The 115,343-nt window shown below is 63.9% G+C and carries 91 protein-coding genes and 1 tRNA gene (2 of these 92 running past the window's edge); 50 read left to right on the top strand and 42 right to left on the bottom strand.

From position 1 onward, the window contains the following. The 6 genes from O3298_RS17720 to O3298_RS17695 form a co-directional block, all read right to left on the bottom strand. Positions 1-1,581, bottom strand: partial view of an ATP-binding cassette domain-containing protein gene (locus O3298_RS17720; protein WP_305060137.1) — the 5' portion only. The gene continues 567 nt to the left of window position 1, outside the view; only the first 1,581 of its 2,148 coding nucleotides appear in the window; its start codon is at positions 1,579-1,581; its stop codon lies off the left edge, out of view. A 27-nt stretch (positions 1,582-1,608) separates the two neighbouring features. Beyond that, positions 1,609-2,832 carry a TolC family protein gene (locus O3298_RS17715; protein WP_289911781.1) on the bottom strand — a complete coding sequence of 408 codons (1,224 nt, stop codon included), beginning with the start codon at positions 2,830-2,832 and terminating at the stop codon, positions 1,609-1,611. A gap of 216 nt (positions 2,833-3,048) precedes the next feature. Beyond that, positions 3,049-10,131: a hypothetical protein gene (locus tag O3298_RS17710; protein WP_305060136.1), complete on the bottom strand. Its 7,083-nt coding sequence runs from the start codon at positions 10,129-10,131 to the stop codon at positions 3,049-3,051. A 761-nt stretch (positions 10,132-10,892) separates the two neighbouring features. Next, positions 10,893-11,894, bottom strand: coding sequence for a hypothetical protein (locus O3298_RS17705; RefSeq protein ID WP_305060135.1), 1,002 nt, complete (start codon positions 11,892-11,894; stop codon positions 10,893-10,895). Next, positions 11,891-12,763 (bottom strand): ABC transporter ATP-binding protein, encoded by an 873-nt coding sequence (locus O3298_RS17700; protein WP_305060134.1) that lies wholly within the window; start codon positions 12,761-12,763, stop codon positions 11,891-11,893. Before O3298_RS17700 ends, O3298_RS17705 begins: the two co-directional genes overlap by 4 nt. Further along, positions 12,760-13,140 (bottom strand): GntR family transcriptional regulator, encoded by a 381-nt coding sequence (locus O3298_RS17695; protein ID WP_289915998.1) that lies wholly within the window; start codon positions 13,138-13,140, stop codon positions 12,760-12,762. The genes O3298_RS17700 and O3298_RS17695 overlap by 4 nt, the downstream gene beginning before the upstream one ends. 226 nt (positions 13,141-13,366) lie before the next feature. On the opposite strand from O3298_RS17695, the gene O3298_RS17690 reads away from it, so the two are divergent. Continuing rightward, positions 13,367-15,637 (top strand): hypothetical protein, encoded by a 2,271-nt coding sequence (locus tag O3298_RS17690; RefSeq protein ID WP_305060133.1) that lies wholly within the window; start codon positions 13,367-13,369, stop codon positions 15,635-15,637. Here the strand turns inward: O3298_RS17690 and O3298_RS17685 are convergent. The 4 genes from O3298_RS17685 to O3298_RS17670 form a co-directional block, all read right to left on the bottom strand. Beyond that, positions 15,634-16,383: a DUF72 domain-containing protein gene (locus tag O3298_RS17685; protein ID WP_305060132.1), complete on the bottom strand. Its 750-nt coding sequence runs from the start codon at positions 16,381-16,383 to the stop codon at positions 15,634-15,636. The two genes, O3298_RS17690 and O3298_RS17685, sit on opposite strands and share 4 nt — an antisense overlap. A gap of 69 nt (positions 16,384-16,452) precedes the next feature. After that, positions 16,453-17,208 (bottom strand): UDP-2,3-diacylglucosamine diphosphatase, encoded by a 756-nt coding sequence (locus tag O3298_RS17680; RefSeq protein ID WP_077402238.1) that lies wholly within the window; start codon positions 17,206-17,208, stop codon positions 16,453-16,455. 86 nt (positions 17,209-17,294) lie between these two features. Next, positions 17,295-17,786: a peptidylprolyl isomerase gene (locus O3298_RS17675; protein WP_289915993.1), complete on the bottom strand. Its 492-nt coding sequence runs from the start codon at positions 17,784-17,786 to the stop codon at positions 17,295-17,297. A gap of 73 nt (positions 17,787-17,859) precedes the next feature. Then, entirely contained in the window at positions 17,860-18,489 is a 630-nt protein-coding gene (locus tag O3298_RS17670) for a peptidylprolyl isomerase (protein ID WP_099664682.1), read from the bottom strand. Positions 18,490-18,768: 279 nt separating this feature from the next. On the opposite strand from O3298_RS17670, the gene cysS reads away from it, so the two are divergent. From cysS to O3298_RS17615, 11 genes are all read left to right on the top strand, one after another. Continuing rightward, entirely contained in the window at positions 18,769-20,166 is a 1,398-nt protein-coding gene (gene cysS / locus O3298_RS17665) for a cysteine--tRNA ligase (protein ID WP_077402243.1), read from the top strand. Next, positions 20,163-20,876, top strand: a complete 714-nt coding sequence (locus O3298_RS17660; RefSeq protein WP_369811602.1) for a DNA-3-methyladenine glycosylase — start codon at positions 20,163-20,165, stop codon at positions 20,874-20,876. Before cysS ends, O3298_RS17660 begins: the two co-directional genes overlap by 4 nt. Before the next feature lie 54 nt (positions 20,877-20,930). Further along, complete coding sequence (locus tag O3298_RS17655; protein WP_034756951.1) at positions 20,931-21,905, top strand: acetyl-CoA carboxylase carboxyltransferase subunit alpha; 975 nt, start codon at positions 20,931-20,933, stop codon at positions 21,903-21,905. Between the two features lie 100 nt (positions 21,906-22,005). Next, positions 22,006-23,424 carry a tRNA lysidine(34) synthetase TilS gene (gene tilS / locus O3298_RS17650; RefSeq protein WP_305060131.1) on the top strand — a complete coding sequence of 473 codons (1,419 nt, stop codon included), beginning with the start codon at positions 22,006-22,008 and terminating at the stop codon, positions 23,422-23,424. A 196-nt stretch (positions 23,425-23,620) separates the two neighbouring features. Beyond that, positions 23,621-24,868, top strand: a complete 1,248-nt coding sequence (locus O3298_RS17645) for an aspartate kinase (protein WP_034784049.1) — start codon at positions 23,621-23,623, stop codon at positions 24,866-24,868. A gap of 110 nt (positions 24,869-24,978) precedes the next feature. Further along, positions 24,979-25,071 (top strand) — tRNA-Ser (locus O3298_RS17640). 337 nt (positions 25,072-25,408) lie between these two features. Continuing rightward, positions 25,409-27,454 (top strand): multicopper oxidase family protein, encoded by a 2,046-nt coding sequence (locus O3298_RS17635; RefSeq protein ID WP_305060130.1) that lies wholly within the window; start codon positions 25,409-25,411, stop codon positions 27,452-27,454. 76 nt (positions 27,455-27,530) lie between these two features. Beyond that, positions 27,531-29,225 carry a tyrosinase family protein gene (locus tag O3298_RS17630; protein ID WP_305060129.1) on the top strand — a complete coding sequence of 565 codons (1,695 nt, stop codon included), beginning with the start codon at positions 27,531-27,533 and terminating at the stop codon, positions 29,223-29,225. Continuing rightward, complete coding sequence (locus O3298_RS17625) at positions 29,222-29,581, top strand: hypothetical protein (protein WP_289906656.1); 360 nt, start codon at positions 29,222-29,224, stop codon at positions 29,579-29,581. Before O3298_RS17630 ends, O3298_RS17625 begins: the two co-directional genes overlap by 4 nt. A gap of 47 nt (positions 29,582-29,628) precedes the next feature. Beyond that, positions 29,629-31,815, top strand: a complete 2,187-nt coding sequence (locus O3298_RS17620) for a LodA/GoxA family CTQ-dependent oxidase (RefSeq protein ID WP_305060128.1) — start codon at positions 29,629-29,631, stop codon at positions 31,813-31,815. Next, positions 31,815-32,957, top strand: a complete 1,143-nt coding sequence (locus tag O3298_RS17615; RefSeq protein WP_305060127.1) for an FAD-dependent oxidoreductase — start codon at positions 31,815-31,817, stop codon at positions 32,955-32,957. The genes O3298_RS17620 and O3298_RS17615 overlap by 1 nt, the downstream gene beginning before the upstream one ends. A gap of 5 nt (positions 32,958-32,962) precedes the next feature. Here O3298_RS17615 and O3298_RS17610 read toward each other — a convergent pair whose 3' ends face one another. The 4 genes from O3298_RS17610 to tssK are packed head-to-tail and all read right to left on the bottom strand — an operon-like array spanning position 32,963 to position 39,419. Further along, positions 32,963-33,418, bottom strand: coding sequence for a hypothetical protein (locus tag O3298_RS17610; protein WP_099664668.1), 456 nt, complete (start codon positions 33,416-33,418; stop codon positions 32,963-32,965). 41 nt (positions 33,419-33,459) lie between these two features. After that, complete coding sequence (gene tssI / locus O3298_RS17605) at positions 33,460-37,281, bottom strand: type VI secretion system Vgr family protein (RefSeq protein WP_305060396.1); 3,822 nt, start codon at positions 37,279-37,281, stop codon at positions 33,460-33,462. Beyond that, positions 37,281-38,063, bottom strand: a complete 783-nt coding sequence (gene icmH / locus O3298_RS17600) for a type IVB secretion system protein IcmH/DotU (protein ID WP_099664666.1) — start codon at positions 38,061-38,063, stop codon at positions 37,281-37,283. Before icmH ends, tssI begins: the two co-directional genes overlap by 1 nt. 9 nt (positions 38,064-38,072) lie before the next feature. Further along, entirely contained in the window at positions 38,073-39,419 is a 1,347-nt protein-coding gene (gene tssK, locus O3298_RS17595) for a type VI secretion system baseplate subunit TssK (protein ID WP_099664665.1), read from the bottom strand. Between the two features lie 289 nt (positions 39,420-39,708). Between tssK and O3298_RS17590 the strand changes: the two genes are divergently transcribed. The 8 genes from O3298_RS17590 (at position 39,709) to tssH (ending at position 49,072) form a co-directional block, all read left to right on the top strand. Further along, a complete protein-coding gene (locus O3298_RS17590; protein ID WP_305060126.1) occupies positions 39,709-40,281 on the top strand; it encodes a hypothetical protein in 573 nt (190 codons plus the stop codon). 73 nt (positions 40,282-40,354) lie between these two features. Then, positions 40,355-40,864 carry a type VI secretion system contractile sheath small subunit gene (gene tssB / locus O3298_RS17585; RefSeq protein ID WP_077402277.1) on the top strand — a complete coding sequence of 170 codons (510 nt, stop codon included), beginning with the start codon at positions 40,355-40,357 and terminating at the stop codon, positions 40,862-40,864. A gap of 1 nt (position 40,865) precedes the next feature. Further along, complete coding sequence (tssC, locus tag O3298_RS17580) at positions 40,866-42,350, top strand: type VI secretion system contractile sheath large subunit (protein WP_099664664.1); 1,485 nt, start codon at positions 40,866-40,868, stop codon at positions 42,348-42,350. A gap of 33 nt (positions 42,351-42,383) precedes the next feature. Further along, on the top strand, positions 42,384-42,875 hold the full coding sequence (locus O3298_RS17575; protein ID WP_035817450.1) for a type VI secretion system tube protein Hcp: 492 nt from the start codon (positions 42,384-42,386) through the stop codon (positions 42,873-42,875). A gap of 95 nt (positions 42,876-42,970) precedes the next feature. Then, complete coding sequence (gene tssE / locus O3298_RS17570) at positions 42,971-43,462, top strand: type VI secretion system baseplate subunit TssE (RefSeq protein WP_305060125.1); 492 nt, start codon at positions 42,971-42,973, stop codon at positions 43,460-43,462. 2 nt (positions 43,463-43,464) lie between these two features. Beyond that, a complete protein-coding gene (tssF, locus tag O3298_RS17565; RefSeq protein ID WP_305060124.1) occupies positions 43,465-45,309 on the top strand; it encodes a type VI secretion system baseplate subunit TssF in 1,845 nt (614 codons plus the stop codon). Then, complete coding sequence (gene tssG, locus O3298_RS17560; protein ID WP_305060123.1) at positions 45,273-46,358, top strand: type VI secretion system baseplate subunit TssG; 1,086 nt, start codon at positions 45,273-45,275, stop codon at positions 46,356-46,358. Before tssF ends, tssG begins: the two co-directional genes overlap by 37 nt. A 53-nt stretch (positions 46,359-46,411) precedes the next feature. Then, a complete protein-coding gene (gene tssH / locus O3298_RS17555; protein ID WP_305060122.1) occupies positions 46,412-49,072 on the top strand; it encodes a type VI secretion system ATPase TssH in 2,661 nt (886 codons plus the stop codon). A 13-nt stretch (positions 49,073-49,085) separates the two neighbouring features. Here the strand turns inward: tssH and tssA are convergent, their stop codons facing one another. From tssA to O3298_RS17520, 7 genes are read right to left on the bottom strand one after another with little or no spacing between them, the layout of a single operon-like run. Further along, the gene (gene tssA / locus O3298_RS17550; protein WP_305060121.1) at positions 49,086-50,120 is read right to left on the bottom strand and encodes a type VI secretion system protein TssA; all 1,035 of its coding nucleotides are present in this window, start codon (positions 50,118-50,120) and stop codon (positions 49,086-49,088) included. A gap of 48 nt (positions 50,121-50,168) precedes the next feature. Next, positions 50,169-50,981 (bottom strand): OmpA family protein, encoded by an 813-nt coding sequence (locus O3298_RS17545; protein ID WP_305060120.1) that lies wholly within the window; start codon positions 50,979-50,981, stop codon positions 50,169-50,171. 2 nt (positions 50,982-50,983) lie between these two features. Continuing rightward, the gene (gene tagF, locus O3298_RS17540; RefSeq protein ID WP_289899073.1) at positions 50,984-51,967 is read right to left on the bottom strand and encodes a type VI secretion system-associated protein TagF; all 984 of its coding nucleotides are present in this window, start codon (positions 51,965-51,967) and stop codon (positions 50,984-50,986) included. After that, entirely contained in the window at positions 51,964-55,713 is a 3,750-nt protein-coding gene (gene tssM / locus O3298_RS17535) for a type VI secretion system membrane subunit TssM (protein ID WP_305060395.1), read from the bottom strand. Before tssM ends, tagF begins: the two co-directional genes overlap by 4 nt. Before the next feature lie 53 nt (positions 55,714-55,766). Next, on the bottom strand, positions 55,767-57,203 hold the full coding sequence (locus tag O3298_RS17530) for a hypothetical protein (protein WP_305060119.1): 1,437 nt from the start codon (positions 57,201-57,203) through the stop codon (positions 55,767-55,769). A gap of 31 nt (positions 57,204-57,234) precedes the next feature. After that, positions 57,235-57,504: a PAAR domain-containing protein gene (locus O3298_RS17525; protein ID WP_077402302.1), complete on the bottom strand. Its 270-nt coding sequence runs from the start codon at positions 57,502-57,504 to the stop codon at positions 57,235-57,237. Between the two features lie 11 nt (positions 57,505-57,515). Further along, complete coding sequence (locus O3298_RS17520) at positions 57,516-58,358, bottom strand: M15 family metallopeptidase (protein WP_305060118.1); 843 nt, start codon at positions 58,356-58,358, stop codon at positions 57,516-57,518. 220 nt (positions 58,359-58,578) lie between these two features. Here O3298_RS17520 and O3298_RS17515 point away from each other — a divergent pair, with 220 nt between their 5' ends. The 5 genes from O3298_RS17515 to O3298_RS17495 are packed head-to-tail and all read left to right on the top strand — an operon-like array spanning position 58,579 to position 65,510. Continuing rightward, entirely contained in the window at positions 58,579-59,382 is an 804-nt protein-coding gene (locus O3298_RS17515; RefSeq protein WP_305060117.1) for a hypothetical protein, read from the top strand. Continuing rightward, on the top strand, positions 59,379-62,264 hold the full coding sequence (locus O3298_RS17510; RefSeq protein ID WP_305060116.1) for a type VI secretion system Vgr family protein: 2,886 nt from the start codon (positions 59,379-59,381) through the stop codon (positions 62,262-62,264). The genes O3298_RS17515 and O3298_RS17510 overlap by 4 nt, the downstream gene beginning before the upstream one ends. Before the next feature lie 2 nt (positions 62,265-62,266). Further along, positions 62,267-63,187, top strand: coding sequence for a DUF4123 domain-containing protein (locus O3298_RS17505; RefSeq protein WP_305060115.1), 921 nt, complete (start codon positions 62,267-62,269; stop codon positions 63,185-63,187). A 13-nt stretch (positions 63,188-63,200) separates the two neighbouring features. After that, positions 63,201-63,863, top strand: coding sequence for a hypothetical protein (locus O3298_RS17500; protein WP_251351970.1), 663 nt, complete (start codon positions 63,201-63,203; stop codon positions 63,861-63,863). Between the two features lie 3 nt (positions 63,864-63,866). Then, the gene (locus O3298_RS17495) at positions 63,867-65,510 is read left to right on the top strand and encodes a DUF2235 domain-containing protein (RefSeq protein ID WP_305060114.1); all 1,644 of its coding nucleotides are present in this window, start codon (positions 63,867-63,869) and stop codon (positions 65,508-65,510) included. Between the two features lie 18 nt (positions 65,511-65,528). On the opposite strand, the gene O3298_RS17490 is transcribed toward O3298_RS17495, so the two are convergent. From O3298_RS17490 to O3298_RS17440, 11 genes are all read right to left on the bottom strand, one after another. Beyond that, complete coding sequence (locus tag O3298_RS17490) at positions 65,529-66,632, bottom strand: hypothetical protein (protein WP_305060113.1); 1,104 nt, start codon at positions 66,630-66,632, stop codon at positions 65,529-65,531. Continuing rightward, complete coding sequence (locus O3298_RS17485) at positions 66,629-67,465, bottom strand: PoNe immunity protein domain-containing protein (RefSeq protein WP_305060112.1); 837 nt, start codon at positions 67,463-67,465, stop codon at positions 66,629-66,631. Before O3298_RS17485 ends, O3298_RS17490 begins: the two co-directional genes overlap by 4 nt. A gap of 2 nt (positions 67,466-67,467) precedes the next feature. Continuing rightward, positions 67,468-68,385, bottom strand: a complete 918-nt coding sequence (locus tag O3298_RS17480; protein ID WP_305060111.1) for a PoNe immunity protein domain-containing protein — start codon at positions 68,383-68,385, stop codon at positions 67,468-67,470. 1 nt (position 68,386) lies between these two features. Further along, positions 68,387-69,268, bottom strand: a complete 882-nt coding sequence (locus O3298_RS17475; RefSeq protein WP_305060110.1) for a PoNe immunity protein domain-containing protein — start codon at positions 69,266-69,268, stop codon at positions 68,387-68,389. Then, the gene (locus O3298_RS17470; protein WP_305060109.1) at positions 69,265-70,341 is read right to left on the bottom strand and encodes a type VI immunity family protein; all 1,077 of its coding nucleotides are present in this window, start codon (positions 70,339-70,341) and stop codon (positions 69,265-69,267) included. Before O3298_RS17470 ends, O3298_RS17475 begins: the two co-directional genes overlap by 4 nt. Before the next feature lie 233 nt (positions 70,342-70,574). Further along, a complete protein-coding gene (locus O3298_RS17465) occupies positions 70,575-71,600 on the bottom strand; it encodes a PoNe immunity protein domain-containing protein (RefSeq protein WP_305060108.1) in 1,026 nt (341 codons plus the stop codon). Between the two features lie 107 nt (positions 71,601-71,707). Beyond that, the gene (locus O3298_RS17460; protein ID WP_305060107.1) at positions 71,708-72,733 is read right to left on the bottom strand and encodes a PoNe immunity protein domain-containing protein; all 1,026 of its coding nucleotides are present in this window, start codon (positions 72,731-72,733) and stop codon (positions 71,708-71,710) included. Between the two features lie 136 nt (positions 72,734-72,869). Then, positions 72,870-73,028 carry a hypothetical protein gene (locus O3298_RS17455; protein ID WP_305060106.1) on the bottom strand — a complete coding sequence of 53 codons (159 nt, stop codon included), beginning with the start codon at positions 73,026-73,028 and terminating at the stop codon, positions 72,870-72,872. 63 nt (positions 73,029-73,091) lie between these two features. Then, positions 73,092-74,117 carry a PoNe immunity protein domain-containing protein gene (locus tag O3298_RS17450; protein ID WP_305060105.1) on the bottom strand — a complete coding sequence of 342 codons (1,026 nt, stop codon included), beginning with the start codon at positions 74,115-74,117 and terminating at the stop codon, positions 73,092-73,094. A 2-nt stretch (positions 74,118-74,119) separates the two neighbouring features. Next, complete coding sequence (locus O3298_RS17445) at positions 74,120-75,880, bottom strand: hypothetical protein (RefSeq protein WP_305060104.1); 1,761 nt, start codon at positions 75,878-75,880, stop codon at positions 74,120-74,122. Then, a complete protein-coding gene (locus tag O3298_RS17440; RefSeq protein ID WP_305060103.1) occupies positions 75,877-79,041 on the bottom strand; it encodes a type VI secretion system Vgr family protein in 3,165 nt (1,054 codons plus the stop codon). Before O3298_RS17440 ends, O3298_RS17445 begins: the two co-directional genes overlap by 4 nt. A 285-nt stretch (positions 79,042-79,326) precedes the next feature. Between O3298_RS17440 and O3298_RS17435 the strand changes: the two genes are divergently transcribed. From O3298_RS17435 to O3298_RS17405, 7 genes are all read left to right on the top strand, one after another. Then, the gene (locus O3298_RS17435) at positions 79,327-79,932 is read left to right on the top strand and encodes a hypothetical protein (protein WP_305060102.1); all 606 of its coding nucleotides are present in this window, start codon (positions 79,327-79,329) and stop codon (positions 79,930-79,932) included. 103 nt (positions 79,933-80,035) lie between these two features. Beyond that, positions 80,036-80,764, top strand: a complete 729-nt coding sequence (locus O3298_RS17430) for a DUF2325 domain-containing protein (protein ID WP_369811601.1) — start codon at positions 80,036-80,038, stop codon at positions 80,762-80,764. Positions 80,765-80,823: 59 nt separating this feature from the next. Then, positions 80,824-81,660: a TlpA disulfide reductase family protein gene (locus O3298_RS17425; RefSeq protein ID WP_305060101.1), complete on the top strand. Its 837-nt coding sequence runs from the start codon at positions 80,824-80,826 to the stop codon at positions 81,658-81,660. A gap of 123 nt (positions 81,661-81,783) precedes the next feature. Then, positions 81,784-82,059, top strand: coding sequence for a metal/formaldehyde-sensitive transcriptional repressor (locus O3298_RS17420; RefSeq protein WP_099664637.1), 276 nt, complete (start codon positions 81,784-81,786; stop codon positions 82,057-82,059). Positions 82,060-82,069: 10 nt separating this feature from the next. After that, on the top strand, positions 82,070-83,044 hold the full coding sequence (gene dmeF / locus O3298_RS17415) for a CDF family Co(II)/Ni(II) efflux transporter DmeF (protein ID WP_305060100.1): 975 nt from the start codon (positions 82,070-82,072) through the stop codon (positions 83,042-83,044). A 91-nt stretch (positions 83,045-83,135) separates the two neighbouring features. Next, a complete protein-coding gene (locus O3298_RS17410) occupies positions 83,136-83,477 on the top strand; it encodes a zinc ribbon domain-containing protein YjdM (protein WP_305060099.1) in 342 nt (113 codons plus the stop codon). Positions 83,478-83,544: 67 nt separating this feature from the next. After that, entirely contained in the window at positions 83,545-84,573 is a 1,029-nt protein-coding gene (locus tag O3298_RS17405; RefSeq protein ID WP_305060098.1) for an RNA methyltransferase, read from the top strand. Here the strand turns inward: O3298_RS17405 and O3298_RS17400 are convergent. Together O3298_RS17400 and O3298_RS17395 are read right to left on the bottom strand one after the other, a co-directional pair. Further along, on the bottom strand, positions 84,570-84,974 hold the full coding sequence (locus O3298_RS17400) for a hypothetical protein (RefSeq protein ID WP_289911715.1): 405 nt from the start codon (positions 84,972-84,974) through the stop codon (positions 84,570-84,572). The genes O3298_RS17405 and O3298_RS17400 overlap by 4 nt on opposite strands. A 62-nt stretch (positions 84,975-85,036) precedes the next feature. After that, positions 85,037-85,264, bottom strand: coding sequence for a protein L (locus O3298_RS17395; RefSeq protein WP_305060097.1), 228 nt, complete (start codon positions 85,262-85,264; stop codon positions 85,037-85,039). A gap of 125 nt (positions 85,265-85,389) precedes the next feature. Here O3298_RS17395 and O3298_RS17390 point away from each other — a divergent pair, with 125 nt between their 5' ends. Continuing rightward, positions 85,390-86,067: a phosphoribosylanthranilate isomerase gene (locus tag O3298_RS17390; RefSeq protein WP_289906694.1), complete on the top strand. Its 678-nt coding sequence runs from the start codon at positions 85,390-85,392 to the stop codon at positions 86,065-86,067. Here O3298_RS17390 and O3298_RS17385 read toward each other — a convergent pair. The 7 genes from O3298_RS17385 to O3298_RS17355 form a co-directional block, all read right to left on the bottom strand. Beyond that, positions 86,064-86,969: a LysR family transcriptional regulator gene (locus O3298_RS17385; protein ID WP_305060096.1), complete on the bottom strand. Its 906-nt coding sequence runs from the start codon at positions 86,967-86,969 to the stop codon at positions 86,064-86,066. The two genes, O3298_RS17390 and O3298_RS17385, sit on opposite strands and share 4 nt — an antisense overlap. 199 nt (positions 86,970-87,168) lie before the next feature. Further along, positions 87,169-87,684 (bottom strand): 4'-phosphopantetheinyl transferase superfamily protein, encoded by a 516-nt coding sequence (locus O3298_RS17380; RefSeq protein ID WP_305060095.1) that lies wholly within the window; start codon positions 87,682-87,684, stop codon positions 87,169-87,171. A gap of 21 nt (positions 87,685-87,705) precedes the next feature. Beyond that, entirely contained in the window at positions 87,706-91,761 is a 4,056-nt protein-coding gene (locus O3298_RS17375) for a Pls/PosA family non-ribosomal peptide synthetase (protein WP_305060094.1), read from the bottom strand. A 148-nt stretch (positions 91,762-91,909) separates the two neighbouring features. Then, positions 91,910-92,617 carry an anaerobic ribonucleoside-triphosphate reductase activating protein gene (locus O3298_RS17370; RefSeq protein WP_305060093.1) on the bottom strand — a complete coding sequence of 236 codons (708 nt, stop codon included), beginning with the start codon at positions 92,615-92,617 and terminating at the stop codon, positions 91,910-91,912. After that, positions 92,607-92,807, bottom strand: a complete 201-nt coding sequence (gene nrdD, locus O3298_RS17365) for an anaerobic ribonucleoside-triphosphate reductase (protein WP_092712624.1) — start codon at positions 92,805-92,807, stop codon at positions 92,607-92,609. The genes O3298_RS17370 and nrdD overlap by 11 nt, the downstream gene beginning before the upstream one ends. Beyond that, positions 92,804-94,552 carry a ribonucleoside triphosphate reductase gene (locus O3298_RS17360; protein WP_305060092.1) on the bottom strand — a complete coding sequence of 583 codons (1,749 nt, stop codon included), beginning with the start codon at positions 94,550-94,552 and terminating at the stop codon, positions 92,804-92,806. Before O3298_RS17360 ends, nrdD begins: the two co-directional genes overlap by 4 nt. 123 nt (positions 94,553-94,675) lie before the next feature. Further along, positions 94,676-95,086: a hypothetical protein gene (locus tag O3298_RS17355; protein ID WP_289906700.1), complete on the bottom strand. Its 411-nt coding sequence runs from the start codon at positions 95,084-95,086 to the stop codon at positions 94,676-94,678. A 164-nt stretch (positions 95,087-95,250) separates the two neighbouring features. On the opposite strand from O3298_RS17355, the gene O3298_RS17350 reads away from it, so the two are divergent. From O3298_RS17350 to O3298_RS17340, 3 genes are read left to right on the top strand one after another with little or no spacing between them, the layout of a single operon-like run. Next, complete coding sequence (locus tag O3298_RS17350; protein WP_289916171.1) at positions 95,251-96,285, top strand: peptidase U32 family protein; 1,035 nt, start codon at positions 95,251-95,253, stop codon at positions 96,283-96,285. A 9-nt stretch (positions 96,286-96,294) separates the two neighbouring features. Continuing rightward, positions 96,295-97,191: a U32 family peptidase gene (locus O3298_RS17345; protein WP_034783050.1), complete on the top strand. Its 897-nt coding sequence runs from the start codon at positions 96,295-96,297 to the stop codon at positions 97,189-97,191. A gap of 20 nt (positions 97,192-97,211) precedes the next feature. After that, entirely contained in the window at positions 97,212-97,751 is a 540-nt protein-coding gene (locus O3298_RS17340; protein ID WP_289899053.1) for an SCP2 domain-containing protein, read from the top strand. A gap of 33 nt (positions 97,752-97,784) precedes the next feature. On the opposite strand, the gene O3298_RS17335 is transcribed toward O3298_RS17340, so the two are convergent. Then, on the bottom strand, positions 97,785-98,048 hold the full coding sequence (locus O3298_RS17335; RefSeq protein ID WP_077402408.1) for a heavy-metal-associated domain-containing protein: 264 nt from the start codon (positions 98,046-98,048) through the stop codon (positions 97,785-97,787). Between the two features lie 248 nt (positions 98,049-98,296). On the opposite strand from O3298_RS17335, the gene O3298_RS17330 reads away from it, so the two are divergent. From O3298_RS17330 to O3298_RS17265, 14 genes are all read left to right on the top strand, one after another. Then, positions 98,297-99,166: an ABC transporter substrate-binding protein gene (locus tag O3298_RS17330; protein WP_305060091.1), complete on the top strand. Its 870-nt coding sequence runs from the start codon at positions 98,297-98,299 to the stop codon at positions 99,164-99,166. 261 nt (positions 99,167-99,427) lie between these two features. After that, positions 99,428-101,110 (top strand): aspartate-alanine antiporter, encoded by a 1,683-nt coding sequence (gene aspT, locus O3298_RS17325; protein WP_305060090.1) that lies wholly within the window; start codon positions 99,428-99,430, stop codon positions 101,108-101,110. Between the two features lie 56 nt (positions 101,111-101,166). Continuing rightward, entirely contained in the window at positions 101,167-102,855 is a 1,689-nt protein-coding gene (gene aspT, locus O3298_RS17320) for an aspartate-alanine antiporter (RefSeq protein WP_305060089.1), read from the top strand. Between the two features lie 76 nt (positions 102,856-102,931). After that, on the top strand, positions 102,932-104,542 hold the full coding sequence (locus O3298_RS17315; RefSeq protein ID WP_305060088.1) for a bifunctional aspartate transaminase/aspartate 4-decarboxylase: 1,611 nt from the start codon (positions 102,932-102,934) through the stop codon (positions 104,540-104,542). A 177-nt stretch (positions 104,543-104,719) separates the two neighbouring features. Next, positions 104,720-106,144, top strand: coding sequence for a TolC family protein (locus O3298_RS17310; RefSeq protein ID WP_289899050.1), 1,425 nt, complete (start codon positions 104,720-104,722; stop codon positions 106,142-106,144). A gap of 2 nt (positions 106,145-106,146) precedes the next feature. Next, positions 106,147-107,121, top strand: a complete 975-nt coding sequence (locus O3298_RS17305) for an HlyD family secretion protein (RefSeq protein WP_305060087.1) — start codon at positions 106,147-106,149, stop codon at positions 107,119-107,121. A gap of 6 nt (positions 107,122-107,127) precedes the next feature. Further along, complete coding sequence (locus O3298_RS17300; protein WP_305060086.1) at positions 107,128-108,309, top strand: ABC transporter permease; 1,182 nt, start codon at positions 107,128-107,130, stop codon at positions 108,307-108,309. Beyond that, entirely contained in the window at positions 108,306-109,457 is a 1,152-nt protein-coding gene (locus O3298_RS17295) for an ABC transporter permease (RefSeq protein ID WP_289911691.1), read from the top strand. Before O3298_RS17300 ends, O3298_RS17295 begins: the two co-directional genes overlap by 4 nt. A 170-nt stretch (positions 109,458-109,627) precedes the next feature. Next, positions 109,628-111,208, top strand: coding sequence for an AAA family ATPase (locus tag O3298_RS17290; protein ID WP_289906706.1), 1,581 nt, complete (start codon positions 109,628-109,630; stop codon positions 111,206-111,208). Next, positions 111,205-111,690 (top strand): hypothetical protein, encoded by a 486-nt coding sequence (locus O3298_RS17285; protein ID WP_289911688.1) that lies wholly within the window; start codon positions 111,205-111,207, stop codon positions 111,688-111,690. The genes O3298_RS17290 and O3298_RS17285 overlap by 4 nt, the downstream gene beginning before the upstream one ends. Positions 111,691-111,699: 9 nt before the next feature. Next, positions 111,700-112,671, top strand: coding sequence for a hypothetical protein (locus tag O3298_RS17280; RefSeq protein WP_289911685.1), 972 nt, complete (start codon positions 111,700-111,702; stop codon positions 112,669-112,671). Next, the gene (locus tag O3298_RS17275) at positions 112,668-114,446 is read left to right on the top strand and encodes a VWA domain-containing protein (protein ID WP_289911683.1); all 1,779 of its coding nucleotides are present in this window, start codon (positions 112,668-112,670) and stop codon (positions 114,444-114,446) included. Before O3298_RS17280 ends, O3298_RS17275 begins: the two co-directional genes overlap by 4 nt. Position 114,447: 1 nt before the next feature. Then, positions 114,448-115,041: a hypothetical protein gene (locus O3298_RS17270; protein WP_289911682.1), complete on the top strand. Its 594-nt coding sequence runs from the start codon at positions 114,448-114,450 to the stop codon at positions 115,039-115,041. Next, positions 115,038-115,343, top strand: partial view of a capsule biosynthesis protein CapK gene (locus tag O3298_RS17265; RefSeq protein WP_289911679.1) — the start only. 1,074 nt of this gene lie beyond the right edge of the window; only the first 306 of its 1,380 coding nucleotides appear in the window; it begins with the start codon at positions 115,038-115,040; its stop codon lies off the right edge, out of view. The genes O3298_RS17270 and O3298_RS17265 overlap by 4 nt, the downstream gene beginning before the upstream one ends.

The raw sequence follows: 115,343 nt of genomic DNA, 5'->3' as shown, positions 1-115,343 counted from the left end.
CATGTCGACGTCGCCCAGGTAGGCTTTCCCCTCGGCCGGCAGGTACAGACCCGAGGCCAGTTTCAGCAGGGTGCTCTTGCCCGAGCCGATGGCGCCCACCAGGCCGACGCGCTCGCCGGGGCGGATGGCGAGGTTTTCCACTTCCAGCGCCACCTTTTGCGCGCCGCCATATGTAAAGCGGATGCGTTCGAAGCGCAAGCCCGTGTCGAGGCTGCGCGGCGTCAGCGCGAACTGCGCGTTGTCCGCTTCGTTGGGCAGGCTGATGACCTGTTCCAGGCCGTCGATCGAAGCGCGCGCATGCGCCCATTGCACCATCACGGCGGGCAGCTGCACGATGGGCATCAGGGCGCGGTTGCTGATGATGGTGCAGGCCATCAGGGCGCCCATGGTCATCTGGTTTTCGGCCACGAACCAGGCGCCCATGGAGATCAGCGCTACATTGGTCAGTTGCTGGAAGGCGGCCGTGATGTTTTGCGACAGGGCCGCATAGTCGCGGATATTCTGCTCCGCGTGGCTGCTCTCGGCCACCAGTTCGGCCCAGCGCGCCTGCATCATCCATTCGGCGCTGCTGCCCTTGAGCGTTTCGACGCCGTCGACGGCTTCCACCAGCAAGCCGGCCTTGCGGTTGCTGGCGTTGAGGTTCTTGCGCGTATGGCTTTCGATGGCGCGCTGGAACATCAGCCCGCACGCGAGGGCCAGCGGCAGGGCCACCAGCGGCACCACCACCAGCCAGCCGCCGATGATGGTGATCATGGCGAGAAAAATCACGGCGAAGGGCACGTCCGTCAGCACGAACAGCGATGTCGACGTGAGCACGCCGCGCACCATCTCAAAGCCTTTCACCTGCGCCGCCAGGGTACCGACGGACGCGGGGCGCGCCTCCATGCGGATGCCCAGCATGCGCTGGAAAAACCACTCGGACAGTTCATGGTCGACGTCATTGCACGAGTGGTCGACGATGCGGCTGCGCACCTGCTTGAGGATGAATTCCAGGCCGATCGACAGGGCCACGCCCACCACCAGTACCCACAGGGTGCTGAAGCTCTGGTTCGGGATCACGCGGTCGTACACCTGCATGGAAAACAGCGAGGTGGCCATGGTGAGCAGGGTCACCAGCGCCGTGGCCAGCACGGCGTCGACAAACACGCTTTTCTTCAGCCACAGGGCGTTGCGCACCAGGGCCAGGGCGCCGGGGCGGGCGCCGCTTTTTTCGCTGCGGCGCGGCAGCCCCACGCAAGCCAGGCCGGCCAGCGAGGCCAGTTGCAAGGCGCGCCCGTCGATGCCTTCGCCGCGCCAGGCGCCGTCGGCGCCGCGCGACTGCAGCAAGCCCCAGCCCGTGCTGGCGCTGTAGACGGCGAACGGCAGCTCGCCCGGCGTCGGCTCGTGCAGCGCGCACGCCGCGCCTTCCAGCCCGGCCACCTGCCAGATGGTGGTCAACACAACGCCGGGGGCGCCGTTGTCGTCGACGTCATCGAGCTGGCGCTGCAGGTCGGCCAGGCGGGCGGCGGGTACGTGCTGTCCCGTCAGGCGGGCGGCCCGCTCGATGAGTGTCAGCAAGCCATGTTTGATGGAGGTATCCACGCTGTCTCCTGTTCGTGTTCTGTGGGGTCAATTGGCGCGCACCGACGCGGCTGGCGCCGTGCGCCCGGCCAGGGTGCCCGTTTGCGCGGCCAGGCGCAGGCTGGCGGCGATCGCCTGCGCGCGCGTGTCTTCCAGCGAAAACTGCGCCTGGGTCGCTTCGCGCACGGCGTTGAGCACGTCGTTCCAGCTCTTGCGGCCGATCACGTACTGGCGCGCATACGATTCGAATACCTGCGTCGAGGTGGTGCTGGCCTCGCCCGCGTTGCCCAGGCGCTGGCGGCTCGCCTCGGCCTCGTTCCAGTCCAGCGTGAAACGCTCGCGCACCTCGCGTTCGGCCACGTCGTGCGCGGCGCGCGCGCCTTCGCGGCGGGCCACGGCCGCATCCACGCCCGCCTTGGCCGACAGGCCGGCGCCCGGCTGCGCCTGCAGCACCAGCATGGCGCGCGTGCGGTTGTCGGCATTGATGCCGCCCGTCGGCTTTTCCATGCGCAGCACGACTTTCGGCATGTAGGCCGAGCGCTGCATGGTGATTTCGGAATCGGCTGCCTGCGCCTCGAAATCGAGGCGGTGCAGGGTGGGGGAATAGTCGATGGCCTGGCGCATGACCCGCTCCAGGCTGGCGTCGGGCAGCGGTTCGCCCACGCCGATGCCGGTGGTGCTGACGAGGCGCACGGGCTTGCCCGCCAGCTGCGACAGCTGCGCCAGCGCGTTTTCCAGCGCCTGGCGCGCATTCGACACGTCGTTGGCCGCCTGGTAGGCGCGCGACTCGGCCAGGCGCTGGTCCGTCTGCGAGCTGACCGACTGCACCACGCGGCGCTTGATCATGTCCAGCAGGCGCTGGTGCTCGGCCAGCCCCGCCTCGGCTGAACGCACGCGCGCCGTCTGGCGCAACGCCTCGGTATAGGCGGCGATCACGCGCAGGGACAGGGTCAGGCGTTCTTCCTCGATGGCGGCGCCGGCCGCGTCGACCCGGCTGCTGGCGGCATCGATGCCGGCGTCGATGCGCCCGCCGCTCCACAGCGGTTGCTCGATGCGCACCACGCCGCCCGTTTCCTGCGAACCGGTGGGGACTTCCGCCGACAGGCTGGGAAAGCGCTGCCATTGCGCGCCATCGAGGTCGGCCCGCGCGGCTGCCTGCGCCGAGCGCCTGCCCTGCACGGCGGGATGGCTTTGCAGCGCCTGCTGCAAGACCTGGTCGAAGTTCCAGGCGGTGGCGCCCTGGGCGCCGGCGAAAGGGGTGACGCTGGCCATGGCGACGGCTGCCAGTACAGCCGCGATGCAGGGCAGGATGCCGGGCCAGGGGCGCCGGCGGCAGGGTAGTGCTGGCAAACTGCGTAATCTCATCCCGTGTTTTTCCGGCCTTGCGGCCTGCAGGGTTGCAACGAGGATCACCAGGACCGCAGGAGCGCGGCGCGACTGCGTACGCGCCCCTGCGGCCGTTGTGGCTACGTTTCCATGAGCATGGCCTCAGACATGGAAGTTCGCCGCCGTCAGCTGCGTGATGTTCACGCCGCTCAGCAGCACCAGCGCCGTGTCGATGGCGTTGGCGTTGCTCAGGTCACTCGAGTGATAGACCGTGACGGCGCCGCTGTTTTGCGCATCGGCGATGACGATGTAGCCCTGGCCCGACAGGACGCTGTTGTCGGCCGCAATGGCGCCGGCGGCATCGTGGATCGACACGGCCGTGCTGTCGAAGATGAACAGGTTGTCGTTGCCAAAGTCCGTGCTCAGGTTGACGCCCACCGCCACCGCTGCCGTCAGGTGGGCGATGGCCGACATGTCGATCACGTCGCCGCCGGCGGCTGGCAGGCCGGTGCTGAAGTCGCTCACCGTCAGCGGGTTGTGCAGGGCGTTCTGGCTCAGCACGAACAGCTGGCTCGCATCCGTCAGGTCGGCGTGGGCCTGGGCTGCCGCTGCCGCTGCGGCTGCGGCATTTGCCGACACCGTCAGCGAGTTTGCGTCCGTCAGGTCCGCCTGCGCCTGCGCCTGCAGGGCCGCTGCCGCTGCCGCATCCGCTGCCAGGTGCAGGGCGGCGGCATCCGTCAGGTTGGCCGTCTGCGCCGCGGCCAGGGCGGCTGCCGCAGCCGCATCGGCGGCTTGGGTGAGCGCCACGGCATCGGTCTGGTCGGCCAGCGCTTGCACGGCGGCGGCGTGGGCGGCATCCGCCGCCGATATCACTCCCAGGGCGTTGGCGTCCGTTTGCGCGGCCAGGGCGTTCGCTTGCACCAGGGCCGCATCGGCTGCCTGCGCGTTGGCGTTGGCCTGGGCCGCCGCCGCATCGTCCGCGTAGGCCGCGTTGGCATTGGCATGTGCCTGGGCCGCTGCTGCCGCTGCGTTGGCGGCGGCGGCATCGTCCGCTTGCGCCGCCTGGAAGGCCAGCAGCGAGGCGGCTGCCTGGGCCTGGGCCAGCGGCGCGGCCGCATCGGCGGCATGGGCGGCCAGCGCGGCTGCGGCCGCATTGTTCGCGTTGACGGTGGCCGCTGCCGCTGCCGCATCGTCGGCCTGTGCCTGTTGCGTGATGGCCAGCGAAATGGCGGCCTGGGCGGCGGCCGCCGCCGCGGCGTCATCGTCGTTCTGCGCCGCGGTGGCGGCGGCCAGAGCGGTGGCTGCCGTTGCCGCCGTGCTGACGGCGAGGGCATCGGCGGCGATGGCTGCCGTGTGCGCGGCGGTGGCGGCGGCGGCATTTGCCGCAGCCTGGTTGGCGGCCGTGTCGTCGGCTTGTGCTGCCTGGGCGGCGAGCAGTGCCGATGCTGCCGCCGCGGCGCTGGCGGCGGCGGCGACATCGGCGGCTGCTGCTGCCGTCGCTGCCGCTTGTGCGAGGGAGGCGGCGGCTGCGGCGTCCGCTGCGGCCTGGTCGTCGGCGACGGCGGCGTTGTGCGCTGCCTGGGCGTTGGCGGCGTTGGCCGCGGCCAGGGCGGCTGCCGCATCGTCGGCCTGGGCTGCCTGCGTGGCTGCCAGGGTAATGGCGGCCGCGACGGCCGCTGCCGCGGCGGCGGCATCGGCGTCGTGCGCGTTTTGCGCCGCCAGCTGGGCAGCGGCTGCCGCGGCGGCGGTGGCGGCGACGTTGGCGTCGGCGGCGAGGGCCGCGTTCAGCGCCAGCTGCGCATTCGCGGCGGCCGTGGCGGCCGCTGCCGCCGTGGCGTCGTCCGCCTGGGCATTGAGCGTGGCGGCCAGCGAGATGGCTGCCTGTGCCGCCGCCGTTGCTGCGGCTGCATCGGCGTTCTGCGCTGCGACGGCCGCCGCATGCGCGGCTGCCGCATTGTTGGCAGCCGTGACGGCCGCCGCATCGTCGGCCTGGGCTGACGCCAGCGCCGCATGGGCGGCTGCCGCATTCGCGTCGGCCTGGGCTGCCGAATCGGACGCATTTTGCGCGGAAATGAGCAGGTTCAGCTTGAGCGTCTTGTCATTGTCGGCGTCCAGAGCATTGGTATCGGCCGTTACCGCCGCGTTCAGGTTGGCGATGGCCGCGTTGAGCGCCGCATGGGCATTGAGGGCGGCCGTGTCGGCCAGTTGCGCCGCCAGCGTGGCGGCTGCCGACAGGGCTGCCGTGTGCGCGGCACTGGCGGCCGCATCGTCGGCGGCCAGCGCGGCGCTGGCCGCGGCCAGTGCATTGTTGGCCGCCGTGGCGAGGGCTGCCAGGCCGGCGTCGGCCTGCAGCGCGGCGTCGGCAATGATCTGCGCAGCCGCGGCGGCGGCTGCCGTGCTTGCCGCCGTGGCGTCGGCACCCACGGCGGCATTGGTGGCTGCGAGCGAGTTGCTGGCAGCCAGGATTGCCGCATTGAGCGCCGTCGTGGCCGCATTCAGGGCCGCTTGCGCATTGTTGGCCGCCGTGGCCGCTGCTGCGGCGACGTTGTCGTCGTTCAGGGCCTGGTTCAGGGCGGCCAGCGCGGCGGCTGCCGCCGCCGCCGTCGTGCCGACGGCCAGGTCGGCCGCCTGCGCGGCTTGCGTGGCGGCCAGCGAGATGGCCGCCGTGAGGGCGGCTGCCGCTGCTGCGGCATCGTCCGCCTGCGCATGCTGCGTGGCGGCGGCCGAGATGGCGGCGACGGCGGCGGCAGCGGCGGCAGCCGTATCGGCGGCGGTAGCGGCCGCAGCGGCTGCCGTGGCGTTGGTGGAGTTGAGGACGGCGGCTGCGGCGGCCGCATCGTCGGCCAGCGCCTGGTTCAGCGCGGCCAATGCATTGGCTGCGATGGTGGCGGCGCTGGCGGCCGCATTGTCGGCCAGCTGGGCCGCTTGCGCGGCCGCTTGCGAGGCATTGGCGACGGTAGCGGCCGTGGCGGCGGCCAGATCGTCGGCGACGGCGGCGGCCGTGGCTGCATTGGCCGTGACGGCAGCCGCTGCGGTAGCTGCCGCATTCGCGTCGGCGGCCAGGGCCGCATTCAAGGCGGCCAGGGCATTGGCTGCCGTCGCTGCCGTCGCGGCGGCGGCGGCATCGGCCGCTTGCGCTGCCTGTGCCGCTGCCAGCGAGGTGGCGGCCACGCCAGCGGCGGTCGCCGCGAGAGTGTCGTCCAGCTGCGCCGCCGTGGCGGCAGCCTGCGAGGTCAGGGCCAGCGTGGCGGCGGCGGTGGCGGCATTGTCGGCGGCAATCGCATTGTTCAGCGCGACCAGCGAGGCGGCAGCCGTGGCGGCCGTCGAGGCGGCAGCCGCATCGTCGGCTTGCGCCGCCAGCGCCGCCGTGTGCGACAGGCCGGCCGTGGTGGCGGCCACGGTGGCGGCCAGCGCGGCCACCAGGTCGAGTGGATGGGCGGCCGAATAGGCGGCAGCCGCAGCGGCGCTCGCGGCATCGTTGTTGGCGATGGTGGTCAGCGCGGCCGCGTCCGTCAGCGCCGCCTTGGTGGCGGCCACGGTGGCGGCCGTGACGTCGAGCGTATGCTGGGTGCCCAGCACGACGGCGTCGGTCAGGCCGGCGACGGTGGCGGCGGTGGCGGCGGCCGTGGCATTCACGGTCGCCACCAGGCCCAGGGCGACGGCGTCCGTCAGGTTGGCCGTTGTTTGCGCGGCGGTGGCGGCGGCCGCATCGACGGTGGCCGTCAGTCCCAGGGCCACGGCATCGGTCAGCGCGGCGGTGGCGGCAGCCGTGTTGGCGGCAGCCGTGGCGGCCGCCGAGACGGTGCCCAGGGCAACGGCGTCCGTCAGGTTGGCTGTCGTGGCGGCCAGGCTGGCGGCCGTGTTGGCGGCCGTCGAGACGAGGCCCAGCGCCACGGCATCGGTGAGGTTGGCCGTCGTTTGCGCCGTGGCGGCGAGCGCCGCATCGGCCGTGGCGACGAGGCCCAGGGCCGTGGCGTCCGTCAACGAGGCGGTGGCGGCGGCCGTATTGGCGGCCGTGGTGGCGGCGGCCGAGAGCGTGCCCAGTGCCACCGCATCGGTCAGGTTGGCAACATTCGTCGCCGTATTGGCGGCGGCGGCCGCCGCGGCGGCGGCCAGGCCCAGGGCGGCAGCGTCCGTCAAGTTGGCCGTTGTCAGCAGGGTGGCGGCCAAGGTGGCATCGGCGGTCGAGATCACGCCCAGCGCCGTGGCATCCGTCAGCGCCGCCAGGCTGGCGGCCGAGGCGGCAGCCAGGCCATCGGCGTTGGAAATGAGGCTCAGCGCGATGGCGTCCGTCTGGCCCGCCGTCGTGACGGCTGCGGCGGCGGCGGCATCGGCGGTCGACGACGCCACGGCCAGGGCCGCGGCATCGGTCTGGCCGGCCACGAGCTGTGCCGCGGTCAGGGCGTTTTGCGCCAGCGTATTGGCGGCCGTCAGTGTGCTGACGGCGGCCTGGGCGGCAAGTTCGGCGGCGGCATCGGCGGTGGAGACAAGGCCCAGCGCACCGGCATCGGTCAGCGCGGCGGTGGCCGCTGCTGCCGTGGCGGCAGCTTGCGCCGCCGCCGCGGCGCTGACGGCCGAGATGTCGATCCCGCCAAGCAGGGCAGCCGTTTCCGCCGCCGTAACGGCCGCGGCGGCGGTGTTGGCGAGCGCCACGGCGTCGGTCAGGTTGGCAGTGGTCAGCGCAGTCGCGGCCGCCAGCGCATCGGCGGCGGAGATGCCGGCGAGGAAGAGGGCATCCGTCAGGTTGGCAGTGATGTCGGCATTGTCGGAATCGAGCTGCAAGGCGTTGACGGTGGCCGTCAGGTCGACGACGCTGGTCTGCCCGGCCGTGACGTTGGCGGCCAGGGCGGCGAGGTTGGCCAGGTTGAAGGCATTCAGGGCGACGTTGACGTCCAGCAGGCTCGCTTGCGAATGGGCGGCCGCCGCATCCGCATCGGCCTGGTCGGCAGCTTGCTGCAGAGCAACTACATCGGTCTGATCGGCCACGGCCTGGGCATTCGCGGCATCGCTGGCCGCCGCCGCGTCGGCAGCGGCCAGGGCGGCAGCGTCCGTCTGGTCGGCGGTGGTTTGCGCTGCCAGCGCGGCGGCGGCGTCATTGTCGGAGACGATTTGCAGCGCGGCCGCATCGGTCAGCGCCGCTTGCGCGGCGGCGGCGGTCGAGGTGTTGGCGGCGGCATCGGCCGTGATCTGCAAGGCGGCTGCGTCGCTCAGGTTGGCTGTCACCACGGCGTTGGCGGCGGCAGTGGCGGCAGCGGCGGCAGCGATGTCGAGCGCGGCGGCATCCGTGTTGCCGGCCAGGGTGGCTGCTGTCGCCGCTGCGGCGGCGTCGGCGCTGGAAATCAGGGCCAGCGCTGCCGCGTCGGTCAGGTCGGCCTGCGCCTGCGCCGCATCCGACGCCAGGGTGGCGGCATCGGCGATCAGCCCCAGGGTGGGCGCGTCCGTCATGTTCGCTTGTGTCTGCGCATTTGCGGCGTTCGTGGCCGCCGCATCGGCGGCGGCCTGCAGGGCCACGGCATCGGTGGCGTTGGCGATCGAGGCATCCCAGGCGGCTGCGCCGGCGGCGGCGTCCGCTGCCATGGTCAGCGTCACGGCGTCGGTGAGTCCTGCTTGCGTGCTGGCCGCGGCGGCGGCACTCACTGCAGCCGTGGCGGCGATGCCCAGTGCCGCGGCGTCGCTGGCATTGGCGTTGGCGGCCGCATTCGCTGCCGCGGTAGCGGCCGCATTCGAGGCGGCGGTCAGGGCGACGGCATCGGTGGCGGCGGCCACGCTGGCGGCCGCGGCGGCGGTGGCCGCATCGGCATCGGAGATGACTGTCAGGGCGGCGGCGTCCGTCAGGCTGGCCTGTATGCCGGCCGTGACGGCGGCGTTGGCGGCGGCCGTTGCCGCCAGATCCAGCGCGGCGGCGTCCGTGGCATTGGCCAGCGCCGTGGCGGCGGCAGCGGCGGCGGCATCATTGGCCGAGATGACGCCCAGCGCCGCCGCATCGGTTAGCGCCGCCTGGGTGTTGGCGGCGGCGGAGACGACATCGGCCGCATCGGCGATGACTTGCAATGCGGGGGCGTTGGTCTGGTCCGCTTGCGTTTGTGCCGCATCGGCAGCGGCGTGCGCGGCGGCGGCGTTGGCGGCGGCCGTGACGGCAGCCGCATCGGCATTTTGTGCCGACGTGGTGGCGGCCAGCGAAATGGCGGCGGTCGCGGCAGCGGCAGCGGCCGCGTTGTCGTCGGTCGTGGCAGCCGTGGCAGCGGCTTGCGCACCGGGCACGGCGGCTGCCGTGCTGGCGGCCAGCACATCGTCGCTGGTGGCGTTATTGGCTGCGAGCAAGGCTGCCGCCGCTGCAGCTGCCGCGGCGGCAGCCTGCTGGTCGGCGAGCGTGGCCGCATTCGCCGCTGCCAGCGCAGCTGCTGCCGTGGCGGCGGCGGCTGCTGCGGCGGCATCATCGGCCAGGGCACTGTTGGCCGCCGCGACCGCTGCTGCTGCGGCCAGCACGGCCGCGTCGGTAATCGTCGTGGTCGTGGATTGATTTCCCGTGCTACCGCCGGTCGAGCCGCCCGTGCCGCCAGTTCCTCCCGTTCCGCCCGTGCCACCGGTTCCTCCCGTGCCCGTGCCGCCAGTGCCGGTCCCGCCCGTACCCGTGCCACCCGTGCCTGTGCCTCCGGTCCCCGTGCCACCGGTCCCAGTCCCACCGGTGCCGGAACCGCCAGCCGCGGCACCGCCTCCGCCGCCACCGCCTGCTGCGGCGGCTACCAGGCCAAGGCCGCCGAGCGCGCCCAGCACGCCAAGTCCGCCCAGGCCGCCTGCAGCACCGGCGCCTGCGCCCGCTCCAGCTGATGCTCCTGCGACATCCACGACGCTGCCGCTGGGGATGCCGGCGGCGCCTGCGCCGGCGCCTGCCGCGCCCGCCGCACCGCCGTTGTTGTCGCCTTGCGACGTGCCGGGATCGGCACTGCCGTTGCCGGCCTGGCCTGCAGCCGCGCCGCCACCACCGGCCGCCAAGGCGGCTGCAGCCACTGCCGCGGCCGTGCCCAGGGCAGCGGCATTGCCGCTATCGGCGCTTCCCGTGACTTCCACGACATTTTCAGGCGGCATGGTCGCGCTGGCATCGGCCCCTTTTATCAGTTCGTCTTCGTCATACTGCTTGCGGTCGCCGTTTTTCGGATTGAGCGCTTTTTTAGCGGGCGTCGCGATCTTGGCGCCAGCGCCTTCGGCATTGACGGGAACTTGTGCTGGATTTTGGGTGGTGGCCATTTGAAAATCTCCGGAAGAAGGTTATATGTTCGTTTAATTTTTTAAGATATTAAAAAATCAATAATGTGGTTCGTTTCCTTGCTTACTCCGGCGTGGCTTGGGCCGTGGTTGAAATTGGGTATTGCCGATGCAGATGGTGAAAGTAAAACATAACTGGGGAAAAAACGCTGGCGTAATGGAACGCCGGCCCTGAAATATTTAAAATGCCATTTTTGCATTTGTTTTGCATGGCGTTATTTTCTTGCATCCTGTTTTTGCGATAACTGGCTTGCCATCCGATGCACCTTGAAAGATAGCGGTATTTACATACAGGCCGCACCAGCTCTCACTCTGATGGTAGTTTCAATTTTGAAACTTTCAATTTCATTTTAATCATTTTTCATGACTCTATTCTGTCAAGCTTTGCGCAAGCGAATAATCACGGATTGTCACGGAATGGGACTTTTAGGATGAATCCGCTACCCAGTTGCAGTGTTTCTGCGATTTTCATCGAAAAAACCCTATCGCTATCGAATTGCTAGTTGTTGCTTTTTTGCATGGTGATTATCAAATTTGATTGGTAATAAAATACGATAGAAATAATTATTTGTAATTTTTATATCGGATTGATGCTATCGAATGAATAGTCTTTATTCGGGGAGGGAATTTTTTAATAATCACTATCAGAAAGGTAGTTATTATTTTCAGATGTTTTGCCAGCGCAGAAATAGAAAACGCCCCGACGGGCGGGGCGTTTTTGAGGGGGAAGAGATAGTGCGCTGTCAGCCTTCCTCGCGCCAGCTGCGCAGGCGGATGGCGGCGTAAATCAGCGCCGCGCCTGCGGCCGCACCGAGCCAGACGGCCGGCAAGGCCAGGCTGGACCAGGAATTGCTGAACACATCGATGCGTGTCATGTGCGATCCCCCCTCTGCCAGGGCGTGCATGCGCGGCAGCAGTTCCGGTTCGAACAGATACCAGCTGCCGGGGAGGGTACCCAGCAGGGCGCGTCCGATGACATTCATCTGTATCCAGCTGACATCGCTTTCCGTCTGCGTCAGCTTGCCGGCCCAGACTGTCAGGATGAGCAGCAGCAACGGCACGCCGACGGCCCACAGGAAGACTTTCGACTTGGCCCAGCTCGATACCATCAGCAGCCAGCCGACAGTCGGCAAGGCCCACAGGCAATACACGGGCAGCAAGCCAAACACGCGCAGCGGTCCCAGGTACAGGCCGGAAGAGCCCAGCAGTTCGGCAAACACGTGGATGCCGTTGGCCGCCAGCACGCCGCTGAGGATCAGGATCAGGGCCAGCGACGTCAGGCTGGCGGCGGCGGCCACGATCAGCGGCGCGACCAGCAGGGCGATGGCCGCTTTCGACAGCACCGTCTGCGCATCCGAGATGGGCAGCGATTTCCAGAACAGCACGCTGCGGTCGCGGCGGTCGTCATGCAGGGCGCTGAGGCAATAGAAAAACACGAGGAAGCCCAGCGCCAGGAACAGCGGCGCGGCCGTGTACGTATAGTTGTTGGCGACGGCGTCGATGATTTCCGTGCGGCGCGGGCCAAAGGTGCGCGTATTGAAGACGGTGCTCCAGGAAATTTCCTCGCCATTGACGATGAGCGCCGTGTGCATTTTGGTCTTTGCGACGGTCGCGGCCGCCATCAGGGCGCCCAGCACCGTCATGACGACGCCGATCAGGGCAGGCGTCCACACCAGCATGCCCTTGTGTTCCCACAACTCGCGCCGGAGCAGCCATTGCATCTTGTTTGCAGGGGAAATACTCATTGGTACGATCCTTTCATGGTCGCGACAAACAGGTCAGCCAGGCTGGGCGTGCGTACTTCGCCGAGGGCAGCCAGCTGGGTGCGGGCGACGCCATCGAACAGCATCACGGACTTGCCGAACACGCTGCGTTCGCTGATCGGCTGCAGGGCGCGCGCCGGATTGACGTGCTGCGGGCCCACCATCACCTCGATATAGCGCTCGCCCACCTCTTCCATGCTGGACGCCAGCACGATCTTGCCGTCGCGAATGAACATCAGGTCGCTGAGGATGTGTTCCACTTCCTCGATCTGGTGCGTGGTGATGACGATGGTCTTGTTTTCATCGAAGTAGTCTTCCAGCAAGTTCTGGTAGAACTGCTTGCGGTACAAGATATCCAGGCCCAGGGTCGGCTCGTCGAGCACCAGCAGCCGGGCGTCGATGGCCATCACCAGCGCCAGGTGCAGCTGCACCACCATGCCCTTCGACATGGCCTTGACCTTCATCTTCGGCGACAGCTTGGTGTGGGCCAGGTAGCGTTCGGCCTTGCTGCGGTCGAAACGTGGATGCACGCCGGCAACGAAATCGATGGCGTCGGCCACGCGCAGCCAGCCCGGCAGGATGGCCACGTCGGCGATGAAGCACACGTCGTCCATCAGCGCGTCGCGCTGCACGCGGGGATCGCGCCCCAGCACGGACAAGTCGCCATCGAAGCCCGTCAGGCCCAGGATGGCTTTCAGGGTGGTGGTCTTGCCGGAACCGTTAGGCCCGATCAAGCCGACGATGCGCCCCGGCGCGATATCGAAGCTGATGTTGTCGATGGCCACCTGCTTGCCATACTGCTTGCGCAGGCCGCGCGCGCTGATGACGCTGTCCTTGTTCAATGCATTCATGCGTTCTCTCCGTGTGCGCCGCCGTCGCGGCTCGCTTGCAGCAGTTGATCGAGATCAAGGCCCAGGCGGGTGATGTGTTCCAGCAAGGCTGGCCATTCTTCGCGCAGGAAGCGTTCGCGTTCGCTGGCCAGCAATTTGTCGCGGGCGCCTTCCAAGACATACATACCGAGTCCTCTGCGTTTTTCCACCAGGGCATCGTCGACCAGTTCCTGATAGGCGCGCGAGACCGTGATGGGATTCAATTGATAATCGGCCGCCACCTGGCGCACCGAAGGCAAGGCGTCGCCGGACTGCAGCACGCCATCGAGCATCATGCCCACCACCCTGGCCTTGAGCTGGCGGTAGATGGGGCTATTGTCGTTCCATTCCGTGCTCATGGGATGCGCTCCGACAAGGGCGGGGCGGCGCGGCGCGTAAAAAGTGCTGTAGGCATCGAAGCTCCGTGATGTATTGGGTTGGTGTTGTAGTGAACTATAACAGTGGAAATATAAATGTCAACATTTTCATGTTTCTCTATCCATGGAGAAACTATAATGTTGCGTGTTTGAGAATCTTACTTGATAACTTTTGGCGTGCATCGTCGCCACAACCATGAAAGCAGAAATGATAAATTGCTTTGGAGAAGTACAAAACCTGTTCAGGCGTGCCGGTTGCGGCGCCGCCCTGTTGGCGGTGCTGAGCGCCTGCGGCGGCGGTTCCGGCGGCGGCACGGCCACGCCGTCCACCACGCCTGCCGTTGAAACGACGCGTTACCTGCTCGGTGGCACGGTCAGCGGCTTGCTGCCTGGCGCTAGCGTCGTGCTGGCGAACGGCACTGATAAAGTGACCGTCACGGCCAACGGTCCCTTCAGTTTTGCCGGCAAGCTGGCGGCGGGCACGGCGTATCTAGGCAAGGTCGACAGCGCTTCCGCCGGCCTGGGCTGCAGCATCGCGCAAGGCGCGGCAACGATGGGCAGCGCCGACGTCAGCACCCTGGCCGTGCGTTGCCTGCCCATCGTGCTGGCGGGCGTGCAGGAGCGGATCCAGCGTGTCGATGGCATGGTGCAGGATGGCGCGGGCAATTATTACTTCGCCGATTCGTCCACGCAGGTGATCCACAAGCTCACCCCTGACGGCAGCCTCAGTATTTACGCCGGCGTGCCGGGCAAGGCTGGTGCCGTTGACGGGCCTGGGATCAGCGCGACTTTCTACATGGGCGGCGGGCGTGCACCGCTGGCGATCGACGACAAGTCGAATTTGTACGTGGGCGACAGCTGCAATGGACTGGTGCGCAAAATTACGCCAGAAAGGGTGGTCACTACTTTGGCCGGCAAGCGCCGCGCCAATTGCAGCGCGATACCGCCCGAGCCGAATGGCACGCCGGTGTATGCCGATGGGCCGGGAGCGCAAGCGGGGTTCGGATGGATCTCCAGCATGGCCGTGGAGCGTAATGGCGATCTGCTGCTCGTCGATGATGGGCAGTTCCAGCTTCGCCGGGTGACGCCAGATGGCGTGGTCAGCTCCGTGCATGTCATGTTTTTCGAACCGAACAGCCAGCTGCGGGCAGGGCAGGTTGGTCAGATTGCGGTCGATGCCAGCGGTCTCATTTATTTGAGCAACTATGGCGGCAGCAAGATATATCGCCTTGATAATGGCCAGGCTTCCCTGATGGCTGGCAATGCGAGAACGACTGGCTACGATGGCAAGGGCGTCAATGCCAGCTTCAGGGGCGTACGCAGTATGGTGTTCGAGCGCAACGGCAATTTGTTGCTGGTCGACCGCGACGCCATTCGCCGCATGGCGCCCGATGGCGAGGTGACGACGGTCGTGGGGCGCCTGGTGCCTGATGCTGCGGGGAAACCTGTCGACTGGAAAAACCTCGCGCTGATATTGCGCGAGAATTCAGGCGCCATGCTGGTCTTCGATTTTGCCTTGCAACGGCTGAACCGGGTGGATGCCGGCAACAGGATTACGACCGTGCCGGTCATTCTGAGCGAAGCCGGGCCGGCGGACGGCGTGGGCGCGGCAGCCCGCGTGGGTGCGGTCAGGGCATCGGGCATGTGCAGCGACCCTGCAGGGAATGTCTATCTGCTCGATGCGGCCAACAAGGTATTGCGCCGGCTCGCGCCGAATGGCAAGCTGGAAGTCCATGCGGGGATTGCCGGCCGCGCGGGCAGCGATGACGGACCACGGCTCAGCTCGACCATGCTCAGCCCCGTGGCGATCGCTTGCGGTGCGGATGGCGCCGTGTATGTGGCGGACAGGGCACCGAATGTATCTTCATTTAATTTGCGCAAGATCAACGCTGACGGGGTCATGTCCACCATCGAGCAATTGCCGACTGGAATGACAGGCATTCAGCAGTATATCCTGGCGATTGACAAGGATGGCTATATCACATGGACGGAGTCCTTCGGCGAGGGCATTTACCGGCGCCCGCCCGGTGGCGTATTTTCCTTGTTTGTATCTTTTGAGACGCTCGCGCGCTCCTTCAGCGACAGCGATTTCGGCTTGCAAGATATTCTGCCCTACAGCATGGTGTTTGACAGCAAGGGGGAGATGTATTTTGATGACTATTATCATCAGGTGGTATTCAAGGTGAATCGTTCCGGCGCCGTGAGCGTGTTTGCCGGCACCCTGTACTCGACTAAAAATATCGACGGTGCACCTGGCGTGGGCAGCCTGTCCTTTGCCGGCATACCCAGCCTGGCCATCGACAAGGCCGACAACCTGTACCTGAGCGGCCAGGATGGCGTGCGCAAGATCGATACGGCCGGGGTCATTTCCACACCGCAACTGGCATGGGGCAATCCCATCGTGGACATCGTGGCTTTTGGCAACGGTACCCTGTATGGCTATACCGCCCGCGCCATCGTCCAGACGCCCTTGCCTTAGGTGGGGTGGTGCGCAGGCGCGGCTGGCAATTCCATCAGCCGCGCCTGCAAATCCAGCGCATTGAACAGGGCGGCTCCGGCCGCCGTGTTGTCGAAGATGCACCAGCTATCCGCCTGTGTTTGTGCGTGCAATTCAGCGGCCAGCGCCGTCAGGCAATCGGCCGGGTAGTCGGAATAGTATATTTTCGGGCTGCCGTGCAGGCGCAGGTAGGTCACTTCCGTCGTCGGCACGTGCGGCCCCGGCTGGCCGGAGGGCGGATCGGCGCGCACGCGCGTGATGCGCTGCACGGTCAACAGTTCGGTGGCTTCCGCCGCGAACCAGCCTGGGTGGCGCGCCTCGCAAGCGAGCATGCCGCCGAAGCGCTGGCGCAGCGCCTGAAAAAACTGCACGGCCACGTCCGCCTCGAAACGCAGGCTGGGCGGCAGCTGCACCAGCACGCAGCCCAATTTATTTCCCAGTTGCATGACTTCTCCCGCAAAGCGATCCAGTTCGGCCGCACAGTTGCGCAAGCGCCGTTCGTGCGTGATGCTGCGCGGCAATTTCACGCTGAAACGGAAGTGCTCGGGTGTGCTGGCGGCCCAACGCGCGTAAGTGGCGCTCTGGTGCGAGCGGTAGAAAGAGCTGTTGATTTCCGCGCAGGGCAAGACCTGGGCATAGCGCTGCAGGTGGCTGCCATCGAGGGGGAAGTGGCTGGCGGCGGCGCTGGACAGGCTCCAGCCGGCCGTGCCGACGTAATGAGTATGCATGCTGCCATTACAGCAAGGTCGGGCGGGTTCGGCTATCGGAAAAACGCCCGTGACGTGGTCGGCGCCAGCCTAGTCGATGATGTCGCCGTTCAAGTCATGGCGCGTGATGTTGCCGCGCGCATCGATGGCGATCCAGCCGCCGCGTGGCTGTTGTGGCGGCGTCACGTCGCATTCCCAGTCGGGCAAGACATAGCGCAAGGTTTCGTCAACTTTATGCAGGGCGGGGCGGTGCGTATGGCCGTGGATCATGACGGTGCTCGCATGTTCGGCAAATACTTGTGCTACGGCATCGGGCGTGACATCCATGATGTCCATGGATTTTTCGCCATTGTGCTCGCGACTGCTTTTGCGCAAGCCGTCGATGATCGCCTTGCGCTGCGCCAGCGGCATGGATAAAAACTGTTTTTGCCAGGCAGGCTGGCGCACCATGGCGCGAAACTCCATGTATTGGACGTCTTTCGTGCATTCTGCGTCGCCATGCAGCAAGACGATGCGCCGGCCGGCAAGCGTGGCCACGTGCGGTTCGCTGAGCAGGGTGGCGCCGGCGGCGGCGGCAAAGCCGGAGCCGACGAGAAAGTCGCGGTTGCCGGCGATCCAGTAGACGTGCACGCCCGCATCGCTGACGGCGCGGATGGCGGCCGTCATGCGCGCATTGAACGGGTCTTCCAGGTCATCGTCGCCGGCCCAGTATTCGAACAGGTCGCCTAATAGATACAGCGCTTGCGCATATTGCGCATGGTGTTCCAGGAAAGAAAGAAACGCCGCGCTGGTGCGCGGGTGCGAGCTCTGCAGATGCAGGTCGGAAATAAAGAGTGCGGCAGGCATTGTCATCGTTCAACGCTCCCAAAAAGTGATGTACATGGAGAGGCGCAAACGCTGCAATGCCTGTTAGTCATGGTGCAGTGGCCGAATTAAACTGCTTCGACTTTTTCGATGATGACATCGGTGACTGGTACATCGGCGAACATGCCGGCGCGCGAGGTTTTCACGGCGCGGATGGCGTCGACGACTTCCTTGCCTTCGGTGACTTTACCGAACACGGCGTAGCCCCAGCCGTCCTGGCCTGGGTAGTCGAGGAAGCTGTTGTTCTTGATGTTGATGAAGAACTGGGCCGATGCCGAGTGCGGGTCCGACGTGCGGGCCATGGCCAGGGTGTAGGTATCGTTTTTCAGGCCGTTCTTGGCTTCGTTTTCCACGGTGGTGTCGGCTGGCTTTTGTTTCATGCCTGGCTCGAAACCGCCGCCCTGGATCATGAAGCCGTCGATGACGCGGTGGAAAATCGTGTTGTCGTAGTGGCCGGCTTGCATGTAGGCCAGGAAGTTGGCAACCGTTTTCGGTGCTTTCTCGGCGTCCAGTTCAGCGGTGATCTTGCCCAGATTGGTGGTGATGATGACGGAGGTCATGATGATCCTTAATAAATTGGATGAATAATTGATTCAGCGGCGCCAGGCAGGCGGGCGCCGCAAAAACGCTATTTTACAGTTTTGCGGGCGCTGTCTTGAGTAAAGTCGCCGATTCGATCACCACGGGGGTGACGGGCACGTTCTGGTGCGGGCCCTTGTCCGCCACGGGTACGGCCTTGATCTTGTCGACCACGTCCATGCCGCTGACGACTTTGCCGAACACCGTGTAGCCGAAACCGTCGCGGCCAGGGTAGTCGAGCGGGCCGTTGTCGTTGACGTTGATAAAGAATTGCGCGGTAGCCGAATGCGGGTCGCCCGTGCGCGCCATGGCGATGCTGTAGGTTACGTTCTGCAAGCCGTTCTGCGCTTCGTTCTTGATCGGCGCTTTCGTCGGTTTCTGCTTCATGTTCTTGTCGAAGCCGCCGCCCTGTATCATGAAGCCATCGATGACGCGGTGAAATACGGTGCCCTTGTAGTAACCGCTGTTGACGTACTGCAGGAAATTGGCCACGCTTTTCGGTGCTTTTTCCTGGTCCAGTTCCAGCACGATCTCGCCCATGCTTGTTTTCAGGGCCACGTGCGGCGTTGGGTCGACGGCGGTCGCCGGAGCGGCTGCCACGACGGCACTGCCCAGGGTCAGGCCGGCAAACAGGGTGCAAAAGCGGGCCAGGAAAGACAGGCGTTTCGATTTGATTTCTTGCATGAAGGCGTCCTTGATCGTTATTTTTCTTTAAACTTGCTTTAATTGTAAAGAAGTGAAAATTCGGTTGAACATCGTAAAAACCTGATTCATATCGGGCCAGTATGGTTTTTATCAATGTTATACTTGACCGCTAACGCCCTAATTCTAACAAACAAGAACAACAATATAGCGGGTCGTACAGTCTTCGGCGCACACGGCAGTTCTGTGGCGCGGCACCCCCGGTGTCCGCGCCTGTCTGTCGTTTTGCCAGGCTGGCGACCGCTCCACTTGCAAAGCACGATGAGCAATCTAAAGATTTACAACACCCTGGCTCGCGAGAAGCAGGTATTCGTCCCGATGGAAGCGGGCAAGGTTCGCATGTACGTGTGCGGCATGACCATCTACGATTATTGCCATATCGGCCATGCGCGCATGATGATGGCGTTCGACGTCATTTACCGCTGGCTGAAGGCGTCCGGCTTCGATGTCACCTATGTGCGCAACATTACGGACATCGACGACAAGATCATCCGCCGCGCCGTGGAAAACGGCGAGACGATTTCCCAGCTGACGACGCGTTTCACCCGCTACATGGATGAAGACACGGCCGCGCTGGGCATCCTGACGCCCGACCACACGCCGCGCGCCACCGAATACGTGCCGCAGATGCTGCGCCTGATCGAACAGCTGGAAGCCAAGGATTTGGCTTACCAGGGCGCGGATGGCGATGTGAACTATGCCGTGCGCAATTTCCCCCATTACGGCAAGCTGTCGGGCAAGTCGCTCGACGACCTGCGCGCGGGCGAGCGTGTCGACGTCAACACGGGCAAGCGCGATCCGCTCGACTTCGTGCTGTGGAAGTCGTCGAAAGAGTCGGAGCCGGAAGAAGTCAAATGGGATTCGAAGTGGGGCAAGGGCCGCCCGGGCTGGCATATCGAGTGCTCGGCCATGTCGTGCGCCTTGCTAGGTGAACAATTCGACATCCACGGCGGCGGCGCGGACTTGCAATTCCCGCACCACGAAAACGAGATCGCCCAATCCGAAGGCGCGTTCGGCCATACCAGCGTCAATTACTGGATACATAACGGTTTCGTGCGCCTGGACAATGAAAAAATGTCCAAGTCGCTGGGCAACTTCTTCACCATCCGCGAAGTGCTGCAAAAATTCGATGCCGAAGTGATCCGCTTCTTCATCCTGCGCGCGCACTACCGCAGCCCCCTGAATTACTCGGACGTGCACCTCGACGACGCGCGCCTGTCCTTGACCCGGTTGTACACGGCGTTGGCCGACGTGGCGGTGGAAGAGGGCGCCATCGACTGGAGCGAAGCCCATGCCGTGCGCGTGCGCGAAGCCATGGACGACGATTTCAACACGCCGCTGGCCGTGGCCGCCCTGTTCGACCTGGCAACGGAAGTCAACAAGAGCAAGTCGCCGGCCCTGGCCCGTCAATTGAAGGGCCTGGCGGGCGTGTTCGGCTTGCTTGAGCGCACGCCGCAACAATTCCTGCAAGCAACCGTCGGCGCCGCTGACGGCGGCCAGGATGAGGCGGCCGGCATCGAAGCGGCCATCGCGGCGCGCAGTGCTGCGAAAAAGGCGCGCGACTTTGCCCAGTCCGACAAGATCCGCGCCGAATTATTGGCTGCGGGCATCATTCTTGAAGACAAGCCTGACGGCTCGACCAACTGGCGCCGCGCATGATGCCAACGTCCAGGGAAAACGGGGAAGCCCCGGTGGCGGCGCAGGTGATCCAGGTGCCGCATTACTGGGAAGAGGCGAAGATCGAGCTGATGAAGCGCGACCGCATCATGAAAAAGCTCATCCCGCAATTTGGCGACCTGCACCTGGTCGGCCATAGCGACCCGTTTACTACCCTGGCCCGTTCGCTGGTGGGGCAGCAGATCACGCCCAAGGCGGCGGATGCTGCCTGGAAAAAGCTGCTGCTGGCTTGCCCGAAATGCACGCCTTCGCAAGTATTGAAGGCAGGCGCCGAGCAGTTGTCCGCCTGCGGTTTGTCCAAACGCAAGACCGAATACATCCTCGACCTGGCCGACCATTTCAAGGCCAAGCGCGTGCACGCGAGCCAGTGGGACCAGATGGATGACGAAGCCGTCATCGCCGAACTGGTGCAAATCCGCGGCATCGGCCGCTGGACAGCCGAGATGTTTCTGATATTTAATCTGCTCCGGCCAAATGTCTTGCCGCTCGACGACCCCGGTTTGATCCAGGGCATCAGCGTCAATTATTTCTCCGGCGAACCAGTTTCCCGCAGCGATGCGCGCGAAGTTTCCGCCAATTGGGAACCGTGGCGCACCGTGGCGACGTGGTATTTGTGGCGCAGTCTCGACCCTGCAGCCGCCCCTGCCGCATCCGATACAGCCCCCGGCGCACCAGCCGGTACGGTAAAATAAACATAGATGACGCCGCGCGCCCTGGCGCCGTGGCCGGTAAAACCTGGAGGTACAATGACTAAAACGACTTTCCTCAATTTTGAACAGCCGATCGCGGAACTCGATTCCAAGATCGAAGAGTTGCGCTTCGTGCAAGACGATTCGGCCGTCGACATCTCGGAAGAGATCGACCGCCTGGCCAAGAAGAGCCAGCAACTGACCAAGGATATCTACGCCAAGCTGACCCCTTGGCAAGTGGCGCAGATCGCGCGCCACCCGCAGCGCCCCTACACCATGGATTACGTGAATGAAATCTTTACCGATTTCCACGAATTGCATGGCGACCGCAGCTACGCGGACGATTTGTCCGTCGTCGGCGGCCTGGCCCGCTTCAACGGCCAGCCGTGCATGGTCATCGGCCATCAAAAGGGCCGCGACACGAAAGAGCGCGCCATGCGCAATTTCGGCATGCCGAAGCCGGAAGGCTACCGCAAGGCCATGCGCCTGATGAAAGTGGCTGAAAAGTTCAACTTGCCGATCTTTACCTTCGTCGACACGCCAGGCGCCTTCCCCGGCATCGACGCGGAAGAGCGCGGCCAGTCGGAAGCCATCGGCCACAACTTGTACGTGATGGCGGAACTCAAGGTGCCGCTGATCGCCACCATCATCGGTGAAGGCGGTTCCGGCGGCGCGCTGGCCATCGCCGTGGGCGATGCCGTGCTGATGCTGCAATACTCGACCTATGCCGTGATCTCGCCGGAAGGCTGCGCCTCGATCCTGTGGAAGAGTGCCGAGCGCGCCTCCGACGCGGCCGAAGCGCTGGGCCTGACGGCGCACCGCCTGAAAGCCATGGGCTTGATCGACAAGATCATCAACGAACCGCTGGGCGGCGCCCACCGCGATCCGAAACAGATGGCGACCTTGCTGAAACGCGCACTGGCCGACACCCTGCGCCAGTTCCACGGCATGAAAACCAAGGACTTGCTGGCCGCGCGCCATGAAAAACTGCTGAGCTACGGCAAGTTCAAGGAAACCACGCCGAGCGAGTAAACCATCGCCGGCGTAGGCCGGCAGCAAGAACACCAGGGACAGGCAGCCAAGCGACATCACTCGTTTGGCCACCTGTCCCTCTTTGCATTCCAGGAGTCTTATGAAAAAGCAACAAAACGCCACCGTCGCCGACATCTTCGCCAGCGCGCTGGCAACTTGCGGACCGCAAGCCGGCGAAGCGGTCGGCATCGCCCTCAGCGGCGGCCTCGATTCCTCGGCCCTGTTGCACCTGGCGCATGCCTGGGCGCAAGAGCACGGCGTGGCCCTGCACGCGTTCCACGTGCACCACGGCCTGAGCCCGAACGCGGATGCGTGGCTGGCGCACTGCGGGCAGTTGTGCGTCGGCATGGGCATCGCCTTCGAGGCACGCAAGGTCACGCTGGAAAAGAATGCGAAAACGGGCACGGAAGAGGCGGCCCGCAAGCGCCGTTACGCGGCCCTGGGCGAGCTGTGCGCCGCGCATGGCGTGCGCCTGCTGCTGACGGCGCACCACCAGGATGACCAGGCTGAAACGGTGTTGCTGCAGTTGCTGCGCGGCTCCGGCACGGCGGGCTTGTCCGGCATGGATGGCGCCAACAGCGCGCCCGAGCTGCTGGGCAATCCTGACCTGGTGATGGCGCGTCCGCTGCTGCCCGTGTCGCGCAGGCAACTGGAAGCGTACGTGGCGAAACACGCGATCGCGCACATCCACGACGAGTCGAACGACGATCCCCGCTTCGCCCGCAATGCCTTGCGGCACCAGGTGATGCCCGTGCTGGCACAGGCGTTTCCCGGTTTCCAGGAGCGCTTCGCCCGTAGCGCCCAGCACGCGCAATCGGCGCAGCGCCTGCTGACGGAACTGGCGACGCAGGACCTGGCCGCCTGTCTCGACGGCGACTGCATCGAGCTGGCGAAATTGCGCGCGCTGAGCGCGGACCGCTGCTACAACCTGCTGCGCCACTGGTTCGGCACGCGCGGCTTGCGCATGCCGTCGACGGCGTGGCTGGTGGAAATGCTGGCGCAGCTGCTGGAGGCGCGGCCCGATGCGCAATTGCTGGTCACGCATCCCGAATGCCACGTGCGGCGCCACCGCGACCGTCTGTACCTGACGCCGAAGCTCGATGACCTGGCCGGCATGCGCGAGCGTGACGATGCGGGCATTCCCGGCCTGGAAAAAGCCAGCCAGGAGTTTGCATGGAAAGGCGAAGCCAGCCTGGCCTTTCCCGCGTATGGCGGCGTGCTGCATTTCGATGCGGTGGAAGAGGGCGGGCAGGGTATCGATATTGCCTGGTTGCAATCTCAAACCTTGACCATCGATTTCCGCCAGGGCGGCGAGCGCTTGAAGCTGGCCTTGAACCGTCCCACCAAGAGCTTGAAATACCATTACCAGGCGTTTGACGTGCCCGCCTGGGAGCGCGAACGCCTGCCCCTTGTCTGTGCGGCGCAACAATTGCTGTTCGCGGCTGGTATTGGCCTCGATTGCCATTGCCTGAGCTTGCTGGATCGTCCCCGCGTGGCTTTGCGCTGGGTCTCCTGCTGAGCGTAAGGGCAGCCGCCACGGCCACTCCCGGGGTGGCTGCCAAGCGGCTGCCCATGCGCTCTCGACTGCATGGATTGGTTATTTCCATATACGCAATCGGTATGAGCTAATGCGCTTTTTAGCTTGTTATTTTGCATTGCGGCATGTAGAGTAAAGCCCTCCTTTTTTATTCTTCTTGAGCGGAAACTTCACTCTTATGGCTTTAATCGTCCACAAATATGGCGGTACGTCGATGGGCTCGACTGACCGTATCAAGAATGTCGCCAAGCGCGTTGCCAAGTGGCACGACGCTGGGCATCAAATCGTGGTGGTGCCATCCGCCATGTCGGGCGAGACCAACCGCCTGATTGGACTGGCCAAGGAAATCATGGATCAACCCGATCCCCGTGAACTTGACATGATCGCCTCGACAGGCGAACAAGTGTCCGTCGGCCTATTGTCGATGGCATTGCTGGCGATCGGCAAACAAGCCGTATCCTATGCTGGCTGGCAAGTCGCGATCAAGACCGATTCCGCCTTTACCAAGGCACGCATCCAGTCGATCGATGACGAAAAAGTCAAACGCGACCTCGATGCAGGCAAGATTGTCATCATTACCGGTTTCCAGGGCGTCGACGAACACGACAACATCGCGACCCTGGGCCGCGGCGGTTCGGACACCTCGGCCGTGGCGATCGCCGCCGCCATGAAGGCGGCCGAATGCCTGATCTTCACGGACGTCGACGGCGTCTACACGACCGACCCGCGCGTGGTCTCCGAGGCGCGCCGCCTGAAGACCATCACCTTTGAAGAAATGCTGGAACTGGCTTCACTGGGTTCCAAAGTGCTGCAGACGCGCTCGGTGGAATTTGCCGGCAACTACCGCGTTCCCACGCGCGTGCTGTCGTCGCTGACCGACCCGATGTTGCCGCTGGAAATAGAAGCCAATTCAGGCACCCTGATTTCGTTTGAGGAAGATACAAACATGGAACAAGCAGTCATCTCCGGCATCGCCTTCAACCGCGATGAAGCCAAAATCACCGTGCTCGGCGTGCCCGACCGTCCAGGCGTGGCGTACCACATCCTGGGACCGGTGGCGGACGCGAACATCGAAGTCGACATGATCATACAGAATCAGTCGGTAGACGGTAAAACGGACTTCACCTTCACCGTCTCGCGCGGCGAATACGCGCGCGCGCTGGCCGTGCTGGAAGCGAACCGCGAATCGCTGGGCGCGGCCAGCATCACGGGCGACGCGAAAGTGTCGAAACTGTCCGTCGTCGGCGTGGGCATGCGCAGCCATGTCGGCGTCGCGTCGCAAATGTTCCGTACCTTGTCGGAAGAGGGCATCAACATCATGATGATCTCCACTTCCGAGATCAAGATCTCCGTGCTGATCGATGAAAAGTACATGGAACTGGCCGTGCGCGCGCTGCATAAAGCGTTCGAGCTGGAAAAAGCTTAAATATCCAAAAATATTGCCCCACGCCCTTGACCAAAGGGGGGGCAATCGATATTATGACGTTCGTCGCTGCAGCGCAGTTAGCTACAGAGACATAGTTGAGTAATCAGCTAGGAGACGTGGCCGAGTGGCCGAAGGCACATCCCTGCTAAGGATGCATACGGCTTATACCTGTATCGTGGGTTCGAATCCCACCGTCTCCGCCAGAATCAAATAAAAAAGCCTCCCCTGCGGGAGGCTTTTTTATTTGTCTGGACGGAACGGTGGGATTCGAAGGGCGGGGCCGTGCCGGCCCAGCCCTCTCCGAATCGCCCAACCACCGCGCTCCGCGCGGGCCGTTGGCCGCGCAGCGGCCAACGCCGTCCCCCCATCTCAGGCTGCAGCAGCCAGCGCCCCCACCGGCGCCATTCCCTCAGCAATAAATACAACAAGTGACTTAGTGTGAGTATTGACTCTTTGTCATTATGGATAATGGCAATGTTATTAATAAAAATACGCATGCCCCGCCATGCTTCCATTGTCCAGTCCAATCGAGGAGTTGTCATGTCCCACCGCCTTCCCCGCAGGTACGTGTCGCTGTGCCTGGCCGCCATGCCGTTCGCTTGCAGTGCCGCCTTCGCCGCGGAAAGCACGGTCAATCTGAATGTCGACCTGAGCCTGCAGTCCGTGCCCAAACTCGAGCTGCGCCTGCTGCAGGAGCCGCCGAAGCTGAAGGCGCGCGCCAGGCCCGCCAACCGCGCGGCGAGCAAGCGCGACGAGTACGAGAAAGCGTACGACCTGTACATCCGCTACGCCAACGGCAGCATCTATAACCCGACCACGGCCAAGCATGACAAGGTGCGCCTGCGCTCCTACCAGCAGACGGACGGCCTGGCGCTCGATGGACGCGACGAGAATGCGGCCACCTTCATGGCGCCCACCGTGGTGATGGCGCCGGGGCAAACCGTGCGCTTCAAGCTGCATAACCAGTTGCCGGCGCTGCCGGACGAGCAGTGCGCGACGAGCGATATCAATGCAGCGCGTCCCATTGGCTGCTTCAACGATACCAATCTGCACTCGCATGGTCTGTGGGTCTCGCCCTCGGGCAATAGCGACAACGTGTTGATATCGATCAAGCCTGGCGTGGATTTCGAGTACGAATACAATATTCCCATCGACCATCCGGCCGGCACGTTCTGGTATCACCCGCACCAGCATGGCGCGACGGCGATGCAGGTCGCCAGCGGCATGGCCGGCGCGCTGGTGGTCGAAGGCGACCGTTATCCGAGCGCCACGGCGAATGGCGACCTCGATGTGATACTGAAGCCATTCCAGCCCGACGATGGCAGCGGCAGCGCTGGCGAGGTGATGCTGCTGCAGCAAATTCCCTATGACTGCCCCAGCAACAGCCTGACGCCGACGACGCCGTGCGCCACGGACGGGGTAGGCGTGCTGGAGGATTTCGGTCAGGTCAACGATCCGAATGCCTGGCTGAAGTCGGGCCGCTATACCTCCGTCAACGGCAAGGTGCAGCCGGTGCTGAAGATGAAGACGCAGCGCCTGTACCGCTGGCGCATGATCGACACGGGTTTCCAGGCAACCGTGGTGCTGCGCATCCGCCGCGCGAACGATCCGCAAAAGCTGTTCAAGGCGCTCAGCGTGGCCAACCAGGACAAGGACGTGATGGAGCTATGCGATGGCGAGGACGTCACGCAGTTCGAGGTGGCCAGCGACGGCTTGACGCACGACAGGATCATCCCCAAGACCTTGAACTACCTGCAGCCGGGCTACCGCAGCGATATCCTGTTCTCGCTGCCGAAAGCCGGCGCCTATTGCGTATATGCGGAAACCAACGTCAACAACATGACGACGATGCATGACGTCAACAACACGCGCCTGATCGGCGTGATCGCCGCCAGGACCAACGCCAAGGCATCCGCACGCGTCAGGTCGGGCGAGTCGCCGCGCGATTTCCTGCTGGCCGAGTTGCGCAATGCCGTCCAGAGCCTGCCCGGCGCCCAGTTGCCCGATAGCGTCAAGAGCACGATCCTTGGCGACCTGGAGAATGGTCTCAAGCTCGGCAAGTTCGTCCCGCATGCGGGCTTCAGCGCGGCGGCAAAGGACGCGATGCGCGGCAAGAAGAAGGAGTATGTGACCTTCAATATCGCCAAGTTGGGCGGCAAGGCCCGCTTCATGGTGGAAGGCAAGCCGGAAGACTCGCCGATACCCGAGCTGAAGTATGTCTATGACCCGCACCGCGTCGACCACACGCTGGTGCTGGGCACCGAGCAGATCTGGGAGCTCGCTTCGAAGAATGGCAGCCACCCCTTCCATATCCACGTCAACCCCTTCCAGATCATCGGCATTACCCGTACCGACGGCGGCGCGGTCGATGCGCAATACAAGGACCTGATCGGCACGTGGAAAGACACCTTGCTGGTGATCGAAAAGCACAAGATCGAGATCGCCACGCGTTACCAGCGCTACATCGGCGAATACGTGCTGCATTGCCACATCCTCGAACATGAAGACCAGGGCATGATGCAAAACGTCAAGGTGGTACTGCCGGATGGCAAGGGCGGCGGCGACGCGGGCGGACACGGACACTGACCGTTCCTGGCGGCAGCGCGTCCGGCGCGCTTCCGCCTTTCCCAACCTGCCTCTGGAGCAACTGCCCATGTTACGCATGAAAACTTCCCTCCTTCCCCTCCTGGCCGGCTTGCTGTGCGCGGGTGTCTGCACCGCGGTACAGGCGCAGGCTGGCGTATCTTGCCGCCCAGAATTGCAGGCCCAGGCGGAGCCGGGTGGCGCGCGCGTCGTGCGCTACCGCAAGAATATCGATGAACTGACCCCGGCCGAGCTTGACGCCTTCAAGCATGCGGTGAGCGAGATGAAACGCAAGAGCCAGGAAAACGTGTATGACCGGCGCGGCTTCCTGTGGCAAGCCTGGGTGCATAACTGCACCTCCGTCGACGTCTTCTATGACCGCCAGGCGGCCTTGCCCGGCGACAGGCTGAAGCAGTTGCTGGGCGATCCGACGCGCAACAGTTGCGACATTGCTTATTTCATCGACAAGGTGGCGACCGAGGACAATGCCCACGAGGAATTCCCGGGCGAGTGCGAGCACCAGAAGAACACCTTCCTGCAATGGCACCGGGCGCAGCTGTACTTTTACGAGCAAGCCCTGCAGGCGGCCGACCCGAACGGCGAACGGGGCCCCAGCACGCGCAACGTCGCGCTGCCGTACTGGAACTTCACCCGCAAGCCTTCCGGCGTGCGCTATCCGAAAGCCTTCGAGGATGTCGATTCGCCGCTGTACGATGCCACACGCAAGAGGGAGGGGCTCGACAGCTCGCTGGCCACGGCTTCCCCCAACTTGCTGGCCTACCAGATCTACTACATGGATTGGGCCGATTTTGGCGGCGACGAATACGGCAGCCTGGGCGGCGGCAATCTGGAGACGAAGATCCACAATCACATGCACGCCACCTACATGGGCGGCAATATGGGCGACAACGTCACGGCCGGCCTCGATCCGCTGTTCTATGCATTCCATAATTTCCTCGATTACAGTTTCGAGAAGTGGCTGGACGAGCATGGTGACGCCGGCATACGCGGCAGCGGGCGCACGGCGTTCATGCGCAGCGAACAGGACGCCAGCTTGCCACGGCCCATCGGCTGGAGCGCCGGCAGCGGCGATGCCCAGCGCAGCGATTCGGGCGACTATACGGCCAACATGGGCCAGGCGGTGCTGTACTTCGACACCCTCCGGCAAGGCTATGGCTTCCAGCCGCGCTATGGCGGCGAATTTGCCCGCAAGAAGGATATCCAGGCCTTGATCGACCGGCACCAGCAGGCGGGGTTTGTATTCGGCGATAACCAGAAAAGCCTGTTCGCCGCCCTGCTCAGCGACGATGCGGCCGATGGGGCGGTCGCCAGGCCCGACCTCACCGTGACCAGCGCCTACACGATCCCGGCGCGGCGGGTGGCCAGCGACAAGCGGGCGAACATGGTGCTGGACCGCGCGCATGCGGACGAGGACTACAGTTTTCAGGCCGATATCTACCTGTATCCCGCCAAGGTGACTGCGCGCATCGGCGACAAGGCGTTCCGCGACCGCTACCTGGTCACCAGCACCAGCCACTGGGCCTTGTCCGGCGCCCACCAGCATGATAAATATGTCATCGAAACGGATATCACCGGCATCGTCGACAGCCTGGTTCCCAAGAAGCGCAGGCAGGCCTGGCGCATCACGGCGGCCATCACCACGAATGACAAGGGTCGCGGCCTGATACGGCAAGGCGATTTTTCCACGCCCGTGATCCAGGTCGTCGACCGCCGCAAACCTGCCGAACCCACGTATGAGGAGAGCAAGCCATGAGCGAACGGACCAGCTTCAAGCGCGACGTGCAGGGCCTGTTTTCCCGCTACGTGGCCGACATGAACAAGATCAAGCTGTCGAACCCCGAGTCGACGGGCGTGCAGCGGCTGTACCTGAATGACTATGCGAGCGTGAAGGCGTTTGCCTGGCAAATCCAGGTGGCCATCCACGGTTACGACTATGACAGCCGCAACGCAAAATGGCGGGTGGATGCCGGGCACCGCCTGCGCGCACCGGGAGGGCGGGAAGGCGAGTATGTCATGTCCGCGCCGCACCCGATGCCGCCCGACGGGCCGATGCCGCAGGAAGGCATCGATATCTTCGACCAGTGGGTGAGGGACGGCATGCAGCCGTGACTCTCAGGCCAACCGGCACAGACACCCTTGATGATCAGGAGTTCAGCATGGCATACACAGGTTTGAGAATTCACCCGGCCATCGGCATCGCCCGCGTCGGCAACAGCGAAGAATACTATCTGGGCCCGGAAAGCCTGGCCGGCATGCCGCTCGATGGCCAGGATGGCACGGGAGGCTTGCCGATCCGGCCCGGCACGGAAGACACGACCATCGCCAGCACCGAGTTGCGCGACGCCGGCGGAAAGCTCAAGCGGCAGGCGGCCCGCTTCCGGATTTACCAATATGCGTTCGACGCGGCGGACGGCGTGGAAAGCTACCCGCTGGGCCGGCGGGGCGCGGCGGCCGAAGTGGCCATCGGCAGCATGGTCGATGGCAAGATCGTCAAGGATATCGTCTGGACCGTGCACCTGGCCAACAAGAAAACCAATAGCTGGGAGGGCGGGGACGGCGTGGCGCCGTTTGAAAACCAGCGCGCGCCAGCCCTGCGCAATCCGGCCTTCGGCACGCCAGGCTCGCCGCACTTCGGCACGCCGGCCGACCCGCTGCGCCTGAAGCTGCTGGTCATCGATCCCGGACCGCGCAGCGTGCAGGCTTCGCGCCAGGGCGTGCAGCAGTTCGACACATCGACGCCGCCGTCGTGCGCGGATGCGGCCAGCGGCGCCGTGCGCAGCCTGCCCGACTACCCCGTGTCGTTCCCGCGCGGCGGGCAGCCTGGCGCGCCGGCGCAGGGCCCTGGCGCCATCATCGTCTCGCTGGGCGCCATCACGACGGAAAAGAATGGACGATTGCTGGTGCTGGGCGGCTATGGCAAGGCCTGCGGCTTCGACGCGCAAGGCAATTATTCGGCCGCCGCCGTCCTGCACGACAATGTCAACAACGACAACTGGTTCGATGACGTGGCCGATGGTCCCGTCACGGCCATGCTGCTCTTTGCCGACGGCACGGCGCGCAGCGTCGAGGGCAGTGCCTGGGTGATATCGAGCGACCCGTCGTACGCGCCGCAAACGGCGAACGTCGTATCGCTGTGGGACGACCTGTATTGCACCTGGCTGGAAAAGATGGCGCTGCGGCCCGCCGTCCATGCGGACGGCCGCTACCAGGCGGGCTACCGGAGCAATTTCAGCACCGATGTCCAGCCCATCCTGCGCGCGGCCTCGCTGCAGCGCTGGACGACCAGCTTGCCGGCCAGGGCGATCAAGGAGCACGACTTGCTGGGCAAGATGAAGGCGGAAGGCCTGACCTACCCGATCATGAATTTCATCCGCCATCCCGACCAGACAGGCGCGCCGTCGCTGAAGCCGCAAATGCCGCTGTCGCTGGGCGATGCGGGCAGCAGCCTGCTGACCCTGACCCGGGCCCAGTATTTTTTCATGGACCAGTGGGCACATGGCCAGTATGTGGCCGACAGCGGCGATTTCCTGCTGGGCGCGGGCGAAGCGCTCGACCGTACAGTCCTGTTCAACTGCCTGGGCGGCCGCTACAGCCCCGGCATCGAGATGGGTTTTATCGTGCGCGACCCCGGCCTGTACCGGCAGGCGTGGCGGCGCCATGATGCTGGCGGCCCGTTCCGCCTCAATGCCCAGCATCTCGATTACGCGGCCGCCGTCAGGGACCAGCCATTCCTCGGCGCCGGCTACATGCCGCTGCGCGGCGGCGAGGTGCAGCCCGGCGATGTGTCGAAGTTCATGGCCTTGCCGTGGCATACCGATTACAACTCGTGCGCCACGCATTTGCCCGACCCGAATCCCGGCGGCACGGTGCTCAATAACCAGCCGGCGATCGATGCGGCCACGGCGCTCAATGGCAATGGCTACAATACCTTGCTGTATTCCTCCTGGCCGGCGCAGCGGCCCGTGGCCGTGTACACGTACGAGGACGTCGTCGCCAATGGCGGCGAATTGGCGACGCCGCGCTATTCCGTGCGCGGCAAGGGCACGCGGGCCGATGGGGTGCCGTCGACCACCCCGGAAAATGCGGAAATCGACCGGCCCGCCATGCATGTGGGCCGCTACCAGGACCGCGCGCAGTTCCTGCTGAACTGGCACCGCATCGGCGTGGTCGTGCAAAGCACGGCGATTGCGCGCAAGGCGGGCGAAAAGGCCATCTGCAAGGATTACTACCTGGAAGTCGAAAGCCTGTTCGACAGCGATGAAAGCAACCTGGTCGAGTATTGGCGCAACACGGCCATCGACAAGGTGTACCGGCCGAAGCCGCAGCCGAAACCGAAGCCCTGATGGCGGCCGCAGACAGTCCCGGCGCGGCAGGGCCATCGCGGCAGCGCTACCGGGTCGCCATCATCGGCGGCGGCCCGGCGGGCTGCGCCTGCGCGCTGGCGCTGGCGCAGCATGGCGTGCACGACGTGCTCGTGATCGAGGCGGGCGACTACGCTCAATTTCGCATCGGCGAAAGCATTCCGCCCGAAGCCAACCGTCTGTTCCACACGCTGGGCATTGTGCAGGATTTTTTCGCCGAGGCGCACGCGCCTTGCCATGGCAGCTGTTCCTGGTGGGGCAGCGACAAGCGCGGCTACAACGACGCGCTGCTGCATCCACTGGGCCATGGCTGGCACCTGGAGCGCTCCCGTTTCAATGGCTTCCTGGCGCGCCAGGCGCGCTTGCGCGGGGCGGAAGTGCTGCTGCGCGCCAGCCTGGCCGCGTCGGCCCCGGCGCAAGGCGGCGGTTTTACCCTGGAATTGATGCTGGGCGATCTCGCGCACCCGCAACCGGCCAGCATCCATGCCGATGTGGTGGTCGACGCCAGCGGCACGCGCGCCGTCTTCGCGCGCCAGCGCGGCAGCCGCAAGGTGGAAACGCTGCCGCTGGTCTGTCTGGCCATGCGCTTCGCCGCCCCCGACGGCCCTCGTTCCGGCCTGACGCACCTGGAAGCGGTCGAACATGGCTGGTGGTATGGCGCCCATCTGCCCGACGCCACCATGCTGCTGGCGTTCTACAGCGACGCGGCCACCGTCAAGGCGCGGCGCTTGCAGCATGTCGCGCACTGGCTGGAAGGGCTGGCGGCCGCGCCCAATACGGCAGCGCTGGCCCGCGGCGCGGTGCCGCTGGCAGGCGGCGTGCAGAGTTTTCCCGCGCCGTCCTACTGCCTCGAGCAACTGCATGGCGACGGCTGGCTGGCCATCGGCGACGCCGCCTCGGCCTACGATCCCGTCACCTCGCAAGGCATCGTCAAGGCGCTCGCCAACGGCATGGCGGCCGCTGGCGCCATCGCCGGTCACGCCACCCTGGACGCGGTGGCGCACACGGTGGCGCAGCGCTACGCCGATTACCTGGCGCAGCGCCAGCAGTACTACGGTTGGGAGCAGCGCTGGCCCGCCGCGCCGTTCTGGCGCCAGCTGCATGCGGGTGCGCAGGCGCGCTAGCGGTCTTATCGCCGCTGCGCTTCGCGTTCGAGCGTATCCCTGCCGATGATCTTCAGGCTGGCGCCGCCCTTGAAGGGCAGCGCTTCCTCGCTGCCCGCCGTCTGGATGCCGGCCGAGACGCCGATTTCTGCCGTCACGTCGACGAATTCCGTACGGAACATGCGCAGCTCGGTGTGCTTGATGACGCTTTGCAGCGCAATCGACTGGCCCGGCGCGATGGGGGTGAAGGCGCGCTTGAGCGCGTGATTGGCCAGGCCCGTCTTCAATACCTGGCTTTGTTCGCTCGCGTTGTCGATCAGGCGCATATTGGGTCCCCGCGCTTGCATGTACTGGAGCGGATAGCCGACTTCCCCATTGCCGATATTCTTGATGACCACCTCGATGCGCATGTCGCTGCCCGTGAAAATGCAGGCTGGATTATCGATGCAGTGGGCGCTGATGGAGAGGATGTCGTTCGGCATGGCGTTTCCTGGGAGTTGTAGGGACACTGCGAGCAGTGCGATTAGGAGCCGTTCAGGATGATATCGCATTTGATCTGCCGTCCTATTTTCGTCCGTAGCAAGTCCTGCACTTCGATGGCGATCTGCCAGGCATGCCGGTCACGGATGACGATGGAGCCGGCCGAGTTCATGATGTTGGCAGCGGCCGGTTCCGGTTCCTCATCGTCCGAGAGCGAAGGCACGGGCGCATCCCAGCTGCCGTCCGGCTTCTTGTATTTGACGGTCTCGTCGTCTCCTTCCACATACGAGTACTCATCCGGCAGGCCATAGCAGTGACCGAATTCATGGGCGTGTGTCTGGCCATCGGTCGAGGCGGACACGTCGATGATGGTCCCCGTCACGCTTTCGCGGTCGTAGCGTTTGTGGATCTGCATGACGTAGTGCTCGTTGCTCTCCACATAAACGACGCGGTAGATGATGGGCAGGGTGCGCGTGCCGCATTCCGGATCGCTGATTTTCATCTGGAATTTATTGTTCCAGTGGCTTTCCAGCCCTGTGGTGGCGATGCCCTTGACGTACTTGATGACGGCGGCGCGTTGCTTGGCCCGCGTGGCGGCCTGCGGGGTACCCTTCTCGCGGTCTTCCAGCGCCTGGTCGGCCGGCTCGAGCACCGTGATCACCTTGACGCGCAATTCGGCGATGATGCCGGTATTCGACTTGACGGGCACGTAGATCTTGTAGCGCACGGTGTCGAAATAGTTATGCGGCGCGCCAGTGGCGCCGAAGGTGTTGTTGTAGCGCGGCACGCTGGAGACGCTAATCTCCTTTTCATAGTCGGCGATCCAGCAGGCGGGGCGCTTGATCAGCACTTCCTTGCGCTGCTTGTTGTCGACGGGGCTGGTGCTGGAGGTACCCGTTGCCTTGAATTTCGGTTCGGGGTTGGGCGGCGCCTTGGCCGTCGTGCCGGGCGCGGGCGCCTTGGCGCGCGTGTCCGAGCTGGGTGCAGGAGCCTGGTCTGGGCCGTTCTCCGTCTCGGGCAACTGGCCCGGCGACTTGAGCAGTTCGATCACCAGCGCCTCGACGGCGGCAGCGGCCACGATGTGGGTCAGGCCCCTGGCGTCCGTCATGCCCGTTTCGATGCTGCCATCGGCGCGCTTGACGCGATACGGCTGGCGCGCCATCAGTTCGCCCGTGTCGCGGTCTTTCAGCACGAAGCCTTCGTCGAACAGTTTCAAGCGGCTGTCCGGCAACGGCGGCAGGCCGGCCGCGGCGCTGGCGCCGCCATTGAAGAGATGCTGCCCGCCCTTGACCGTAAAATGGCCGGGGCAGCGGAAGGTGATGTCGCCGCCTTCGAGCGTGATCGAGGATTGTCCCGCCTGCAGGACGATTTTCTGGTTGGCCTTGATGTCGATGCTATCGCTCACGGAGATCACCGTGACGGCTTGATCGGCGAGGATTTCCAGCTGGTCGGTATGCGCTTCGAGCGAGACGGGACCATTGCCAGCGACGGCCTTGATGCCGCCTTCCTGGCTGAACAGCGTGGCCGCGTTGGCCGCCACCGAGGCGACCGTCTGGCCGGCCGTCATGTGCAGGTCGGCCTGCGCCGTCCAGTGCAGCTGCTGGCCCGCGAATATCACCGTCGACGCGGGCGTGGCCCAGTTGATGCTGCTGGGCGACTCCATCAGCACCAGCGGCTGGGCGTAGCGTTCCACGGGCTGGGCCGCATCGGGCGCGCGCGTGCCGCTGCCCGCCTTGCTGGCTTCCTGGCCGCCGACACTGGCCTGGTACTTGCCATCCTGCTGCGGGTCGATCTGCTTCGCCATGTCCAGCTGCGCCTGGTTCGCATCCTTGCTGACGAGGGCTTTTTGCTGGCTTGCCGATGTCGCCACGGTCTTGCTCAGTTCACAGGCGCCGCGCAGCAGGGCCAGCGCCTCCCTGGTGTCGAGCTGGCTCGACGCCACGCCAGCGCCCTGGCGCGCGCGCGCCGTGGTCGAGAGCAGCACGCCTTCGCCGGCGCGCAACATGGCCCAGGCATCGGTGCGCAACTCAAAGCCGCTGCCGCGGTAGCTGCCCCGTTGCGCCGAACTGGCGCCTTGCTGCACCAGGTAGCCCAGATTGAGCTCGGTGGCGGCGCTGCTCGAAGCGAGCCGGGTGCGCAGCTGGCCCTGGGTATCGTCCAGCACCCACTGGTTGTAGCCGGCGCCGTCGAAATTGTGGCTGTGCATGCCCGACAGGACGCCCGCGTGGTTGACGCCCGAATCCTCGCCGGCCGCATACGGCGGCGTGTCGCTGCCCGTGTAGAGCTGGGCGACGACCAGCGGGCGGTCCATGTCGCCTTCGATGAAGTCGACCAGCACTTCGGTGCCGAGGCGCGGCGTGAATTGCGAACCCCAGTTCGGGCCAGCCAGCGCTTCGGCCACGCGCACCCAGGCGCCGGACGCCTCGTTGCCGGGCGCGTTGCCCTGCTGGTCGGTGTTGTGCGCCAGGCCGCCCGGATTGGCGGCGCTGCCGCGTTGCCAGGCAAACTGGATGCGCACCTGGTGGTCGCGGCCCGTGGTGGCCACGCTGTCGGCCAGGCCCACCACCAGCGCCGTCTGCGGACCCAGCGCCACGGCCGGCGCGCGCGCGGCCGTGGCGCGCGGCACGATGGCCACGCTGGCGCGCACGCAGCCGAAGCGGTTGCGGTAGGTGCCCGGTTCGATCTGGCCGGCGATCCAGTCGGCCACGCCGCCCAGGCCGGCCGTCCTGGCCAGCTTCGACAGCATGTCGCCCAGACTGGCGCCGGCCGGTCCCGTATTGTTGCGCGCCTGGTGCTCGGCCCACAGCACGGTGAAGGCGTTGGCGCCATCGGCATGCTGCTCGTGCTGCAGCAGGCGCATGGCGTGGCCGGCGGCCAGGCGGCGCACGGTACCGGCGCCGTCGAACTGCTTGTTGTCCAGTTCCAGGGCTTGCAGCATGCGCTCGCTGTGCGGCCCGGCCGCCGCGCGGTCGGCGTGCAGGCGCTCGCCGGCGCCGTCATACACGGCCAGCTGCGGCAATTGCCCGGCCTCCAGGCTGGAGACTTGCTCGGCGGCGGAGGCCGTCACCTGCGCCGGGTCCCAGCTGCTGATGCTGACGGCGTTCGATTGCACCTGGCGGCGCGCGCCGAAGCGGTCGATGGCGTCGTCCGTATCGGTGGCGCGCACGCCGTGAAAGCGCATGTCGGCGCCGCCCGGCGTCTGCGGCGCGGTGGCCTTGCTGTCGAAGATCACCAGTTTGTGCCTGGCCTGGGCCTGGCCATCGCCGCTGTCCTGCGCGCCGCCGGGCTGGTCGTGCTCGAAGCGCCAGCTCAGGCCTTCGGCAGCGAGCAGGCGCGCGAAGAAATCGAAGTCGCTTTCGCGGTACTGGGTGCAGATGGCGCGCGTGGCCAGCGCCTGGCTGACATCGAATGCGAAGCGCAGCTGCGGGTAGTCGGCCAGCAGCTCGGTGACGATGTCGCGCGCATTCTTGTCCTGGAAAATGTAACTGTCGCGGCGCAGCTGCAGCAGGGCCAGGGCCGGCTCGAGGCGCAGCCGGTAGCGCGCCACGCCGCCGTCGGCGCCCAGCCAGGCGCAATCGGTGCAGATGCCGTGCCAGGCGCGCTGGCTGCCGTCGGGCTGCAGCAGGCACAGCGTCATTTCCTCGCCGATGAAGGAGGCCAGGTCCAGGCTGGCCGCGGTGCTCAGGGCATCGACCTCGAAGCGGAACAGTTCATTGACGGCCTCGCGGCCTTCGAACTGTTCCGCCATCAGCGATTCCGGCTGCCCGGATTGCTGGGCCGTGGCCAGGGTGATAAGCCGTGCGTGCTGGCTCAGGCCCGTGCCGAACTGGCCCGTTGCCGCGGGGGTTTGTTGTGCGTCGCCCATCACGGCAGGGTAATGCTCAGGTTAGCCACGCGCGGCGCCAGCTTGACGATGTCGTTGTAGGCATTGATCTGCGCTTGCGTCTGTTTGGCCAGCATGGTGCGCAGGCCCAGGTAGCCCAGTGCGCAGATCAGGGCGAACACCGAGCACAGCACCCATGGCGGCACGTTGTTGCGCAGCTTGTGGATGATCTGGTCGGGCCGCTCCGCATGCGGGGCGAAGCCGGTTTTCTTGCCCTTCATCTGGGCGATTTCGTCGCCCAGGCGCGCCGTCAGGTAATTGAGTTTTTCCGGGCCTTCGAGGATGTAGCGGCCCTGGAAACCCAGCAGCAGGCACATGTGGAAGACTTCGAGCGCCTGCAGGTGCGCGCTGCCGCGCGCGCGCAGTGCTTCGAGACGGATGAAGAAGTTTTCGCCGGCCAGCTGGTCGCCGAACAGCACCAGCTGCAACGGCCGCCGCGCCCATTCGTCGCGGATGCTGTAGGGCGAACGCAGGATGATTTCATCGACGGCCGCACAGAACGCATATTTGGCGGCGTCGATGTCGTCCGCCGACGCGCCCTGTTTTTTCGCGCCGCGGCTGAACTCATCGAGGAAGTGCGTCATCTTGCTGATGAAATCGGCATTGTCTTGCGGTCCGCTGCCGTTCTTCAGCATGAACAGGGCGTAAAAACCGTCGTACATCAAGTCCATCAAGGTGTGTTCGGTGCCGGGGCCGGCAGCCATGCTGGCGGCATAGGCGGCCTGGCTGCCGGACATCAGGGAAGGGGGGGCGCTGGAGTGCATCGTTGGACCTCAGGAAGTGACGGCAACAAGTTCGAGTTTCAGTTCACGCATGCCGGAAGGGACATACACCAGCAGCGACTGCGCCTGCAGCATGCGTTCGTACATCTGGCCCTTGGCCTCGATGGTGAAATAAAACATGTCGGGGCGCACCGGCACGGCGGCCGGCACCTGCGGCGCATGCTGCAGGCGCACCCCGGGCAGGGCGGACAGGACGAATTTTTCCACGTCGTCCGGCGCGCCCACCTTGAAGCGCAGCGGCACCACGTCGACCAGTTCCACGCCGGCCATGTCGGCGGACACGCCCAGGTAGAACGCCGTCTTGGCATCGATCTTTTCCGAGTCCAGCTTGCCGTGATGGTAGGACGGCTTGGTTTCCGTCAGCGCGATGGCGAAATATTTCGACGAGATCACGGTGTCGAGCAATTCGCGGATCATGGCGTGCAGCTGGGCGAACGACGGTCCGGGATCGGCATGCCGGTACGGAGGCAGGTCGGCAAGCGCATGGCTGCGTGAAAAGGTCATCAAGCCGCCCGCCAGGGCCAGCAGCTGCTCGTACAGGCGCTCCGGATGCAGCGCCGGATGATGGAAGTAATGGCTGAGCGAGGCGTAGGCCGCGCTGGCCGTGTGCAGCAGCCAGAACGAGGACATGTCGCCGGAGCGAAATTCGATCACGCTCTTGCTCGGTTCGCGGTGATGCCCATACAGCGCGTTGACCTTGGCTTGCAGCGCGTCGATCAGGCGGCGCAGTTGCAGGAACAGCAGGGGCGCGCTGCGGATGGACAGGCTGGGGGGCACGAAGGCCGGATCCTGCTCGAAGCCGCCCGTCGACAGGCGCCGCAGGCGCAGCAGGGGGAAGCTGACGTAGGAATCGCGCGGTTCGGCATCGGCGACCAGGCGCAGGGTTTTTTTCAGGTAGGTCAGTTCGGCCTGCGCGGCCTGGGTGTACAGGTCCGGCGTGCTGAGATTGGCCTGGGCGTAGCGCGCCGCGTTGTTGGGCTGGCCGCTGGCGGCGAAGTTGCCGCCGAATGGCTTGAAAGCCGGCAAGGCGGCGTGGAAGGTCACAGATTGCAGCGACGACGGCAAGTTGCCCAGATCGAGTGCGTCGGGCAGGTCATCGCTTCCGGCGGCGTTGTAGATTTCGCCGTCCTGGAAGACCAGCGACAGTTCCAGCAGGCGCAAGCTGTTGTTGGCCAGCGCATCGCGGTCGATCTGCAACTGGTTCACGCCCCACGCGTACGGGTGCAGCGCCTTGACGCTCTCGTGCAGGCGCTGTTCGTGGTACTGGTCTTGCTGCTGGAAATGCTGGGGCCGCAGGAACAGCCCTTCGCCCCATAACAATTTGTTTGCCATGCTCATGAATTGCCCTCTATGCCAGACACAGTGAGGCGCGCGGCAGCGACTGAAAATCATGCTTCGCATCGCGCAACTTGGTGCTTTTTTCGCAACTGCAAGAACCTTAACATTATCTTGAAGAATGGTGCGTACGGTACGTTTTTAGCGTGAGTAGTGTGAGTTTTCGCGTATTTTCTATCGAACGCAGTGAATTTTGAAATCATGCTACGCTCCGAAAAATAAACAATTAGCAACTATAAAAAGCAACTTTTCAATCGCCAAAACCGTCTTCTTTTTTGAAGGAAAGCTCAATATGACACGCCCGGTTTCGCTACGCACGCTTGCAGTTATCGCCTGTGCTTTTACCCTCAGCGCCTGCAGTACGGCGCCGGTGGCCAAGCTGCCGCCCGTCGTGGCGCCGACGCTGGAAGAGCTGATGGCCAAGGCCACGCAGGCGGTGGACACGGGCAACAAGGCGGCGGCGCTGGCGCTGTGGCAGGAGGCGGCCGCCGCGGCGCCCGCCGACAAGCAGCCCTGGGTGCGCATGGCGCAAAGCCGCTACGATGCGGGCCAGTATGGTGAAGCCATCCTCAATGCCCAGGAAGTGCTGGTGCGCGATCCTGCCGACAAGCTGGCCAACAGCGTGATCGCCATCAGCGGACTGCGCCTGTCGACGCGGGCGCTGGCCGACCTGAGCCGCCAGAACAACCTGTCCGGTCCGCTGCGCGCGGAATCGCAGGACTTGGCCAAGCTGCTGCGCGAGAGCCTGGGCGAAACCGTGCTGGTGCCGCCGCCGGACAAGCCGCCCGTGCGCGCGTCGCGCAAGCAGCCAAGCAAGCGCACTGCCGATGAGGGCAGCGCCAATCCATTCAACGCCCTGAAGTAGCCAGCCAGGCACAGGTACGCCGCAGTTCAACAGGCGCATCGCCGATGCCGCCAATATTTGGGAAGGGGATGTCATGTCGAAAAAAGATAGTGTGCAGAAGCGCTTGCAAAAGGTACGCCCGCCACGCGTGCAGATGACCTATGACGTCGAGATCGGCGACGCCATCGAAAACAAGGAGCTGCCCTTCGTGGTGGGCGTGGTGGGCGATTTTGGCGGTAATTCCGAACTCGAGCAGAAGCGCCTGAAGGACCGCAAGTTCGTCGATATCGACCGCGACAATTTCGATGAAGTGATGAAGGGCATCGAGCCGCGCGCCACCTTCCGCGTGCCGAATGAACTGGGCGCCGCTGGCGGCCAGTTCGGTGTCGAGCTGAAATTTCGCGCGATCGCCGATTTCCGCCCGGAAGCGGTGGTCGAGCAGGTCGAGCCGCTGCGCAAGCTGCTCGAGGCGCGCACCAAGCTGGCCGACCTGCGCAACAAGCTGGCCGGCAACGACAAACTGGAAGACATCCTGAATGACGTGCTCAACAGCACGGAAAAACTGGCCCAGCTGGAACAACATTCCCACGTCAGGAAAGATTGATATGTCCGCACAACTGACCCCCGCATTGAGCGCTGCCGGCGCCGCCGAAATCGACTTGCTCGACCAGATCGTCGAGCAGAGCAAGGTGGCCAAGTCCAGCGTCGAACACGCCCGCGCCAAGGATCTGATTTCCGAACTGGTCAGCCAGGTCATGGATGGCACGGTGGTGGTATCGAACAACCTGGCCGCCACCATCGATGCCCGCGTGGCCGAACTGGACCAGCTCATTTCCGCGCAGCTCAGCGCCATCATGCACGCGCCCGAATTCCAGAAGCTGGAAAGCAGCTGGACGGGCCTGCACTACCTGGTGAAGAACACGGCCACCGGCACGAATCTGAAAATCAAGATGATGAACGCGACCAAGCGCGAGCTGGTCAAGGATTTCCAGAGCGCGCTGGAGTTCGACCAGTCGACCATGTTCAAGAAGGTCTACGAAGAGGAATTCGGCACCTTTGGCGGCGCGCCGTTCGGCACCTTGCTGGGCGACTTCGAATTCAGCCGCCAGCCGGAAGACATGTATTTCATCGAGCAGATGTCGCACGTGGCCGCCGCCGCGCACGCGCCGTTCATCTCGTCCGCGTCGCCGGAACTGTTTGGGCTGGAAAGCTACAGCGACCTGGGCAAGCCGCGCGACCTGGCCAAGGTCTTCGACACGGTCGAGTATGCGAAGTGGAAATCCTTGCGCGAATCGGAAGATTCGCGCTACGTGGGCCTGACCTTGCCCCGCTTCCTGGGCCGGCTGCCGTTCAATCCGCTCGATGGCGCCACGGTCGACGGCTTCAATTTCGTCGAGGACGTCGACGGCACCGACCACCAGAAATACCTGTGGTGCAACGCCGCCTACGCGTTCGGCACCAAGCTGACGGCCGCCTTCGAGGATTACGGCTGGTGCGCGGCGATCCGCGGCGTGGAGGGGGGCGGCCTGGTGGAAGACTTGCCGACGCATACCTTCAAGACGGACGAGGGCGAGGTGGCGCTGAAATGCCCGACCGAGATCGCCATCACGGACCGCCGCGAAAAGGAATTGAGCGACCTGGGCTTCATCTCCCTCGTGCACTGCAAGAACACGGACTATGCCGCGTTTTTTGGCGCCCAGTCGGCGCAGAAGGCGAAAAAATACAATACCGACGCCGCCAACGCGAACGCCGTGCTGTCGGCGCAGCTGCAATACATCTTCGCCGTGTCGCGCATCGCCCACTACATGAAGGCCATGATGCGCGACAAGATCGGCAGCTTCGCCGCCGCCTCCAACGTGGAAGATTTCCTCAACCGCTGGCTGACGCAGTACGTGCTGCTCGACGATAACGCCAGCCAGGAACAGAAGGCCCAGTTTCCCCTGCGCGAAGCCTCGGTGCAGGTGGCGGAAGTGCCGGGCCGGCCCGGCGTGTACCGCGCCGTGTCCTTCCTGCGTCCGCATTTCCAGCTCGACGAATTGTCCGTTTCACTCCGTTTGGTCGCGGAGCTTCCGCAGTCGACCAAATCGTAATGTATTTTTCTTCACACCCTTGAAAGGAATAACATGGCAATCGACGTATACTTGCAAATTGATGGCATCAAAGGCGAATCCACGGATAACAGCCACAAAGATTGGATCGAATGCAAGTCGGTCCAGTGGCAGGTGTTGCAACCCAAATCGGCGACCGCCTCGACGGGCGGTGGCCATACCGCCGAACGTACCGAGCACAAGGATATCGTCATCGCCAAGATGGCCGATCTCGCCAGCCCCTTGCTGCTGCAAACTTGCTCTTCTGGCAAGACCATCCCGAAAGCCAAGCTCGAGTTCCTGCGCGCCGATGGCCAGGGCGAGCGCATCAAGTACTTCGAGATCGAACTGGAGAATGTGATGATCAGCAGCGTGGCGCCATCGGTGGCCGCAGGCGACATTCTCGGCGAGGACCTGGCACTCAAGTATTCGAAGGTCAAGTGGAAGTACACGCAGCAAAAAGTGGGTGGCGGTTCGGGCGGCAACACCTCCGGCGGCTGGGACCTGTCGGCGAACAAGACAGCCTGACCGCATCTGACCGCGTACGCCAGCGGCGCGCTGCCGCCGCTGGCTTTCCTGGCCGCCGGCAGCGGCGTCCACGCCACCCATGAAACGGGAAGCCCATGAAAGGTTTTACGCCGGGCCTGTTCGACCGCCTGATGGATACGCCCGTGCACGGCGCCTCCAGCGGTACCGTCTCGCGCCTCTCGCTCGAGGACTTGAAAGACACCGTGGCGCGCGACCTCGAAGCGCTGCTCAACACGCGCGCCGTGCTGCCCGAGGCGCTGCTCAAACCCTTTCCCGAGTGCGGCAAGTCGATCATCACGTACGGCTTGAATGATTTCGCCGGGCTTAGCCTGTCGAGCACGGACGACCGCGCCTATATCTGTCAGTGCCTGGAAAAGGCCATCGCCCGCCACGAGCCGCGCTTGCGCCAGGTGCGCGCATCGCTGGAAATCGAGGAAGGCTCGATCAATCGCCTCAATTTCGCCATCAGCGCGCTGCTGGTGGTGCATGCGGCGCACGAACCGGTCAGCTTCGACGCTATCCTGCAGCCTTCCAGCCTGCATTACACGATCAGCAAGGGGCGCCGCGCCGCGTCCGCGGGAGCCTGACCTTGGATGAATTGCTGCCCTATTACGAGCGCGAACTGGGTTTCCTGCGCCGCTATTCGCGCGAGTTTTCCGAGCGCTACCCGAAGATCGCCGGCCGCCTGCTGATGGGCGGCGAGGTGTGCGAAGACCCGCACATCGAGCGCATGATCCAGTCGTTCGCGCTGCTCAATTCGCGCATCTCGAAGCGCATCGACGACGATTATCCCGAATTTACCGAAGCGCTGTTCGAAGTGCTGTATCCGCATTACCTGCGGCCATTTCCCTCGTGCTCGATCGCGCGCATGGATTACGGCGCCGCAGCGGCGCAGCTGACGGCGCCTGCGGAAATCGCCCGCGGCACGGAGCTGACGACGCGCCCCGTGAAAGGTGTGGCCTGCACCTTCCGTACCGCCTATCCCGTGACGGTGGCGCCGCTGGCGCTCACGCATGCGGCTTTTTCCGCCATCATCGAGGCGCCGGAACAGGTGCTGCTGCCGGCGAATGCCACCTCGGGCGTGCGCATCACCATCGAGTCGAGCGCCGCGCAGCTGTCGCTGGGCCAGCTGGGACTGGCGTCGCTGCGCGTGTTCATCGATGGCCAGCCCTCGTTTTGCGCGGCGCTGCGCGACGCCCTGTTCATGCGCACCGTGAAGGCCTATGTTGAGGCGGACGGCAGCGGCAGCTGGGTCGCGCTCGACGGCATTCCCGTGCGCAGCGCCGGCTTTGCCGAGGACGATGCACTGATCCCGTTTTCCGCCCGCTCCCATCCGGCCTACCGGCTGCTGACCGAGTATTTCTGCTTTCCCGAAAAATTCAATTTCTTCGACATCGACCTGGGTGCGCTGTGCGCCGCGCTGCCGTCCGGCAGCCGCCGCATCACCTTGCACCTGGCGCTGAGCGGCTTGCGCACCGATTCGAACACGGCACGCCTGCTGGGGACGATGAACACGCACAACCTGCTGCTGGGCTGCACGCCGGTGGTCAACCTGTTCCGCCAGCGCGGTGAGCCCATCCGCCTCACGCACACGGCCGCCAGCTACCCCGTGCTGGCCGATGCGCGCCGCGCGTATGCGTTCGAGGTGCAGGCTATCGACTCGGTCAAGCTGGTGCGGCAGACGCCGCAGGGCGAATCCGTGGTGGAATTCCGCCCATTCTATTCGCTGCGCCATGGCGAGACCCCGGCCAGGGATGGCCACTACTGGGTCATGCGGCGCGACGAGATCATCGCCAGCAAGAGTCCCGGCTACGAGATGCAGATCTCGATTGTCGACATCGATTTCGATCCGGCCGCGGTGGAAACGGACACGCTCAGCCTGGAGCTGAGCTGCACCAACCGCGACTTGCCGGCGCAGCTGACCTACGGCTTGCACGGCGGCGACCTGTTTCTCGAAGGTGGCTCCAGCGTGCGCAGCATCAGCCTGCTGCGCAAACCCAGCGAGTCGCACCGTTTCGAACGGGGCAGGGGCGCCCACTGGCGTTTGATTTCGCATCTGTCGCTGAATCACCTGTCGCTGGCCGGCAGCGGCCTGGAAGCGTTCCAGGAAATGCTGGCCCTGTACGACTTGCCGCGCTCGGCCACGTCGCAGCGGCAAATCCGCGGCATCACGGCCATCGCCCACCAGGCCGCCAATGCCTGGCTGCCAGGCAATCCCTTCGCTTGCCTGGTGCGCGGCGTCGAAGTGCGGCTGACGATAGATGAAGAGGCCTTCGTCGGCAGCGGCATCCACGCCTTTGCGCATGTGATCGAGTGCTTCCTGGGCTTGTATGTGCATGCGAACAGCTTCACGCAGCTGGTGGTGCTGGCAAAAAAATCAGGAGAGGAGCTGTGGCGATGCAAACCACGCAGCGGCGATTCGAGCCTAGTGTAATCGAGCGCCTGTTTGCCCAGCCTTGCCGCTTCCAGTACTTCCAGGCGGTACGCATGCTGGAGCTTTGGCTCAGGCGCAATGGCTTGCCGCACGACGATGCGGTGGCCAGTTTCCTGCGCTTCCAGAATTCCGTCTCGCTCGACTTCGCCCCCAGCCAGATCGAAGCGCTGGCGCCCGAACCGCGCGAACTGGCCACGGACGCCAACGCCCTGGGCGCGGCGCTGCGCAGCGCCCAGCTGAAATACGTGCGCGTCACGCCGGCCTTCATGGGCTTTCTCGGCGTGGCCGGCGCGCTGCCGCTGCACTATACGGAACGCATCGCCACGCACCAGCTGTATGAAAAGGACGAGGGGCCGCGCGCCTTCCTCGACACGTTCTCGAACCGCGCCCTAGCCCTGTTCTATGAGGCCTGGCGCAAGTACCGGCTGGAGCTCAAGTACCAGCTCGACGGCAAGGACCAGTTCCTGCCGCTGCTGCTGTCGTTGGCAGGGCTGGGCAACGCCTCGTTGCGCCAGCGCCTGGCGGGGGACGGCACGGGCGTGCTCGACGAATCGGTGGGCTACTTTGCCGCCGCCATGCGCCACCGGCCGCCGTCGGCCGTGATGATTGGCCAGGTGCTGTCCGAGTATTTCGGGCAGCGCATCGCCGTCAGCCAGTTTGTCGGCTGCTGGTACGACGTGCCGCGCGAGCAGCAAAGCACGCTGGGCGGCAGCAACGCCGTGCTGGGCGCTACCGCCATGGTCGGTGCGCGCGTCTGGCAGCGCGACCTGCGCCTGCGGCTGACCATCGGCCCCCTGGCCCGCCGCCACTTCGACGCTTTCCTGCCCGGCGGCGCGGCCGCCCTCGCGCTTGAGAAAATGCTCGCCATGTTCACCGGCCTGTGCCTGGAATACGAAGTGCAGCTGGTGCTGCGCGCCGCCGATGTGCAGGGCATGGTGCTGACAGTGCCGCGCAGCGGCGGGCGGCTGGGCTGGGACAGTTTCCTGATCACCGGCGGCGAGGCGTGCGACCGCGCCGATGTCCGCTATGAACTGCATGCGCCGGCTTGAGCGCGCCACTCCACCGATTTCGCCAACCATCACCCGACAAGGACCGCCGCCCCATGAGCATTAACCTGAAAACCCTGATCAGCAAGTTGAACGACACCTGCCGCACGGCCGCCACGCGCGCGGCCAGTCTGTGCGTCGGGCTGGGGCAGTATGAAGTCGACCTGGAGCATGTCTTTCTCGCCTTGCTGGAGCAGCCGCGCAGCGATTTCGTGCTGATTGCCCGCAGGAGCGGCGTCAGCGTGAGCATGCTGGAAGCGGATTTGCGCGCCGAAGTGGCGCGCCTGCAGACGGGCAATGCGCGCACGCCCGTATTTTCCGTGCGTCTGCCGAAACTGTTCGAACATGCCTGGCTGATCGCTTCGCTCGATTTGCGGGCCGGGCGGCAGGTGAGCATCCGAAGCGGTCATTTGCTGCAGGCGCTGCTGACCGAGCCGGAACTGGCGCAGCTGGCCTACCGGGGCTCGGCGCTGTTCCACGAATTCAAGCTCGACGAGATCAAGCACGGACTCGACAAGCTGACCGAGGGTTCGCAGGAAGCCGGCGAGGCGGCTGCAGGGCAGGAGGGGGCGGGCGATGCCGGCGGCGATCCCGTGGGCGAATTGGCCGGCGCGGCGACGGCGTCGAAAACGCCGGCGCTGGACCAGTTCACCGTCAACCTGACGGCGCGCGCGCGCGCCGGCAAGGTCGATCCCGTGATCGGGCGCGACATGGAAATCCGCCAGGCGATCGATATCCTGATGCGGCGGCGCCAGAACAACCCCATCTTGACGGGCGAGGCCGGGGTCGGCAAGACGGCCGTGGTGGAGGGCCTGGCGCTGCGCATCGTGCAGGGCGACGTGCCCGACATCCTGCAGGGCGTGGAAATCCACACGCTGGACATGGGCCTGCTGCAGGCCGGCGCCAGCGTCAAGGGCGAGTTCGAGAACCGCCTGAAAAACGTCATCGCCGAAGTGGGCAAGAGCGCGCACGCCATCATCCTCTTCATCGACGAGGCGCACACGATGATCGGCGCCGGCGGCAGCGCCGGCCAGAATGACGCGGCCAACTTGCTGAAACCGGCACTGGCGCGCGGCGAGCTGCGCACCATCGCCGCCACCACCTGGGGCGAATACAAAAAGTATTTTGAAAAGGATGCCGCGCTGGCGCGCCGCTTCCAGGTCGTCAAGATCGAGGAACCGAGCGAAGAGCTGGCGTGCGCCATGTTGCGCGGCATGGCGCCGCTGATGGAACAGCATTTCAAGGTGCGCATCTTCGACGAGGCGATCACCGAAGCCGTGCGCCTGTCGCACCGCTACATCGCGGGCCGCCAGCTGCCGGACAAGGCCATCAGCGTGCTCGATACGGCCTGCGCCAGGGTGGCGCTGGGACAGAGCGCTACGCCGGCCCTGCTCGACAGCGTGGCGCGCCGGCGCGAGCGCATCGATGCGGAAGCTTCGGCCCTGGCGCGCGAGGAGAGCGGCGGCGCGCGCCATGGCGCGCGGCTGCAGCAACTCGACGCCGAACGCGGTGCCGCCACGCAGGAACACGCGCAGCTGGCCGCGCGCTGGGATGGCGAAAAGGCGCTGTCGGAACAGATCCAGGCGATCCGCCGGCAACTTGAGGAGGGCAAGCCGGCCGACGCGGGCCAGGGGCGCGAGCTGCTGGCGCTGCAGGCCGAGCTGGCGTTGCTGCAGGGCGAGACGCCGCTGGTGCCTGTGCAGGTCGACGGCCACGTGGTGGCGGAAATCGTCGCCGGCTGGACCGGCATCCCGCTGGGCAAGATGGTCAAGGATGAACTCAAGACGGTGCTGCGGCTGAAGGATTTGCTGCAGGAGCGCGTGCTGGGCCAGCCCCACGCGATCGAGGCGGTGGCGCAGCGCGTGCGCACGGCGCGCGCGAACCTGGACGACCCGGACAAGCCGAAGGGCGTGTTCCTGTTCGTCGGCCCGTCCGGCATCGGCAAGACGGAAACGGCGCTGGCGCTGGCCGACGTGCTGTACGGCGGCGAGCGCAAGCTCATCTCCATCAACATGAGCGAATACCAGGAAGCCCACAGCGTCTCGGGGCTGAAGGGTTCGCCGCCCGGCTATGTCGGCTATGGCGAAGGGGGCGTGCTGACCGAGGCGGTGCGCCGCAATCCGTACAGCGTGCTGCTGCTCGACGAGGTGGAAAAGGCGCATCCTGATGTCATGGAGCTGTTCTTCCAGGTCTTCGACAAGGGCGTGATGGACGATGCCGAGGGACGCGAGATCGATTTCAAGAATACCATCATCATCCTGACCTCGAACGTGGCGTCGGCCACCATGATGCAGGCGTGCCTGAACCTGCCGCAAGAGCAGCTGCCGACGCCGGAGCAGCTGGAGCTGGCCATCCGCCCGCAGCTGCTGAAGGTCTTCAAGCCCGCGTTCCTTGGGCGCCTGAAGGTGATTCCCTATTATCCGCTCGGCGACGATGTGCTGGCCCGTATCATCGGCCTGAAGCTGAGCCGGATCGCGGCCCGCATCGCCGCCAATCACCAGGCCGAATTCCTCTACGACGAGGCGCTGGTCGAGGCGGTGCTGGCGCGCTGCACCGAAGTCGATTCGGGCGCGCGCAATGTCGACAATATCCTGAATGGCAGCCTGCTGCCGGAAATCGCCGAAGCCGTGCTGGCGCGCATGGCGGAAGGGCAGGGCATCAGCCGCATCAAGGCCAGCGCCGGCAAGCAGGGGCAGTTCCGGTACACGATCAAATAGGCGTCTAGCCGGCTCAGTGGCCGCTGCCGGGCGCGATGCCCAGCAGCTCCTCGATGTGGGCCAGCGAGGCGCCGTCCTTGACCACGCCGCGCAGCCATTCATGCAAGTTCTGCTCGCCGGCGTTGGCGGCCTTGTCGGCGAAGTAGGAGACGGGGCTGTGCGGTTCCGTCTGGCGGAAGTACTGCGCCACCTGGCGCAGTTGCGCCAGCGCCTGGGCGCGGCTTTGCAGCTCGCCGGGCGCCGCCGGCAGTGGCGCCGGCACGGCGGTCGCCGCCTGGCCGCCAGCCGGCACCGGCGCGGCGGCGACGCTGGAGGCAGGGATGGCCGTGGCGGCGGCAGGCAGGGCGAGCTGTATCGCCTGCAGGGCCTCGCGCGCCATGGAAAAGCCCGGGCTATCCCTGCCCAGGCGGGTATCGGCCGCCTGTTCCAGCTCGGCCAGCGCGTCCAGGCAAAACTGGGCGTCGGCGGCAAAGGCGGCGCGGAACTGCGCCGACGTGCCGCGCCGCGCCGCCTCCATGTCCACCAGCTTGGTGCCGTTGACGCCGTCCTGGTTGCTGGCGGCCCGCTTGCGCGCCGTCTCGAAGTCGACCGTCGACCAGCCGCCCGATTGCTTGTCCGTCAGCGCCATGGCGCGCACGAGGGACGGCGTGCGCGCCAGGATCCAGCTCAGGTTGCCGATGCGCTGCTCGTGGTCGTCGCCATCTGGCTGCGGGTACAGGCCCAGGCCCCAGTACTGGCGCAGCAGGCCTGCCAGCAGGCGATAGCCTTCGCCCAAACCGCGCAAATGGTCTTGCCTGGCGCAAGCTTCGGCCAGCCAGGCGGCGAGCCGCAAGTCCTTGCTCTTTTCGCCCAGCAGGGTGGCGCAGCGCTGCAGTACGAAGGCCCAGTCGGCTTCCTTCAGGTCGGTGACCCACTCGCCCTGGTCGAGCGTGGGGTCATCGAACTTGCGCGCCTGGCCGATGGCGTCGAAGTCGGTGGAGAAGGACAGGTCGACGCCGCATGGCTGTTCGGCGCTGATGGGAAGCAGGAGCTGGTCGGCTGAAATCATGTATGTTCTCGGCAGTGGGGCGGATAGCTTGCGGGAGGCGTGGCGGTCTTACTGGACCATGCGAAATTCGATGCGGCGGTTGCGCGCGCGGCCATCGGCGCTGTCATTGCTGGCGATGGGACGGTCCGGGCCCTGTCCGGAAGCGCTGAGCAGGTCGCCGTCGATGCCCTTGCCGGCCAGGTAGGTCTTGACCGCCTCGGCGCGCGCCTGGCTCAGGTTCTGGTTGCTGGCGCGCAGTCCCAGGTTGTCGGTGTGGCCGATGATGTCCACCTTGCGGCCCGCCAGCTTGTGCAGCGCCGCGCTCATTTCGTCGAGGATGGCGCGGCCAGACGGCGTCAGCGTGGTCTTGCCGCTCTCGAATTCGATGGTGCGGTTGGCCAGCGTGCCGTCGAGGATATTCTGGTCGGAGGCGGACACGCGCAAGCCGTTGTTGACGGTGTACGTGGGATTGAGGCTGGTGGCGAAGTCGCTGGCGATCTTTTGCCGCTGTGCCTCGTTGGCCACCTCGCCGCGCACGCTGACCACGCTGCCTTCGATCTTCAGCTGGCCGCGGCGGATCTGTTTGAGATCCGCCGTCAGCAGTTTTTGCACATAGGCGTTCCAGTTGGCCGGCTGCGCGACCTGGCCGACGGCGATCTGGTCGACCACCTTGTCGGCGCCATACAGTTCGCGCAGGCGCACCAGCACCGCCGCCTTGGCGGCTTCGTCCGGCACCGTGCCGCTGGCCAGAACCTGGCCCGGTTGCGGCGTGGAGGCGGCGGGCGCCGAGACAGCGGCCGCCGGCACGGCGGCGCTTTGCGCGCTGGCGCCGGCCGGGGCGAATACCAGGCTGAGAAGGATGGCAAGGCGGAGGTGGCGCATGATCAGGTCCCGATGAAGGCGGCACGAAACGTGTCATGCGCCGATTTGAGTGACAGGTTGGGCTGCGCGAGGTAGCTCGAGGCTTTCTTGATGGCGTAGTCGCTGTTGGCGTGTTCCTCGACCCAGGCCAGGTCGTCGAAACCGATGTGGTGTTCCAGCGCCGCCTGCGGTTCCATGATGGCGTGCAGGGTCTGCGCCGAGGCGCCGCAAAAGCCCAGCACCAGCGCATGGCGGCCGCGGATGCGGGTGATGAACAGCGCCAGTTCGAAGTCGGCGCGCGCCAGGAACGGGGCGATCAGGTGCATCCAGAAGGCCGCCACCAGATTGCGGTACAGCGGGTCGGCCGGCAGCGGCAGTTCCAGGCTTTTTTCCAGCCGGCTGGAACTGCTGGCCATGACGGGCTGCAGCAGCATGCCCAGGGCCAGCAGCACCTGGCGCACGGAACCGCCAAAACCCGTGGGCGCCAGCAGGGCGTCGAGCGCGCCCACCGTCTGCAAGCCGAGGAAATCGTCGAAGGCGGCATCGTAGGCGCTGCCGCGCAAGTCCAGTTCGATGCTGGCGCCTGCGGCGGCGGCCGGCAGCGCGGCGCCGGCCGCCGCGCCGCACATCTCGGCGCTCAGGGCATCGAGGCGGTTCCACAAACGCGACAGCACAAGCGGACTGGTCGGCACGAAGCCGGCCGGCTGCGCCACTTCCATGGCGCCCATCATCAGGAAGGGAAAGCGGCGCGACGAGGCATCGCTGCTGGCGGCGATATGCCCGGCGATGGCGCGGCCGCGGCGCGGGCCGATGAAGGCGAAATGCAGCGGCGGCAGCGCGTCGTAGGTCAGCTTCCAGCGCGCATCGGCCGTCATCAGTTCCATGGCGTTGGCCAGCCACTCATCGAGCATCTTCAGCAGGGCCGGGTTGTCGCCGTGCTTGATGAAGTCGCCGCGGCTGGGGATCTTGCCGAAATAGCCGATCTGGGTAACGGTAGGGCGGCTCATGGCGTGTTCCCGGCGATGGCGGTGGCCGTTTCCGGCGCGCCGATGACGACCGATTCCGGCAGTTTCAGGCCGCGGAAACCCTGGTTGCCGGCGGAGGTGGCGGCCGGCGCGGTCGCGGCCACGATCTTCAGGTTGGCCATCACGGTGACGCCGCCGTTCTCCCAGCTCAGTTCGAATACGCCGCCCTCCTTGCGCGTGCGCCTGGCCGAGTCGATCATCTTCTTCAGGCCGAAATGCCCCGGTTCGTTCAGCAGTACCACCGTGCGCCCTTCCGGCGTGATGGCGCTGATGCGCGAGCCGGGCACGCCCTGCGGATTGGGCCAGACCATGTGCACCCAGGGCTGCGGCTGGCCGCGCCAGCGCAGCGCCTGGCCATCGATCTCGATCGTATATTCGGTGGCGCCGGGTGCGCTCAGCGCCTGCAGGTCGAAGCGCGTCTGCGCTTCGGCGGCGCCGGCCGCCGTGGCCACGCCGTTGGCGCTGAGCGGGGCGACCCAGCCGGGTAGGCTGGCCACCACCGGCGGCGCCAGGGTGATGCCCATCGCGGCCCAGGTCCTGGCGCTGATGGCGTCGCCGCGCCGCACGACCAGCGGGCCGATGGTGGTGTTGAAGAACTTGGCGATGGCGCCTTCCGGGCCGAATACCTGGCCGATGTCGGCATTGCTCGCCTCGATGCGCGAGTCGGGCGCGAACGGATATTTCGGCGCCAGGGTTTTCTGGAACGGTTCGAGCACCTGCGCCAGCCATACCTTGTTGATCTCCGTCTCGGTGGGTTTGACGATGACGGCGAAGGTCTGCATCAGCGGGCGCACCAGCAGCGGGCGGATGGCCTGTTTTTGCGGGTCGCTCATGCCGGTCAGCATTTGCTCGTCCACGTATTTCAGCGCGTCGGCCAGCTCCGAGCCGCTGCCATCGAGCGTCTGCTGCATCAGCTGCTTGGCGCCGGGGCCCGTGTCGCCCTGGTTCTTGATCTGGTTGAAGCGTACGCGCAGCTTCGACAGGGCCGCCAGGTACCCGCGCATGGGCGAGGCTTCCTTGTCGCGTGCCACCACCAGGCGCGCCACGCCGGAAAATTCGCGGCCGACGGGCCCCATCGGCATGGCGCTGCCGGCCTGGCCCGCCGCCGCGGCAGGCTTCTGGCGCAGCACCGTTTCGCGGAACCAGTCCATCGCCCCGCGCTGGGCGCGCTGCAAGCCCTGGCCTAGCAGGGAGGGGTTGTCCCACGAGGTTTCCTGGTACACCGTCTCGATCAGCTTGTTGAGGGGCGAGGCTTGCGGATCACCGAGGCGGTTCATCGCCTGCGCCGCATTGTCGAAACCGTTCAATTCGCGGATGCTGACGCCCTGGATGAATTTCTGCCACTCCCGCGCGTAATCGGTCTTGTACAGTTCCACCAGCGCCTTCTGGATCTGTTCCGGGCTGCCTTCCAGGGTCAGGTCGTCCTTCGACGCCGTTTTCAATACCCAGTCGGCGCTTTGTAATTCGCGGTTGGCCGCTTCCTGGAACGCCTGCTGGATGTATTTTTCCCACGCGTCGCGCGTGAAGGTGCCGGGGATGGCGTAGCTGCCCAGCACCAGTTCCTTGTCCTGCTCGCCAACGATGCGTGCCACCGTCATCGACGGGAAGCGCGTGGCGGCGCGCGCCTTCACGTCCGCATACACGCGGTCGCGCGCCGGCATGCCGCGCACCACGCGCCGCAGGCTGTCGCGCGACTGGTCGGCCAGGGCCAGCTTGTTCTCGATCTGCGGCCAGGACGGGTCGTCGATCTGCGTCAGGTAGAACGAGATCAGGCGCTCGGCGCTGCGGATCATCTGTTCGCGCGGCATGTTGCCCCGGTTGGCGTCGAGCCAGCCGCGCCAGTAGCGGGTCAGCTGGTCATTCAAGTGGCCGGCCTCGGCGCGTGACTTGTCACCCAGCATCAAGTAGGTTTTCAGGGCGTTGTAGGCATCTTCCACATTCGTCGGTGCGGCATCCTTGAAGGGCTGGCCTGTCGTACCGGCTGCCGTGCCGACTGTGGCAGCGGCCGCCGTGCCGGCCGGCGCCGCCGTCAGCGGCTGCAGCCGGTCGGCGCCCGCGTTCACTTCCGCGAGGAAGGACTCCAGCGATTGCGCCACCGGCGCGAGCATGACTTCCTTGAGACCGGAAAAATACTCCTCGCGCAGTTTGCGTTCCAGCAAATCCCCCTGGTACAGGCCCAGGCTGAGCGCCAGCGGCCGCTTGCTGCGGTACGCCTCCAGCTGCTCGATGCGGTCCTGCATGATTTCCAGGGCCTGGAAGCGCGACTGCAGGTCCAGGCGCTGGTCCTGCACCTTGATGGCTTGCTCCAGGTCGGCCTGCACGTTGGCCGCCAGCTGGCGGTTGGCCAGGTAGGACCAGCTCCAGCCGCCCAGCGCCAGGCCGGCCAGCGCGATGGCGGTGAAAAACGTGGCATAGCGTAAGCGTGTCTTGCGCGGGCTGGCGTATTGCGCCACCAGTTCCCTGTCGGCGAAGATCACCTTGCGAAACAGGTTCAGCAGGAAATAGCCGTGCTGATCCTGGGCCTGGACCGTCTTGTGTTCCTGCTGCTGCGGCTTGAGGTCGAAGCGCTGGGCCACCCGCTCCGACGAGGCGGAGACGGAGGCGCCTTCCTGCAGCGCGCTGGTGAAATAGAAACCGCGGAAGACGGGCTTGAACTGGAAGGGATTTTCCTCGAACAGGGTGGCGATGAAGGCGCGCAGCGGTCCCTTCACGGAACTGAATTCCAGCGGGAAGGTGAACACGCCGGGCGGCATGCGCTCGCGTCCCAGCAGCGACATATTGGCCAGGCTGAGGTCCTTCAAGCCATCGTACAGCTCATCGAAGCGCTGGTCGAACTGTTCCAGCACATCCTGCTTCGAGCTGTTGACGCTGTAGTGCAGGGTGGCGCCCCAGACCTTGTCGCGTTCGGCGCGTTCGGCATCCTGGAAAAATTCGCTGAAGCCGGTGATCAGGTCGGCCTTGGTGAAGACCACGTACACGGGCGCATGGACTTCCAGCTTTTCCGTCAGTTCCTGCACGCGCTGGCGCAGGTTCTTGGCCAGTTCGATGGCGAATTCGGGCTTGCTGCCGGTCAGCTCGGCAATGCTGACGGCGATGATGATGCCGTTGATCGGCGCGCGCTTGCGGTGCTTTTTCAGCAGGCCGAGAAAGCCGAACCATTCGGCGCGGTCTTCATCGTTGATGGCGTAGCGCCCGGCCGTGTCGAGCAGGATGCCGTCGGTGGTGAAAAACCAGTCGCAGTTGCGGGTACCGCCCATGCCTTGCACGATCTTGCTGTCGACAAAAGGAAACTGCAGGCCGGAATTGGCGATCGCCGTACTCTTGCCGGCGGCGGGGTTGCCGATGATCATGTACCACGGCAATTCATACAGCGCGGCATCGCCCGACAGCTGGCCCAGCCGCGACGTCTTGATGGTATTGATCGCTTCCAGCATGCGCTTGCGGATGGCTTCGGTTTCTTCGCGCTGCACCGGACCGGCCTTGGGCGCGGCGTCTGCCGCCTGCTGCTCCAGCATGCTGTTGAAACTGGCGCCCTCGCGCCGGCGCCGGCGGCGGCGCAGCCACCACACGATGGCGCCCAGCAGGGCCGCCGCGGCCAGCAAGGGCAGCAGCCGCATGGCCGGCCAGTCGAAAATGGCGGCGCAGGCGAACAGCAGCAGGATGGCGGTCGCGATGCCGAGGATGAGCAGGCTGGTGCGTGAAGTCAGGGAGTGCCAGAATCGTTGCATCATAGTTTTATAGTGTGCAAACCGTTAAGGTGCGTGAATGGGACGTCGCTGTATCAGGTGGTGCCGTGACTGTTTTTCGCGCGCGGGCCAATGACGAGGGCGCCGCGCTGCAGTGGATCGAGGTTGCTGAGACATAAAACGTGTGCGCCGTCGTCGGCCGCCGCCTGCCGCGCCATGGCCAGTGCGGCCAGCGTCGTGACGACGCCGCACTGGCCGCATGCGGTGCCGACGCCCAGCACCTGCTCGCCCAGGTCCAGCTGGGGCAAGATGGCACCGGCGCACTGCATCAGTTCGAGCACGCGGTTGGCGCGCTGGTCGGTATCGGCGCTGACCAGCGCGATGCCGGCCGCCGCATCGTCGCCGGCTGCCGCCAGCGCCTGCCGGCCCAGTTCCGCCAGCATGTTCTTGTCGGCCGGGCCGCGCTGGCTGGCGCCTTGCGGCAGTTCGCCCGTGGCGGCGCGGTGCAGCAGGACAGGCGCGGGCTCGTCCGGTGGCGCCGTCGCGCCAGGGATGGCCAGCAGCAGGCCGGCCGCGCCTTCGCCGGGAATCTGTCCGTTCGCCTGGCTGGCGCTGAACAGCTGGCCCTGGCTCGCCAGGACATGCACGCGCAGCTCGCCCAGGTGCGAATCGCAGGCCAGCACGATGGACAGGCCGGGCGGCTGCGGTGGCGCGGCATGGCCGGCAAGCTGGTTCAGCAGGGCAAACGGCGCCGGTGGCCGGTTGGCGGCTTCGGTGGGCGGCGGCAATGTCTGCGCTGGCCAGCCCTGCTCGCGCGCCAGGTGGCGCAGCCAGGCGTCGCCGGCCTGGTGCTGGGCGGCGCTCCACGAGGCCGGCATCAGCAGATGCAGCCGCAGCATGGGCGGCGCGCTGGCCGGCGAGGCCCGTGCGCCTGCGGACAGCGCATGCTGCAGGGCTTCGTCCACCAGTTCGGCCAGCACTTCGGCGCCCAGGGCCAGCGCGCGCACGTCTTCCGGATTGAAGGGAAACGGTTCGCTGGCCAGGCCGGCCTGCGGATGCTCGCGCAGCCAGGCGGCCAGCACTTGCTGCTGCTCTTCTTCGTCGATGCCGTCCACCCTGCCGCACAGCAGGGGATAGCCGTCTTCATCGAGCAGCTGGCCGTCGAGCGCAGGGCGCGCCTGGCGGGAGCGCATGGCGGCCAGCAATTCTGACGGCGTGGCGCCGCCCGGCATGCGCAGGGTGGCCGCCACGATATGCAGCGGCAGCGGTGCCACGGGAGGTGTCGCCGCCTCGGCCTCGAGTGGCGCGGCCAGACCCGGCGCCGCCAGGGCTGGCCCGGCCAGCAGCCTGGCCAGCAGTTTCTTACCCAGCCACAGCATCAATAGCAGGGCCAGCGGTAGCGCCAGCATGGCGCCGGCCAGTTCGCCCGGCGTCGGCATGCGCGTGCTGTCGCGCCAATAGGCGATGGCGCCCGTCCAGCTCAGCGCAAAGATGGACACGGTCAGCAGGGCGCGTCGCAACCAGGGGCGCATCAGCGGGCTCCTCCGCGTATGGGCAGGGCCGTCATGCCTGGTCGATGGTGGCTTGCTGGCTGGCGATCAGCAGCGCCCCGCAGCTGGTCTTGTCGCCGTGGCGCGCCACGGGCTTGCCATCGACGATGAAGCTGGAGTCGCCGCTGACGATGGGGCAAACGCCATGGCCGGGCAGGGGACAGGCGACCTTGTCGCCGACCCGCGCCATGCCGATGCCGCCGCTGTCGCTCACCGCCGATGCTTCCAGCACGGTGCCGCCATGCGATGTCTTGTCGCCCAATCTGATTACCGGACCCGCCATACGCGCTCCCCTCAGTGTTTTTTCATTACGCCGGGCAGGCGCAGTTCGGTATGCCCGAAATCCATCATTTTCCAGCGTCCACCCCAGGTCATGCCGACCGATTCGGCCACTTCGCCATACAACTGGTAGCCGCGCATGGCCCACGGGTCCTTCTCGGAAATGACCAGCTTGCCATTGCGCAGGAAAGCGCAGTCGGCCGCCAGGCCGTACTGGTGCCAGCTTTGAAAGGCGGCCGCGTTGCTGACGTTGGGACCCATGCCCGCCAACATGTCTTGCCGCTCGGGGCTGCGATAGCCTTCCAGCAGCGCCATCTCGTAGCCATGTTTTTCCTTCATGATCTTGAAGACCAGCAGCAAGCGCTGGGCGTATTCCACATTCAGCAAGGTCCAGTTGCGGCTGGCCGATACCAGCAGCGGGCGCTCCTGGCGCACTTCTTCCGTGGCAAACACGAGCGGCGGCAGGTCGACGGGCGGCACCAGCTGTTCGCCCTGCAGCAGGCTGGCGACCTGCGTATTCATTTCCCGCGTCGATACATCGTAGGCGCCCAGCATGGATTTGCTGTCGGCCATCAGGGCCAGCAGGGTCGGCAGGCTGAGCGCAGCCACGCCCGCGAGACACAGCAGGTAATGACGGCGCAGCAAGTCGGCAGTGCGGGACCACAGCGCGCTGCTGCGCTGTCCCAGGCTGGCCATGCCCGTCTGCCTGCGCATGGCCACGCGCTGCAGGCAGGCGGCGAGGCGCTGCTCCGCACCATCGACGGCGTGCAGCACGAAATCGCGCCCGGCCGGGAATAGGATCAGCCAGCTGATCAGGCATGCCAGGATGAAATACAGCGCTACCGCGAGTAGGAACACGCTAACCTCAATCAAGAAATGTTTGGCTGCGGGGAACGGTGCTGTCCATCGGGAAAAACAGGGCTGCGATGGATATTGCCTGGAAGTATATCTTACAAAACTGATAATTAAGGGGGGCTTTTTTCAATTGTGCGGAGGGTGCGCACTGTTGATTTTATGGCACGCGTCATGATTTTGTTGAATAGCGTAAAGTCTTGCAAATATTACAGGAGCGCACATTTTGCGAACTCATGACGATAGCCCCCGGCTCCCGGCCCGGCCCAGCCTGTTGACGCAGGCGCAGCAGGCGGAGGCCGACCGTAACCGCATCCTGAGCACGCTCGAGGGTGGCAACGCCGGCGCGTCTGCGAAGGTCAGGCGCGGCAGCCTGGCCCTGCGCGGAGGCTTGGGCGCGCTGCTGCTGTTATTGGCAGCGGGCGTCTGGCTGGGGCAGCGCGGCGAACGGGTTGGCGACGACGATGCGCCGGCGGCGCCGGTTTCCCCGCCCGTCGCCACCGCCGCGCCCGCCGCCGTGGAAGCGCCGCCGGTCGTCGCCAGCATCCGTGACGAGGCGCCGCCTGGCGCCGCCGCACCGCAGCAGAGCCTGAGCGAGATGCTCGATGCCGGCGCGGCCGCCACAGCCGCCACTGCTGCTGCCCGGAACGCGGGTGCCGCGCACCCCGGCGATGTCCTGAGCAAGGCGCTGGAAACGCCGTCACCCCCAGCCGCCGCCTCGAAACCCGTCACGAAACAGGTGGCCAAGGCGCCCCGTCCGGCAGCCAAAAAACCGCCGGCGAAAGGGCCTGCTGCCACGCCCGCCCGCCGCGCGGAAGACAGCGATATCGCCCTGCTGTCGGCCCTGCTGGCCCACGCGCAGGCCGCGCCGGCGCCGAAGAAAACCGTTCCCAATCTGCGGACCCAGTTGCAGCAATGCACGGCGCTCAAGCGCGACGCCGCTGTGGCGTGCCGCGCGCGCGCCTGCCAGGGCCATGCCGAGAATGCGCAATGCAAGGCGGAGAAAGTTGCCGTGAAAGGCGAAAAATGAGCGCCGCCAGCGCCGCTCAGGTCAACGCTTCCCTCGCTGGTTTCAGCAGCGTGACGCGGTTGTATGAGCTGTCGCTGGACGGCGGCGATGGCGGAACGGCGCAGTGGCTGGTGGAAGCGTTTGTCGCCGACGAGCAGTTGCAGGCCGTGGGCGTGCGCGACGTCATCGTGCTGTCCACGCAGGCGAATGTGGCGCTGGCGCCCCTGCTGGGCAAGCGGGCCGCGCTGCACGTCAGCCTGGCCGACGGCAGCCGCGCTGTCTTCAGCGGCTATGTCAGCGAAGCGGCGATGCTGGGCAGCGACGGCGGACTGGCCCGTTTCCGGCTGCGCCTGACGCCGTGGCTATGGCTGTTGAGCCAGGTACGCAACAGCCGCGTCTGGCAAGACAAGAGCGTCATCGAAATCGTCGACAGCGTGTTTCAGGCCTACGCGCCGCAAGCCGACTGGCGCTGGAGCGGCGACACGGGGCCGTTCATGGCCGAGGCGCAGCCGCGCAGCTATTGCTGCCAGTACCGCGAGTCGGACCTGGCCTTCGTCACGCGTCTGCTGGGCGAAGAAGGCCTGGCCTGGCGCTTCGAAGAACACGAGGGCGGCCATTGCCTGGTACTGTTCGCCGACAGCAGCACCTTGAGCGCGGTGCCGGAAGACGCCAGCAGCGCGCAAGGCGGCGGCATCCGTTTTCATGGCGCGCGGGCCGTGGAACAGGCCGACGCCATCCAGGCGCTCAGCCGGGCACACGCCTTGCGCACGGCGGTGGCGACCGTGCTCAGCTATGATTACAAGGCCAAGAAAGCCGTCAGCGCCAGCGTGCCGACGCGCTTGGCGCCGGGCGGGAAAAACGCGCCCGTGCTGGAAAGCTATGACACGCCAGGCCAGTATTTCTATGCCAATGCGGCCCAGGCCGAACGCTATGCCTTGCTGCGGATGCAGGCGCTCGAAGCGCGCGGCGAACGCTGGCAGGCGCGTTCGACGGTGCGCACCTTGCGTGCCGGCACGCGCTTTACCCTGACGCAGGGACCGTTGCAGCAGGACGGCGCCGACGCGCCGGCGCTGGTCGTGTTGCGCGTGTACAGCGTGGGCGTGAATAACTTGCCGGCGCCCGCCAGGCAGGGCCTGGCTGAGCTGTTCGGCCCCATACCCGAATTGCTGCAGGAAGGCCTGGCTGGCCAGGCGCTGGCGCCGCGCGATATCGCGCATGTCCAGCAAGTGATCGCCCAGGCGGTCGAGAGTGGCTATGCCAACCATATTGAGGCGATCGCGGCCGATACGCCATGGCGCCCGGCACCAGAGGGCGGCGATGCGCGCCACCATCCGGCACCGACGGCCCGCGGCAGCCAGAGCGCCATTGTCGTCGGTGCCGACGGCGGCGCCAGCGCCAGCAGCGGCAGCGAGATCCATTGCGACAAGCTGGGGCGGGTGCGCATCCGTTTCCACTGGCAGCAGGAGGGTGGCGCCACGTGCTGGGTGCGCGTGGCGCAGCGCTCGGCCGGCGGCGGCATGGGCAGCCAGTTCCTGCCGCGCATCGGCCAGGAAGTGCTGGTGCAATTCCTGGAAAACGATATCGACCGTCCCATCATCGTCGGCGCCCTGTACAACGGGCAGGGCGAGGGCGGCGTCGCGCCCTCGCCGGGCGGCATCACGGACAAGCCCGCGGATGCCAGTGTCTTCGAACCGGCGCGCGACCATGCGCCATCGGCGCAGGGCAACATGGCCGGCGGCAACAGTCCGGTCTGGCATGGCGCGGCCGGCGGCAGCGCCGGCCACCGCAACGGCGCGGCGCAATGGGGTATCCGCAGCAAGGAATTCGGCGCCGCAGGCTACAACCAGTTGCTGTTCGACGATACCGACCAGCAGGGGCGCATCCAGCTCAAGAGCAGCCATGCGGCAAGCGAACTCAATCTTGGTCACCTGATCCATGCGGCCGACAATTACCGGGGCAGCCTGCGCGGCACGGGCGCCGAGCTGCGCACCGACGCTTACGGCGCCGTGCGGGCCGGCGCCGGGCTCCTGATTTCCAGCTACCTCGTCAACCACGACGCGCAGGCGCGCGATCCGGCCGGCGACAATGCGCCGGGCATGGTCTTGCTCAAGCAGGCGGCCAAGCTGGGTGCAACCTTCAGCGCCGCCGCCGTCACGCACAAGACGGTCGCGTATGCGAGCCACTTGGGGCCGGCCAAGGCGAATGCCAGTGTGCTCGACGAAAAGGCGGCGCCCTTGCCGGCATTCCTGACCAGCGTCTCCGGCATGCTGAGCCAGGACGATACGGCCGCCGCCAGGCGCGACGCGGCGGGCAAACCGACCAGCCCCGGCGATGACAAGTTGCCGCACAGCAGCGACGCCATCATCGCCATTGCCGCCCGCGCCGGCCTGGGCGTGCTGGCGGGCCAGGATATCCAGCTGGCAAATGGCGAAACCACCTCCTTGATGAGCGGTCTGGACACCCAGTTCGTCGGCGGCGGCCAGCTGCGTGTGCACAGCGGCCAGGCCATCGGCGCCCTGGCCGGCGTCGTCAAGGCGGGCGAGAACAATATCGGCCTGCAATTGATCGCCGCCAAACAGGCCATCGACCTGCAGGCGCAGGCCGACGTGCTCAACGTGCAGGCGCGCGAGGAAGTCAACATCGTCAGCGCCGCCGCGCACATCGACTGGGCGGCGGCCAAGAGCATCCGCCTGTCGACGGCGGGCGGGGCGAACATCACGATCGAGGGCGGCAACATCACCGTGCAGTGTCCCGGCAAGATCACGGTGCATGCCGGCAAGAAGAGTTTTACGGGGCCATCCCGTGCAAGCTACCCGCTGCCGGTCATGCCTCGCAGTATTTGCAAGGAATGTCTGTTAAATGCGGCCAGGAGCGGCTCACCTTTTGCCGCGAAGGGGGAGTAAGCATGCGCGACGACGATGGCGGGGCTCCCGCCTGCGGCTTGCAGCTGCTTGCGCTGTTCGATAGCCATCCTGCCGACCAGGGCGTGACCCTGTACAGCTTGATTGATGGCGCCAAGTTCGATGGTTTGGCCCGTATCCGCTTGCCAAGCGATCACAGCGTCGAGTTGTATTCCTTGTTAGGTGAATTGGCCGAGCCAGACGCCCTGTACGCCGGCCCGATATTGTTGCGGCATATCAAGCGCGAGCAATGTCCCTTGCTCGCCCAATTGCTTTGCACTGCCGGCAGCGCCCATTTCATGTCGCTGATTGTTTCTGACCGGCCCCTGCCGCAAGTACTGGAACGGCTGACGTGGCTGACCGAGGTGGAGCACGATGACGGTACGGAGTGGATCATGCGCTACTACGATCCGCTTATCCTGCCGCACTGGCTGGACGTGCTGGAACCGGCGCAGCGCAAGGCTGCACTCGCAGAAATCACGGGCTGGTTGTACATGGACGTGCGCGGGGTGCCTCAAATTGTATCTGGCGAGATGGATGAGGCGCCCGCGTCCCTTGGAAGCGAACGAATGCTTTTGACACAACATCAATATGTTGAGCTGATGAATAGAACAGCGCCGTACATGCTGATGAAGCAAATGGAGAGCGATGATCCGCAGGCGCTCGACGGTTTGCCTCAGGATCAGCGCTATGACTTTTTCTTTCAACAGCTGGGCAGGGCGCAGGCATATGGACTCAGTTCGCCCACAGACTTGAAAAGCTACTGCATGTTGTCGCTCATGCTGGGCGCCGATTTTCATCTGTCCCCGCTCGCCGCCATCGCATTGCAGGCGACGGGAACGGCGCAGTCATTCAGCGACCGGATATTGGCCTGGACTCCCCAGCAATGGGCTGCACTCGAAGAAATTTCCGCTTCCAGCATATGAATGCGATCCCGACATGAAAAAACTGACCTCTATCGTATTGTGCCTGGTTTTTCTGGCCGCTTGCAATTCCAAGGAAAAGGAAAATCGCTTGCAACAGGAATTAAGCGAGAAAACCTTCACTACCACCTCATATAACTACACGCCGTACGATATTTACTCCATCACCTTCAAGGGTATTTCACTGCCATTCAAGATCGATGAAGCTCCCAGCGGCGGTTCCATTTTTTTTCGCGACGCCAGCGAGGCGGAAATGGACAATGGTGAAAAAGTCCGTTTCAGTAGCGGAAATTGCTGTTTTATCTGGGACACTCCCGTGGATAAACCGCTGAGAGTGCGCGTGGTCTGGAGCGTGGTGTTCGATACTGCCTATCACAATGGAAAATCGAGTGTTGACTATGACGAACGCACTTCCAGGCAGAGTTCTCCCGGAAGCCGCTGGTGTCAGGCCACTGTGGACATCCTGCCCGCCAAAGGGCCAGATCGCCCAACCACCGTGCTCTTGCACTTTCTTGCCGATGGAACAGTCCAGGCACATTTGGGAACCTTCAAGACGCAGGCGCCACTTGCTGCCGAGCAAGTGAAACTGCATGCCACGCGCCTTCCCCAAGGCCAGTTCTGCAAGCAGGAAATCGAGAATCCTTTTTATGGCATACCTCGCACACCGCATAGGGAATAGACCATGAGTAAACCAACGATACGCCGGCTTAGCGACGTCACGAAGAGTGAAAGACTTGCCCGAGGAATTTATCGCAAGGAATTGGAGAAATGTGCGAAGGATTCGGATTGCCGAAAGCCCGTCTGGATCAGCTGTTTTTTTGACGGAACTGGAAATAATTTCAAAAAAGATGGAAATGGTTCGCTGGCTTCGTCGAATGTAAAGTACAGCAATATTGCGAAACTGGGAAAGTTTGCGCATACGGCCGAAGATGAAAAAAACAAGACCTACGCGATATATACGCCAGGCGTCGGCACGCCGTTTCCGGAAATTCAAGACAGCGGTGATGGAATCGATGGGGCACTCGGCATGGCATCGGCTGCAAAAGGTCAGGCCCGGATCAGCTGGATGCTGAAGGAGTTGAAGGTGCGGGTGGACAAGCACATGCCGCATGTAAATCAAATCAATGTTGCCGTGTTTGGTTTCAGTCGGGGGGCGGCCCAGGCGCGGGCCTTTGTGCGTCAGTTGGCTGGACAGTGTTATCAGCAGGGAGATGGATTGATCTGGATCAAAAGTGGTGGATTTATTCAGCCGCGTCTGGTGATTTACTTCCTCGGCATTTTTGATACCGTGGCCTCGGTGGGGTTTGGCGGTAGCCGCCTTGAGTCGAATCTCAAATATCACCTGGGACCTGTCTGGGGCGGCGTGATGTATCTGGCAGACGAGGGCGGCCATGCGGAATGGGCCTCCGATCTGCGTATTCCACCGTATGTGCGCTTTTGCGAGCATTATGTCGCAGCGCATGAAGTGCGCGAGAAATTTCCATCAGACTCTATCCGAATCGACCAGGCCACTGACTCGAACTGTCGGGAAACCCTTTATCCCGGGGCACACTCCGACGTGGGCGGCGGTTATGACGACATGAATCAGGAGGGGCGGTCAAACGAACTGGCGCGCATTCCGCTGTGCAATATGTATCTGTCGGCATATGCCGCCGGGGTGCCGTTCAAGTCACCCGAAGAGGTTCTTCAGGATTATGGCTCGCTGTTTAACATCAGCAGCGAATTGGAGGCATGCTTCGACGCTTACATGAAGCACGTGAGCGCGGACAAGCGGCTCGAGACACAAGTTATCAGCCACATGAACAATTACTATCATTGGCGCTGGGGACGCACGGAACGCCAGCGCGCGGCGCGCAAAGAACGCGAAGCCATCATCGCAAAGGGGCAGTCCGTCATGTATGCCACGCCTGACAAGTACATGACCACGACGGACAGCGAATGGGAACGCGACGTTCAGAATATTGCAGAAAAGAAAACAGGCTTTTTTCGCAGTGCCACGGAACCGCTGGAGGACGCGATCTACGATGCCTGGAAAGGCAAGCTCCGAAAGTCGCTGTCGGTGGCCGAGCGGACTTTATTTGACAAATTCTTCGATCGCTATGTGCATGATTCTGTTGCGGGATTCAAGAATCAGATGAGTGACGCCAGTATCGGCTTTGTTGAAGCCAGCCGCTGGTCCCGAAACCGGCAGTATTTCATGGGGAAACGAGGCAAGAAATATCTGTATTGGCGATATGAGGGGGCAAAACCGGCATCGGGCGGCGTAAAAGAGGCGATGCTGGTGCCGAAAGATGCATCGACAGGTGGCGACACGGCGATAGCCTAGCAGAAACGGGCCTAGCCGCTATCTGGCGCGGGCCGCCGCCCTGGCTTGCTTGTCGCACTCGTGCACGGCCGCCTTGCATGCGGAAAACGCTACCAGATACGTCACGGTGGCCTGCCGCTCTTCGACCAGCTCCGCCACCCGCTGCGTGAGCTGCAACGGTGTCGTCGGGGGCAGTTTTTCCAGTTTCTTGCTGATGTCTTTGAGGGAGCGTTGCTGATGCGCCAGTTCCGCTGCCAGCACGGCCTTGCGCTCGGCAGCGGGCAGGGCCGGATACAGCCTGCCGTTGCCGGCCTTGACGCTGCCATCCGCCGTCATCGACTGCGATTCGTGCGGGGCGCGAAATTCCAGCGCCAACTTGCCATCGGCTTGCACGACGACCAGCAGCTCCTCGGTGGTATTGCCGGCAGGCAACGGCAGCGTGCGCGTTTCCGGCTTGCCGTCAGGCAACCAGCGGTACTCGATGGTCAGCTGTACCGGTTTGTGCGGCGTGGCCGGCAGGTAGAAACAGCAATTGGCGGCGCTGCTCATGTAAGGGTTCAGGGGATCGGTATCGACGGCATTGGCCGGATTGCCGGCATCGCTGACGCCGACCTGGATGGGACGGGCGCTGTAGTTCAGGGTGCTGACCGCTGTCTTCGCTTCATCGGCCCGGGGCCGGTAATCGTGCTGGCCGCGCTCGCCGCGTTCGGCATGGCCTGCCAGCAGCGGCCGGCGTTGCATGGACTTGATGCCGATGGCAAAGATATGACTCAGATAGCCGGTATCCGAACGGCCGTCGCGCGAATAGTTGTCGCCGGGCGTGCGGTACAGGTAGCCGATGTCTGCGATGGCCAGGGTGCGTACCTTGCTGTCCTGCGGAAATAGTGCTTCCTCCAGATAGCGGTCCCTGGCGCCCATCACCTTTCCAGAGAGCACGCCGGCCCACGCCCGTTCCCCTGCGAAGCGGGGAAAGACGTTGAATTCGCCGTTGATGAACGGTTCGATTTTCAGCACATCCTGCGTCATGCCCGTGACGGGATCGATGACGGAATAAATCCCCGGAAAGGGCGAGTCTGCGGCGTGTGACTGCGCGGGCATGGCGAAGATGAGGCAGGCTGCGATCACGGCCGGTTTGTGGCTCATGCCGGCTCCGATCGCATACAGGCTGGCTGACGGTGGAATGCCACCAGGTCGGCGGGATAGAATTTGGCATCGCGGTAGCTGCTGTCGTCGATATCGAGCAGGCAGGTGATGGCCGCCGCTTCCCATGACCAGTAGCCTGAAAAAGAGGTGTCGCGCGCGTGGCTGTCATAGTAGGGTTCGCGGCGGCTGGCGTCATACCATTGCCTCAGGTAATCCTTCATCAGCGCCGGGCGCTGGTTTTCTTCTGCCGCGAATATCTTGAGCGTCTTGATGTAGGGCAAGTGGCGGGTACATTCCGGCCAGGCGGTATCCCTGTTATCGATGGAAAATGCCAGCAGGCGTTCGACCAGCCCATCTTTTTCGTGGTTGTTGAAATCGATGACTGGCGCCAGACGGGGCAGCAAATTGCCCCAACCCAGGAGAATGCCAAGGCAGATCATGCGGTTGACCTGCTCGTAGCCATCACCGGGCAGGGCGAAGTGGGGAAATCCCTGTTCCGCAGCGCAGGCCTGCACGTCAAAAGCCCTGTCATAGTTGGCAAACTCTTCCCAGTGTTCGAGTATCGTGGGATACAGCGCGCGCATATCGGCTATCGTATGGCCCGCGCTGTAGGCCAAGCTGAGCAGGTCTATGCCATCCCAGGCCCGCTGGCGCGTGGCCGTCATGAAATTTTCTGGCGGGATATTTTGCAGTACTTCGGCAGGCTGTTGCAAGCCTGCCTCCACCATGTCGAAGCACTCGTCGTGGCTGTCTTTGCTTTCAAGGTAAATCGCGTAGGACAGCAGCGGTTCCCTGCGCCAGGCCAAAAAAGTGTGTTCGTCCAGAGTCTGCATTCTTACTCCCGAAAATCCGTGTCACGGCAGGGCTGTTTGCCTTCGACATGCCCGCCATCGCTTGCCTCATTCCTATCTATGCTGGTATGGCGACCTTCTTTCGATAACTGTCGCGCATAGTCAACGAGGTCTTTTGGATAGACCAAATGGTCTATGTCGCTGTCATCGAGGTCAAAAACAAAAACCATTGCAGCTGCTTCAAATGCCCAATAACCATAATATGGCGCGTAGCCTTCATCGCTGATTCTGAGATGGCCGTTGTACCAGCGAGGATGGTCCTTCATCGCCGGGTACCATTGTTTTAAATACTTCTTGAGTAAATTTCGTGCCGAATTTTCATCATCTTCATAAACTGTCTGCAGCAAGACATCGTACGGTTTGCCAAGTACGCAAGTGTCGATCATGATCGCATCCTCCACATAGGCGCTAATCAGTTCCTCGAACAAGCCATCCTGTCCACGGTGGCTGCTAAGTATGCGTATGATGCGACTGACCGAACGCTGGTCACGCAATAATATAGCGATACTCAGTAATTGCAGCGTATCTTCATAGTCGCCAAGGTCGCCAAAATTTGGTGCTGCCCGATATTTATATGGGCCATATTCAGGGTATTTCGATAATATTTCCTTCTGATGGATTTGATCGACTTCATTCCACTCCGCAAACTTGTCCACGATGCCAGACAGGCGTGGTGCGAGGTCCTCTATGGGCATGCCCGCAGTGTAATCGAGTAGCCAAATCCAGAAATTTTCAAGATACAGAAAATTGTAAGCCAGACTGAGATCTGCCGCGGATTCAGCCGATTCCTTATTCTTCTGTTGGACTTTTATCAGGGCAAGTGAATTTTCCAGGGTTTTTTCATACAGTTCCTGGTAAATGAATTGCTGGCGGCGGCGATCATCGAATGGTGGATTTTTCATTTTATTCGCCGCCTTCTCGTTTGGCCGATGGTTTCATCTCCACGCTGCTGTGGCGGCCTTCTTTCCGCAGCTGGCGCGCATAATCGACCAGGTCCTTGGGGTAGACCAGATGGTCGATCTGGCTGTCCTCCAGGTCAAGTAAAAAAACCGCCGCACCCGCTTCAAATGCCCAGTAACCGTAATAGGGAGCATACCCCTCGTCCCTGATTCTCAGATGCCCGTCGTACCAGCGGGGATGATTTTTCATGGCTGGATACCACTGTTTCAGGTATTTCTGGACCAGTTTGAGTATCTCTCTCTCATTGTTTTCATAGAAAACCTGAAGTAAAGTATCATAGGGCTTTTCGAGTATGCACGAATCAAGATCTTGCTTATTCTCGACATATGCGCCAATCAATTGCTCAAATAATCCATCCTGGCCACGGTGGCTGCGTAGCACGTGGATGATGCGTAAGGCCGAATGTTGATCGCGCAGTAATAGTGCAATACTGAGTAGTTGTAGCGTGTTCTCATAATTTGCAAGCGTGGAAAAGTCTGGTGCTCCCTTGTATTCGTACGGTCCATAATCCGGAAACTCAAGCGCCGCTTCCTGTTGACAGGATTGATCGACCTCATTCCATTCTTCAAACTTATCCACGATGCCGGCGATACGCGGCGCCAGTGCATCGATCGGTTCACCCGCTGTGTAATCCAGCATCCAGATCCAGAACGCTTCCAAATACAGGAACTGATGCACCACAGAGTTTTCCAGCGTTGATTCCACTATTTTTTTATTTGCAAGTCGGACTTCAATTAATGCGAGCAGGTTTCCCCGCGTTTTATGATAAAGATCTTCGTAGAGAAATTTCTGCCGGCGCCGCATGTCGAACGGGGCGGCCATCATTGTTTGTCCGTCGTTTTTGCTGCTCGCTGGCGCAACTCGGCGCTGGGCCAGTCGCTGTCGGCGTCGAAGCGCCGCATCCAGCGTAGCGAGTCGGCGTCATTGAAGCGTTCGTTAGGGTCGCCGTCCCATTGGCCAAAGCCCAGCAGCGCCATGTGGTCGTTGCGGATCGGCTTGAGCAGTTTGTTGAGCAGCGCCGGCAATTCCGGCACGCCGTCCTCCACCGGGTAGAGGGCCGGTTCCTCGCCCAGTTCGATCCATAGGCCTGCGCCGAGCTCGTCGATCCGGATGTGCGGATGCTGCAGGCGGAGTTTTATCTGGTCGCGGCTGAGATCCAATTTTTCGCGCCACATATCCGACAGCAGGAAGCCCCAGGTTGGCGGGCGAATGCCGTCTGCCAGCGAGCCGCTCATGGAAAAAGGATAATCAATGTCCAAGCCAAAAAATCGCGGCGCCAGAGAGCGTTCCCACACGGTGACTTCCGAGCGGGTGCCAAAGGCAAGCGGATTGGCCATCGAAAAGCCGCTATAAACCTGATCAGGTTTTAGTTTTTCCATGGTTTCCAGAACAAACCGCCGCCATGCATTCTTGTAATCCTTCCACCATGACCAGCGATAGTAGAATTGAATGAATGAGTAATCCCTGTTTGACGGTTCTGAATTATCGTTCATATGATCCCGCATTTTCCAGAAATATCCAGCAGTGGAAGGCGACGAGTTATGTTTTTTCTGATCGGTAAAATTGAAAATGAAATAGTCTTCTTTTTTTGTTTTTCTTGCAAACTCACGCAGATCAGGTAAACGTTTCGATCCGTAAGGGTGCGGTCTCTCAGAACTCGGATGCGTTGCGATAATATATGGATTTCCTGTGATTTTATAAAATTCTTCATGGATATCAATCATGAGATTGGATATGTCAAGATGGCGTTTAGTATCATACAAGAAGTAAAATGTTATGAAAGGAGACACCCCCAGATCTTGATTACCATCGTCACAGGACATGTTTGGCCATTCTTTGAGGTCAGCAACCATTCCCTCTACATCTTCGGCAGTAAAAAAACGTTCCGTTGTGCTCATCTTTTCTCCTCTCACTGCATTGTTTCTTTACGCCTTCATAAAACGCCACACCGTCAAGCCATAGGCAGAATCCAGATTGCTCATGATCTCGCCCTGTTCAAATCGCCGGGTTGACGGAGGAACGTCCAGCGCTTGCCACTGGCCGGCCTGCGGGCAGACCTAGCCGGCTTCAGCGCGCAATTCCAAAGGCCCCTGCACTGGACCAGCCGCTGACTGTGCGAGATGGAATTTGGCTATTGTTCTTCACTCCAATGCCAGATGGTTTCACCGTATGCCGCATCGTCAAAAACAGGCATCACTTGGCCTTGCGCGAAGTGGCTACGGCTGTGTAACCTTGTTGGGGCTTCCCAGAAGCCAGTTTGGGGGCAGGGGTGACCACCCTCAACACGACCGGCCTTATTTATTAAGTCAGTATCCATGCTTGTGTAACGGTGTTCCGCGCGTAACTTGCGGCCATAATTGACCAAGTCTTTAGGGTAGACCAGATGATCGATAGCGCTGTCGTCCAGATCGAGAATAAAGACTGCAGCTCCGGCTTCAAATGCCCAATAGCCATAATAGCCGGCATAGCCCTCTTCGCTGATCCTAAGGTGCTCGTCGTGCCAGCGTGGATGATCCTTCATTGCCGGATACCACTGTTGTAAATATTGCTTGAGCAAGCTGAGTGTGGCAGTCTCACCTTCTTCATAAAAGACACCTAGCAAGGTGTCATAAGGAGCGCCAAGCACGCAGGTATCGCGCTCGACGACGTTGTCGACATAAGCACTGATCAATTGCTCGAACAGGCCATCTTGACCGCGATGGCTACGTAGTACGTGGATGATGCGTTGGACCGAACGCTGATCGCGTAGCAAGATGGCAATGCTCAGCAGTTGCAGTGTGTCTTCATAGTCGGAAAGTGTCGAGAAATCGGGCGCCCCCGAATATTTATATGGACCATATTCAGGCAGCTTCAGTGCACACTCCTGTTGATACTTTTGATCCACTTCGTTCCACTCTTCAAATTTGTCCACGATATCGGCGATTTGAGGCGCCAGTTGATCGAGGGTTATGCCAGCCGTGTAGTCAAGCATCCATATCCAGAGTAATTCCAGATACAGGAAATGATGAACGGAGGAGCTTTCGCCTATCGAATATGCATCCTTTTTGTTTTCTTCTCCTCCGCGGATCAAGGAAAGTTGATTTATCCGTGTTTTTTTATAAAGTTCTTCATAAAGAAATTGTTGCCGACGCCGTTCGTGAAAGACACTATTTTTCATGGTGAAGTACCATTTTTTTGTTTGGTGCAGATTTCTGCAAGATGTTGTCGGACATTGCGTTCAATGTAAATGCCTAACATACTTGGCTGTGTGAGATGAAATATTGACTATTGCCCTTCACTCCAATGCCAAATTGTTTCGCCGTATGCCGCATCGTCAAAAACAGGCATCACCTGGCCTTGCACGAAGTGGCTGCGGCTGTGTAATTTTGCTGAGGTTTCCCAGAAACCACTTTTGGGACACGGATTTCCCCCTTCAACACGGCGGACATTGTGCTGCTGTTTCGTATACAAGCTGGTGTAACGGTTTTCTTCGCGTAATTTTCGCCCGTAGTCTACAAGGTCTTTTGGATAGACCAGGTGATTGATACCGCTGTCATCGAGATCGAGTAGATAGACTGTTGCGCCTGCTTCGAATGCCCAGTAACCATAATAACCGGAATAACCTTCCTCGTTGATATGCAAGTGTTCGTCATACCAGCGTGGATGATCCTTCATGGCTGGGTACCATAATTTCAAATAATTTTTCACAAGATTGAGCGTCGCACTTTCGTCTTCTTCATAAAATACCTGCAGCAGCGTGTCATAGGGTTTTCCAAGAATGCAACTGTCTAGATTTATTTCTTCTTCGACATATCCGCCAATTAATTGTTCGAATAAACCATCTTGACCACGGTGACTACGTAGCACATTAATGATGCGCATGACCGATTGCTGGTCGCGCAGTAAAATGGCAATGCTAATTAATTGAAGGGTATTTTCGTATTCAAAAAGATTGGAAAATTGCGGGGCGCCTACATATTCGTAAGGTCCAAATTCTGGAAATTCAAGTGCAGCATCCTGTTGAAACGATTGATATACATCATTCCATTTTTCAAATTCGTCGATAATAACGGCAAGGCGCGAGGCAAGTTCATGGATGGGGACGCCTGCGGTGTAGTCCAATATCCAGAGCCAAAATAGTTCAAGATGCAAGAACTGATAAATCGAATTTTCACTTTGCGTTGTACTGGCTACATTTTCATTATCATTTCCTACTTCAATGAGAAGAAGTTGATTTTCCCGTGTTCTATTGTAAAGTTCTTCATGGAGAAATTGCTGTCTGCGTCGGTGATGAAAGGGTAAATCTTCCATGGCTACTTGCTTTTTTCTTGGGTAAATTGTATTCGTGTCAAAGAAGGTACGGGCATGCTGAAACCGCAATGCATGATTGCCTTTTTCAGTCGAGCATCAGCTCGATGGTTCCGAACATCAGTATCGTCGCTGTTTTTTATGCGTTCAGGAAGCGCCACACCGTCAAGCCACAGGCGCAATCCAGATTGCGCATGATCTCGCCTTGTTCAAATCGCCGGGTTTGCGGCGGAATGTCCAGCGCTTGCCACTGTCCGGTCTGCGGGCAGGCCTCGCCGGCGTAGGCGTGCAATTCCAAAGGCTTATGCGCTGACGCAGCTCGGCGCTGGGCCAATCGCTGGCTGTGCGAGATGGAATGTGGCTATTGTTCTTCACTCCAATACCAGATGGTTTCACCGTATGCCGCATCGTCAAAAACAGGCATTATTTGGCCTTGCGCGAAGTGGCTGCGGCTGTGCAATTTTGCTGGGGTTTCCCAGAAGCCAGTTTGAGGGCAGGGCTCGCCGCCCTCGACGCGTCCCTTGCGCATCAGTGGTTCTGTTTCCTGACTGGTAAAGCGGCCTACTTCCCATAACTGTCGTGCATAATCGACCAGGTCTTTGGGGTAGACCAGATGGTCGATCTGGCTGTCGTCCAGGTCGAGTATAAAGACGGTCGCCCCTGCTTCGAATGCCCAGTAGCCGTAATAGGCGGCATAGCCTTCCTCGTTGATGTTGAGATGCTCATCGTACCAGCGCGGATGATTTCTCATAGCTGGGTACCACTGTTTCAGGTATTTTTGCAGCAGGACTAAGCTAGCTTTCTCATCTTCCTCATAGAATACTTGCAACAGGGTGTCGTAGGGTTTGCTGATAATGCAGGTGTCGAGGTCTTGACTGTCCTCGACATATGCGCCAATTAATTGCTCGAACAGCCCATCGTGGCCACGGTGGCTACGCAGTACGTGGATGATGCGTCGCACCGAACGCTGATCGCGTAGCAGGATGGCGATGCTGAGTAGTTGAAGCGTGTCTTCATAATCGGAAAGGATGGAAAATTGTGGCGCTCCCTCGTATTCGTATGGCCCGTATTCTGGAAAGTCAAGCGCCGCTTCCTGTTGATAAAGTTGATCGACTTCATTCCATTCTTCAAATTTATCCACGATGCCTGCAATGCGCGGCGCCAGTGCATCGATCGGCTCACCTGCCGTATAGTCGAGTATCCAGATCCATAGCGCTTCCAAATACAAAAACTGGTAAATGACAGTTTGACTTTGTGTTGATTCGGCCACTCTTTTGTTGGCAAGTTGACCTTTAATTAGTGAAAGTTGATTTTCTCGAGTTTTAGTGTAAAGCTCCTCATAAAGGAATTGTTGGCGACGGCGTTCATGGAATTCTGGGTTCTTCATTGTTATTTTCTCCGCTTTCTCTTTCCTGAAACTGCTTTGCTTGATTTATTCTTGTTCTCTTGCTGTTCTTGTTGATCGACTGGTTTTTTAGACGTTGCTTTTTCGAGGCTTCTACGTCCTTTGTCTATGCGATCAATTTCCATATAGTTGAATGTGTCGCTTATGCCATGAGTTTCTTTGTGTTTGTCATGTATTTTTATATTGTAATGATCACCTGACGCGAGTAATTCCAATGTCGCTGCAAGATGGTCGACAACTCCAGGTGCTGCTGCTAACTTGAGCTTGCCATGCGGGTGTGCCGCCGTCACGAACGGATTAGAGAGTGCGGTGCTTCCCAGTATTAGATATGTCCAGCGATTTTTTAAATTTTCAACGGATTGCATGGCACCGTTTTTGGTGCTGTTGGTAAGCCATTTTTTCCCCATCTGCGTGCCCTTTATACGTTCACCGAGCAAAGTCCATAACATCAGCTCTCTGTCGTTGAGGGATGCCGGGGGGCGTGGGATGTTGCCACGTTCCACTTCCTTTTGCAGCCGCTGGAACAGTGTGTAGGCACTGCTACTGAATTTTGCTTCGATGAAATGGAAAGTGTCGCTATTTGTCTGCCAGATGGTATCCACACCATTTTGTAGCATTTTTTTTAAGTCTTCGGGTACAAGCTCTGTCGGGCGTTTGTGTGCGTTATCGGGACCGACAACGCGCGGGTAGTCAAAGCGCCATTTTCCATTGACGTTACCGTGCGGCCAGGCGGTGGCTTTTTTAAGCACGTGTTCCATATGATAATAATCTGCCATATGCTCGCCGATGAGTCCCTTTGGCCCGAATGGCACTTTGGACAGCAATTCGCGAATCGGCCGCGACGTATTCTTCACCGGTGCGGTGCCGCCGTCGCTGCTCTGGCGGTGCGAGTCGTCCACGGGTTTGTGTTCCTTGCCCTTGCCCGGCGAGTCCCGTTCTTTGGTTTTTGCTTTGGTATCCACGCCCTTGGTTTTTTTATCGGTGCTGATCGTGGGCGACTTGAACTGGGCGTTGGCGCTGTGCGGATGTGTGTTGCCGGGCTTGTGATTGTGCCTGGCTGCCGTATTGGCGCCGGTGCCGGCTGCGACGGCGATTTTTTTTGCCGCCCATAACGCGTCTTCGCCCAGCATGTCCTCGATCAAGTCCTGCAACGCCTTGGCGCCTTGCGCAATGCCGGCCTTGAGGGGGCCGCGCACCGCCTCGACTTGCGGCTTCATGTCGCGTGCCAAATGCTGCAAGTCCGACGGCAGCCACCAATGGCTGGTCGACAGGTAGCCGAGCAATTGCACGCAGTTGTCCAGCGCGCTCATGGCCGTGCTGATTGCCAGCTGGGTGTTTTGCGCCCACTGGAAGGTTTTCAGGAATTTGATCGCGGCGCCCTTGCTCTTGCCCAGCATGGCTTCGATCATGACATTGCCGCCAGCGGCCGCCGCGCCAACCTCCTTGCGGTACTTGCGCAAAGGCTTGATGATGGTCTTGAACAGGCTGCCGACTTCCGGAATGCAGCCGAACGCCGCCAGCGCCATGTCGACCCAGTCATCGCGGGTCGCGCGCGACACGCCTTTCCTGCCGACCCGGTAGATCATGCCCGAGACATCGCGCACATCCATCACTTGGTCAACCACGGGGATCAGGGAAATGGCGCCGCCGACGATCATGGCGGCCTTGCCCTGGTCATCCTCGAAGTCGCCCAGGATCAGGTCCTTGAAAAACTCTACAATCTCATCGACAAAGTTCTGGCTCATGGTTGGGGATCCGGTTTACTGCTTTTCCTGGCCGCTTCCAGCAATGCGGAAGCCTGTTTCAGCTGCTGCCTCGCTTGCTGCAGACGGGGTTCCGCTAGCAATGGCGGCGCTACCCAGTCGCGCTGGTCCTCGCCATATTCAATGTGATATGCGCCGGGAGGAATGTTTTCGAGGCGGGCATGGCCCTTGTCGTTGAGCAATCCACTGAGTGAAGTACCATTGGCGAACGTGATTTTGTAGGGGGAGTTAATGACAGGTTCGAGATCGCCATAATGCAGGTTCAGTTCGACTGCCCGGCCCAGGTCGGCCGCATTCGGCATCGCCGGCAAGGTGGGCTGGCTGCTCGCCGGCCCCGTCAATTCCTTCATGCAGGCGTTGAAATCGATCTTGCCCGGTCCATGCAGCATGATGTTGCCGCCTTCGAGGCGGATGTACGCGCCCTGGGCCGTCATCAGGATGTGCTGCTTGGCCGCCGCCGTGACGCTCTTGGCGGTGCTGCTGACGGTGATGGCCTTGTCGGCCGTCAGCCGTGTCGCATCGGACTGGCTTTGGCTGCTGACCTTGCCGCTGGCCGCATGCAGGCGGATGCCGGTCTCCTGGTTGGGCTTATCCTTGCTGCTGGCCTTACCATAGGTAAACAGGCTGATGCCCTTGCCCAGCGCGTACAGGCTGTTGCCCTGCGCGGCAAAGTTGAGATCCGCGCCCGCTGTCAGACTGCCATTGCCGCCGGCGACCAGCACGGCGTTGGCCGGTGTGGTGGCGGCGATGCCGGACGGACTGGACAATTGCAGCTGCGGATCGCCATACGCGCTGGCCTGGCCTTCGCCGCCCGCCGCCTGCTGGCCCTGGCCCGCAGCGGCGGCGCCCTCGGCCGTCGCGCCCAGGACCTCGATGCTGTGCTGCATCTGGGCAAGGGCGGGGAGCTGCGCGGCTGGCGCAGGCGTCTGCGGCTGGTCCGGCGTGGCAGCGGAAGCTGGCGCGGCCGCACCGGCTGTGGCCGGGCTGGGCATTTCGAGCGCGAAATGTTTTTGCGCCTGCTCGGCCAGCGAGGTCTGCAGTTGCAAGCTTTGCCTGAGCTGTTCCAGCGCTTCCTGCGCATCCATCTGGCTGCCGCCGGCATCGCGGCCATGCGCCGACAGCAGCATGCCCGCTCCCGCGCGCAGGGCGGCGCCGTGTTCTGTTTTCAGCTCGGCGCCAAAGCCGGACGGCGCCAGCCGCTGGTTGTCGCTCTGGTGGCGCAAATGGCCCAGGTTCAGTTCGGCCGTGCCCTGGTGGGGGCCGGCGTGGCGCTGCAAGGCGACGCGGCCCTGGCCCGGGCTGTCGTCGAATACCAGCTGGCTGTAGGGGCCGCCGCCGCCCTGGCTGGCTTGCATGGCTTGCGTCTTGATGCCGGACAAGGCCGCCGGATGGGCGTGGGCGCCGGCCTGGCCGGGAAACCAGGCCGGCGCGTTGCCCGTCGCCGCGCCCGTGCCCTGGCTGACCTGGTTGTTTTGCGCGTCTGCCTGGCCGCGGCCGTTGTACAGCGTGCCGATGACGACGGGGCGGTCGATATTGCCTTCCAGGAAATCGACGAGCACTTCCTGGCCCACGCGGGGCAGGGCGTTGCTGCCCCAGTTGGCGCCGGCGACGGGCGCCAGCGGCGTGGCGACCCTGACCCAGGTGCCGGCGCTATCGTCGCCGGGCGCGCCCGTGTGGCCGTCGGCTGCCGGATGCGCCAGCCGGCTATGGCTTTGCGCTCCCCGCTGCCAGTGGAATTGCACCTTGATGCGGTGGTCGCGGTCCGTATGCAGCTGGACGCCGGCCGGGCCGACGACGATGGCGGTCTGCTGGCCCATGATGCCGGGGCGCGGATGCAGCAGTTGCCCATGCTGGTCGGCATAGCTGCTGCGGTAGGGGATCTTGCTGCGGATGGCGTCGATGCGGTTGCGGTAGGGCGGGCGTTCGCCGATGGTGTCGCCGACGGCGTGCAGGCTGCCGGCCGCTTCGTCGCCGATCAGCGCGTCGAGCAAGCCCTTGCCGAAGCGCTGCAGCAGTCCGCCGCCGAGTTCCGCATCGAGGTTGTTATGCATCAGGTGCACCGTGCGGGTGACGAGGAAGGTCGCTGCGTCGCCATCGCCCGCCGCGTCCGTTTGCGCCTGGCCGCTCAGGGTGAAGGTGGTGCCGGGCGCCAGGGTGCGCACGGTGCCGGCGCCGGTAAACACTTCGCTGGCCGCCGTCAGCGCCTGCAATTGGCGCTCGGCAAGCCGTTGTCCGTGCTCGCGCGACGGGTAGGCATAGGCGCCGGGAGCGTCGCGGCTGACCAGCGCCATCGTCCCGTCCCTGGCGCCAGCGGTGCTGATGGGGCGCTGGCCCAGCGCGCGGTAATCCCAGCTCGACAGTTCGATGCCGTTGGTTTGCTGGCGCAACTGCATGCGCCAGCGGTCCATCGTGTCTTGCGGCATGACGGCGCCTGGCTGGCTGTAGGCGATGCTGGACTGGGTGTTGGGCTTGAAGCTGCCGTTGTGATCGGCGATGACGAGGGTATGGCTGCCCAGGCTGGCGCTGCCCGCATCGCCCGTGTGTTCCGCATAATAAAACAGCCCTTCCTCGCTCATCAGCCGTTCCGCAAAGGCCCAGTCGCTTTCCTGATACTGGCTGCAGATGCTGCGTTTCGGATAGGCCGCGCGGTCGAGCAGGTCGAAGCGCCAGGCGGGCGCCAGCATGCCCTGGCCCTGGTAGCGGGCGAAGACGACTTCGAGGATGTCGGGTACCGCCAGGTCCTGGAAGACGCGGCTGTCGCGGCCGTGCGCCAGGAAGGCCGTCCACGGCTGCATGGTCAGGTTGTAGCGGGCAAAGCCGCCGTTTGCGCCCGCCAGTTCGACGGCGGTGATGTGGCCGTGGAACGGGCGCCAGTCCTCGGTGCCGGCGGCCGTGCGCAATTCCAGCAGGATGGGCTGGCCGATCAGCGACTTGAGGGGAATGGCCGCGTCGAGCGACAGGGCGGCGATATTGAAGACATAGCCCAGTCCCAGGCCTTCCTCGCCGCGCACGCATTCGGCCAGCAGCTTGTCCGGGCCCAGGGGCGTACTCAGCTTCAGCAGGCGCGTGGCCTGGCTGAAGCCGTTGGCGACGGGTGACGTAGCAGGTGACGGCGACGCGCTTGCTTGGACCGGTTCGGACATTGATTGGAACTCCGTGTGGAGAAATGAGCGTACTTGCAATTAATTCAATGACTTGCTTATAAGATTACACCTTAGAAATAGTGATTTAACAAGCGCGATTCAATTGAATCGTGTGGCAGGCCGGGTCGTGCGCGGGCCGTGCGGGCCGTTTTTGCCCCTTCTGCTAGAGTGCGGATCTTGCCAATTCCACCATTACAAAAAATACTGCGAAATATTGCTTAAAAACAATAATATGGCGTGCCGTGCCTGTTTTTCGGCAGCCGTCCCACGTGAACCGGAGCAAGAATGAATACAATGAAATGCGCGGCTGCCGCCGTGCTGTGTGCCAGCCTGTCGCCCGCCATGGCGGCGGAATCCCCCGTCGAACCACCGTTTCTCGATGTGCTCGTCCATCAGTACGCCAGTTGCGTCCAACCCGCCTATCACCAGGCCGAGCTGCGGGTACAGGACGGGACGGGGCGCTACCAGATCGACGTCAAGGGCGAGGCTTACACGGTCGAACTGCAGGAACGCATGGGCTTTTCGCTGCAGGCGGGCATTGACGGTCCCGTGGCAGCCGTCGTCAAGCTGGACCGGCCGCCAACGGGGCAGTTCGGGGAGCAGGCGCGCTGGCGCGAACGCTGGCTGCGCGATGTGGCCGAGCGCAGCGGCGTGGCGCTGGAAGAGCGGGCGCTGGCCGGTGGCGCGCGCCTGCTGATCGTGAACAAGGGCGAGATCAAGGGCAATTATGTGGGCCAGTCCCTGCTGATCGATCCAGCGCGGCTGCTGTTCATCGATGTGGCGTGGCCGAACACGCTGGGGATCTATCGTGGCCCCGACGGCTTGCGGCATGTGCGGCAGGTGCAGGACGACGTCTGGCAGCGCCTGCTGTCTTGCCCGCCGGCTGCGTGACGCTGGCGGCCGCCGCATACCCCTACTGCGCGCACGCGCATAGACAAATAATAATGATTCTCATTTATAATTCGAATCCATGGGGGTGCGATGGGCTGGCGCCATGGCGCCACGGTCGGTGAAGGAGGGCATGATGGGCAGTGTGTATGGCAACGAAGACATGATCGCGCACGAGCATCGCGTGCTGATGGGGGAATATGGCCGCGCGCAGGCGCGTTGCAGTGCGCAACTGGCTGCGCAGGCGGCCCGCATCGCGCAGCTGGAGTCGGAATTGATGCGCGCGCGGGCGCAGGTCGTGATCCGCGATACCCGGCTGGCGCTGGCGCGCGACGAACTGGCCGAACTGGCGGCCAGCGTGCCGGGCTTGCCGACGCGCGCCCGGCTGGCCCGCCGGGTCGAGTGGCTCGGCGAACGGGTGCAGGACCTGATGCGCGAATTGCTGCGCCTGCAGTGGCTGCCCGCGCCTTCCGTCGTACCTTTGCCCGCCTTGCAGGCCGATGTGCGCGAAAAAGCCGTGCTATATGTGAGCAACTATTCAAGCCTGGAGCTTGGCCAGGACGCGGGTGGCGCCAACGTGGCGCAGCAAGCCATCGAGCAGGCCGGCGGGCGCTTCCTGCACCATGCCGGCGGCGACGATGGCGCCGACGATGCGGCGGCGCTGGAAGCGGGCCTGGTGGCGGCCGACCTGGTGATTTGCCAGACGGGCTGCGTCAGCCACGACGCCTACTGGCGCGTGCACGACCACTGCAAGCGCACGGGCAAGCAGTGCGTGCTGGTGGACCAGCCGCAAGCCATGCATTTCGTGCGCAAGGAAGCGCTGGCCGCTTCTTAACGCCCGCTTAATCCGCATCGGGCAGAATGGCCGTCCATTTGACGTTATAAAGAGCGCCCATGCTGTCCCTGCAAATCGGTCCCATGGCCCTGCCTACGGGCCTGGTCCTGCTGATCGTTTCCCTGTGCGTCGCCTACGGCGCGGCGTGGTCGCTACGGCGCTATCGCCAACTGCCGGACGCCGGTTCCCTCGTTTCCGACATGCTGATTGCCGGCTTGCTGGCGGCGCGGCTGGCATTCGTCTTGCGCTGGCACGAACAGTATTTCAGCTCCCCCTTGGCGGCACCCTGGTCCATCCTCAATATCCGCGACGGCGGGTTTCTGGCGCCGGCCGGCATCGCCGCCGCGCTGGCCATCGCCGCGTGGCGCTGCCGGCGTCCCGCCATGGCGGCCATGCGCCGCCCTCTCGCCATCAGCGTGGCATCGGGCGCGCTGGTCTGGGGCGTGCTGAGCGCAGGGATCTCGCTGGCCTACGACAAGCCGGCGGCCTTGCCGACCGTGGCGCTGCAGGCGCTCGATGGCGCGCCGGTGACCCTGGCGGCGCTGGCCGGCGGCAAGCCGCTGGTGGTCAATCTGTGGGCCAGCTGGTGCCCGCCGTGCCGGCGCGAGATGCCTGTGCTGGCCGCCGCGCAGCAGGCGCGCGCCGATATCGTCTTCGTGTATGCGAACCAGCGCGAGGATGCGGCAGCGGCCAGCGCTTTCCTGGACAGGAGCGGTGTGACCCTGCGCAATGTGCTGCTCGACAGCGAGGCGGCGCTGGGCAAGGCGGCCGGTTCCTCGGCCCTGCCCACCACCCTGTTCTATGACGCGCAGGGGCGCCTGGTCGATACGCACCTGGGCGAATTGTCCGACGCTTCGCTGGCCAGCAAGCTGCGCAAGATCGCGCCGGCGCCATAGCGCCTGTTCCTGCCTGAATGAGCCGCCCATCCGCGAGGATGCGCGGCTTTTTTTTAACGCCTTGCCGCACGCGGCGCGCTTTCTGATAGTATACCCCCCTATAGTATTTATCGGAGTGAAACCATGGGACACACGGCGCACAACAAGACCAAGCTGTTGAACAGGATCAAACGCATCAAGGGACAGGTGGAAGGCCTGGAGCGGGGCCTGGAAGAGGGGCGCGACTGCGGCGAAGTGCTGCAGCTGATCGCGGCCGTGCGCGGCGCCGTGAATGGCCTGATGGCCGAAGTCATCGAAGAACACCTGCGCGAGCACGTGGCCAGTCCCGATATCTCCGGCGACGAGCGGGCCAGGGGCGCCGACGACATCGCAGGCATCCTGCGCACCTACCTCAAATAAGGAGCACGTCATGCAAACGCCATCCATCAAGGAAGACCTGTCCGTCTGGCAGCATGAACACGTGTTTGGCGCAGCCAGCGACAAGGCGGAACGCCGCGCGCGCATCGTCATGTGGATCACCCTGGCCACCATGGTGCTGGAAATCGTCGCCGGTTGGTGGTACAACTCCATGGCCTTGCTGGCCGATGGCTGGCATATGAGTTCGCACGCGCTGGCCATCGGCCTGGCCGCGTTTGCGTATGCGGCCGCGCGCCGCTATGCGCGCGACCCGCGCTTTGCCTTCGGCACGTGGAAGATCGAAGTGCTGGCCGGCTACACGAGCGCCATCCTGCTGCTGGGCGTGGCCGTGCTGATGGTGGCCGCTTCCGTCGAACGCCTGTTCTCGCCGCAACCCATACACTATCCGCAGGCGATGGCGGTGGCGGCTTTCGGCCTGGCTGTCAACCTCGTGTGCGCGCTGATCCTCGGCGGGCACCACGACCATGGCCACGACCACGGGCATCATGATCATCATGACCATCACGGTCACCATGAGCAGCATGGCCACGGCGAAGACTTGAACATGAAGGCCGCGTACATCCACGTGCTGGCCGACGCCGCCACGTCCGTGCTGGCCATCCTTGCGCTGGCCGGCGCGTGGGCTTACGGCTGGCGCTGGCTCGATCCCGTGATGGGCATCGCGGGCGCCGTGCTGGTGGCCCTGTGGGCGAAAAAGCTGATGCAGGAGACGGGCAAGGTCTTGCTGGACCGCGAGATGGACCACCCCGTGGTGGATGAAATCCGCGAAGCCGTGGAAGTGGAAAGCGCCGGCGACACGCCGCGCGTCGTCGACCTGCACGTGTGGCGGGTCGGCAAGCAGCTGTATTCATGCGCCCTGTCCGTCGTCAGCCGCGACGCCAGCCTGACGGCGGCCGAACTGCGCGCGCGCATCGGCATCCACGAAGAAATTGTCCACAGCACCATCGAGATTATTCGCCGCCATTGATAATGATGGCGAAAAAAGCAAGCTGATGCGGGGCGTAGGCAGTATAATGTCGGCTTTTACAGCACGCGCTGTTCACCAGACAGAGAAGAAAATGAGCACATTACCACCATGCCCGCAATGCCAATCCGAATTCACGTATGAAGACGGCAGCCAGTTGATCTGCCCTGAATGCGCGCATGAATGGTCGGCCACGGCTGCAGAAGCGGCGGACGAGGGCGCCAAGGTGTACCGTGATTCGGCCGGCAATATCCTGCAGGACGGCGACACGGTCAGCGTCATCAAGGACTTGAAATTGAAGGGCGGCGGCGGTGTCGTCAAGATGGGCACCAAGGTCAAGAACATCCGCCTGGTCGACAGCGACCACGATATCGATTGCAAGATCGACGGCTTCGGTTCCATGAGCCTGAAAACCGAGTTCGTGAAAAAGGTCTAAGCCTTTTCCTTGCCATTCGCGGCGCGCCTCGCATTCCTGCCGGCGCGCCGTTTTTTATTCAGAATCCATGCAAATCGATCATCTCCGCCAGCGCCTGCGCGCCCTGGGCGCCAAGCCCCTGCACGAACAGCGCGTGCTGCGCGATTGGATACAGGCGCAGCCGCATGACCAGGGCCGGCGCCGCGCCGAGGATTTTTTGCCGCTGCCCGTGCGCGAGGCCTTGCCCGCGCTCGACCTGGGATTGCAGGGCATGCTGAAATTGCTCAGCACGCACCCGGGCGCCGACGGTTCCGCGCGCCTGCTGGTGGGGCTGCACGATGGCCAGACGGTGGAAAGCGTGCTGCTGCCGCGCGATGGCTTGTGCGTGTCCAGCCAGGTCGGTTGCGCCGTCGGCTGCCAGTTCTGCATGACGGGCCGCGACGGCTTGATCCGGCAAGTGACCAGTGGAGAAATTGTCGCCCAAGTGGTACTGGCGCGCACCTTGCGCCCCGTGAAAAAAGTCGTCTTCATGGGCATGGGCGAACCGGCGCATAACCTGAACAACGTGATGGAAGCGATCGAGCTGCTGGGCACCGAGGGCAATATCGGCCACAAGAACCTCGTGTTTTCCACCGTGGGCGACCCGCGCGCTTTCGAGCGCTTGCCGCAAGGTCGCGTCAAGCCGGCGCTGGCCCTGTCCCTGCACACGACGAAGCGAGAGCTGCGCGAACAGCTGCTGCCGCGCGCGCCCAGGCTCACCCCGCAGGAATTGGTGGACTTCGGCGAATCGTATGCGCGCCTGACTGGCTACCCGGTGCAGTACCAGTGGACCCTGATGGAAGGCGTCAACGATGGCGAGGACGAGATGGATGGCATCGTCGCGCTCTTGAAGGGGAAATATGCGGTGCTGAACATGATCCCGTATAACACCATAGCCGACTTGCCGTTCAAGCGCCCCAGCTGGGAAAAGGCCCGCGCGATCGCCGCCGCCCTGCACGCGCGCGGCGTGCTGACCAAATTGCGCGATTCGGCCGGGCAGGACGTGGAGGGCGGCTGCGGACAGTTGCGGGCGCGCGAAGCGAAGGGCAGGGTCATCCCCATCCGCGCCGGCGTCTAGACACCACCCAGCAAGTCGTTTTCATTCAATATCGCAAAGGCGATCTCGGGATGCGCGGCCAGGCAGCGGCGCACGGCGGCCGGAATGGCGGCGCGCGTCTTGCGGCACAGGCCGGGCCGCTCCAGCAGGCGGATCTGGAAACCTCGCACGGTGCGCACTTCGCCGCTGCCCGGTGTAATCTGCAATTCCACGCCCAGGTTGTCGCGCAAGCGCTGCTGCAGCTTTCGCAACTGCGCATGGGTGGCGATGCCCTCGATATGCGCCAGCAGGCGCTTTTCTTCCGTCAGGTTCAGGCGCAGGATGGCAAGGTCCGCCTGCGCATCGTCGAGCAGGCGCTCGCGTTCGCAGTCGCACAACTGCGGCGGGCACTCCTTACGGATTTCAAAGTCGACGATGCGCATACGCGGCTTCCAATGGCGATCCCGGATAAATCAAGTATCGTCCGCCACCTGGCGCATGTCAATCAGCGCGGGCTGACGATCAGGCGCCAGCGGATCGGCCCCTGCTCGCTGTTGTGCTTGTGGTGGTTTTGCGGCGGCATGACGTGGCCTTCCGTCGACACGATTTCGTGCGCGCAGCCGTCGCAGCGGTAGATACCCGAATACGGCACGGCTTCGCCCGGTGACGTCAGTTCATCGAAACGCGGGTGCATGGAGCGGGCCACGTAGCTGGGGTTCTTGTAGTCGGCCATGGATTCCTCGGGAAGTGGGCAGGTCCCATTCTGGCACACAATCGCGCGCGGCCTTGACCGCGTGTCTTGGCGTGCGCGCCGCCCTGTGTTGTAATGTTGATCATTCCGATTGAACACGCCAGGCCATGAGAACCCGCATCAAGATTTGCTGTATCGCTTCCATCGACGAAGCGCAACTGGCCATTGCCGCCGGCGCCGACGCGCTGGGCCTGGTGGCGGCCATGCCCTCCGGCCCTGGCCCGATTCCCGATGCGCGCATCGCGCAAATCGCCGCCTGGACGCCGCCGCCCGTGGCCACGTTCCTGCTGACGTCCGAGACGACGGCGCCAGCCATCGCTGAACACGTGCGCGCCACGCAGCCGTCCACCGTGCAGATCGTCGGGCATATCGACCCGGGAGAAGTGGCCGAACTGGCGCGCTTGCTGCCGCACGTGCGGCGCGTGCAGGTGATCCACGTGGAGGGCCCCGAGGCTTTGGCGCTGATTCCCGCCTACGCGCCCCACGTCCATGCGTTTTTGCTCGACTCGGGCCGTCCCGGCGCTGCCGTGCCTGAACTGGGCGGCACGGGCCGCACGCATGACTGGAGCATCAGCGCGCGCTTCGTGCGCGCCAGCCCCCGTCCCGTCTTCCTGGCCGGCGGGCTGGACGCCACCAACGTAGCCGACGCGCTGCGCCAGGTACGCCCCTACGGCATCGACCTGTGCTCGCGCGTGCGCACGGACGGCAAGCTCGATGTCATGAAGCTGGCCTTGCTGATGGCGGCCGTGCGCGACGCGGATGCGGCGCTGTATGCGGAAGGCTAATCGGCCGGCAGCTTGGCCATCTCGTGCACGAATGCTTCCGTAAATGCGGCCACCATGCCGCTGGCGGCGCGCGGCGAGATCAATCCCACGACGGAATGCGATTCTTCGTCCGGCAAGGGAATAAAACGCACGCCGGGCGGCGCCACCAGGCGCATGCTGTCCGGGACGATGGCGATGCCCATGTTCGCTTCGATCAGGTTCAGCTGTGAAGTCTTGCGCGACAGGGCGCGCGCCGCCTTTGGGAAGAATCCCTGCGCCAGGCACAGGCCCGCCACCAGGTAGCTGAGGCCTCCCCGGTCCTTGTGCGGGATCGAGACGAAGGCTTCGTCGCGCAGGGCGGCGATCGTCGTGCGTTCCAGCGCGGCCAATGGCGACATCGCTGACACGGCCACCACCAGCTTTTCCGCGTACAGTTCGCGTACGACGATGTTGGCATGCTTGCGCAGGGTGGGCAGGCGCACGAGGCCCAGGTCGGCGCGGCCTTCCTCGATGTCTGCCGCCTGGTTTTCCGACGATCCCTTCGACACATCGAGCGAAACGCCGGGGAACTGCGCCAGCAGGCGGTTCAGTACGGCGCCGATGGCGGGCGTGAGGGTGACGGAACTCGAATGCAGCAGGCGGATGATACCTTGCGCCCCTTGTCCCACATGGCGCGTCTGGCGCACGGTTTCGTCGATATCTTCGAGGATGCGTTTGGCCCGCTCATAAAAGACCTGCCCCGCAGGCGTCAGTTCGATATGGCGCGCATCGCGCGTCAGCAGCAGCGCCTGCACCTCGCCCTCCAGCTCCTTGATCTGCCGGCTCAGGGCCGATTGCGCGATATATAATTTTTCCGCCGCGCGCGAGTAGCTGCCCGCATCGACGACTTCGACAAAATAGCGGAACTGTCTGATGGAAATCAATCGTATGCCTTTTCGAGATCGGAGACTGCCTGATTTGATATTAGCCTGGCCCCCGGGGTTCGCGTTACAGTGGCCTGGTCTGCTGTCACTGCAAAGGAATGGCCATGCTGGAATTGATCGGGGTGCTGGGACTGCTCGTCAGTATTATCGTAAAACTGATTTTCGTCCAGATCGGCGGGGCGGCCGAGGGCAAGGAAGACTAGTATGCCAGGGTCGCCACATACGGAGCCGCCAAGCTCACAGGCTGCAGGCGGCAAGCTGGCGCGGCTCCTTCCCATTCCGCCAGCGGCAAGCCCGCGCACTTGAGTGCCGCCTCGCGCGCCGTCCACGCTTGCGCCAGGGCCAAGGGGCGTTGAGCATCGGGCAATGAAGCCAGCTCCTGTGTCACCTGCGGCCCCAGGTAATCGCGCGCCAGATTGCACCAGTCGGCAATAGCCTGCACCCGCATCACGTCAAGGCCGACAGGGCCGTGCAGATGGACGGCGGCCAGTGAGATGCCCTCGTCATGGGTCAATGACAAACCCGCCGCGCGGCCGGCCAGCAGCAGGCGCGGGGCCTGGCCAGGCGTCGACTCCACCGAAATCGCCTCGATGTCCAGCTTCAGCCACTGGGCTAGCGCCTCGCGCACGGCGGCGCGGATGCGCAAGCGGGCTTCGGCGCGCGGCAGCACGGCGGCGATGCCGATCACCAGCACGCCGTTTCCAGACCAGAGCACCGTACGATTCATCGACTGCGATCAGCTGCGCAGCGGCGCGGCCGGGCAGCCCGCCCAGTTGCTGCCGGCGGGGATGTGCTCGCCCTTCATCACCAGGGTCAACGGTCCCAGGCGCGCATTGTCGCCCACCTTGGCGCTGTACAGCACGGAGCTGCGCGGGCCCATGTAGACGCGCTGGCCGATTTCCACGTGGTCGATCTTCATCACGCGGTCTTCGAACAGATGCGTTTGCGGGCAGGTGAGGGCGTTCAATTCGCTGTAGTCGCCGATGTGCACGCAGTCGAATTCCGTGATGTCCGTCGTGTCCATGTAGACGCCGCGGCCGATCTTGCAGCCGAACAGGCGGAAGGCGAGAGGCAGCCACGGCGTGCCGCGCAGGTAGCGCATGAAGTTGGGCACGGCGATGCCTTCGTACAGATTCGTCACGCCTTCGGAAATCCACACGAATGGCGTCCACATGGGCGCCGCGTGCTTGCGGTAGCGTCCCAGCAGCAGCCATTTGAACAGCACCACCACCAGGAAATTGCCGATGCCGTAGGCGATGCCGGCGATCGCCAGGTCGCTGACCACTTCGCCCCAGCGGCCGGCACCCGCGATCGGCATCACGTCCAGCACCAGGGTATAGCCGACGGCGATCACCACCGCGTGCGGCGCGACGATGCGGAAGGCTTCGATCAGGCTGCGGCCCAGGCGGCGCAACAGCGATGGCTTGAACGTCAGGTGTTCGGCAAAGCCGCTGACCTGCTCGCGCGCGGGCAGGTGCATGGGCGGGGAGCCCAGCCAGGTGTCGCCGCTGTGCATCTGCTCATTGCGCGGCGCGTGCGTGTGTACGCCGATCAGCACGTGTTCGGGCAGTACGGTGCCATCCGGGATATAGCTGCCGTTGCCGACGAAGCTGCGGTGCGAGATGACGGTGGGGCGCATGGTCATCCAGCCGCCGTCGATCTGTTCGTCGCCCAGCATGACGGCGTCGGCGATGAAGGTGTCGTCGCCCAGGGTCAGCATGTCGGGCACCACGCCCAGCGCCGTGGAAATCTCGGCGCCCTTGCCCACCTTGGCGCCCAGCAGGCGGTACCAGTACGGCGCGTAGACGGTGGCGTAAATGCCGTGCAGCACGTTCAGGCTCGATTCCTGGATATGGCTGACCAGCCACTTGGCGCAATAGATATTGCTGTGCACGGGCGAACTGCCCGGCTTCAGGCGAGGCAGCGCGCCCCAGCGGATGGCGGCCGACAGCAGGGCCGTGAGCACGATCAGCACGGCGCTGGCGGGGAAGGCCAGCAGGAAGTAGCGGGCCAGCTGGGTCGTCACGTCGCGGCCCTGCAGCCACGGCATCATTTCGCGCTCGTCGAACCAGTCGATCAGCACGAAGCTGGGGAAGACGGGCATGAAGAACAGCACGGCGATGAGGACCATGCCAAAGCAGAAGAACAGGGTTTCGCCCGTCAGGCGCAGGCGCGAGACGGCGGGGCGCGGCGGCTGGCTGGCCACGTCAAACGGGCCGATATCGCGCGCGGGCGAGCCAGTCCAGACCCTGCCGGCCGGCACCGAGGCGCCATCGGCCAGCGCCGATTGCCCCTCCAGATGGCCAAACGCGCCTACGCTGGTATTGCCTTCCAGGATAGCGTAAGAGCTGATGCAGGCATCGTCGCCGATGCGGATCTGGCCCAGCAACAGGCGGCCCCGCTCGACCCTGGCGTTTTCAAAGTTGACGGCATTGCCCACGCTGACGTTGTCGCCGATGGCCAGCAGGTCGGGCGCGCGCAGGGTCATCGAGCCGATGACGACTTCCTTGCCCACCTTGGCGCCCAGCGCGCGCAGCCACCAGCTGTTCAGGGACGAGCCGCTGAGCAGGTAGGCGGGCGCCGATTCGACCAGGCGGTCTGCCAGCCACCAGCGGTAGTAGGTGACGCCCCACAGCGGATAGCTGCCCGGCTTCAGGCGCCCGGCGATCAGCCACTTGCCGGCAATCGCAATGGCAAATTCGGCCAGGGTCGCCAGCAGGAACACGCCGATGGAGGCGGCGATGGCGCGCGGCACGGTGTCGCCCGTGTCGCCCGTGAAGAAGTGGTAAGTGAAAAAGGGCGCCATCCACTGCGCCATGCGCAGGGTGACGAGGCCAGGCACGGCCGCCGCCTGCGCGGCGCCGCACAGCCAGCGTTTCCAGGTCGATGGCGGCGTCCATTCCGCTTCCGGCGTGGCCAGCGCGGGCGCTTCACCCAGCACGGCGGCGATCTTGCCGATCTGCCGGTTTTGGTAAATATCGCGCACCGTCATGTGGGCGTAGGCCGGATCGGCGCGCAGGGCGGATGCGAGGCGCGCAGCCAGGAAGGAATGGCCACCGAGGTCGCTGAAAAAATCCAGCCGGCGCAAGATCGCCTGGCCGGGAAACAGCTTGGCCAGCGCCGCGAACAGGGCCGCTTCGGCCGGCGTTTCCGGCACGTCCGATTCGCCTGCCTCGCCTGGGGGCGGCGCGGACAATGGCATGGCCTTTAATGCTTTCCGGTCGATCTTGCCGGAAGTGAGGCGCGGCATCAGCGGCAGCAATTCAAAACGGCCCGGCACCATATACGGCGGCAAATGCAGGTTCAGGGCAGCGCGCAGTGTTTTTGCCGCCAGGGCATCCTCGGGCGCCTCGTCGCTGCCGACGATATACGCCACCAGCTGGTCGATGCCGTCGTCCTTGCGTAGCAATACTGCCACCGTGCCCACGCCCGCCTGCTGCGCCAGCACGGCTTCGATTTCGCCCAGCTCCACGCGGAAGCCGCGAATTTTCACCTGGTCGTCGGCGCGGCCCAGGCACAGCACCTGGCCGTCCGCATCGATGCGCGCCAGGTCGCCTGTGCGGTACAGGCGCGCGTCATCGTCGCTGGTCGCCCAGGGATTGGGCAGGAATTTTTCCACCGTCAGGTCGGGCCGGCCCAGGTAACCCTCGGCCAGGCCGGGGCCGATGATGCACAATTCTCCCGTCTCGCCCCTTGGCAGCAGGGCCAGGGGACGGTTTTCTCCCGCTTCGGCCACCTGCAGCACCAGCAAGCCATAGTTGGGCAGCGGCGTGCCGATGGTGACCGGTTCGCCTGGCCGCAGGCGTGCCAGGCTGCACGAGACGGTGGCCTCCGTGGGCCCGTAGGTGTTGAACATGGCGCGGCCCGGGCGCGACCAGCGTTCGACCAGCGACTCCGGGCACATCTCGCCGCCCAGATTGATCAGGCGCAGGCTCGGTACTTCTTCGGCGAACAGGGCCAGCAGGGTCGGCACGGCGTGCAGAACGGTGACCTTGTTCTCTGCCAGGGCGCGCGGCAAGGCTTCCGGGTCGCCCGAGATATCCTTGGGGCCCAGCCACAGGGTGGCGCCCACCAGATAGGCGATCCAGATTTCCTCGAACGACATGTCGAAGGCGACGGAAAAGCCCTGGTAGACGGTGTCGTCCTGCGTCACTTCCAGCACGGCGTTTTCGCTGCGCAGGAAGTGGCAGATGCTGCGTTGATTGATCAGGATGCCCTTCGGCTTGCCCGTGGAGCCGGACGTGTAGATCACGTACGCCGGGTGTTCAGGCAGCACGGCGCCGCGCGCGGGCAGCGCTTCGCCCGGCGCGGCGGGCGCCAGCAGGCTTTCCACCGTCCATACGGGGCGGCCCACGCTGGCCTCCGCCAGGCGCGGTGCAAACTGCGCGCAGCTGATGACGCCTGCGCCATTGGCGTCATCGAGGCACACTTGCAGGCGCTCGACGGGCGTGTCTTCATCGACGGGCAGCCAGGCGGCACCCGCCTTGGCGATGGCTGCCTGCATCAGCAGCAAATGGGCGCCGCGCGGCAGCCACAGGCCCACGATGTCGCCGGGCTTGACGCCGGCAGCCACCAGGCGCGACGCGGCCAATCCTGCCTGCGCATCGAGCTCCGCATACGTGATGCGGCGTGCGCCATCGATCAGGGCGATTTGCTGCGGGCAGCGGCGGGCCGTCGCTTCCAGCAGGTCGGCCAGCACTTCCTCGCGCAGCAGATCCGGTCGCGGCGGGCCGTACAGGATGTCGGCATGGGTGGAAGGGGTGCCTGGGTTGGCTGCGGTGAAATCGTTCATGGATGACGCTTATCTGTAATGCGGTGTGAGGAATCTGACGGGCTGCGCGTGGTACGCAGCACAGTTGATACATTACAGCACGCAAGACATTTCAGCGTTGCAGAACGGGGAATTTTGCGGGGCTTTCCGAAATAATGTGCTTGTCGGCTCAACTGCCATGATTACGGAATGTAAAACGGGGAAACATGGCGCCGATTTGCGCCACCGTGCGCGCCGCCGGATAGCCGTGCAGGGGGCGCCCGGACAGCGCCGCATCCGCGCAGCCTTCGGCGCGGAATTGCTGCAGCACGTAGTTATCGACGCCCTTGGCGGCCAGGGTGGCGGCCAGGGCCAGCAGCTGCTCGTCCGGCAGCAGGTCCGGATGGGTGGTGGTGCGGCATTCGTAGGCGACGCCGCTGGCGAGGATGGCGTCCAGGCAGGCGCGTGCCGGGTCGCCGCTGCCGGCCACGCGGGTCACATGTCGATAGTCGGCAAACGGCGCCTTGATGTCGAAACCCACCCAGTCGACCAGGGGCAGCACTTCCTGCAGGCGCTGCGGATAGATGCAGGCCGTGTGCAGGCCGATGCCGAAACCCAGTTCCCGGACGTCTTGCATGGCCCGCGCCAGGCCAGGATCCATGCACGCTTCGCCGCCGCTGAAGACGACGGCGTCGACCAGGCCCGTTCTGCGGCGCAGCCAGGTCAGGACGTCTTGCCACGGCATGGCGCCTTCCGGCGCGCGCGCCTGCAGGTGCGGATTGTGGCAATAGCCGCAACGCCAGGGACAGCCCTGCACGAACACCACCGCCGCCAGCTTGCCGGGATAGTCGGTAGCGGAAAAGGGCGTCAGGCCGCCCACTTTCAGTTCAGCCGCCATGGCAGGCGGGCTGGCCAACCCGGGCGCTCGCTTCCGTAAAGTACTGGCGTTCGTGGAATTCGCCCTGCTTGCCGATGTTGAACGAGGCGACGGGGCGGTGGTAGCCCATCACGCGGGTCCAGATTTCGCAGCGCTGGCGTTCCGTATCGAGCAGGGTGATGGCGGGAGTGAAGTCGGGACGTGCATTCATGGCGTTTCCTTGAGTGGGTGAGCAAGATCGGATTGTTTGCGGGCGATCAGTTCCGCATCGCAGGTGGGGCAGAATTCATGCTTGCCGGCCAGGTAGCCGTGGCGCGGGCAGATGGAAAACGTGGGCGTGACGGTGATGTAGGGCAGCGAAAAGCGGCTCAGCGCGCGTTTCACCAGTTCGCGGCAGGCGTTCGCGTCGGACAGTGCTTCCGTCATGTACAGGTGCAGCACCGTGCCGCCCGTGTATTTGCGCTGCAGCACATCCTGTAATTCCAGCGCCTCGAACGGGTCGTCCGTGTGGCCCACGGGCAGCTGCGACGAGTTCGTGTAGTACGGGTTGTCGGCGGTGCCCGCCTGCAGGATGGCGGGAAAGCGCTTGCGGTCTTCGCGGGCGAAACGGTACGTCGTGCCTTCGGCCGGCGTCGCTTCCAGGTTGTACATATGGCCCGTCTCTTCCTGGAAGGCCACCATGCGGGCGCGCACGTGGTCGAGCAGGCGTACGGCCAGCGCGTGGCCTTCTGGCGTCGTGATGTCCCAGGCGTCGCCGCTGAAATTGCGGATCATCTCGTTGATGCCGTTCACGCCCAGGGTGGAAAAGTGGTTGCGCAGGGTGCCCAGATAGCGTTTCGTGTAGGGGAACAGGCCTTGCTGCATCAATTCCTCGATGGTGCGGCGCTTGATTTCCAGGCTGGTCTTGCCCAGCTCCAGCAGGCGGTCCAGGTCGGCCATCAGGGCTGGCTCGTCGCCGCGCCACAGGTGGCCCAGGCGCGCGCAATTGATCGTCACCACGCCCAGGGAACCCGTCTGCTCGGCGGAACCGAACAGGCCATTGCCCCGTTTCAGCAGTTCGCGCAAGTCCAGTTGCAATCGGCAGCACATGGAGCGGATCATGTTCGGCTTGAGTTCCGAATTGATGAAATTCTGGAAGTAGGGCAGGCCGTAGCGGGCCGTCATTTCGAACAGACGTTCGGCATTCTCGCTATGCCAGTCGAAATCCTCGGTGATGTTATAGGTGGGAATGGGGAAGGTGAAGACCCGGCCCTTGGCGTCGCCCGCCATCATGATCTCGATGTAGGCGCGGTTGATCATGTCCATTTCCTCCTGCAGTTCGCCATAGCTGAAGTCCATTTCCTGGCCGGCGATGACGGGAATCTGCTCGCGCAAGTCGTCCGGGCAAACCCAGTCGAAGGTGAGGTTGGTGAACGGCGTCTGTGTGCCCCAGCGCGAGGGAACGTTGAGGTTGAAGATCAGTTCCTGCATGTACTGGCGCACGTCTTCGTAGCGCAGGCTGTCCTTGCGGATGTAGGGCGCCATATAGGTGTCGAAGGAGCTGAACGCCTGCGCGCCGGCCCACTCGTTTTGCAGCGTGCCGAGAAAATTGACGATCTGGCCGATGGCGCTCGACATGTGTTTCGGCGGACCGGACTCGATCTTGCCCGGCACGCCATTCAAGCCTTCGTGCAGCAGGGTGCGCAGCGACCAGCCGGCGCAATAGCCGGCCAGCATGTCGAGGTCGTGGATGTGCAGCGCCGCTTCGCGGTGCGCCGCGCCCACTTCCGGCGGATAGACCTGGTCCAGCCAGTAGTTGGCGATGACCTTGCCCGACACATTGAGTATCAGGCCGCCCAGCGAGTAACCCTGGTTGGCGTTGGCGTTGACACGCCAGTCGCGCCGGTCCAGGTATTCATTGATGGACGCGGCGACATCGACCTGGCCGCGTGTGGGGGAAACTGCATTCGTCGTCATGAAACCTCCAATAAACACAACATGCGGTGTTTTTATGAAGATTAATCACTAAATATAGTGGCGTCAAAGGGCGCGTGCAGTGGCATGACGAATCCTTGATGCAGGTGAAAAAAGCGCCCCCGTTTACTTTTTCAGGCGGCCCTGGCGCAGGATGAAGGCGCTCGCGGCGAAGTAGGCGGCGCCGCAGACGGCGATGCTGAGGATGGAGGCGGGCAGCACGTGCGCCCAGATTTCCCGCGCCGAGAAGGTGCTCCAGCTGGCCACGCGCGCGTCGAACGTGACGTAGTTCGCCAGCAGCCAGTAGACGGCCAGCAGTCCCGTGCAGATGGCGGCCTGGCGCGTCACGGGCATGGCGCGGCGCGCGAAGACGGCTTGCAGGAACAGCAGCAGCACGCCCGGATACGCGCCCAGTACTTCGGGCGACAGCACGGAGAGCGCCTCGGCGTCGTAGCCTTCCGTGGGCGCGGCCCACTGCACCTGCAGCACGGTGAGGAACAGGGTGAGCAGAAAGATCAGCAGCGGTTTGCGGGGCATGGCGGGCAATCGAAGAGGGAGAAAAGGGGGCATTTTACAGCCAGGTCAAGCAAGTTGAACGCGCACCAGCCATGCATGCATTCCTTCACCTGCGTCAAGGACTGGGCAGCCTGGGCGGGGCTATAGTCTGCACCCTGAGCCGATACAGGACTGTGAACACCATGATGCTTGAATCAACCACCGCCACCCGCGTGGCCGGACCGCTGGAACTGGTCTGCCCCGCCGGCAGCCTGCCAGCCTTGAAAGCGGCCATCGACAATGGCGCCGACACCGTTTATCTGGGTTTTCGCGATGCCACCAATGCGCGCAATTTCGCCGGCCTCAATTTCGACGAGAAGGCCATCGCCGAGGGCGTGCGCTACGCCCACCAATATGGACGCAAGGTGCTGCTGGCGCTGAACACCTATCCGCAGCCGCACAACTGGGCCGTGTGGCGCAGCGCCATCGACCGCGCCGCCGATGCCGGCATCGACGCCATGATCGTGGCCGATCCGGGCCTGATGGCGTATGCGGCCCAGCACCAGCCGCAGCTGCGCCTGCACCTGTCCGTGCAAGGTTCGGCCACCAACTACGAAGCCATCAATTTTTACCATGAACACTTTGGCATCGCCCGCGCCGTGCTGCCGCGCGTGCTGTCGATGGCGCAGGTGGAGCAACTGATCGCCAAGACGGAAGTCGAGATCGAAGTGTTCGGCTTCGGCAGCCTGTGCGTGATGGTCGAGGGACGCTGTGCGCTGTCGTCGTATGCGACGGGCGAGGCGCCGAACACCCACGGCGTGTGCTCGCCGGCGAAATCCGTGCGCTGGCTGGAAACACCGAACGGCCTCGAGTCGCGCCTGAACGGCGTGCTGATCGACCGCTATGCGCCCGGCGAGAACGCCAGCTATCCCACCCTGTGCAAGGGGCGTTTCGAAGTCAATGACGAAGAGTATTACGCCATCGAGGAGCCGGCCAGCCTGAATACCCTGGCGCTGCTGCCGCAACTGATCGCCATGGGCGTGCGCGCCGTGAAGATCGAAGGGCGCCAGCGCAGCCCCGCCTACGTGGCGCAGGTCACGCGCGTGTGGCGCGAAGCGATCGACGCCTGCCGCGAAGGCAATGCGCGCTACGCCGTCAAGCCGGGCTGGATGGCGGCCATGGACAAGCTGGCCGAAGGCCAGCAGCACACATTAGGTGCTTACCACAGATCTTGGAAATAGAGGATGAACATGCTGAAGCTTTCACTGGGTCCCTTGCTGTACTACTGGCCGCGCGCCACCGTCTTCGAGTTTTACCAGCAGATCGCCGGCACCGCCGTCGATATCGTGTATCTGGGCGAAACCGTGTGCTCGCGCCGGCATGAGGTGCGCCTGGCCGACTGGCTCGATATCGCGGACATGCTGGCCGCCGCCGGCAAGGAAGTGGTGCTGTCGACGCAGGCGCTGATCGAGGCGGGCGCGGAACTGGCGACCCTGCGCCGCATCACGGGCAATGGCCGCTACGGCGTCGAGGCCAACGACATGGGCGCCGTGCACTGCATGGAAAAGGGCACGTCCTTCGTCGCCGGTCCCCATCTGAACCTGTTCAACGGCCCCAGCCTGCAATTGCTGGCGCGCCTGGGCGCGCGGCGCTGGGTGATGCCGCTGGAAATGGGGCAGACGGCGCTGGCCGAGATGCAGCGCCAGAAGCCGGAAGGGCTGGAGACGGAAGTCTTTGCCTACGGGCGCATGCCGCTGGCGTTTTCCGCGCGCTGCTTCACGGCGCGCAACCGCAACCTGCCGAAGGACGATTGCGGCTACAGCTGCCTGGAAGAGCCGGACGGCCTGTTGCTGCGCACGCGCGACGAAGTACCCTTCCTCGTACTGAATGGCACGCAGACGCAGTCGGCGCTCGTCTACAACCTGGTGCGCGAACTCGACGCCATGCGCGACATGGGCGTGGCGGTGGCGCGCATCAGCCCCCAGGCCATGCATACGGAACAAGTCATCGCCATCTTCGACCGCGCCCGCCGCGGCCAGGTCAGCGGCATCGGCGCCCAGGCCCAGCTGGCGGCCTGCCAGCCGGCCGGCGCTTGTGACGGCTACTGGCACGGCCAGCCCGGCATGGAACAGCACGCCGCCCATTGAACGCCTCGAAAGGAAGTATCATGCAAGATCAACTGGAAAGATTGCCCGTCCCGGCGCCGGTCCCCGCCCGTCCCGGCATGAGCAAGCCCGCAGTGTCGTACCGGCTGCCGGAACCGCTGGCCGAATTGCTGTCCAAGCTGCCTCCGTATCCCGCTTCGTGGCTGTTCGTGCAGGGCTTGAACCGCCTGCTGGCGCCGCAATTGCCCGACGACGTGCGACGCAGCCTGGAAGGGCGCAGTTTGCGCTTGCGGCTGCTGGACGCGGGCATCGCCTTCGATTTCGAGTGGCAGGGCACGGTGTTCGTGGCGGAGCGCTATGCGGACGTGCCGGACCTGTGCATCGCCGCCAGCGTGCACGATTTGATGCTGCTGGCGCGGCGCCAGGAAGATCCGGACACGCTGTTCTTCAGCCGCCGTTTGAGCCTGGAAGGCGACACGGAACTGGGCTTGCTGTTCAAGAATACGCTCGATGCCATCGAATTGCCGCCATTCGACCTGCAGGCGCTGGGACCGCGCCGCGTGCTGGCGCATCTGCGCGACCGGGGCGCGCGCGAAGGCTGAGCGAAAAAAGGGAGGGCGGGCGCTCAGTGGCGCTCAGTGGCGGCAGTGGCCGCAGGCGCCGCTGCACGAGGCCAGCTGTTCTTCATCCGTCGCCTCGCCCATGAAGCCGGCGTCATTGACGGCGGCCAGCAGGCGTTCCTGCGTGGCCAGCCGCTCGTCGAACTGCACCGTGGCGCCGTGGCGCGCCAGCGAGACGCACACGGTGGCCACGCCCGTGACGGCTTCGAGCGCGCCCGTCAGCCTGTCGGCGCAGCCTTCATGATCCATTCCGATAATATTCAAGCGTGCTGTCTGCATGGGTTCCTCTTGTTTTTCAGATAAAAAAACAGCGTAGGCGAGCCATGCGCATGCCGTCCAGAGCAGCACGCAAGATTTATTTTGTATTTGCGGTTTTATTGATCTGGATTAATCCCCAGCCCTGCGGGTCACCTTGAAAGTGCTGTTGTTTTGTACACAGTTGCCGTATTCCAGTCGACAAGCGTGCCCTGCTGCGCGATACTGTCATTCTGATAAGAACGCTATGACAGCGCTGGAAAGGAGGGGCCATGCAGCGCCGCCCCCTGCTCAAGCTTGCCGCCCTGTGGCCATTGGGCGCGGCCGCCGGCGCGGTGCCGCCGCCGCTGCCGCTCGTATATCCGCGCCACCAGGCGCTCTATGATCCGCAGCAAGGCTATGTGACGGCCTTGCTGCAACAGGCGCTGGCCAGGTCGGGCCAGGCGTATGCCTTGCGCCGCTCCGAACTGCGCATGGTGCAGACGCGCGCGATGCAGGAAATCGCCACGGCGTCGGGCGGTGTCGACGTCGTCTGGGCCATGACGAGCCGCGCGCGCGAAACGCAATTGTTGCCGGTGCGCATCCCCATCGACCGCGGCCTGATCGGCTGGCGCGCGGCCCTGATCCAGGCCCGCCAGCCGCAACTGCTGCGCGGCGTGCGCAGCATCGCCGCCCTGGCCCGGCTGTCGGCCGGCCAGATGCGCGACTGGCCCGACTCCGCCATCCTGCAGGCGAATGGCTTGCGCCTCGATACCTCGAGTACCTACGAAGGCCTGTTCCAGCAACTGGCGGCAGGGCGCATCGATTACTTTCCCCGTTCCGTGATCGAGGCGCAAAGCGAACTGGCCAGCCATGCGCACCTGCCGCTGGCGCTCGACGCCTACCTGGTCATCCGCTACCCGGCCGCGCTGTACTTCTTTGTCGGCCGGCACAGGCCGGAATTGGCCCGCCACATTGCAAGGGGATTGGAAAGCATGCTCGCCGATGGCAGTTTCGCGCAGCTGTTCCAGCGCCATTTCGGCCGCCTCGCGGACGGCCTGCAGCTGTCCCGGCGCCACGTGCTGGAGCTGGCCAATCCCGACTTGCCGGAGGAGACGCCGCTGGCGCGCAAGGCACTTTGGTATCGTCCCAAACATTACTAATAATCTTATTGATTAATGTCAAACAGCGGCTTCAATCGTGCGCCCGATGTTTGATGAAGCGCAAAGCGAGTTCAACAGAACACCTGTTGACACTTATTAAATTTTCGCCGAACATAATTCCACGTTGCAACTTTTTCCCAGCACAAGCGCTTGCCGCAGGTGTCGTGCGGGAGCCGTGCGCCCGTTCCGCAGCCAGCTGCCGCCAGCCGCCGAACGCGCTGTCCCCTTGTCACCATCCGTTATCTTTTCGAAGGTTCGTCCATGCTCGATTCGATCACGTCCGTATTGCACCAGGTGCCGGAACTGGCCCTGTTCCTGGCGCTGGCGTTCGGTTACGCGGCAGGGCAGATACGCTTCGGCCCCATCCAGCTGGGCGGCGTGTGCGGCACCCTGGTCGCCGCGCTGCTGATCGGCCAGCTGGGCATCACCCTGGACGCCAGCGTCAAGAATGTTTTCTTCATGCTGTTCATCTTTGCCCTCGGCTATGCGGGCGGTCCCCAGTTCTTTGCCAACCTGAATGCCAAGGGCTTGCGCCTGGGCCTGCTGTGCCTGATCGAAGTGGTGGTGGTGCTGGCGCTCGTGCTGCTGGCCACGCGCTTCCTTGGCCTGGACCAGGGCACGGCGGCCGGCATGATGGCGGGCGCGGCGACGGAGTCGGCCGTCGTCGGCACGGCCACGGACGCCATCTCGAAGCTGGCGCTGCCGGCCGCCCGCATCGCCGAGCTGCAGGCCAACGTCGTCACCGCGTATTCCATCACGTACATTTTCGGCTTGATCGCCATCGTCATCGTCACCAGCCAGATTTTTCCGCTGTTGCTGCGTGTCAACCTGCGCGAAGAAGCCGATAAGTTGTGGGAAAAGATGGGCGGCGCGCAGACCGACGGCGACGGCGTGCAGGCCACGCCGGAGATGGTGGGGCGCGCCTACCGCATCAGCCGCGGCGCGGGACGCCGCCTCGACGCCTTGCAGCATATCTTTGCGGGCCGCGCCAGCATCACGCGCGTGCGCCGGCATGGCAAGGTCTTGCCCTTGGAACCGGCATTGCGCCTGCGCAATAACGACGAAGTGCTGGTGATCGGCCACCGTCCCGCGCTGGTGGCGGCCGAAGCCATCCTGGGCGAGGAATTTGCCGATACGACGGGCTTGAACATGGCGGTCTCCGCCGTCGAAGTGGTGCTGCAGCAAGCCGCGCTGGTGGGCCAGCCCTTGCGCCAGCTGGCCTTGCCCTCCGGCGTGCACGTGGCGGCCGTCGTGCGTGGCGAGCACAGCATGCCGCCCTTGCCGGACCTGGCCCTGCAGCGCGACGACGTGCTGCGCCTGTATGGCACGACAGAGGGGCGCGAGCTGAACACGGCGCTGGCCGCCATCGGCAAGCGCGTGCCCACGGGCGACCGCAGCAATATCGTCTACGCCAGCATCGGCATCGTGCTGGGTGTGTATATCGGCGGTTTTTCCGCCAAGCTGGGCGGCATCCCGTTTTCGCTGGGCACGGGCGGCGGCGCCTTGCTGACGGGCCTCGTGTTCGGCTGGTACCAGGCGCGCAAGCCGGGCATGCAGGGCATCCCCTCCAGCGCGCTCGACATGATGAAGGATATCGGTCTGGCCACCTTCATCGCCTGCGTGGGCCTGGCGTCGGGGCCGCAGGCGATCGATCTGATCCGCCAGTACGGCCTGTCCTTGCCGCTGATGGGGGTATTGATCGCCGTCATCCCCGCTTCGCTGTCGCTGCTGGTAGGCCACTTTTTCCTCAAGCTGGAAGCGCCCGTGCTGCTGGGCGCCATCGCCGGCCAGCAGTGCAGCACGCCAGCCCTGTCGGCCGTGCAGAATGCGGCCGGCAATTCCACGCCCTTGCTGGGCTACACGATTACGTATGCCATCTCGAACGTGGTGCTGCCCCTGCTGGGGCCGCTGATCGTGGCCCTGGCCGGGTCGGTGCATGCATGAGCAGCCAGCAAGGGCAAACGCAGTAAAGAATTCCTTCAACACGAAAGGCGGTCCGCATGGAATGGTTGCATGAGTTATTCAAGAAGTCGCCTGAAATTGCCTTGTTTCTCTCCCTGGCAGTGGGTTACTACATCGGCAAGATCAAGTTCGGCTCGTTTCAGCTGGGCGGGGTCGCCGGTTCACTCCTGGTGGCGGTGCTCGTCAGCCAGGTGGGCGTCGCCATCGATCCCGGCGTGAAATCGGTGCTGTTCGCGCTGTTCATTTACGCCGTTGGCTATGAAAGCGGGCCGCAATTCTTCAATTCCCTGGGCCGCCAGTCGGTGCGCGAAATCATCCTGGCCGTCGTGCTGGCCGTGACGGCGCTGCTGACGGTGGTCATCCTGGCCAGGGTCTTTGGCTTGGACAAGGGCTTGGCGGCCGGCGTGGCGGCGGGCGGCTTGACGCAGTCGGCCATCATCGGCACGGCCGGCGACGCGATCACCAAGCTGGGCCTGGCGGCCGACGAAGTGGCGCGCCTGCAGGGCAACGTGGCCGTCGGCTATGCCGTGACGTATGTGTTCGGCTCGTTTGGCGCCATCATCGTCTGCGTCAATATCTTGCCGAAACTCATGGGGCGCACCATCCGCGAAGATGCGATCAAGGCGGAAACGGCGCTGCAGGCGGGCGTGCAAGTGCTGGGGCCGGGCCAGACGCCGGCCGCGCCCGACCTCATCGGCCGCATCTACGACGTGGGTCCGGGCGCCGGGCGCTCCGTGGCGGACATCGAAAGCGCCCATCCGAGCACGGCCATCACCATCGAACGCGTGAAACGCAATGGCCAGATCATCGACGTCAGCCCGGACCTGGTGCTGGCGGCCGACGATATCGTGCTGCTGGTGGGCCGGCGCGAAGCCATGCTCAGCGTGTCTTCCCAGCTGGGCAAGGAATTGCTGGCCGTCGAAGGCATGGAACTGGTGATGCAGCGCCGCGACATGGTGCTGACCAACAAGGCTTACCACAACAAGACGGTGGGCGAAATCCGCAGCGCGACGGCGCCGGGCGTGCGCCACGGCATCTTTGTCGTGCAGCTGAGCCGCATGGGCAAGATCTTGCCCATGCAAGCGGAAACCGTCGTGCAGACGGGCGACGTGGTGACCATCTACGGCGCCGAGCAGGACGTCAAGCGCGTGGCGGCTGAAGTGGGCTACATGATCGTGCCGAGCGCCAAGACGGACTTCGTCTACATGGGCGCCGGCCTCGTCGTCGGTTTGCTCGTGGGCTTGCTGGTGGCGCGCATCGGCTCGATTCCGCTGACCCTGGGCAGCGGCGGCGGCGTGCTGCTGTCGGGCCTGGTATTCGGCTGGTTCCGCGCCAAGCGCCAGACGTTTGGCTACATGCCCAGCGGCGCCGTGCAAATCCTGAAAGACCTGGGCCTGGCCGGCTTCGTTGCCGTCGTCGGCCTCACGTCCGGCCTGCAAGCCGTGCAAACCGTGCGCGAACACGGTCTGACCCTGTTTGGCGTGGGCGTGGTGGTGACCATCCTGCCGATGATCTTGACCATGCTGATCGGCCGCTACATCTTGCGTTATGACAACGTCGCCATCTTCGCGGGCGCCTTGTCCGGCTCGCGCAGCGCCAATCCCGCGTTCGGCGAAGTGCTGAACGCGGCGCAAAACTCGATTCCCACCGTACCGTTTGCCATTACGTATGCCCTGGCCAACGTTTTCCTGACCTTGCTGGGGCCGCTGATTGTGGCCTTCGTCTGAGTCGGGCGTATTTGCAGGACCTAAGCCGCCTGTGCGGGGCTTTTCCCATATTGTCAGTTGATAAGGAGTCGTTGAAATGGATTTCAGTAACCCAAGCAAACTCGCGCTGTTGAGCCCCTTCGAATTGAAGGATGCGCTGATCCAGACGGCCAAGCAAAGCAACCGTCTGATGCTCAATGCGGGCCGCGGCAACCCGAATTTCCTGGCCACCACACCGCGCCATGGCTTCTTCCAGTTCGGCCAGTTCGCCATGACGGAAGCGGAACGTTCCTATGTGTACATGGATGACGTGGGCGGCTTCCCCACGCGCGACGGCATCGAGGCGCGCTTCGAAATCTTCGTGCGCAAGCATGAAGGCAACCCCGGCGCGCATTTCATCGAGGCAGCCATGTCGTATGTGCGCGACCAGCTGGGCCTGGACGCGGGCGACTTCATTTACGAGATGTGCGAAGCCATTCTCGGCTGCAACTATCCCGTGCCGGACCGCATGCTGCGCCTGTCCGAGAAAATCGTCGGCCAGTATATTCACCGCGAAATGATCGGCGACCATCCGTTCGTCGGCAACTTCGACATGTACGCCGTCGAAGGCGGCACGGCGGCCATGACGTATCTGTTCGCCAGCCTGAAATCGAACCACATCATCCAGGAAGGCGACACGATTGCCTTGGGCATGCCGATCTTCACGCCGTATATCGAGATCCCCCAGCTCAATGATTACAAGCTGAACACCGTGCATATTGATGCGCCGCAATCGAACAATTGGCAATTCACAAAGAAAGAGCTGGACAAGCTGCTGGACCCGAAAGTCAAGGCCTTCTTCCTCGTCAACCCCAGCAATCCGCCATCCGTCAAGATCGACGATGACACCCTGGAATACATTGCCAAGATCATCAAGAAGCGCCCGGACCTGATCATCCTGACCGATGACGTGTACGGCACCTTTGCCGACAACTTCGTCTCGCTGTTCGCCATGTGCCCGTACAACACCATTCTCGTGTATTCATTCTCGAAATACTTCGGCGCGACGGGCTGGCGCATGGGCGTGGTGGCCACGCATGAAAAAAATGTACTGGACGACAAGATTGCCAAGTTGCCGGAAACCATCAAGAAGCAGCTCGATGCGCGCTATCACTCCATCACGACGGAGCCGCGCGAGCTGAAATTCATCGACCGCCTGGTGGCCGACAGCCGCACGGTGGCGCTGAACCACACGGCCGGCCTGTCCACGCCCGTGCAGGCGCAGATGACCTTGTTTTCCCTGTTCTCGCTGATGGATGAAGAGCAAAAGTACAAGCAGTCGATGAAACGTATCGTGCTGCGCCGCAAGGAAGCGCTGTACCGCGAACTGGGCTTGCCGATGGTGCACGACGCCAATTCCGTGCGCTATTACCACCTGCTGGACATGGAATCGCTGGCCGCGCAGATGCATGGCGTGGAGTTTTCGCAGTGGCTGCTGAAAAAGCTCAAACCGAACGAAGCGTTGTTCCGCCTGGCCGAGGAAACGGGCGTCATCCTGTTGCCGGGCCGCGGCTTCGGCACCACGCACCCGTCGGGCCGCGTGTCGCTGGCCAACCTGAACGAATACGACTACGCCAACATCGGCCGCGCCATCCGCAACATGGCGTCCGAGTTCTTTGCCGTATTTGAAAAGGAAAAGGAGAAGGGCGGCAAGAAGGCGAAGAAGTAATTCGCCGGGTAGCTGTTTGAGCTCAACGGGCGTCCCGCAAGAGGCGCCCGTTTTTGCGTATCCGCCGCAGTAAGCAATAGTGCAGGCTGGAATAGACATCCGTAGATATAATTGCTATTGTGAAAGTATAAACATGGCAACCCCGTGCTTTCCCCTCATTCATTGACTGGACGCTACATGGGCAGATTGCAAGGACACTTATCATTATTGCTGGCGGGCGCGCTGGGCGCGGCCATGCCCGCCCTGGCGCAGTTGCCGGCCGGCGCGCCGCTGACATTCAACGAAGCGCTGCAGCAGGCGGCCCAGGCTTCGGGCGCCGTGCAGGGCGCCGCGCTCGACGTGCGCGCCAAAACCCTCAAGGCGGAGGCGCTGTCGAATATCGATGGTCCTTCCGTGGACTTGACGGCGTTTCGCGGCCGTTTGTCGACGGATTTGAGTATCGACACGAGCGGCTTGTCCGGGGTGGTGGGCGGCATCGAATCCGTGCTGCCGCCGATTCCCGGCTTGCCCACGCCGCACATTCCCAACTCCCTGAACCGCGAAGTGGTGACGGACCTGACCTCGTTCGGCTTGCTGGGCATGTGGCCCATCTACACGGGCGGGCGCCTGGACGCCGTCAAGGGGCTCGCATCGAGCCTGACCCTGGCCGCGCAGGCGGAGCGCACGGAAGCGGAAGAGCAACTGGCCACCCTGGTGGCGCAGCGCTATTTCCAGTTGCTGCTGGCCAAAAGAGTGGTGGCCGTGCGGGCCGAAGTGACGGCCGGCGTGACGCAGCACCAGCGCGACGCTGCCAAGCTGGAAAAGGGCGGCCTGATTTCTCGCGCAGAACGCTTGCGCGCCGACGTGGCCCTGGACAGTGCCCGCAGCGACGAAGCGCAGGCGCGCAGCGACGAGGAAATCGCGCAAGTGGCGCTGGACCGTTTGCTCGCCGTCAATACGCAAGTGCGCCCCAGCACGCCGCTGTTCGTCAACAGCTTGCCGGTCGGCACCTTGCAATCGTTCATCAGCACGGGCATGCGCGAAAATGCGAACTGGAAAAAGATCGACAGCAAGCGCGTGCAGGCCGAGCAAGCCTTGAAGCTGCATGGCAAGGAATACGCACCTACCGTGTTTGCCATCGGTAACTACAATTTGAACCGTGGCAACGAAAAACTCGTGCGCTCGAACTGGGCCGTCGGCCTGGTCGTGTCCGTACCCCTCGTGCACCGCATCAATACGGGCAAGATGATCGCCGCCGCCAAGCTGGACCAGGAGCGGGTGGAAGTGGTGGCGCGCCAGGCCGAGCGCGACATTCCCACCCTGATCGAAAAGAATTGGCGCGCGCTGGAAAACGCCCGTATCCAGTACCTGTCCACGGCCTCGTCGGTGGAGCTGGCGCGCGAAAATATCCGCCTGCAAACCGTGGCTTTCCAGCAAGGGCAAGTGACGTCGCTGGAAGTGGTCGACGCGCGCCTGAACCTGGCGAAGGTGGAAACCCAGCGCGCGCAGACGGCCTATAACTATGTGATGGGGCTGGCGCAATTGCTGGAAGCGACGGGCGAGACGCAGCGCCTGGGCAGCCTGGCGGCCGCGGCCGATATCCAATTACCTGTGGACAAATAATAATGAGCACCTCCAAAAAACCCTTGGCCATAGTCGCCGCCGTCATTGTCCTGGCCTTCGTGGGCTGGGGCTTGTACCAGGCCTTCCAGCCGCAGCGCTTGCCCTTGCAGGGGCAGATGGATGCGCAGGAAGTCAATGTGTCGTCGAAAGTGCCGGGCCGGGTGGGCGAGCTTTACGTCAAGCTGGGCCAGACGGTGCCGAAAGGTGAGCTGCTGTTCCAGCTGACGAGCCCGGAAGTGGATGCGAAGATCGCGCAAGCGACGGCCGCCACGCAAGCGGCCGAGGCCGTGGCGCACAAGGCGCAGGCGGGAGCGCGTCCGGAAGAAATTGCGGCCGCGAAAGCGAACTGGGAGCGGGCGCAAACGGGGGCCGCCATCGCCAAGACCACGTATACCCGCGTCAACAATATGTTCGAACAAGGCGTGATTGCCCAGCAGAAACGTGATGAGGCGCAAGCGCAATGGCGCGCCGCCGACCAGCTGGCGCAGGCGGCCCGCGCCCAGTTTGATATGGCGCAAAAGGGCGCCCGTCCCGAAGACAAGACGGCCGCCGCCGCCCAGGCGCGCCAGGTGGGCGCCGTACTGACGGAGGCGCAGATCGCGCTGGCTGAAACGAAGATCGCCGCGCCGGTGGCGGGCCAGGTCAGCAAGATCCAGATCCAGCCGGGCGAACTGGCGCCACAAGGTTTCCCCGTGATTACGCTGGTGAACCTCGATGACGCCTGGGCCGTGCTGCAAGTGCGCGAAGATGAGATGGCGGCGTTTTCCATGGGCAGCACGCACACGGCGAACGTGCCGGCCTTGAAACAGCAACTGAGCTTCAAGGTCAGCTCGGTTGCCGTGCTGCCGGACTTCGCCACGTGGCGCGCGGCCCGTCCGGGCGGCACGGATTTGCGCACGTTTGAAATCCGTTTGCGTCCCGCCATCAAGGTCGAGGGCTTGCGTCCGGGCATGTCGGTCGTGTTCCCGCCGCTCTGATAGCCGATGAGCGAGATTGACAAAGAGCAGCCGGCGGCGCTGGCACGCGAGTGGCGGCGCTTGCGCGGCGACTTCTGGGACTTCGGCATGCTCAGCTGGATTCCTGTCGTGCTGTGCGGCATGCTGTGGCTGGTGTTTTCGGCCGGCATCGCGCGCGACTTGCCCATCGTCGTCATCGATAACGACAATTCCACCCTGTCGCGCCAGCTCACGCGCTGGCTCGACGCTTCGCCCGGCATCCAGGTGGCGGCGAAAGTGGCGTCCAGCGACGAAGCCCTGCATCGCTTGCGCGAGCGCACGGCGTTCGGCTATCTGCTGATCCCGAACGATTTCGAGCAGAAACTGCTGGGCGGCCGGCAAGCCACCGTGCAATGGCTGTACAACGCGCAGTTTTCCTCGCACGCGGGCGCCTTGCTGCGCGACGTGCGCACGGTCAGCACGACCTTGTCGGCCGGCATCGAGATGACGGCGCGGGTCAAGAAAGGCATGTCGGGCGTGCAGGCGGCGGCCCAGTTCGAGCCGATACGCACGACCTTGAACAGTTTGTATAACGAAAACATCAGCTATGAAGCATTTTTAACGTTGGCGCTGATGCCGGCCATGCTGCAGATTTTCATCGTCGTCGCCGTCGTCACGAGTATCGGACGCGAGTTGCGCGACGGCACGGTGCCACAATGGCTGGCCTCGGCCCACGGCAGCTGGCTGCGCGCCGTGCTTGCCAAGCTGCTGTTTCCCCTCGTCGCCTATTGCGCGCTGGCGCTGCTGTACTTGCTGTTCTTCAGCCTGGCGCGGGATTGGGCCGTGGCGGGCAGCTTGCCGGCGCTGCTGCTGAGCATGCTGCTGCTGGTGCTCGCGTATTGCGGCCTGGCCACCTTGCTGATCGCCGCCACCCTGTCCCTGCGCCTGGCGCTGTCCGGCGCGGCCTTCATCACGGCGCCCGCGTTCGCGTTTGCGGGCCAGGCCTTTCCCTTGATGGCCATGCCGGCGCCAGCCCGCGCCTGGGCGGAAGCCTTGCCGCTCACGCACTATCTGCAGCTGCAAACGAAATACTGGCTGGCCGGCGCACCGTGGCGCTATGGCGTGCAGGAAATGCTGATACTGGCCGGTATCGCCATCGGCTGCGGCGCCGTGGGCGTGTTCCTGCTGGCGCGCCGCGCGAATGCGCCTGCGGCCTGGGGACGCACATGATGTGGCCGGCCTTTGTCGCCACCTGGCGCGCCATGCTGACGGACAAGGGAGCGCTGACCTTGCTGTTTATCGGCGGCATCATCTATTCCTTCTTCTATCCGTTGCCGTATTCGACGGAAATCGTCCAGCGCGTGCCCGTGGCGGTCGTCGACCAGGACCGCAGCGCCATGTCGCGCCAGCTGACGCGCTTTGCCATGGCCCACCCGTCGCTGCACGTGGTCGCCGTCACGCCGGACCTGCCCGTCGCACAGGATTTATTATGGCGCGACCAGGTCATGGGCGTATTGATCATTCCCGATGGTTTGCAGACGGACGTGCTGGCCGGCCGCGCCGCCCACGCGCAAGTGGCGGGCAATGGCTTGTATTTGATGCTGAACAAGGTGGCCCTGAACGGGCTGGCCGAAGTGGTGGGCACGGTGTCGGCCGGTATTGAGCTCAAGCGTTTGGGCGCGGGCACGCCGTCCACCATCCAGGCCAGCCAGCAGCGCTCGCCCATCGCCTTCGACGCCGTGCCCCTGTTTAACGTCAAGGAAGGCTATGGCGCCTACGTCGTGCCGGGAGTGGCTACTCTCATTGTGCAGCAGACTTTGCTGATCGGCATGACCATGCTGTTCGGCACCTGGTACCAGCGCAAGGCCTTCCCCGTGGCGGGCAGGCGCACGGCGGGCGGCTACGCGGGCATGCTGCTGGCGTTTGCCTGCGTGGCGTTTTTGAACTGCTGCTATTTCTTCGGCTTTGTCTTCTGGTTCCAGGATTACCCCCGTGGCGGCAACTTTGGCGGCATGCTCTTGCTGCTGGTGCTGTTCTCGCTGTGTGAGGCGGCCTTCGGCATGTTGCTGGGCATGCTGTTCCGCACGCGCGAGCGGGGCACGCAGCTGATGATCGCCACCTCGATGCCCGTGCTGTTCCTCGCGGGCCTGACCTGGCCCGTGTCGTCCATGCCCGTCGTGCTGCAATGGCTGCGCTGGCTGCTGCCATCCACGGCCGGTATCCAGGGCTTTGTTGCGCTTAATCAAATGGGCGCCTCGCTGTATGAAATCCGCCATGAAGTGGCGGGCCTGCTGGCCTTGCTGGTCGCTTGCGTGGCGCTGGGCTGGTGGCGCTGGCGCGGGATGGAGGAGACTGTTGTCGATTTGAACAAGGCGTAACTGGGCCGATATGCAATAATTTCGTTTCCACATTAAATAACAACGCCTGACAAAAACCGTAGCGAGCGGAAGGGAGTTGCGGCCGAGAAGCGCAACTGTGCGAATGTACAGTGAGCATCGCAGGCCGTAAATACCGACGCGCAGTAGGTTTTGACAGGCGTTAGCCAATCATGTCAGCTTTTAATCTGTTCCAGCGCCTGTCCCAGGCCCCCACCAAACCCAAGGCGGCGCCCGCCGCGCGGCAGTTCGACGTGGCGGACCTGTACCAGGGGCCCATCGCGCTGGGAGCGGAAGGCGAGGCGCAAGCGCGGCCTTTCGATGAAAAGCTGCGCCAGGCGTATTTCTGGATCGTCAACCATGCCATCATCAGCCCCCATTACGATATCGAATACAACGATGGCCCGTCGCAGACGTATGCTGTGGGCGACAGCCGCCGCACCCTGAATTTGCCGTCGGCGCAAAGCTATTCCAGCTTCATTTTGCTGCCCCTGCTGACGTTCGCCACGCGCCGCAAATGTCTGTTCGTTGGCGGGCCGGGGCGTGGCAAGACGGCCAGCGCCCTGTTGATGGGCGTGCTGGCCGGTTCCACCGTCAAGGAAGTCAAACGGGCCATGCAGCATGGCCACCCGCAGATGACGGTGGCCGACTTGCTGGGCAATCCGCTGCCGGCGGACCTGGTGAACGCGCAAAGCATGGACGACATTCGCATCGCCTGGCGCGCCTGGCTGGGCATGCGCGTGAAGATCGTCGATGAGTACAACCGCATCCCCACGCGCACGCAAAGCGCGCTGCTCACCGTCATGGGCGACAATTACGCGGAAGTGCTGAACCATATTTACGAATGTCCGGAAGCGGCCTGGTATCTGACGGCCAACGATGACCAGGGCGGCGGCACCTACCAGGTGATCGAAGCGCTGCGCGACCGGGTCGACGTGACGGTGCAGGCACTGGCCTTCAACCCCCGCTTCCTGAATGAGTTGCTGCTGCGCGTGGAAGAAAACGTGCGGCCAGAAGAACTGGTGCCGCCCGATATCATCTTTACGGAAGCGGAGGTAGATCAAATTGGCGAATCCATCCGCCAGGTGGGCGTGCCCGAAGCCGTGCGCCGCCGCCTGGAATTTTTCGCCAGCCAGTTCGAGCTGTTCGAGACGGCCGGCGGCCAGTTCGAATACATGACCAAGGATACGGCCCGCCTGGCCGGTGCCGACCGGGGCGCCGCGCAGGCGGCGGACAATGGGCGCGATCGCCTGAAGGACCTAGGCTGCCAGACCTTGAATGGCATTTCCGTGCGCACCCTGATGGCGCTCTTGATCTATGCCAAGGCCATGGCTTATTTCCGCGGCAATGGCGAGGTGGAGCTGGAAGACTTGCGCCAGGTGCTGCCGTTCGTCCTGCATAACAAACTGCAGCCGGACCCGGATGCGCCATTTTTCGCGCTGCCGGAAAACGCCGCCTATCGCAGCGACAGGCTGGGCTGGCTGCGCCGCCTGTTCGATTTGTCGAACGATGAATTCAACCGCCTGGACCTGGACCGCGACGACCCTGTGGGCGTGCTGTCGGCCGAATTCGACCTGGGCCTCGATGGCGTGAGCGAGCGCGAGACCCTGGCGCGCCTGAACCGCATCGAAAAGCTGATCGGCGAACGTACCAAAGGAAGAAAACTGTACGGCCCCCTGTATGACGATTTGTTGAAGCTCAAATACCTGCACCAGCGCTATACGAATTACCGCAGCTGGCTGCGTTCGCAATGAATGACGCACTGAATATCGACCATTGCCGCGGGTTTCTCGACGCCCTGGCCATGTTGAACAGCGAGGCCAGCGACCTGTGCGCAAGCTATGAGCTGCAACGGCTGCCCGACGCGCCGGACCTGCTCACGGCGCTGGGCTTGCGGGTGGAAGATTACGCCCTGAATGTAAGCATCCCGGCGCGCGCGCTGCCGGCGCCCTTGTGGCAGATCACGGTGGCGCCGTGCGGGCGCGCGCACCTGGAGCAGGTGTGCCAGCGCTGGTTCTTCTCGTCGGACCACATGCGGACGGCGCCGCCGGACCGTTTCCGCGCCTGCCTCGTCAACGCCTTCCTCGACGCGCTGGACATGTCGCTGGCCGCATTCACTATGCATATCGTGAAGATGACGCCGCCGCCTGGTGTCTGGTATGCGATCCACTGGGACGAGATCGCGTTTGAATCAGGGGATGAGCGCTATCTGCTGCATTTTTCGCACAGCGATTGAGGAGGAACAATGATTTCTCCTGCCTTCGCAACTATCCTTGCCAGCGGCCGCGCCCAGTTCAACGGCCGCGCAGCGGAAGCGCGCCGGCGCTTTCCCGCGCTCGACATGGCCGCCTTCGGCGCCTTCTTGCACGATGGCGTCGATCCGCTGGTGGTGGCCGTGGCCGCCGCCGCGCCCGAGCGCGTGGGCGGCGTCACTTTGGCCGCCTACGACATGGCCCTGGAGCTGGTGGGCCATGGCCTGGCCGGTCCGGCCGCGAAAAATCCCTTCCTCAATACCGTCTGGCGCGAGCTGGCGCCATCGTTTGCGCCGCTGCTGGCGACGGCCCCCGTCGACGTGCTGGGCATGCTGAGCAACGCCGCCATCCACATTTCCTCCGTGGCGGGCGCGCGGCCCGCGCAATGGCAGGCCGGGATGGCTGCCGTGGCGCCGCAAGTCGGCAGCGTCGCACAACTGCGCGCCGTGGGCCAGGTGCTGGCCTGGCGCGCCGGCGTTGCGCATTTCCGCCAGGGCGCGCTGGCCGCCGCCGACACCTTGCCGCATGCGCTGGCACTGGCCGCCTTTGGCGAGCCGGGCGCGCAATGGCCGCAGGTGCATGCGCAGCTCATGGCGAATCCGTGGCGCGGCAATGCCGAGGGCAGGGAGTTCGGCAGCTTCAGTGGCCTGGGTGGCGATTTCGGCACGCCGCCGCAAGTGCGCGCCACGCTTGACGGTTTTGTCGTGCGCAGCGCCGAGCGCCATTATTTGCTGGTGGCCGATGCCTATGGCGCCGTGCTGCACAGCGCCACGGCGCAGGAGTTTGAGTTGGCGCAAACCGGCGTGCCGGCGTCCGTGCGCCTCGATGGGGCCACCGTTCACGTCGGCGCACGCAGCATCGCGCTCGACCTGCCGGCCGGTGACATCGCGCTGGCCGCGAATGCGCATACGCTGGCCATCACGTCACCGTGGACGCACGCCATCCGCCTGCTGCCGCTCGCATGAAGAACGATGCCGACACCGTCCTGATCGACCGCTGGCGCGCCGCCTGGCCCGAGGCCCTGGCCGTGTGGAGCAAGTTTACGCGCCTGCGCGACCCCAGCCTGTGCGCCAGCCGCGTCGAAGCCGGCAAGCAGGGCTTGTCCGGCAGCTTCGCCATGATCCGCTTGCTGGACCAGAGCGTGGTGGTGGACTTGCCGCTGGTGACGGAACTGGGACTGGACGACTATGCGCTGGAAATCCTCGCCCATGAAATCGGCCACCACATCCTCGCACCGGGCAGCGCCAGCGACCAGTTCCGCCTGCTGGCGCGCATGCGCCGCGCCTTGCCGACCTTGGAGCAGCACGCGCCCATGGTGGCCAACCTGTACACGGACCTGTTCATCAACGATCGCCTGCAGCGCCAGGCGAACTTGCGCATGGCCGACATCTACCGCAAGCTGCAGCAGGGGAAAGCGCCAGCACCGGACGGCAAGGGCAGCGGCGGCGTATGGACCCTGTACATGCGCATCTATGAAAACCTGTGGCAGCTGGAAAAGGGCGAGCTGGGCGGCGGCCACGCTGACGAGCGCCTGGACACGGATGCCTGGCTGGGTGCGCGCCTCATTCGCGTGTATGCGAACGACTGGATGCTGGCGGCGGGCCGCTTCGCCACCTTGCTGCTGCCTTACCTGGTGGAAGATACGGATGCCCTGGGTGACATTGACCCCAGCCGCTACCTGCAGGACACGCGCGACGCGGCCCGTGGCTGCCAGACATATGGCGCGCAGCAGATCGAGGATGACGAAGAGGACGGCGCCATCCACCCCGTGCACGACAAGCGCATCTCGGGCCTCGATGGCGAGGAACCGCAAGCCGAGGCGCGGCCTAGGGCTGGTGGCGGCCAGCTGCGCGAACCGTTCGAGTTGGGCGACATTCTGAAGGCCTCGGGCGTGGACTTGAGCGGCCATGAAATCGCCATCCGCTATTACCGCGAGCGGGCCTTGCCGCACCTGGTGGCATTTCCCAGCCTCCCCGCACCCGAGTCGCAGGAGCCGCAGATGGAAGGGCTGGAAGCGTGGGAAATCGGCGATCCCCTGGAAGACATCGACTGGCTGCAGTCCGTGATGCAGTCGCCGCGCCCCGTGCCGGGCGTGACCACCGTGCGCCGCGTGTATGGCCGCGAACCGGCGCGCGCCACCGACGCCGTGCCCGTCGACCTGGACATGTACGTGGACAGTTCCGGCTCCATGCCGAACCCGCAGGCGCATACTTCGTTCCTGACCCTGGCCGGCGCCGTCATCGCCTTGTCCGCCCTGCGCGCCGGCGCGAAAGTGCAGGTCACCCTGTGGAGCGGCAAGAACGAAGTGATGCTAACGCCAGGTTTCGTGCGCGATGAAGACATGATCCTCGGCGTGCTGACGGAATTTTTTGGCGGCGGCACCTGTTTCCCCATTCACCGCCTGCGCCAGACCTATGCGGCCAAACGCGAACGGCCCGCGCATATCCTGATGATTTCCGACGATGGCATCACCACCATGTTCGACCAGGATGAACTGGGCAACAGCGGCTGGGATATCTCGGCGAAAGCGCTGGCCCAGGGCGGTGCGGGCGGTACCATGGCCCTGAACCTGGCGCGCGACTGGGATGGCGCGGCCAGCCACCAGTGGCTGCAGCAGACCTATGACGATTTGAAACGCGCGCGCCGCGAACAGGGCTGGGATATCCACGCCGTCGAACGCTACGAGGACTTGCTGGACTTTGCGCGGGCGTTCAGCCGGCGCCACTACATACAACAATGACATGCATACTCCCGGTCCCCACCTCGAAAGATTAACCCACCGCCTGGCCGACACGCCCGTCGAATTCCTCGCCGAGCCCCGTATCGCCGGCGTCGCCAATGCGCAGGCAGTGGCGGTGGCGGCGCTGGTCAACGACGTTTTGCTGCTGCATGGCGCGCGCGCGCCGGCCGCGTCCCTGCAGGGGTTCATCGGCGCGCAAGTGAAGGCGGACCGCAACCGGCTGGCGCTGGCCATGATCCTGTGCTGGCTGCTGGCCGACGAGTGGTTCACCGCGCAGCAACTGCCGCAGCCAGCCTTGCTGCAGGTACTGGGCGAGGCGGCGCGTGAACTGGCCGCCGCCACGCCGGCCCACCAGTTTACGCAAGACCCCGAGCGGCGCGAGGAACTGGCGCGCATCGTGCTGGCGCGCCTGGGTTTTCGGCCTCGCGATGAAAGCGTGGCGCAAGCCACGGACAGATTGTCCGCCATCAGCGGCACGGAGCGGCGCCGCCTGCTTGAAGCGAGCCGCCTGGCCGAACAGCGCGCGCGGGAGATCCGCGAGGCGCTGGCGAAGAAGGCGGCCGAGGAATCGGCCGACAAGTGGTCGCGCGAATGACGCTCGCTGGCAAAGCCGATGTCAATCTGCCGGGCGGCGCCTGGGAATCGGACCGCGACTACTGTCCCACCCTGACGCAGGAGGGCGCGCGCATGCTGGAAAAACTGCGCAGCCACCCGGCGGCGCCCCGCTACCGCAACCGCAGCGGCAACAAGCTGCAGGCCGGGGAAGTGGCGGCCTTGCGCGCCTATGAGCAGGAAGTCATGCAGGCGGATATCGGCTGGAGCGCCGATGCGCCGCCGCCCTGGCTGGCGGATTTTCTCAGGACGGCCTACGCCACCGTGCCGCATTACCGCGCCTGC

Origin of the sequence: Janthinobacterium sp. SUN137, from assembly GCF_030587265.1 — a bacterium.
In the GTDB taxonomy this organism is placed as follows: Bacteria; Pseudomonadota; Gammaproteobacteria; order Burkholderiales; family Burkholderiaceae_D; genus Janthinobacterium; species Janthinobacterium kumbetense.
Note: the sequence above shows the minus strand (reverse complement) of the source record. Positions and strands in the feature narration are given on the sequence as shown.

What these genes read in the sequence shown, in the direction of transcription:
- O3298_RS17425 (WP_305060101.1), top strand. Translation starts at nt 80,824, where the DNA reads ATGCTGTCCCTGCAAATCGGTCCCATGGCCCTGCCTACGGGCCTGGTC.
- O3298_RS17490 (WP_305060113.1), bottom strand. Translation starts at nt 66,632, where the DNA reads ATGAGCCACAAACCGGCCGTGATCGCAGCCTGCCTCATCTTCGCCATG.
- O3298_RS17450 (WP_305060105.1), bottom strand. Translation starts at nt 74,117, where the DNA reads ATGAAGAACCCAGAATTCCATGAACGCCGTCGCCAACAATTCCTTTAT.
- O3298_RS17400 (WP_289911715.1), bottom strand. Translation starts at nt 84,974, where the DNA reads ATGCGCATCGTCGACTTTGAAATCCGTAAGGAGTGCCCGCCGCAGTTG.
- tssC (WP_099664664.1), top strand. Translation starts at nt 40,866, where the DNA reads ATGTCCGCACAACTGACCCCCGCATTGAGCGCTGCCGGCGCCGCCGAA.
- O3298_RS17655 (WP_034756951.1), top strand. Translation starts at nt 20,931, where the DNA reads ATGACTAAAACGACTTTCCTCAATTTTGAACAGCCGATCGCGGAACTC.
- tssG (WP_305060123.1), top strand. Translation starts at nt 45,273, where the DNA reads ATGCAAACCACGCAGCGGCGATTCGAGCCTAGTGTAATCGAGCGCCTG.
- O3298_RS17435 (WP_305060102.1), top strand. Translation starts at nt 79,327, where the DNA reads ATGAATACAATGAAATGCGCGGCTGCCGCCGTGCTGTGTGCCAGCCTG.
- O3298_RS17270 (WP_289911682.1), top strand. Translation starts at nt 114,448, where the DNA reads ATGCATACTCCCGGTCCCCACCTCGAAAGATTAACCCACCGCCTGGCC.
- O3298_RS17480 (WP_305060111.1), bottom strand. Translation starts at nt 68,385, where the DNA reads ATGAAAAATCCACCATTCGATGATCGCCGCCGCCAGCAATTCATTTAC.
- O3298_RS17505 (WP_305060115.1), top strand. Translation starts at nt 62,267, where the DNA reads ATGCGCGACGACGATGGCGGGGCTCCCGCCTGCGGCTTGCAGCTGCTT.
- O3298_RS17470 (WP_305060109.1), bottom strand. Translation starts at nt 70,341, where the DNA reads ATGAGCACAACGGAACGTTTTTTTACTGCCGAAGATGTAGAGGGAATG.
- O3298_RS17500 (WP_251351970.1), top strand. Translation starts at nt 63,201, where the DNA reads ATGAAAAAACTGACCTCTATCGTATTGTGCCTGGTTTTTCTGGCCGCT.
- O3298_RS17510 (WP_305060116.1), top strand. Translation starts at nt 59,379, where the DNA reads ATGAGCGCCGCCAGCGCCGCTCAGGTCAACGCTTCCCTCGCTGGTTTC.
- cysS (WP_077402243.1), top strand. Translation starts at nt 18,769, where the DNA reads ATGAGCAATCTAAAGATTTACAACACCCTGGCTCGCGAGAAGCAGGTA.
- O3298_RS17295 (WP_289911691.1), top strand. Translation starts at nt 108,306, where the DNA reads ATGATGTGGCCGGCCTTTGTCGCCACCTGGCGCGCCATGCTGACGGAC.
- O3298_RS17305 (WP_305060087.1), top strand. Translation starts at nt 106,147, where the DNA reads ATGAGCACCTCCAAAAAACCCTTGGCCATAGTCGCCGCCGTCATTGTC.
- O3298_RS17390 (WP_289906694.1), top strand. Translation starts at nt 85,390, where the DNA reads ATGAGAACCCGCATCAAGATTTGCTGTATCGCTTCCATCGACGAAGCG.
- O3298_RS17675 (WP_289915993.1), bottom strand. Translation starts at nt 17,786, where the DNA reads ATGACCTCCGTCATCATCACCACCAATCTGGGCAAGATCACCGCTGAA.
- O3298_RS17680 (WP_077402238.1), bottom strand. Translation starts at nt 17,208, where the DNA reads ATGCCTGCCGCACTCTTTATTTCCGACCTGCATCTGCAGAGCTCGCAC.
- O3298_RS17375 (WP_305060094.1), bottom strand. Translation starts at nt 91,761, where the DNA reads ATGAACGATTTCACCGCAGCCAACCCAGGCACCCCTTCCACCCATGCC.
- O3298_RS17445 (WP_305060104.1), bottom strand. Translation starts at nt 75,880, where the DNA reads ATGAGCCAGAACTTTGTCGATGAGATTGTAGAGTTTTTCAAGGACCTG.
- O3298_RS17340 (WP_289899053.1), top strand. Translation starts at nt 97,212, where the DNA reads ATGCAAGATCAACTGGAAAGATTGCCCGTCCCGGCGCCGGTCCCCGCC.
- dmeF (WP_305060100.1), top strand. Translation starts at nt 82,070, where the DNA reads ATGCAAACGCCATCCATCAAGGAAGACCTGTCCGTCTGGCAGCATGAA.
- O3298_RS17525 (WP_077402302.1), bottom strand. Translation starts at nt 57,504, where the DNA reads ATGGCGGGTCCGGTAATCAGATTGGGCGACAAGACATCGCATGGCGGC.
- tilS (WP_305060131.1), top strand. Translation starts at nt 22,006, where the DNA reads ATGAAAAAGCAACAAAACGCCACCGTCGCCGACATCTTCGCCAGCGCG.
- O3298_RS17635 (WP_305060130.1), top strand. Translation starts at nt 25,409, where the DNA reads ATGTCCCACCGCCTTCCCCGCAGGTACGTGTCGCTGTGCCTGGCCGCC.
- O3298_RS17410 (WP_305060099.1), top strand. Translation starts at nt 83,136, where the DNA reads ATGAGCACATTACCACCATGCCCGCAATGCCAATCCGAATTCACGTAT.
- O3298_RS17710 (WP_305060136.1), bottom strand. Translation starts at nt 10,131, where the DNA reads ATGGCCACCACCCAAAATCCAGCACAAGTTCCCGTCAATGCCGAAGGC.
- O3298_RS17395 (WP_305060097.1), bottom strand. Translation starts at nt 85,264, where the DNA reads ATGGCCGACTACAAGAACCCCAGCTACGTGGCCCGCTCCATGCACCCG.
- O3298_RS17280 (WP_289911685.1), top strand. Translation starts at nt 111,700, where the DNA reads ATGATTTCTCCTGCCTTCGCAACTATCCTTGCCAGCGGCCGCGCCCAG.
- O3298_RS17360 (WP_305060092.1), bottom strand. Translation starts at nt 94,552, where the DNA reads ATGACGACGAATGCAGTTTCCCCCACACGCGGCCAGGTCGATGTCGCC.
- tagF (WP_289899073.1), bottom strand. Translation starts at nt 51,967, where the DNA reads ATGAGCCGCCCTACCGTTACCCAGATCGGCTATTTCGGCAAGATCCCC.
- O3298_RS17300 (WP_305060086.1), top strand. Translation starts at nt 107,128, where the DNA reads ATGAGCGAGATTGACAAAGAGCAGCCGGCGGCGCTGGCACGCGAGTGG.
- O3298_RS17545 (WP_305060120.1), bottom strand. Translation starts at nt 50,981, where the DNA reads ATGCGCCACCTCCGCCTTGCCATCCTTCTCAGCCTGGTATTCGCCCCG.
- O3298_RS17430 (WP_369811601.1), top strand. Translation starts at nt 80,036, where the DNA reads ATGGCGCCACGGTCGGTGAAGGAGGGCATGATGGGCAGTGTGTATGGC.
- O3298_RS17440 (WP_305060103.1), bottom strand. Translation starts at nt 79,041, where the DNA reads ATGTCCGAACCGGTCCAAGCAAGCGCGTCGCCGTCACCTGCTACGTCA.
- O3298_RS17290 (WP_289906706.1), top strand. Translation starts at nt 109,628, where the DNA reads ATGTCAGCTTTTAATCTGTTCCAGCGCCTGTCCCAGGCCCCCACCAAA.
- tssB (WP_077402277.1), top strand. Translation starts at nt 40,355, where the DNA reads ATGTCGAAAAAAGATAGTGTGCAGAAGCGCTTGCAAAAGGTACGCCCG.
- O3298_RS17670 (WP_099664682.1), bottom strand. Translation starts at nt 18,489, where the DNA reads ATGCAAGAAATCAAATCGAAACGCCTGTCTTTCCTGGCCCGCTTTTGC.
- tssI (WP_305060396.1), bottom strand. Translation starts at nt 37,281, where the DNA reads ATGGGCGACGCACAACAAACCCCCGCGGCAACGGGCCAGTTCGGCACG.
- aspT (WP_305060090.1), top strand. Translation starts at nt 99,428, where the DNA reads ATGCTCGATTCGATCACGTCCGTATTGCACCAGGTGCCGGAACTGGCC.
- O3298_RS17465 (WP_305060108.1), bottom strand. Translation starts at nt 71,600, where the DNA reads ATGAAAAATAGTGTCTTTCACGAACGGCGTCGGCAACAATTTCTTTAT.
- O3298_RS17620 (WP_305060128.1), top strand. Translation starts at nt 29,629, where the DNA reads ATGGCATACACAGGTTTGAGAATTCACCCGGCCATCGGCATCGCCCGC.
- O3298_RS17420 (WP_099664637.1), top strand. Translation starts at nt 81,784, where the DNA reads ATGGGACACACGGCGCACAACAAGACCAAGCTGTTGAACAGGATCAAA.
- nrdD (WP_092712624.1), bottom strand. Translation starts at nt 92,807, where the DNA reads ATGAATGCACGTCCCGACTTCACTCCCGCCATCACCCTGCTCGATACG.
- O3298_RS17660 (WP_369811602.1), top strand. Translation starts at nt 20,163, where the DNA reads ATGATGCCAACGTCCAGGGAAAACGGGGAAGCCCCGGTGGCGGCGCAG.
- aspT (WP_305060089.1), top strand. Translation starts at nt 101,167, where the DNA reads ATGGAATGGTTGCATGAGTTATTCAAGAAGTCGCCTGAAATTGCCTTG.
- O3298_RS17690 (WP_305060133.1), top strand. Translation starts at nt 13,367, where the DNA reads ATGATAAATTGCTTTGGAGAAGTACAAAACCTGTTCAGGCGTGCCGGT.
- O3298_RS17350 (WP_289916171.1), top strand. Translation starts at nt 95,251, where the DNA reads ATGCTTGAATCAACCACCGCCACCCGCGTGGCCGGACCGCTGGAACTG.
- O3298_RS17285 (WP_289911688.1), top strand. Translation starts at nt 111,205, where the DNA reads ATGAATGACGCACTGAATATCGACCATTGCCGCGGGTTTCTCGACGCC.
- O3298_RS17345 (WP_034783050.1), top strand. Translation starts at nt 96,295, where the DNA reads ATGCTGAAGCTTTCACTGGGTCCCTTGCTGTACTACTGGCCGCGCGCC.
- O3298_RS17575 (WP_035817450.1), top strand. Translation starts at nt 42,384, where the DNA reads ATGGCAATCGACGTATACTTGCAAATTGATGGCATCAAAGGCGAATCC.
- O3298_RS17530 (WP_305060119.1), bottom strand. Translation starts at nt 57,203, where the DNA reads ATGCGCCCCTGGTTGCGACGCGCCCTGCTGACCGTGTCCATCTTTGCG.
- O3298_RS17335 (WP_077402408.1), bottom strand. Translation starts at nt 98,048, where the DNA reads ATGCAGACAGCACGCTTGAATATTATCGGAATGGATCATGAAGGCTGC.
- O3298_RS17645 (WP_034784049.1), top strand. Translation starts at nt 23,621, where the DNA reads ATGGCTTTAATCGTCCACAAATATGGCGGTACGTCGATGGGCTCGACT.
- O3298_RS17715 (WP_289911781.1), bottom strand. Translation starts at nt 2,832, where the DNA reads ATGGCCAGCGTCACCCCTTTCGCCGGCGCCCAGGGCGCCACCGCCTGG.
- O3298_RS17630 (WP_305060129.1), top strand. Translation starts at nt 27,531, where the DNA reads ATGAAAACTTCCCTCCTTCCCCTCCTGGCCGGCTTGCTGTGCGCGGGT.
- O3298_RS17310 (WP_289899050.1), top strand. Translation starts at nt 104,720, where the DNA reads ATGGGCAGATTGCAAGGACACTTATCATTATTGCTGGCGGGCGCGCTG.
- tssK (WP_099664665.1), bottom strand. Translation starts at nt 39,419, where the DNA reads ATGAGCATGGCAAACAAATTGTTATGGGGCGAAGGGCTGTTCCTGCGG.
- O3298_RS17495 (WP_305060114.1), top strand. Translation starts at nt 63,867, where the DNA reads ATGAGTAAACCAACGATACGCCGGCTTAGCGACGTCACGAAGAGTGAA.
- tssH (WP_305060122.1), top strand. Translation starts at nt 46,412, where the DNA reads ATGAGCATTAACCTGAAAACCCTGATCAGCAAGTTGAACGACACCTGC.
- O3298_RS17460 (WP_305060107.1), bottom strand. Translation starts at nt 72,733, where the DNA reads ATGGAAGATTTACCCTTTCATCACCGACGCAGACAGCAATTTCTCCAT.
- O3298_RS17700 (WP_305060134.1), bottom strand. Translation starts at nt 12,763, where the DNA reads ATGAATGCATTGAACAAGGACAGCGTCATCAGCGCGCGCGGCCTGCGC.
- tssE (WP_305060125.1), top strand. Translation starts at nt 42,971, where the DNA reads ATGAAAGGTTTTACGCCGGGCCTGTTCGACCGCCTGATGGATACGCCC.
- O3298_RS17590 (WP_305060126.1), top strand. Translation starts at nt 39,709, where the DNA reads ATGACACGCCCGGTTTCGCTACGCACGCTTGCAGTTATCGCCTGTGCT.
- O3298_RS17685 (WP_305060132.1), bottom strand. Translation starts at nt 16,383, where the DNA reads ATGCATACTCATTACGTCGGCACGGCCGGCTGGAGCCTGTCCAGCGCC.
- O3298_RS17330 (WP_305060091.1), top strand. Translation starts at nt 98,297, where the DNA reads ATGCAGCGCCGCCCCCTGCTCAAGCTTGCCGCCCTGTGGCCATTGGGC.
- O3298_RS17370 (WP_305060093.1), bottom strand. Translation starts at nt 92,617, where the DNA reads ATGGCGGCTGAACTGAAAGTGGGCGGCCTGACGCCCTTTTCCGCTACC.
- tssA (WP_305060121.1), bottom strand. Translation starts at nt 50,120, where the DNA reads ATGATTTCAGCCGACCAGCTCCTGCTTCCCATCAGCGCCGAACAGCCA.
- O3298_RS17610 (WP_099664668.1), bottom strand. Translation starts at nt 33,418, where the DNA reads ATGCCGAACGACATCCTCTCCATCAGCGCCCACTGCATCGATAATCCA.
- O3298_RS17405 (WP_305060098.1), top strand. Translation starts at nt 83,545, where the DNA reads ATGCAAATCGATCATCTCCGCCAGCGCCTGCGCGCCCTGGGCGCCAAG.
- O3298_RS17275 (WP_289911683.1), top strand. Translation starts at nt 112,668, where the DNA reads ATGAAGAACGATGCCGACACCGTCCTGATCGACCGCTGGCGCGCCGCC.
- O3298_RS17355 (WP_289906700.1), bottom strand. Translation starts at nt 95,086, where the DNA reads ATGCCCCGCAAACCGCTGCTGATCTTTCTGCTCACCCTGTTCCTCACC.
- O3298_RS17705 (WP_305060135.1), bottom strand. Translation starts at nt 11,894, where the DNA reads ATGAGTATTTCCCCTGCAAACAAGATGCAATGGCTGCTCCGGCGCGAG.
- O3298_RS17615 (WP_305060127.1), top strand. Translation starts at nt 31,815, where the DNA reads ATGGCGGCCGCAGACAGTCCCGGCGCGGCAGGGCCATCGCGGCAGCGC.
- O3298_RS17695 (WP_289915998.1), bottom strand. Translation starts at nt 13,140, where the DNA reads ATGAGCACGGAATGGAACGACAATAGCCCCATCTACCGCCAGCTCAAG.
- icmH (WP_099664666.1), bottom strand. Translation starts at nt 38,063, where the DNA reads ATGCACTCCAGCGCCCCCCCTTCCCTGATGTCCGGCAGCCAGGCCGCC.
- O3298_RS17475 (WP_305060110.1), bottom strand. Translation starts at nt 69,268, where the DNA reads ATGATGGCCGCCCCGTTCGACATGCGGCGCCGGCAGAAATTTCTCTAC.
- O3298_RS17625 (WP_289906656.1), top strand. Translation starts at nt 29,222, where the DNA reads ATGAGCGAACGGACCAGCTTCAAGCGCGACGTGCAGGGCCTGTTTTCC.
- O3298_RS17485 (WP_305060112.1), bottom strand. Translation starts at nt 67,465, where the DNA reads ATGCAGACTCTGGACGAACACACTTTTTTGGCCTGGCGCAGGGAACCG.
- O3298_RS17315 (WP_305060088.1), top strand. Translation starts at nt 102,932, where the DNA reads ATGGATTTCAGTAACCCAAGCAAACTCGCGCTGTTGAGCCCCTTCGAA.
- tssM (WP_305060395.1), bottom strand. Translation starts at nt 55,713, where the DNA reads ATGCAACGATTCTGGCACTCCCTGACTTCACGCACCAGCCTGCTCATC.